At 65.4% G+C, this 109573-nt stretch carries 119 protein-coding genes (1 of these 119 cut by a window edge); 54 read left to right on the plus strand and 65 right to left on the minus strand.

Annotation, left to right across the window (positions count from 1 at the left end):
- From hutI to hutF, 7 genes are all read right to left on the minus strand, one after another.
- A protein-coding gene (hutI, locus tag AC1DV8_RS03230) for an imidazolonepropionase (protein WP_477156461.1) crosses the window boundary here: on the minus strand, positions 1–38 show its beginning. Its footprint begins 1177 nt before the window's first position; only the first 38 of its 1215 coding nucleotides appear in the window; it begins with the start codon at positions 36–38; its stop codon lies off the left edge, out of view.
- A 2-nt stretch (positions 39–40) separates the two neighbouring features.
- Entirely contained in the window at positions 41–1525 is a 1485-nt protein-coding gene (locus AC1DV8_RS03235) for an HAL/PAL/TAL family ammonia-lyase (protein WP_477156462.1), read from the minus strand.
- A 10-nt stretch (positions 1526–1535) separates the two neighbouring features.
- Positions 1536–2309 carry an ABC transporter ATP-binding protein gene (locus AC1DV8_RS03240; protein WP_477148610.1) on the minus strand — a complete coding sequence of 258 codons (774 nt, stop codon included), beginning with the start codon at positions 2307–2309 and terminating at the stop codon, positions 1536–1538.
- Positions 2306–3037 (minus strand): ABC transporter permease, encoded by a 732-nt coding sequence (locus AC1DV8_RS03245; protein ID WP_477156463.1) that lies wholly within the window; start codon positions 3035–3037, stop codon positions 2306–2308. The genes AC1DV8_RS03240 and AC1DV8_RS03245 overlap by 4 nt, the downstream gene beginning before the upstream one ends.
- Positions 3038–3047: 10 nt before the next feature.
- A complete protein-coding gene (locus AC1DV8_RS03250; protein WP_477156464.1) occupies positions 3048–3770 on the minus strand; it encodes an ABC transporter permease in 723 nt (240 codons plus the stop codon).
- Positions 3771–3862: 92 nt separating this feature from the next.
- Positions 3863–4708, minus strand: a complete 846-nt coding sequence (locus tag AC1DV8_RS03255) for a transporter substrate-binding domain-containing protein (RefSeq protein ID WP_477156465.1) — start codon at positions 4706–4708, stop codon at positions 3863–3865.
- Positions 4709–4750: 42 nt separating this feature from the next.
- The gene (hutF, locus tag AC1DV8_RS03260; RefSeq protein WP_477156466.1) at positions 4751–6133 is read right to left on the minus strand and encodes a formimidoylglutamate deiminase; all 1383 of its coding nucleotides are present in this window, start codon (positions 6131–6133) and stop codon (positions 4751–4753) included.
- Between the two features lie 112 nt (positions 6134–6245).
- On the opposite strand from hutF, the gene hutC reads away from it, so the two are divergent.
- The 3 genes from hutC (at position 6246) to AC1DV8_RS03275 (ending at position 9380) form a co-directional block, all read left to right on the plus strand.
- The gene (hutC, locus tag AC1DV8_RS03265; RefSeq protein ID WP_477156467.1) at positions 6246–7058 is read left to right on the plus strand and encodes a histidine utilization repressor; all 813 of its coding nucleotides are present in this window, start codon (positions 6246–6248) and stop codon (positions 7056–7058) included.
- 73 nt (positions 7059–7131) lie between these two features.
- Positions 7132–8805 carry a urocanate hydratase gene (gene hutU / locus AC1DV8_RS03270; protein ID WP_477156468.1) on the plus strand — a complete coding sequence of 558 codons (1674 nt, stop codon included), beginning with the start codon at positions 7132–7134 and terminating at the stop codon, positions 8803–8805.
- Positions 8805–9380, plus strand: coding sequence for a HutD/Ves family protein (locus AC1DV8_RS03275; protein ID WP_477156469.1), 576 nt, complete (start codon positions 8805–8807; stop codon positions 9378–9380). Before hutU ends, AC1DV8_RS03275 begins: the two co-directional genes overlap by 1 nt.
- A gap of 112 nt (positions 9381–9492) precedes the next feature.
- On the opposite strand, the gene AC1DV8_RS03280 is transcribed toward AC1DV8_RS03275, so the two are convergent.
- Both AC1DV8_RS03280 and AC1DV8_RS03285 read right to left on the minus strand, forming a co-directional pair.
- Positions 9493–10308, minus strand: a complete 816-nt coding sequence (locus tag AC1DV8_RS03280; protein ID WP_477156470.1) for an alpha/beta fold hydrolase — start codon at positions 10306–10308, stop codon at positions 9493–9495.
- Positions 10305–10481 carry a hypothetical protein gene (locus AC1DV8_RS03285; protein ID WP_477156471.1) on the minus strand — a complete coding sequence of 59 codons (177 nt, stop codon included), beginning with the start codon at positions 10479–10481 and terminating at the stop codon, positions 10305–10307. Before AC1DV8_RS03285 ends, AC1DV8_RS03280 begins: the two co-directional genes overlap by 4 nt.
- A gap of 46 nt (positions 10482–10527) precedes the next feature.
- Here AC1DV8_RS03285 and AC1DV8_RS03290 point away from each other — a divergent pair, with 46 nt between their 5' ends.
- From AC1DV8_RS03290 to AC1DV8_RS03310, 5 genes are read left to right on the plus strand one after another with little or no spacing between them, the layout of a single operon-like run.
- Positions 10528–10929: a MauE/DoxX family redox-associated membrane protein gene (locus tag AC1DV8_RS03290; RefSeq protein WP_477156472.1), complete on the plus strand. Its 402-nt coding sequence runs from the start codon at positions 10528–10530 to the stop codon at positions 10927–10929.
- 22 nt (positions 10930–10951) lie between these two features.
- Entirely contained in the window at positions 10952–11551 is a 600-nt protein-coding gene (gene mauD, locus AC1DV8_RS03295) for a methylamine dehydrogenase accessory protein MauD (protein WP_477156473.1), read from the plus strand.
- A 48-nt stretch (positions 11552–11599) separates the two neighbouring features.
- Positions 11600–12142 (plus strand): methylamine dehydrogenase light chain, encoded by a 543-nt coding sequence (locus AC1DV8_RS03300; RefSeq protein WP_477148628.1) that lies wholly within the window; start codon positions 11600–11602, stop codon positions 12140–12142.
- Entirely contained in the window at positions 12139–12579 is a 441-nt protein-coding gene (locus AC1DV8_RS03305; RefSeq protein WP_477156474.1) for a c-type cytochrome, read from the plus strand. Before AC1DV8_RS03300 ends, AC1DV8_RS03305 begins: the two co-directional genes overlap by 4 nt.
- Positions 12576–13019, plus strand: coding sequence for a c-type cytochrome (locus AC1DV8_RS03310; protein ID WP_477156475.1), 444 nt, complete (start codon positions 12576–12578; stop codon positions 13017–13019). The genes AC1DV8_RS03305 and AC1DV8_RS03310 overlap by 4 nt, the downstream gene beginning before the upstream one ends.
- Before the next feature lie 48 nt (positions 13020–13067).
- On the opposite strand, the gene AC1DV8_RS03315 is transcribed toward AC1DV8_RS03310, so the two are convergent.
- Genes AC1DV8_RS03315 through AC1DV8_RS03325 form a run of 3 tightly spaced genes read right to left on the minus strand, consistent with a single transcriptional unit; the run spans position 13068 to position 15668 of the window.
- Positions 13068–14036 carry an NAD-dependent epimerase/dehydratase family protein gene (locus tag AC1DV8_RS03315; RefSeq protein WP_477148631.1) on the minus strand — a complete coding sequence of 323 codons (969 nt, stop codon included), beginning with the start codon at positions 14034–14036 and terminating at the stop codon, positions 13068–13070.
- Positions 14033–14908, minus strand: coding sequence for an FkbM family methyltransferase (locus tag AC1DV8_RS03320; protein WP_477156476.1), 876 nt, complete (start codon positions 14906–14908; stop codon positions 14033–14035). The genes AC1DV8_RS03315 and AC1DV8_RS03320 overlap by 4 nt, the downstream gene beginning before the upstream one ends.
- A complete protein-coding gene (locus AC1DV8_RS03325) occupies positions 14895–15668 on the minus strand; it encodes a glycosyltransferase family protein (protein ID WP_477148633.1) in 774 nt (257 codons plus the stop codon). Before AC1DV8_RS03325 ends, AC1DV8_RS03320 begins: the two co-directional genes overlap by 14 nt.
- Positions 15669–15762: 94 nt before the next feature.
- On the opposite strand from AC1DV8_RS03325, the gene AC1DV8_RS03330 reads away from it, so the two are divergent.
- From AC1DV8_RS03330 to AC1DV8_RS03355, 6 genes are read left to right on the plus strand one after another with little or no spacing between them, the layout of a single operon-like run.
- A complete protein-coding gene (locus AC1DV8_RS03330; RefSeq protein WP_477148634.1) occupies positions 15763–17265 on the plus strand; it encodes an alpha-mannosyltransferase in 1503 nt (500 codons plus the stop codon).
- Positions 17262–18494, plus strand: a complete 1233-nt coding sequence (locus AC1DV8_RS03335; RefSeq protein ID WP_477148635.1) for a glycosyltransferase — start codon at positions 17262–17264, stop codon at positions 18492–18494. The genes AC1DV8_RS03330 and AC1DV8_RS03335 overlap by 4 nt, the downstream gene beginning before the upstream one ends.
- Positions 18495–18519: 25 nt before the next feature.
- The gene (locus AC1DV8_RS03340; RefSeq protein WP_477148636.1) at positions 18520–18816 is read left to right on the plus strand and encodes a hypothetical protein; all 297 of its coding nucleotides are present in this window, start codon (positions 18520–18522) and stop codon (positions 18814–18816) included.
- On the plus strand, positions 18789–19616 hold the full coding sequence (locus tag AC1DV8_RS03345; protein WP_477148637.1) for a hypothetical protein: 828 nt from the start codon (positions 18789–18791) through the stop codon (positions 19614–19616). The genes AC1DV8_RS03340 and AC1DV8_RS03345 overlap by 28 nt, the downstream gene beginning before the upstream one ends.
- 59 nt (positions 19617–19675) lie before the next feature.
- Positions 19676–19855, plus strand: coding sequence for a hypothetical protein (locus AC1DV8_RS03350; RefSeq protein WP_477148638.1), 180 nt, complete (start codon positions 19676–19678; stop codon positions 19853–19855).
- A 37-nt stretch (positions 19856–19892) separates the two neighbouring features.
- Positions 19893–20990 (plus strand): glycosyltransferase, encoded by a 1098-nt coding sequence (locus AC1DV8_RS03355; protein WP_477156477.1) that lies wholly within the window; start codon positions 19893–19895, stop codon positions 20988–20990.
- On the opposite strand, the gene AC1DV8_RS03360 is transcribed toward AC1DV8_RS03355, so the two are convergent.
- From AC1DV8_RS03360 to AC1DV8_RS03390, 7 genes are all read right to left on the minus strand, one after another.
- A complete protein-coding gene (locus tag AC1DV8_RS03360; protein ID WP_477156478.1) occupies positions 20935–22071 on the minus strand; it encodes a nucleotidyltransferase family protein in 1137 nt (378 codons plus the stop codon). The genes AC1DV8_RS03355 and AC1DV8_RS03360 overlap by 56 nt on opposite strands.
- The gene (locus AC1DV8_RS03365) at positions 22068–23075 is read right to left on the minus strand and encodes a glycosyltransferase family 10 fucosyltransferase (RefSeq protein ID WP_477156479.1); all 1008 of its coding nucleotides are present in this window, start codon (positions 23073–23075) and stop codon (positions 22068–22070) included. The genes AC1DV8_RS03360 and AC1DV8_RS03365 overlap by 4 nt, the downstream gene beginning before the upstream one ends.
- Before the next feature lie 121 nt (positions 23076–23196).
- Positions 23197–23757, minus strand: a complete 561-nt coding sequence (locus AC1DV8_RS03370; RefSeq protein ID WP_477156480.1) for a DUF4360 domain-containing protein — start codon at positions 23755–23757, stop codon at positions 23197–23199.
- Between the two features lie 12 nt (positions 23758–23769).
- Positions 23770–24333 (minus strand): DUF4360 domain-containing protein, encoded by a 564-nt coding sequence (locus AC1DV8_RS03375; protein ID WP_477156481.1) that lies wholly within the window; start codon positions 24331–24333, stop codon positions 23770–23772.
- Between the two features lie 127 nt (positions 24334–24460).
- Positions 24461–25060: a DUF4360 domain-containing protein gene (locus AC1DV8_RS03380; protein ID WP_477156482.1), complete on the minus strand. Its 600-nt coding sequence runs from the start codon at positions 25058–25060 to the stop codon at positions 24461–24463.
- A 125-nt stretch (positions 25061–25185) separates the two neighbouring features.
- Complete coding sequence (locus tag AC1DV8_RS03385) at positions 25186–27783, minus strand: vWA domain-containing protein (RefSeq protein WP_477156483.1); 2598 nt, start codon at positions 27781–27783, stop codon at positions 25186–25188.
- Positions 27784–27809: 26 nt separating this feature from the next.
- Positions 27810–29093 carry a VWA domain-containing protein gene (locus AC1DV8_RS03390; RefSeq protein ID WP_477156484.1) on the minus strand — a complete coding sequence of 428 codons (1284 nt, stop codon included), beginning with the start codon at positions 29091–29093 and terminating at the stop codon, positions 27810–27812.
- 219 nt (positions 29094–29312) lie between these two features.
- On the opposite strand from AC1DV8_RS03390, the gene putA reads away from it, so the two are divergent.
- From putA to AC1DV8_RS03405, 3 genes are all read left to right on the plus strand, one after another.
- Positions 29313–32864 carry a bifunctional proline dehydrogenase/L-glutamate gamma-semialdehyde dehydrogenase PutA gene (gene putA, locus AC1DV8_RS03395; protein ID WP_477156485.1) on the plus strand — a complete coding sequence of 1184 codons (3552 nt, stop codon included), beginning with the start codon at positions 29313–29315 and terminating at the stop codon, positions 32862–32864.
- 152 nt (positions 32865–33016) lie between these two features.
- On the plus strand, positions 33017–34084 hold the full coding sequence (locus AC1DV8_RS03400; RefSeq protein WP_477156486.1) for a hypothetical protein: 1068 nt from the start codon (positions 33017–33019) through the stop codon (positions 34082–34084).
- A gap of 47 nt (positions 34085–34131) precedes the next feature.
- A complete protein-coding gene (locus AC1DV8_RS03405; RefSeq protein WP_477156487.1) occupies positions 34132–35382 on the plus strand; it encodes a phage tail tip lysozyme in 1251 nt (416 codons plus the stop codon).
- On the opposite strand, the gene AC1DV8_RS03410 is transcribed toward AC1DV8_RS03405, so the two are convergent.
- From AC1DV8_RS03410 to AC1DV8_RS03440, 7 genes are all read right to left on the minus strand, one after another.
- Entirely contained in the window at positions 35379–36452 is a 1074-nt protein-coding gene (locus tag AC1DV8_RS03410) for an ABC transporter ATP-binding protein (protein WP_477156488.1), read from the minus strand. The two genes, AC1DV8_RS03405 and AC1DV8_RS03410, sit on opposite strands and share 4 nt — an antisense overlap.
- Positions 36452–37531: a Gfo/Idh/MocA family protein gene (locus tag AC1DV8_RS03415; protein WP_477156489.1), complete on the minus strand. Its 1080-nt coding sequence runs from the start codon at positions 37529–37531 to the stop codon at positions 36452–36454. Before AC1DV8_RS03415 ends, AC1DV8_RS03410 begins: the two co-directional genes overlap by 1 nt.
- A complete protein-coding gene (locus AC1DV8_RS03420) occupies positions 37528–38547 on the minus strand; it encodes a Gfo/Idh/MocA family protein (RefSeq protein ID WP_477156490.1) in 1020 nt (339 codons plus the stop codon). Before AC1DV8_RS03420 ends, AC1DV8_RS03415 begins: the two co-directional genes overlap by 4 nt.
- Before the next feature lie 153 nt (positions 38548–38700).
- Positions 38701–39474: a carbohydrate ABC transporter permease gene (locus AC1DV8_RS03425; RefSeq protein ID WP_477156752.1), complete on the minus strand. Its 774-nt coding sequence runs from the start codon at positions 39472–39474 to the stop codon at positions 38701–38703.
- 109 nt (positions 39475–39583) lie between these two features.
- Positions 39584–40513 (minus strand): carbohydrate ABC transporter permease, encoded by a 930-nt coding sequence (locus AC1DV8_RS03430; RefSeq protein WP_477149053.1) that lies wholly within the window; start codon positions 40511–40513, stop codon positions 39584–39586.
- A gap of 19 nt (positions 40514–40532) precedes the next feature.
- Complete coding sequence (locus tag AC1DV8_RS03435) at positions 40533–41813, minus strand: ABC transporter substrate-binding protein (protein WP_477156491.1); 1281 nt, start codon at positions 41811–41813, stop codon at positions 40533–40535.
- 233 nt (positions 41814–42046) lie between these two features.
- Complete coding sequence (locus AC1DV8_RS03440) at positions 42047–42727, minus strand: TetR/AcrR family transcriptional regulator (protein WP_477156492.1); 681 nt, start codon at positions 42725–42727, stop codon at positions 42047–42049.
- A gap of 185 nt (positions 42728–42912) precedes the next feature.
- Between AC1DV8_RS03440 and AC1DV8_RS03445 the strand changes: the two genes are divergently transcribed.
- The 5 genes from AC1DV8_RS03445 (at position 42913) to denD (ending at position 47972) form a co-directional block, all read left to right on the plus strand.
- Positions 42913–44067: a Gfo/Idh/MocA family protein gene (locus AC1DV8_RS03445; RefSeq protein WP_477156493.1), complete on the plus strand. Its 1155-nt coding sequence runs from the start codon at positions 42913–42915 to the stop codon at positions 44065–44067.
- Position 44068: 1 nt separating this feature from the next.
- Positions 44069–45232 carry a dihydrodipicolinate synthase family protein gene (locus AC1DV8_RS03450; protein WP_477156494.1) on the plus strand — a complete coding sequence of 388 codons (1164 nt, stop codon included), beginning with the start codon at positions 44069–44071 and terminating at the stop codon, positions 45230–45232.
- Entirely contained in the window at positions 45232–46056 is an 825-nt protein-coding gene (locus tag AC1DV8_RS03455; protein WP_477156495.1) for a sugar phosphate isomerase/epimerase family protein, read from the plus strand. Before AC1DV8_RS03450 ends, AC1DV8_RS03455 begins: the two co-directional genes overlap by 1 nt.
- A gap of 89 nt (positions 46057–46145) precedes the next feature.
- A complete protein-coding gene (locus tag AC1DV8_RS03460) occupies positions 46146–46898 on the plus strand; it encodes an SDR family NAD(P)-dependent oxidoreductase (protein WP_477156496.1) in 753 nt (250 codons plus the stop codon).
- An 87-nt stretch (positions 46899–46985) separates the two neighbouring features.
- Complete coding sequence (denD, locus tag AC1DV8_RS03465; RefSeq protein ID WP_477156497.1) at positions 46986–47972, plus strand: D-erythronate dehydrogenase; 987 nt, start codon at positions 46986–46988, stop codon at positions 47970–47972.
- Positions 47973–47975: 3 nt separating this feature from the next.
- Here denD and AC1DV8_RS03470 read toward each other — a convergent pair whose 3' ends face one another.
- From AC1DV8_RS03470 to AC1DV8_RS03485, 4 genes are all read right to left on the minus strand, one after another.
- On the minus strand, positions 47976–48335 hold the full coding sequence (locus AC1DV8_RS03470; protein WP_477156498.1) for a hypothetical protein: 360 nt from the start codon (positions 48333–48335) through the stop codon (positions 47976–47978).
- 163 nt (positions 48336–48498) lie between these two features.
- On the minus strand, positions 48499–48639 hold the full coding sequence (locus tag AC1DV8_RS03475; protein ID WP_477156499.1) for a hypothetical protein: 141 nt from the start codon (positions 48637–48639) through the stop codon (positions 48499–48501).
- Entirely contained in the window at positions 48636–49547 is a 912-nt protein-coding gene (locus AC1DV8_RS03480; RefSeq protein WP_477156500.1) for an acetamidase/formamidase family protein, read from the minus strand. Before AC1DV8_RS03480 ends, AC1DV8_RS03475 begins: the two co-directional genes overlap by 4 nt.
- A 430-nt stretch (positions 49548–49977) precedes the next feature.
- Positions 49978–50595, minus strand: a complete 618-nt coding sequence (locus tag AC1DV8_RS03485; RefSeq protein WP_477156501.1) for a hypothetical protein — start codon at positions 50593–50595, stop codon at positions 49978–49980.
- Between the two features lie 85 nt (positions 50596–50680).
- On the opposite strand from AC1DV8_RS03485, the gene AC1DV8_RS03490 reads away from it, so the two are divergent.
- From AC1DV8_RS03490 to AC1DV8_RS03505, 4 genes are read left to right on the plus strand one after another with little or no spacing between them, the layout of a single operon-like run.
- Positions 50681–51127: a hypothetical protein gene (locus AC1DV8_RS03490; RefSeq protein ID WP_477156502.1), complete on the plus strand. Its 447-nt coding sequence runs from the start codon at positions 50681–50683 to the stop codon at positions 51125–51127.
- 56 nt (positions 51128–51183) lie between these two features.
- Complete coding sequence (locus AC1DV8_RS03495; RefSeq protein WP_477148666.1) at positions 51184–51801, plus strand: trimeric intracellular cation channel family protein; 618 nt, start codon at positions 51184–51186, stop codon at positions 51799–51801.
- Positions 51802–51854: 53 nt separating this feature from the next.
- Positions 51855–52196: a DUF4326 domain-containing protein gene (locus AC1DV8_RS03500; RefSeq protein ID WP_477148667.1), complete on the plus strand. Its 342-nt coding sequence runs from the start codon at positions 51855–51857 to the stop codon at positions 52194–52196.
- Between the two features lie 5 nt (positions 52197–52201).
- Positions 52202–53329, plus strand: a complete 1128-nt coding sequence (locus AC1DV8_RS03505; RefSeq protein WP_477156503.1) for an iron-containing alcohol dehydrogenase — start codon at positions 52202–52204, stop codon at positions 53327–53329.
- A 3-nt stretch (positions 53330–53332) separates the two neighbouring features.
- On the opposite strand, the gene AC1DV8_RS03510 is transcribed toward AC1DV8_RS03505, so the two are convergent.
- Entirely contained in the window at positions 53333–54037 is a 705-nt protein-coding gene (locus AC1DV8_RS03510) for a GntR family transcriptional regulator (protein WP_477156504.1), read from the minus strand.
- Positions 54038–54103: 66 nt separating this feature from the next.
- Between AC1DV8_RS03510 and uxuA the strand changes: the two genes are divergently transcribed.
- Positions 54104–55321, plus strand: a complete 1218-nt coding sequence (gene uxuA, locus AC1DV8_RS03515; RefSeq protein WP_477156505.1) for a mannonate dehydratase — start codon at positions 54104–54106, stop codon at positions 55319–55321.
- Positions 55321–56319 (plus strand): Gfo/Idh/MocA family protein, encoded by a 999-nt coding sequence (locus AC1DV8_RS03520; protein ID WP_477156506.1) that lies wholly within the window; start codon positions 55321–55323, stop codon positions 56317–56319. Before uxuA ends, AC1DV8_RS03520 begins: the two co-directional genes overlap by 1 nt.
- A 58-nt stretch (positions 56320–56377) precedes the next feature.
- Here AC1DV8_RS03520 and AC1DV8_RS03525 read toward each other — a convergent pair whose 3' ends face one another.
- From AC1DV8_RS03525 to AC1DV8_RS03550, 6 genes are all read right to left on the minus strand, one after another.
- Entirely contained in the window at positions 56378–56890 is a 513-nt protein-coding gene (locus AC1DV8_RS03525; protein WP_477156507.1) for a hypothetical protein, read from the minus strand.
- A gap of 15 nt (positions 56891–56905) precedes the next feature.
- Positions 56906–58048: a succinylglutamate desuccinylase/aspartoacylase family protein gene (locus tag AC1DV8_RS03530; protein WP_477156508.1), complete on the minus strand. Its 1143-nt coding sequence runs from the start codon at positions 58046–58048 to the stop codon at positions 56906–56908.
- A gap of 4 nt (positions 58049–58052) precedes the next feature.
- Positions 58053–58805 carry an ABC transporter permease gene (locus AC1DV8_RS03535; RefSeq protein WP_477156509.1) on the minus strand — a complete coding sequence of 251 codons (753 nt, stop codon included), beginning with the start codon at positions 58803–58805 and terminating at the stop codon, positions 58053–58055.
- Positions 58802–59611 carry an ABC transporter permease subunit gene (locus AC1DV8_RS03540; protein WP_477156510.1) on the minus strand — a complete coding sequence of 270 codons (810 nt, stop codon included), beginning with the start codon at positions 59609–59611 and terminating at the stop codon, positions 58802–58804. The genes AC1DV8_RS03535 and AC1DV8_RS03540 overlap by 4 nt, the downstream gene beginning before the upstream one ends.
- A gap of 50 nt (positions 59612–59661) precedes the next feature.
- Entirely contained in the window at positions 59662–60417 is a 756-nt protein-coding gene (locus AC1DV8_RS03545; RefSeq protein WP_477148676.1) for a transporter substrate-binding domain-containing protein, read from the minus strand.
- A gap of 170 nt (positions 60418–60587) precedes the next feature.
- The gene (locus AC1DV8_RS03550; protein WP_477156511.1) at positions 60588–61370 is read right to left on the minus strand and encodes an ABC transporter ATP-binding protein; all 783 of its coding nucleotides are present in this window, start codon (positions 61368–61370) and stop codon (positions 60588–60590) included.
- Positions 61371–61505: 135 nt separating this feature from the next.
- Here AC1DV8_RS03550 and AC1DV8_RS03555 point away from each other — a divergent pair, with 135 nt between their 5' ends.
- Positions 61506–61706, plus strand: coding sequence for a CsbD family protein (locus AC1DV8_RS03555; protein WP_477156512.1), 201 nt, complete (start codon positions 61506–61508; stop codon positions 61704–61706).
- A 173-nt stretch (positions 61707–61879) separates the two neighbouring features.
- Here the strand turns inward: AC1DV8_RS03555 and AC1DV8_RS03560 are convergent, their stop codons facing one another.
- The gene (locus tag AC1DV8_RS03560; RefSeq protein ID WP_477148679.1) at positions 61880–62047 is read right to left on the minus strand and encodes a DUF1328 domain-containing protein; all 168 of its coding nucleotides are present in this window, start codon (positions 62045–62047) and stop codon (positions 61880–61882) included.
- A gap of 111 nt (positions 62048–62158) precedes the next feature.
- Positions 62159–62953 carry a response regulator gene (locus tag AC1DV8_RS03565; RefSeq protein WP_477156513.1) on the minus strand — a complete coding sequence of 265 codons (795 nt, stop codon included), beginning with the start codon at positions 62951–62953 and terminating at the stop codon, positions 62159–62161.
- 193 nt (positions 62954–63146) lie between these two features.
- On the opposite strand from AC1DV8_RS03565, the gene AC1DV8_RS03570 reads away from it, so the two are divergent.
- Positions 63147–63320 (plus strand): NepR family anti-sigma factor, encoded by a 174-nt coding sequence (locus AC1DV8_RS03570; protein WP_477148681.1) that lies wholly within the window; start codon positions 63147–63149, stop codon positions 63318–63320.
- Positions 63321–63323: 3 nt separating this feature from the next.
- The gene (locus AC1DV8_RS03575; protein ID WP_477148682.1) at positions 63324–63878 is read left to right on the plus strand and encodes an RNA polymerase sigma factor; all 555 of its coding nucleotides are present in this window, start codon (positions 63324–63326) and stop codon (positions 63876–63878) included.
- On the opposite strand, the gene AC1DV8_RS03580 is transcribed toward AC1DV8_RS03575, so the two are convergent.
- Positions 63871–64233: a hypothetical protein gene (locus AC1DV8_RS03580; RefSeq protein WP_477156514.1), complete on the minus strand. Its 363-nt coding sequence runs from the start codon at positions 64231–64233 to the stop codon at positions 63871–63873. The two genes, AC1DV8_RS03575 and AC1DV8_RS03580, sit on opposite strands and share 8 nt — an antisense overlap.
- 158 nt (positions 64234–64391) lie before the next feature.
- Between AC1DV8_RS03580 and AC1DV8_RS03585 the strand changes: the two genes are divergently transcribed.
- From AC1DV8_RS03585 to AC1DV8_RS03595, 3 genes are all read left to right on the plus strand, one after another.
- Positions 64392–65147, plus strand: coding sequence for a Crp/Fnr family transcriptional regulator (locus tag AC1DV8_RS03585; RefSeq protein ID WP_477156753.1), 756 nt, complete (start codon positions 64392–64394; stop codon positions 65145–65147).
- Between the two features lie 117 nt (positions 65148–65264).
- Positions 65265–66659, plus strand: a complete 1395-nt coding sequence (locus tag AC1DV8_RS03590) for a sensor histidine kinase (RefSeq protein WP_477156515.1) — start codon at positions 65265–65267, stop codon at positions 66657–66659.
- Between the two features lie 46 nt (positions 66660–66705).
- Positions 66706–67647, plus strand: coding sequence for a diacylglycerol/lipid kinase family protein (locus AC1DV8_RS03595; RefSeq protein ID WP_477156516.1), 942 nt, complete (start codon positions 66706–66708; stop codon positions 67645–67647).
- Positions 67648–67707: 60 nt separating this feature from the next.
- Here AC1DV8_RS03595 and AC1DV8_RS03600 read toward each other — a convergent pair whose 3' ends face one another.
- The 8 genes from AC1DV8_RS03600 to AC1DV8_RS03635 all read right to left on the minus strand — a co-directional run bounded on the left by AC1DV8_RS03600 (position 67708) and on the right by AC1DV8_RS03635 (position 76278).
- Entirely contained in the window at positions 67708–67941 is a 234-nt protein-coding gene (locus tag AC1DV8_RS03600; protein WP_477148686.1) for a hypothetical protein, read from the minus strand.
- A gap of 109 nt (positions 67942–68050) precedes the next feature.
- Complete coding sequence (locus AC1DV8_RS03605; RefSeq protein ID WP_477148687.1) at positions 68051–68521, minus strand: hypothetical protein; 471 nt, start codon at positions 68519–68521, stop codon at positions 68051–68053.
- Positions 68522–68525: 4 nt separating this feature from the next.
- Positions 68526–68909 carry an ElaB/YgaM/YqjD family protein gene (locus AC1DV8_RS03610; RefSeq protein WP_477148688.1) on the minus strand — a complete coding sequence of 128 codons (384 nt, stop codon included), beginning with the start codon at positions 68907–68909 and terminating at the stop codon, positions 68526–68528.
- 169 nt (positions 68910–69078) lie between these two features.
- Positions 69079–69237, minus strand: a complete 159-nt coding sequence (locus tag AC1DV8_RS03615; RefSeq protein ID WP_477156517.1) for a DUF3309 family protein — start codon at positions 69235–69237, stop codon at positions 69079–69081.
- Between the two features lie 9 nt (positions 69238–69246).
- Positions 69247–69414, minus strand: a complete 168-nt coding sequence (locus tag AC1DV8_RS03620) for a hypothetical protein (RefSeq protein ID WP_477156518.1) — start codon at positions 69412–69414, stop codon at positions 69247–69249.
- A gap of 123 nt (positions 69415–69537) precedes the next feature.
- Positions 69538–70416 carry a transglutaminase family protein gene (locus tag AC1DV8_RS03625; protein ID WP_477148690.1) on the minus strand — a complete coding sequence of 293 codons (879 nt, stop codon included), beginning with the start codon at positions 70414–70416 and terminating at the stop codon, positions 69538–69540.
- Positions 70417–70427: 11 nt separating this feature from the next.
- Positions 70428–72836 (minus strand): circularly permuted type 2 ATP-grasp protein, encoded by a 2409-nt coding sequence (locus AC1DV8_RS03630; RefSeq protein ID WP_477148691.1) that lies wholly within the window; start codon positions 72834–72836, stop codon positions 70428–70430.
- Positions 72837–72936: 100 nt separating this feature from the next.
- Positions 72937–76278, minus strand: a complete 3342-nt coding sequence (locus AC1DV8_RS03635; RefSeq protein WP_477148692.1) for a transglutaminase family protein — start codon at positions 76276–76278, stop codon at positions 72937–72939.
- 96 nt (positions 76279–76374) lie between these two features.
- Here AC1DV8_RS03635 and AC1DV8_RS03640 point away from each other — a divergent pair, with 96 nt between their 5' ends.
- Complete coding sequence (locus tag AC1DV8_RS03640; RefSeq protein WP_477156519.1) at positions 76375–76905, plus strand: hypothetical protein; 531 nt, start codon at positions 76375–76377, stop codon at positions 76903–76905.
- Here the strand turns inward: AC1DV8_RS03640 and AC1DV8_RS03645 are convergent.
- Complete coding sequence (locus tag AC1DV8_RS03645) at positions 76902–77171, minus strand: hypothetical protein (RefSeq protein ID WP_477148694.1); 270 nt, start codon at positions 77169–77171, stop codon at positions 76902–76904. The two genes, AC1DV8_RS03640 and AC1DV8_RS03645, sit on opposite strands and share 4 nt — an antisense overlap.
- Positions 77172–77278: 107 nt before the next feature.
- On the opposite strand from AC1DV8_RS03645, the gene AC1DV8_RS03650 reads away from it, so the two are divergent.
- The 6 genes from AC1DV8_RS03650 to AC1DV8_RS03675 all read left to right on the plus strand — a co-directional run bounded on the left by AC1DV8_RS03650 (position 77279) and on the right by AC1DV8_RS03675 (position 83930).
- Entirely contained in the window at positions 77279–78202 is a 924-nt protein-coding gene (locus AC1DV8_RS03650; protein ID WP_477148695.1) for a LysR family transcriptional regulator, read from the plus strand.
- A 198-nt stretch (positions 78203–78400) separates the two neighbouring features.
- Entirely contained in the window at positions 78401–79558 is a 1158-nt protein-coding gene (locus tag AC1DV8_RS03655) for an ABC transporter substrate-binding protein (RefSeq protein ID WP_477156520.1), read from the plus strand.
- A gap of 156 nt (positions 79559–79714) precedes the next feature.
- Positions 79715–80716, plus strand: coding sequence for an ABC transporter ATP-binding protein (locus AC1DV8_RS03660; protein ID WP_477156521.1), 1002 nt, complete (start codon positions 79715–79717; stop codon positions 80714–80716).
- On the plus strand, positions 80713–81672 hold the full coding sequence (locus AC1DV8_RS03665; RefSeq protein ID WP_477156522.1) for an ABC transporter permease: 960 nt from the start codon (positions 80713–80715) through the stop codon (positions 81670–81672). Before AC1DV8_RS03660 ends, AC1DV8_RS03665 begins: the two co-directional genes overlap by 4 nt.
- Positions 81662–82477, plus strand: coding sequence for an ABC transporter permease (locus AC1DV8_RS03670; RefSeq protein WP_477156523.1), 816 nt, complete (start codon positions 81662–81664; stop codon positions 82475–82477). Before AC1DV8_RS03665 ends, AC1DV8_RS03670 begins: the two co-directional genes overlap by 11 nt.
- Positions 82478–82502: 25 nt before the next feature.
- Positions 82503–83930, plus strand: a complete 1428-nt coding sequence (locus AC1DV8_RS03675) for a gamma-aminobutyraldehyde dehydrogenase (protein WP_477156524.1) — start codon at positions 82503–82505, stop codon at positions 83928–83930.
- A gap of 11 nt (positions 83931–83941) precedes the next feature.
- Here AC1DV8_RS03675 and AC1DV8_RS03680 read toward each other — a convergent pair whose 3' ends face one another.
- Positions 83942–84718 carry a FadR/GntR family transcriptional regulator gene (locus AC1DV8_RS03680; protein ID WP_477148701.1) on the minus strand — a complete coding sequence of 259 codons (777 nt, stop codon included), beginning with the start codon at positions 84716–84718 and terminating at the stop codon, positions 83942–83944.
- Between the two features lie 392 nt (positions 84719–85110).
- On the opposite strand from AC1DV8_RS03680, the gene chvE reads away from it, so the two are divergent.
- The 5 genes from chvE to AC1DV8_RS03705 all read left to right on the plus strand — a co-directional run bounded on the left by chvE (position 85111) and on the right by AC1DV8_RS03705 (position 90105).
- The gene (chvE, locus tag AC1DV8_RS03685; protein WP_477149055.1) at positions 85111–86160 is read left to right on the plus strand and encodes a multiple monosaccharide ABC transporter substrate-binding protein; all 1050 of its coding nucleotides are present in this window, start codon (positions 85111–85113) and stop codon (positions 86158–86160) included.
- 122 nt (positions 86161–86282) lie between these two features.
- The gene (gene mmsA / locus AC1DV8_RS03690) at positions 86283–87818 is read left to right on the plus strand and encodes a multiple monosaccharide ABC transporter ATP-binding protein (RefSeq protein ID WP_477156525.1); all 1536 of its coding nucleotides are present in this window, start codon (positions 86283–86285) and stop codon (positions 87816–87818) included.
- The gene (gene mmsB, locus AC1DV8_RS03695) at positions 87815–89095 is read left to right on the plus strand and encodes a multiple monosaccharide ABC transporter permease (RefSeq protein ID WP_477148703.1); all 1281 of its coding nucleotides are present in this window, start codon (positions 87815–87817) and stop codon (positions 89093–89095) included. Before mmsA ends, mmsB begins: the two co-directional genes overlap by 4 nt.
- Positions 89096–89324: 229 nt before the next feature.
- Positions 89325–89576: a GlsB/YeaQ/YmgE family stress response membrane protein gene (locus AC1DV8_RS03700; protein WP_477156526.1), complete on the plus strand. Its 252-nt coding sequence runs from the start codon at positions 89325–89327 to the stop codon at positions 89574–89576.
- A gap of 4 nt (positions 89577–89580) precedes the next feature.
- Entirely contained in the window at positions 89581–90105 is a 525-nt protein-coding gene (locus AC1DV8_RS03705) for a GNAT family N-acetyltransferase (protein WP_477156527.1), read from the plus strand.
- Between the two features lie 43 nt (positions 90106–90148).
- Here AC1DV8_RS03705 and AC1DV8_RS03710 read toward each other — a convergent pair whose 3' ends face one another.
- A complete protein-coding gene (locus AC1DV8_RS03710; RefSeq protein ID WP_477156528.1) occupies positions 90149–91942 on the minus strand; it encodes a bifunctional metallophosphatase/5'-nucleotidase in 1794 nt (597 codons plus the stop codon).
- A 227-nt stretch (positions 91943–92169) separates the two neighbouring features.
- On the opposite strand from AC1DV8_RS03710, the gene AC1DV8_RS03715 reads away from it, so the two are divergent.
- The gene (locus AC1DV8_RS03715; protein ID WP_477156529.1) at positions 92170–92823 is read left to right on the plus strand and encodes a ThuA domain-containing protein; all 654 of its coding nucleotides are present in this window, start codon (positions 92170–92172) and stop codon (positions 92821–92823) included.
- Positions 92824–92826: 3 nt separating this feature from the next.
- On the opposite strand, the gene AC1DV8_RS03720 is transcribed toward AC1DV8_RS03715, so the two are convergent.
- Both AC1DV8_RS03720 and AC1DV8_RS03725 read right to left on the minus strand, forming a co-directional pair.
- Positions 92827–93465, minus strand: coding sequence for an NrsF family protein (locus AC1DV8_RS03720; protein ID WP_477148708.1), 639 nt, complete (start codon positions 93463–93465; stop codon positions 92827–92829).
- Positions 93458–94015 carry a sigma-70 family RNA polymerase sigma factor gene (locus AC1DV8_RS03725; RefSeq protein ID WP_477148709.1) on the minus strand — a complete coding sequence of 186 codons (558 nt, stop codon included), beginning with the start codon at positions 94013–94015 and terminating at the stop codon, positions 93458–93460. Before AC1DV8_RS03725 ends, AC1DV8_RS03720 begins: the two co-directional genes overlap by 8 nt.
- Positions 94016–94167: 152 nt before the next feature.
- Between AC1DV8_RS03725 and AC1DV8_RS03730 the strand changes: the two genes are divergently transcribed.
- From AC1DV8_RS03730 to AC1DV8_RS03745, 4 genes are all read left to right on the plus strand, one after another.
- The gene (locus AC1DV8_RS03730; RefSeq protein ID WP_477148710.1) at positions 94168–94509 is read left to right on the plus strand and encodes a pentapeptide MXKDX repeat protein; all 342 of its coding nucleotides are present in this window, start codon (positions 94168–94170) and stop codon (positions 94507–94509) included.
- 89 nt (positions 94510–94598) lie between these two features.
- Positions 94599–95480 (plus strand): cytochrome b/b6 domain-containing protein, encoded by an 882-nt coding sequence (locus AC1DV8_RS03735; protein WP_477156530.1) that lies wholly within the window; start codon positions 94599–94601, stop codon positions 95478–95480.
- On the plus strand, positions 95473–96270 hold the full coding sequence (locus AC1DV8_RS03740; RefSeq protein ID WP_477156531.1) for a molybdopterin-dependent oxidoreductase: 798 nt from the start codon (positions 95473–95475) through the stop codon (positions 96268–96270). Before AC1DV8_RS03735 ends, AC1DV8_RS03740 begins: the two co-directional genes overlap by 8 nt.
- Before the next feature lie 498 nt (positions 96271–96768).
- Complete coding sequence (locus tag AC1DV8_RS03745) at positions 96769–98304, plus strand: DEAD/DEAH box helicase (RefSeq protein ID WP_477156532.1); 1536 nt, start codon at positions 96769–96771, stop codon at positions 98302–98304.
- 56 nt (positions 98305–98360) lie between these two features.
- On the opposite strand, the gene AC1DV8_RS03750 is transcribed toward AC1DV8_RS03745, so the two are convergent.
- Entirely contained in the window at positions 98361–99227 is an 867-nt protein-coding gene (locus tag AC1DV8_RS03750) for an intradiol ring-cleavage dioxygenase (RefSeq protein WP_477148714.1), read from the minus strand.
- A gap of 344 nt (positions 99228–99571) precedes the next feature.
- Between AC1DV8_RS03750 and AC1DV8_RS03755 the strand changes: the two genes are divergently transcribed.
- Positions 99572–99706, plus strand: a complete 135-nt coding sequence (locus AC1DV8_RS03755; protein WP_477148715.1) for a hypothetical protein — start codon at positions 99572–99574, stop codon at positions 99704–99706.
- Positions 99707–99729: 23 nt separating this feature from the next.
- On the opposite strand, the gene AC1DV8_RS03760 is transcribed toward AC1DV8_RS03755, so the two are convergent.
- The 5 genes from AC1DV8_RS03760 to AC1DV8_RS03780 all read right to left on the minus strand — a co-directional run bounded on the left by AC1DV8_RS03760 (position 99730) and on the right by AC1DV8_RS03780 (position 103102).
- Positions 99730–100353 carry a nucleoside deaminase gene (locus tag AC1DV8_RS03760; RefSeq protein ID WP_477148716.1) on the minus strand — a complete coding sequence of 208 codons (624 nt, stop codon included), beginning with the start codon at positions 100351–100353 and terminating at the stop codon, positions 99730–99732.
- A gap of 54 nt (positions 100354–100407) precedes the next feature.
- Positions 100408–101175, minus strand: coding sequence for an META domain-containing protein (locus AC1DV8_RS03765; protein WP_477156533.1), 768 nt, complete (start codon positions 101173–101175; stop codon positions 100408–100410).
- An 89-nt stretch (positions 101176–101264) separates the two neighbouring features.
- Complete coding sequence (locus AC1DV8_RS03770) at positions 101265–101768, minus strand: ureidoglycolate lyase (RefSeq protein WP_477156534.1); 504 nt, start codon at positions 101766–101768, stop codon at positions 101265–101267.
- Positions 101769–101829: 61 nt separating this feature from the next.
- The gene (locus AC1DV8_RS03775; RefSeq protein ID WP_477148719.1) at positions 101830–102261 is read right to left on the minus strand and encodes a cupin domain-containing protein; all 432 of its coding nucleotides are present in this window, start codon (positions 102259–102261) and stop codon (positions 101830–101832) included.
- A gap of 19 nt (positions 102262–102280) precedes the next feature.
- Entirely contained in the window at positions 102281–103102 is an 822-nt protein-coding gene (locus AC1DV8_RS03780; protein ID WP_477148720.1) for a bifunctional allantoicase/(S)-ureidoglycine aminohydrolase, read from the minus strand.
- Positions 103103–103445: 343 nt separating this feature from the next.
- Here AC1DV8_RS03780 and AC1DV8_RS03785 point away from each other — a divergent pair, with 343 nt between their 5' ends.
- Both AC1DV8_RS03785 and AC1DV8_RS03790 read left to right on the plus strand, forming a co-directional pair.
- Positions 103446–103640 (plus strand): hypothetical protein, encoded by a 195-nt coding sequence (locus AC1DV8_RS03785; protein WP_477148722.1) that lies wholly within the window; start codon positions 103446–103448, stop codon positions 103638–103640.
- A 3-nt stretch (positions 103641–103643) separates the two neighbouring features.
- On the plus strand, positions 103644–103883 hold the full coding sequence (locus tag AC1DV8_RS03790; RefSeq protein WP_477148723.1) for a hypothetical protein: 240 nt from the start codon (positions 103644–103646) through the stop codon (positions 103881–103883).
- A 20-nt stretch (positions 103884–103903) separates the two neighbouring features.
- On the opposite strand, the gene AC1DV8_RS03795 is transcribed toward AC1DV8_RS03790, so the two are convergent.
- From AC1DV8_RS03795 to puuE, 6 genes are all read right to left on the minus strand, one after another.
- Complete coding sequence (locus AC1DV8_RS03795; RefSeq protein WP_477156535.1) at positions 103904–104623, minus strand: DNA alkylation repair protein; 720 nt, start codon at positions 104621–104623, stop codon at positions 103904–103906.
- Between the two features lie 7 nt (positions 104624–104630).
- Positions 104631–106394: a serine hydrolase gene (locus AC1DV8_RS03800; protein ID WP_477156536.1), complete on the minus strand. Its 1764-nt coding sequence runs from the start codon at positions 106392–106394 to the stop codon at positions 104631–104633.
- 54 nt (positions 106395–106448) lie between these two features.
- On the minus strand, positions 106449–106907 hold the full coding sequence (locus AC1DV8_RS03805) for a VOC family protein (protein WP_477156537.1): 459 nt from the start codon (positions 106905–106907) through the stop codon (positions 106449–106451).
- A 100-nt stretch (positions 106908–107007) separates the two neighbouring features.
- Positions 107008–107490, minus strand: coding sequence for an SRPBCC family protein (locus AC1DV8_RS03810; protein WP_477148727.1), 483 nt, complete (start codon positions 107488–107490; stop codon positions 107008–107010).
- 20 nt (positions 107491–107510) lie between these two features.
- Positions 107511–107867 carry an ArsR/SmtB family transcription factor gene (locus tag AC1DV8_RS03815; protein WP_477148728.1) on the minus strand — a complete coding sequence of 119 codons (357 nt, stop codon included), beginning with the start codon at positions 107865–107867 and terminating at the stop codon, positions 107511–107513.
- A gap of 191 nt (positions 107868–108058) precedes the next feature.
- Positions 108059–109477, minus strand: coding sequence for an allantoinase PuuE (puuE, locus tag AC1DV8_RS03820; protein WP_477156538.1), 1419 nt, complete (start codon positions 109475–109477; stop codon positions 108059–108061).
- Positions 109478–109573: the final 96 nt, after the last annotated feature.

The following is a 109573-nucleotide window of genomic DNA, read 5'->3' on the forward strand; positions in this document are numbered from 1 at the left end:
CGGGCGTTGAGCCAGATTGTGTCGATGGGATCGGTCATGGTCAGGGACGCTCGCTACGAATGAGGGTCCGCGCCGTTGCGAGATCGGGCGCAAACGGCCGGTCGTCGGTGTAGGGACCGACACTGGCGCGCATCGCCCGATAGAGGGCGTCGGTCTTTGCGGCGCGCCGCAGCTCCTTGTTCTGAAGCTCGTAGGCTTGCCCCGCGGCAAGCAGTTCAATGCCGAAAATCTGCTCGGCGTTGTCGAGGATCGCCAGGGCCTTCAGCGAGGCGGGTGTGGCGTGGGCCAGATGATCCTCCTGCAGGCCCGAGGTAATGCCGCCATCGAGGCTGGCCGGTGCGGCGAGCCGACGGTTTTCGCTGACGAGCGACAGGGCGACGTATTGGGTGATCATGAACCCGGACGCCGCACCACTGTCGGCCGCGAGAAATGCCGGCAGGCCGCTGACCAGCGGATTGACCAGCCGGTCGAGCCGGCGCTCGGACATGGCGGCGACTTCGGCGACGGCAACGCCTAGGGCGTCCATGCTCAACCCGATGGCGGCGCTGACGGCGTGGGCCTCGGAGTGAACCCGCGGGGCTTCGGGCGAGCCGGCGACCAGCGGGTTGTCGGTGACGGATGCGAGCTCTCGGTCGACCGCCTCGGCCGCGTGGGCGAGCGCGTCGCGGGCGGCGCCGTGGACGTGCGGGATGGCCCGGAGGCTCAGCGCATCCTGTGTCCGGCGGCCTTGCGCTGCCGTGAGCAATTCGCTGCCGGCGAGGGCGTCGCGCAGGCGCGCGCCGACGATCTGCAGGCCGGGCGAGGCATGGAACGCCAGCACGTGCTCGTCGAATGCCGCAAGCTGGCCGCCGAGGTTTTCGAAGGTCATCGCGCCGATGGCGTCGGCCCAGTCGAACAGCCGCTCAGCGCGAGCCAGGGCCTCGGCGGCGAGGCCGGTGGCGCAGGGCGTGCCATTGACGAGGCTCAGGCCCTCCTTGGCTTCGAGCACCAGTGGCGACAGGCCGATCCGCACCAGCGCCTCGGCGCCGCTCAGCCGCTGTCCGTCGACCGTGGCAAAGCCTTCCCCGATCAAGACCAGCGCGATGTGCGCCATATGCGTCAGGTAGCCGACGGAGCCGCGCGACGGGACTTCGGGAATGCAGCCGGCGTTCAGCAGGGTCAGCAGAGCGTCGACGACCTCAGGCCGCACGCCGGAATGGCCGTGCGCGTAGTTGTTGATCTGCGCTGCAATGATGGCGCGCGTCTCGCTCGCCGCCAGCGGCGCGCCGATGCCGCAGGCGTGGCTGAGGATGATGTTGCGCGACAGCGTCCTCAGTTGCTGGCGATCGACCACCACGTCGGAAAGCGCGCCGACGCCGGTATTGACGCCGTAGGCCTTGATGCCCTTTTCGACCAGCACCTCGACAATCGCTCGGGCCGTCGCGATGCGCGCCCGCGCCACGGGAGAAAGCTCCAGCGTCGCGCCATCCGCCACGGCGGCAATGTCCCGCAAGCTCAGCGGCGCATCGAGTACGATGGTCGGCATCCGCTTGATCCTAGGCGCCGAGACCGGAGACGAACTGCCGGAAGCGGTCCGACTTCAGCTCGCCGAACAGCTCGTCAGGCGTCCCGTCGGCCTCGACCAGTCCCTGGTGCACGAAGACGACGCGGTTCGAGACGTTGCGGGCAAAGCCCATCTCGTGGGTGACGACCAGCATGGTGCGCCCCTCCTCGGCGAGGGCTCGCAGCACGCGCAGCACTTCGCCCACGAGTTCTGGGTCGAGAGCCGAGGTCGGCTCGTCGAACAGCATCACCTTCGGCTTCATCGCCAGCGCCCGGGCGATGGCGGCGCGCTGCTGCTGGCCGCCGGAAAGGTGCGCCGGATAGTGGTGGCGCTTGTCGGCGATGCCGACCTTTTCGAGCAGGGCCTCTGCTTCCTCGATGCACTCCGCGCGCGGGCGCTTCAGCACATGCACCGGACCTTCGATGAGGTTCTGGAGGATCGTCATGTGGCTCCAGAGATTGAAGTTCTGGAACACCATGCCGAGCTCGGAGCGGATGCGGTCGACCTGCCGGTGGTCGGCCGGCTCCTCGCGGCCGTCGCGGCGCTTGCGCATGATGACCGGCTCTCCGGCGACGGTGATTTCGCCGGAGTCCGGGGTCTCGAGCAGGTTGATGCAGCGCAGGAACGTGCTCTTGCCCGAGCCGCTGGCGCCCAGGATCGAGATCACGTCGCCTTCATGCGCGTCGAGCGAAATCCCCTTCAGCACCTGCAGGCTGCCGAAGGACTTCTGGATGTTCTTCACCGAGAGGGCAGTGGTGGCGGTCATGAGTGCGTCTCCAGTGCGGTCGGGCGGGGTGTGGCAACTTGCTTTGCGGGTCGCAGATGCGGTGACAGCCGGTACTCGAGAAGGGCGAACAGCCGCACGATGATGAAGTTGAGGATCAGGTAGATCGCGGCGGCGCAGAGGAATACTTCCATCGTCCGGTAGGTCTGCGAGATGATGCGCTGGGCGACGCCGGTGACCTCCCAGACGGTGACGAGGCTGGCCAGCGCCGTCGATTTCAGCATCAAGACGATCTCGGTCGAGTAGGCCGGCAGGGCCTGCCGCAGCGCGATCGGCGCAATGATGCGGCGCAGCAGCGTGAGGCCTGACATGCCGGTGGCGCGTCCTGCTTCGATCTCGCGAGCCGGCACCGCCTGCAGGCCGCCACGGAAGATTTCGGCGGTGTAGCCAGCCGTGCAAAGCGCCAGCGAGATGACGGCGCAGGCGAAGGCATCCTTCAGCACCGGCCAGGCAAAGCTGTGGCGCACCTCGGGGAACTGGCTGAGGCCGTAATAGACGAGGAACATCTGGATCATCAGCGGCGAGCCGCGGAAGATGAAGATGTAGCCGGCCGCGAAGCGCTTGAGCACCGGGTTACGGCTCACCCGCATCCATACGACGCCGAGCGCGAGAATGCCGCCCAGGCTGATCGATAGGACGAACAGCCCCAGCGTCGTCGGCAGGGCGGCGAGCAGCTTGCTCAGGGTGTCGGAGAGAAAGGCGATGTCCATCGTGCTCTCCTCAGGCCCGGCCAATGCCGCCGCGGAAGCTTCTGCCCACCCGCTTCTCCGCCGCCCCGAACGCCCGGTCCGAGATGGTGGTGAGGATCAGGTAGAGGCAGCCGCCGACGACGTAGAAGAGGAAATACTGGTGCGTCGATCCGGCGGCGACCTGGCTCGAGCGCATCAGTTCGGCAAGGCCGGTGACCGAGACCAGCGCCGAATCCTTGAGGCTCAACTGCCAGACATTGCCGAGACCGGGGAGCGCGAAGCGCAGCACCTGCGGCACCACGATGCGCCGGAAACGCAGCATGCGGTTCATGCCGATGGCGCGGGCGGCCTCGATCTCACCGCGCGAAACGGCGAGGAAGGCACCGCGATAGACCTCGGCCTGATAGGCGCCCGAGATCACGCCCACCGCCAGCGCACCGGCGAGAAAGGACGGCAACCCGAGGAAGCCCTCGATGCCGAACGCTGCCCCGATCGAGGTGACGGCGCGCGAGCCGCCGAAATAGACGAGATAGATGATGAGCAGTTCCGGCACGCCGCGAAACACCGTCGTGTAGGCGTCGCCAACAAAGCGCGGGATCAAGCCGCGCGACAGCTTCGCCCAGGCAACCAGGGCACCGAACACTGAGCCCAGCGCCAATGCGGCGAGGGTGACGGCGAGGGTGGTCAATGCCCCGATGAGGAGCAGCCCGCCCCAGCCCGTGGGTCCAAATCCAAGCGTGTCGAAAATCGTCATGAAGGACTGCTCCAGCCGTCAAAGACAAGTCGCAGGACACCGGGCGGTGGGGAGGTGTCCGCATCGCGGCGGACACCTCGCAAACGCGCTGATCAGGGTGCGATGTTGACCTTAAACCACTTCTCGCTGAGCGTCTTGACCGTGCCGTCGGCCAGCGCCGCAGTGATCGCGGCGTCGAACAGCGCCTTGAGGTCGGTGTCGGCCTGGCGCAGGCCGAGCCCTTCGCCTTCGCCCCAGATCGGGCCGCCGATTTCCGGGCCGGTGAAGGTGAGGTCGGCATATTCGGGGGCCTCGAACGCAGCCTTGAACACGGTGGCGTCGTCGAAGCCGGCGTCGATGCGGCCCGACGCGAGGTCGAGGTCGCGCTCGGCAGCGGTCTTGTATTCCTTCACCGTCGCGGTGGCGCCGAAGTTGTCATAGATGAACTTGGCGTAGACGGTGGCGGCCTGGATGCCGATGGTCTTGCCTGCAAAGGCGTCGCGGATGGTGTCGACCGTGGCCTTGTCGGCGGCGAGATCGCCGGTCAGCTTCACCGTGGTGCCGGTGCCGGCGAGGTTTTCGAGGCTCGAGCCCTTCACGGTGGCGAAGGTAGCCGGGGTCGCGGCGTAGGGGACCGAGAAGGCGATGACTTGCTTCCGCTCCTCGGTGATCGACAGCGCATCCATGATCACGTCGAACTTGCCGGCATTGAGGCTCTCGATCATGCCGTCCCAGTCGGCAGCGATCAGCTTGCATTCGACCTTCATGCGCGCGCAGAGGTCGGCGGCGAGCTCGGCTTCGAAGCCGCCGATGGTGCCGTCGGGATTGGTGAGGTTCCAGGGGGCATAGGCGCCCTCGAGCGCGATGGTGACGGTGGTCCAGTCCTTGGCTTGCGCGGGGATAGCGGCAAGGCCGGTCAGCGCGAGGGCGCCGGCGAGTATCAGATGTCTTGCGTTCATTCTGCTTCTCCTGTTCGGTCGTCGTTGCATGAGGTCTAGGCGTTAGGCTTTGGAAAGCTTGGCGAGGACGGCGCGAAAATCGCGATCGACCTGCTCGTCCTGTTGGTGGTGCCGGTCGCGGATCTGCCAGGCGCCGGCGACCATGACGTCGCGCACGGCGCGGTCACCGACCGCGAACAGCCAGCGATCGAGGATCTGGTCGTCAATGGCGGCGCCGACATAGGGGTCGGTGTCATCGAGCACGACGAGCGACGCGACCTTGCCCTTGGCGATCTGCCCCAAAGGCTGGCCCAGAGCCTGTCCGCCGCCGGTGCGGGCACTGTCGAAGATCGAGCGGCCCACCGATTGGCCGGGGCCGCTGGCCAGCCGGTTGCGGCGGCGATCGCGCAAGCGCTGCCCGTATTCGAGCAGGCGCAACTCGTCGGCAACGCTGGTCGAAATATGGCTGTCGGTGCCGATGCCATAGCGGCCGCCAGCCGCCACATAGTCGACGCCGGGGAAAACGCCATCGCCCAGATTGGCCTCGGTGGCCGGGCAGAGGCCGACAACGGCGCGAGATTGCGCGATGCGCGCGATCTCCGCCGGCTCGATATGGGTAGCGTGGATCAGGCACCAGCGCTCGTCGACCGGCATCTCGTCGAGCAGCCACTCGACCGGACGGCGCCCGCTCCAGGCGAGGCAATCATCGACTTCCTTGGTCTGCTCGGCGACGTGGATGTGGATCGGGCCGGAGCAGGGCGCCGCCGCGAGAATGGCGCGCATCTCATCGGGCGTCGCGGCACGCAGGGAGTGGAAGGCGTAACCGAGGGTTGCGCCGGCGTCGGCACAACTGGGACCCAGCGATTGCAGCAACGCCAGGAAGCCATCCACATCATGAATGAAGCGGGCCTGGCCGGGATTGGGCGCAGCGCCGCCGAAATTGGCGTGGGCGTAAAACACCGGCAGCAGCGTGAGCCCGATGCCTGCCGTAGACGCGGCGCGAAGGATCGCATTCGACATTTCCGCCGGATCGGCATAGGGCGGGCCGCCGGGGCCGTGATGCAGGTAGTGGAACTCGGCGACGGCGCCGAACCCGCCCTTCAGCATCTCCACATAGAGCTTGGTGGCAATCGCCGCGACATCGTCGGGCGTCAGCGCCCCGACGGTGCGATACATCTCCTCGCGCCAGGTCCAGAAGCTGTCGTCGCCTGTTCCGGCGATCTCGGCAAGGCCGGCCATGGCGCGCTGGAAGGCGTGCGAGTGCAGATTTGGCAGGGCGGGGATAACCGGGCCGGCGGCGACGAAATCACCCGGCAGCGGCGCGGCTTGCGATACAACTGCCTCTATGATTCCGCCGACGCCGATCTCGATCGCGACATTCGACGCCCATCCGTCGGCGAGCAGGGCTCGCTTGGCGTGCAATCGATGGGCGACGGGTTCGGGCATTGCCGGCTTGCCTGTGCTCAGTTGTATAGGGTACCATATGCATATTAAGCCAAGGCGCAAGCCGAAAAGTGAGCGATTGTGCACTTTGTGAATTTGCTGAAGGAATAGGCATATGGACAGGAAGACTGCCATAACCGACCAGACGCCCGTCCATCCCGCTGACCAGCGGGCTGCTGCCCGGCGCGGCAAGGGCGCCAAGGACGCAGCCAACGATCCGGCTCCGCTCTACGCGGGGGTGAAGCAGTTGGTGCTCGATCGGATCCGCAGCGGCGAGTGGCCGCCCAACCATCGCGTGCCGTCCGAGAACGAGCTGGTCGCCGAACTCAAGGTCAGCCGCATGACCGCCAACCGGGCGCTACGCGAACTGGCGAGCGAAGGCGAGCTGGTGCGCATCCAGGGCGTCGGTTCGTTCGTGGCCGAACGCAAGGGCCACACCGGCCTGTTCGAGGTGCGCAATATTGCCGAAGAGATCGCCGAGCGCGGCCACGCCTACTCGGCAAACGTGGTGCTTTTGCAGGCCGACAACGCCTCCCCGGAGGTGGCGGACGCTCTCAACCTGCCGATCGGCGGCCCCGTCTTCCACTCGATCATCGTGCACAGCGAGAATGGCGTACCGGTTCAGATCGAGGATCGCTTCGTCAATCCGGAGGCGGCACCCGAGTATGTGAAGCAGGATTTCACTGCCATCACGCCCAACGTGTACCTCAGCCGGATCGCCCCGCTCAGTGACGCCGAGCACGTGGTCGAGGCGGCCATGCCGCAGCCCTGGGAGTGCCGGCTTCTGGTGATCCAGCCCACCGAGCCCTGCCTGATGATCCGCCGCCGCACCTGGTCGGGCAAGCGACCGGTGGCGATGGCCAGGTTGCTTTATCCCGGCAGCCGCTACCGTCTGGAATCGCACCGACGGCCGGCACCGCACCCGTAATTTTGCCGATTGCCAGATCGCAAATCCTGTCCTAGCTTATACATGCTTGTATAGGCAACATGGATGCGAGACGATGCTCAGCAACACCCGTTATCGTGACACCGAGATCCGTGCCCCGCGCGGCAGCACGCTGTCGGCCAAGAGCTGGCTGACTGAGGCGCCGCTGCGGATGCTGATGAACAATCTCGATCCGGATGTAGCGGAGAATCCCAAGGAACTGGTGGTCTATGGCGGCATCGGCCGCGCCGCCCGCGACTGGGAATCGTTCGACGCGATCGTGGCGACGCTGAAGCGGCTCAACGACGACGAAACGCTGCTGGTGCAATCGGGCAAGCCCGTCGGCGTGTTCCAGACCCATCCCGGCGCGCCGCGCGTGCTGATCGCCAATTCCAACCTCGTGCCACACTGGGCCACCTGGGAAAAGTTCAACGAGCTCGATGCGCAGGGCCTGATGATGTACGGCCAGATGACGGCCGGGTCGTGGATCTACATCGGAAGCCAGGGCATCGTTCAGGGCACGTACGAGACCTTCGTGGAGGCTGGCCGCCAGCACTATGAGGGCAAGCTCGCCGGACGCTGGATTCTCACCGCCGGGCTCGGCGGCATGGGCGGCGCACAGCCGTTGGCAGCGACCCTTGCCGATGCCGTGTCGCTCAATATCGAGTGCCAGCAGCAGAGCATCGATTTCCGCCTCCGCACCCGCTACCTCGACAAGCAGGCGCGCGATCTCGACGACGCGCTGGCGTTGATCGAGCATCACACCAAGCGGGGTGACGCGGTCTCCATCGGGCTCCTCGGCAACGCCGCCGAAATCCTGCCCGAACTGGTCCGCCGTGGTGTTCGTCCTGACCTCGTCACCGACCAGACCTCGGCGCACGATCCGCTCAATGGTTACCTACCGATCGGCTGGAACTGGTCCGAGTACCGCGAGCGCGCCCGCACCGAGCCCGAAGCGGTGACCAAGGCTGCCAAGCGCTCGATGGCCATCCACGTCCAGGCGATGCTGGATTTCCAGAAAATGGGCGTGCCGGTGTTCGACTACGGCAACAACATCCGCCAGATGGCCAAGGAGGAGGGGGTCGCGAACGCCTTCGATTTCCCCGGCTTCGTTCCCGCCTATATCCGCCCGCTGTTCTGCCGCGGCGTTGGGCCGTTCCGCTGGGTGGCGCTGTCGGGCGACCCCGAGGACATCTACAAGACCGATGCGCGGGTCAAAGAGCTGATCCCGGACGACGCGCACCTCCACAAGTGGCTGGACATGGCGCGCGAGCGCATCAGCTTCCAGGGCCTGCCGGCCCGCATCGCCTGGGTCGGGCTCGGCCAGCGTGCGCGTCTCGGGCTCGCCTTCAACGAGATGGTCCGGTCCGGCGCGGTGTCGGCGCCCATCGTTATCGGCCGCGATCACCTCGATTCCGGCTCGGTCGCCAGCCCCAACCGTGAGACCGAGGCGATGATGGACGGCTCGGATGCGGTCTCGGACTGGCCACTGCTCAATGCGTTGCTCAATACCGCGTCGGGCGCCACCTGGGTGTCGCTGCACCACGGTGGCGGCGTCGGCATGGGCTTCTCCCAGCATTCCGGCATGGTCATCGTCTGCGATGGCTCGGATGAAGCGGACCGCCGCATCGCGCGGGTGCTCACCAACGATCCGGGCACCGGGGTGATGCGCCACGCCGACGCGGGCTACCAGATTGCCCAAGATTGCGCCCGCGAGCAGGGCCTCGACCTGCCCATGCTGGCCCGCTGATGCCGGCGCGGGTCCTCGGCCCCGCCGATTACACTGCGATGCCCTGGCGCAACGGCAAGGGCACGACGCTCGAACTAGCCCGCGAAGACGATGCGGATGGCGCGATGCTGTGGCGCCTCTCGTCGGCCGACGTGGTCGAGGCCGGCGCCTTCTCGCTGTTTCCGGGCATCGACCGCATCCTGATGCTCACCGAAGGCGACGGGTTCGACCTCGATTTCGGCCCGCACGGCCGCGTCGCCCCGGTTGAGCCGCTGGTGCCGGTCCACTTCTCCGGCGACTGGACCACGCGGGCCGAAAACGTGCGTGGGCCGTCGCGAGACCTCAACGTGATGGTGGCTCGCGGCCGCGCCGTGGCAAGCGTTGGTGTTCATCGCGACGCCATGCGGACGACCAGCTTGGCTGATTACTGCATGATGTTGGCCCTCGCCGGCACCTTCGCAGTAACGGTTGGCAGCGACGAGTTCATGCTCGCCCCGTCACATCTGTTGCTGGTGCGCGGAGAGAAGGGACGCCGCGCAACGACGAGCGGATCCGGGGTGCTCATGCAAGTCGACATCAACGCGCGGCATTCTTGACGAGGCCTATGCCAGGTGTCCGCTCCTGGCGCAAAGCGGACATCGGATAGGTCATCCCGACTATCTCGGCGAATTCGTCCGGACTGATCGCACGCCGCATTTCCTGATCAGACTACGCCGGACATGCAACATCGAGGAACTGATCGACGAGATCGTGGAAGGCATCACGTGCGTCGCGGCGGATGAAGTGGGTTGCTCCCGGGATCACGGTCACATCCGCGCCAAATGAGCGGATGATCGCGCGGTGGTTCGCGGTGATGCCGATCCGGACTGTGCCGGTGATGATCTTGACCGGCACTCCCGCGCCTGCGAGGTCGTCCAGCAGGGTGGGCCAGGCCCGCGTCGGAATCACGTCACCCTGCTCGACGAGTGCGACGTCCATCTCCTCTTTCGCCTTCGACCACGCCGCAAGCTCATCCCGGGGCCAGCGAGGAAACATCTCCACGGCATGGGCTTGCCGCCCGGCGTCGCCGAGGGCCTGCATGCGTTTCAGCTCCGCGGCGGCGGCCGCCGCCACGTTCCGGTCCTGAAAAGGCGTGACGGGGAGCCTCCAGAAGGGATCCTCGAGAACGACGGCGGCGACCTGCTGGCGCAAAGCGGAGGCGACAGCTGCCGCGGCAGCGCCACCGGCAGAATGTCCGAACAACACCAGCCGATCGTCGCCAGCGGTGAGCAGAACGTCCAGATCGGACAGGATGTCTTCGACGATGACGTCACCGGGATGGCGCCTCAGCAGGTCTTGGGTCCAGCGCGGGGAGGGGCCATGACCGCGCGGATCGATGGCGAGGACGCGGAAGCCGCGGCTGGCCCAGTGCCGGGCGGTGATGCTCAGCGTCTCCGCCGATTCCATGATGCCAGGCACCGCGACGATCGTCCCGCGATAGCGCCCGACGGCCGGCAGGTCCATCACATGGAGGGTGGTGGTCATCTCAAAGCCTCGGGGAAGGCGAGTGGCCGTCCGAGCACGATGCGGTTGAGTTCGCTCGCCACATGCTCGCCCATGCGCCGGATCTCCGTGCCCATGGATCCCGAGATATGCGGGGTGAGGAAGACGTTGGGCAACGTATAGAGCTCGTCGTCGGGCCGCAGGACTTGGCACAAGCTCGGGGCCTTCACCGAGTTCACCGGTTTCGTCGCCGACTACAAGTTGTTCGGCGAACGGCTCGTGCGGCCGGTGTCGATGGGCATCGTGGGGGCGGAGCTCGCGGCTGTCCTGCTGCAACTGGTGCCGGGCGCACAGGCCTCCGGCCTGCTTCTGGCGGCCACGCTGCTGGCGATTTACGCCGGCGCCATGGCCGTGAACATCCGGCGCGGGCGCACCAGCATCGAGTGCGGCTGCGGCGGCGCGGTCCAGCCCCTGTCGTGGACGCTGGTGGGGCGCAACGCCGTCCTGGCGCTGCTTGCCATCGGAGCGGCAATGCTTGGTCCCTACGCGCTCGATGTAGCCGGCGCGATCACAGCCATAGCGTGCGGCATCTCGCTCTGGATCGCCTTCCTGCTCGCCGAGCAGCTTATCGCAAACTCATCCGTGGCTCGGCTCTCGCGCTAACCGTGATCCAGGAATCCAAGACATGAACCTCATCATCTTTGCACTTGCCGCCCTTTTTCTGATGGTCGTCGCTCTGACGGTCGCGCTGCTGGCCCTTGGCCGCCAGGTCGGCATCCTGTTCGAGCGGGTTTCTCCCATGGGCGCTCTGGTCAACGACTCCGGCCCGGAGGTCGGCCAGCAGACGCCGCTGTTCAACCTGCCCAGCCTTACCGGCGGCTCAGTCGCGCTGGGCCCAAAGCCGGGCCGGTCGACGCTCGTCTTCTTCCTCTCCCCGACCTGTCCGGTCTGCAAGAAGCTGCTGCCGATCATCAAATCGGTCCGCAAGGCGGAGGGGAGCTGGCTCGATGTCGTGTTCGCCAGCGACGGCGAGAAGGCGCAGCATCAGCGCTTCATCGAAACCGCCGAACTCTCGAGCTATCCCTACGTGGTGTCCACGGAACTCGGCCTCGCCTATCGCGTGGCACGGCTGCCCTACGCGGTCCTCCTCGACCAGCACGGCACCATTCGCGCCAAGGGCCTGATCAACAGCCGCGAGCAGTTCGACAGCCTCTTCAATGCCTTCGACATGAACGTCGCGTCGATCCAGTCCTACCTGGGCCGGCAGCCGGCAGTTCAGCACTAGCCGCGTGGGACACGCGACCCGAAAGCCCCTTCAAGACGGAGAGCCACAGTGGCCAGCTTTATCGACAATGTAATGGAATGGATGGACACGATGGCGGAGGCTAAAGCGCGTCGCATCGCCAGCGTCGCCGGCCGCCGCAGCTTCCTGCAGAAGGCAGGCTGGGCACTGGTCGGGGGCGCCGTCCTCCCCATGCTTCCCTACGACAATTCGAACGGCGTCGCCTTCGCCCGAGGGTTCGGCGAGCCGGAGGAGCTTCCGACCGACTGCGAATACTGGCGATACTGCTCCCTGCACGGGACGCTTTGCACCCAGTGCGGCGGGTCGGTGACGCAATGCCCGCCTGGTTCGACGCCGTCCAAGGTCGCCTGGGTCGGCACCTGCCGCAACCCCAACGACGGCAAGGATTACCTGGTCTCCTACAACGATTGCTGCGGCAAGGGCGGCAGCTGTGGCGACGGCGGCTGTTCGCGCCAGGAAGGCGATCGGCCCGGCTATCGCATGGGGCTCGCCAGCGAATCCAGCTGGTGCGTGGCCAATGGCGACAAGGGCATCCATTGCACCCTCTCGGTTGTCGTCGGTATCGCCGAATGAGGCTTTCGCCAATTCCAGTCGTGCTGGCGCTGCTCGCAGCGCCAGCCCATGCGGGAGAGGCCGGCGAGTTGCTCTTCAACGACAACTGCAGCGGCTGCCACCAACTCGGCGGCGTGGGGTCGCCGGGCCTCGCGCCACCGCTGGTGGACAGTGAGCTCTGGGGCGCGCTGGGCGGGAAAGCCGCAAGCTACGTCGCTGGCGTTCTAACCGGCGGTCTGTCGGGGACCATTGTCGCCGACGGCAACACCTATACCGGGCTTGCCATGCCGTCGCAGGCGTGGATGTCGGACCAAGATATGTCGGCTGTGGCGGACTATGTCCTCAACGACCTCAACGGTCTGGGCCTCACCATTTCACCTGAGCTCTTTAGGGAAACGCGGGGGGCTCCACTCACGCACGCCGACCTACGATCGCTTCGAAAGGGACTGCTCCCATGACGCGCGCGCTGCTCTTCCTGCTATCGCTCGTCTTCGCTACGGGCGCCGTGGCCGCAGATCGAACGGCCGAGACCAACTATGTGCTGCGCTGCATCGGCTGCCACGTCGCCGATGGCACCGGACTACCCGGCGCGGGAATACCCAACTTCGTCGATCAGGTCGGCGCCTTTGCCGGGCTGCCCGAGGGGAGGGCGTACCTGATGCATGTCCCCGGCGTCATCGGCTCGAGCCTTTCCGATGCCGAGATTGCGGACGTGCTCAACTACATCATGGAAAAGTGGGCGGGTCCTTCTCTGCCCCCGAACTATGTGCCGTTCTCGGCGGGCGAGGTCGCGACGCTTCGCGTGGCCAAGGTCGGGAACGCTGTGAAGTACAGGCGCATCGTTGCCGAACGGCTGGCTGCAGCCGGAATCGAAGTGCCGGAATACCGCTGGCCATAGAGCAGAGACTTGCTCCCGACGCTCGGACGAATTTGCCCGAGCGTGGGCTCAATCGGTGAGCGCAACCTGCTTTTCGACCCACGCATAGGTCATTTTGAGCCCGTCTTGCAGTTTAGCAGTGGGCCGCCAGTGCAGGCGTTCTTCGATCAGGTGGTTGTCGGACGAGCGGCCCCTGACGCCGGTGGGGCCGGCGACGTGGCGTTTGTGAAGCCGCTTGCCGGCGATTGCCGCGACCATATCGACGAGCGTGTCGACACTTACCATCTCGTCGGAGCCGATATTGACCGGGCCGCTGAAGTCCGAGCGCATCAGGCGCAGTGTTCCCTCAAGGCACTCATCGACATAAAGGAACGAGCGGGTCTGCCTGCCGTCGCCCCAGACCTCGATCTCGTCGCCGCTCTGCGCCACGGCGACCTTGCGGCAGATGGCGGCTGGAGCCTTCTCGCGCCCGCCGTTCCACGCGCCTTCTGGGCCGAACACGTTGTGGTAGCGCGCAATCCTCACGGCCATTCCGGAGTTTCGCGCGTGCGCCATGTAGAGCCGCTCGGAGAACAACTTCTCCCATCCGTACTCGCTGTCGGGATCGGCCGGATAGGCCGAGTCTTCGCTGCAATCGGGGTGCGCCGGATCGGTCTGGTTGCGGGCCGGGTAGATGCAGGCCGATGAAGAATAGAACAGGCGCTTGACGCCCTGCCGCGCGCTACACTCAGCCACGTTCAGGTTGATCGCCATGGAGTTGCGCATGATCTGCGCGTCGTTGTCGCCGGAAAAGATGTAGCCGGCCCCGCCCATGTCGGCGGCCAGCTGGTACACTTCATCGTAGGGTTGGTCGATGACCGCCGCGCAGGCCTGCGGGTCGCGAAGGTCCGCGATGGTGAAGCGATCGGCGGCCGAAGCAGAGAACTCCGGGTGTTTCAGGTCCACCCCGTGGACCCGGCAGCCTTCGGCGCTGAGCCGGCGAACCAGGTGCGTGCCGATGAACCCTCCGGCACCAAGGACCAATACATGTCTGGTCATGCTTGCTGAAATCCTGTTCCACTAAAAATCGACGCCATCAGCCCGTCGATGCGTCGGTAGGCGACAACATCGCCGTCTGCCCCTGGGCGCCGAGCATCCTCGGCAACGAGTATCTCTACCACCCGCTCCCAGCTCATCGGGATGATCCGCGGGCTGACGCGGTCGATGCGCGCCGCCAGGAAGCCCAGCTCGTCGAGCAAGCTGGTGAGCTCCCACGCCGTTCGTCCGCCCACCGCGAGTGCGGAAGGCGAGATTTCGCACAGCAGCACGATCTCGTGCGGATGGCTCTCGAGCAGCGTGCGAGCGCCAGCAAGAACGTCGATCTCGCTACCCTGTACGTCGATCTTGATGATGAGGGGACGCTCGCGGCTCAATCCGGAATAATCGTCGAGGCGTCCCAGCTTCACTGTTGCCGAACCCCGCCGTGTTGCGAGGGGCAAAAGGCTGTTGTCGCCGCGGTTGAGCGCGTTGAGATGAAGTGTTGCCGTGCCGGTGTGGTCCGACAGCGCCAGCTCGCTGACAGTGACATTGTCGAGCCGGTTCACCGCGACATTGGCCCTGAGCTTGACGAGATGGGCGGGATCGGGCTCGAAGCTGTGGACGTGCCCGCGGCCAGCCAGCGCGTGCGCCGCGACCAGCGTGTACCAGCCGATATTGGCCCCGACATCGATGAAGTCCGCTGCGTTGCGCAGCAGTTGCAGCACGATGGCCGTGCTGCTGCCCTCCCAACTGCCCCAGTCCTCGATGGCGGTAGAGACGAAGATATCGGCCCTTCCATGCGTCTCCATGCGGAAGCGCGGCAGGCCGATAAGGTCGATGTTCACCAGCCGAGCCTGCCCCCGCAGCCTGCGGATGAGATTACTCATCGGCATGGATGATCTCGAGGTCCGGCAGGCCCCAGCATTGGATGCCCATGTCAGCCGCCATGACGCCAAGGCCCTCGGTCTCGATCTCTCCCTTGCCCCATACCGGATGGCGCGGGCGAACATGCGCGCTCTCGACGCCATAGGGGTAAGGCGGGAATACCAGCCCGTCCCGGTGGAGGTCCGCGCGGACCAGCAGCATCGTGCCGCCGACAGCATCGAGCCGCATGGCGCCGCTGCCTCTCCGATCCGACAGCGTCGTCGCGCCGCCGTTGGTCCAGTTGTTGGCGTCGAAGGTCTTGCCGCCGGGCCGCTTGACGCAATTGGGCACAACGATATCGAACCCGGTCGCCAGCAGCCGCCGCAGCACGTCGGCTGGATAGTCGATGACGTCGACATCGATCCACAGCACCCAGTCCTCGTCGTCGAGTGCGCGGAAGAGCAGGTGGTTGCGGGCCCGTGCCAGCACCGCCCGCCGCATCAGCTGAAAAGCGGGGGCCCAGCGCGGCACGCCAGCCGGAATCGAAAAGCCGAAATCGCGATGGAACAGCTGCGCTCGCCGAGTCCGGCTGCTTAGCCGTGGCAGCAGCGCCTCGGCGACCTCATGGGTATCGTCCGTGCTGTCCCCTTCGAGCAACGCGACTGACAGCTGCTCGCGCGGCCAGTCCAGTTGCTCGATCAGTTCGACATAGCGGGGCAGGTGACGCGCCGCGCTCTTCATCGGGGTCAGGATCAGGATGTTGGGATCTGGCACTTGCGTCGTCGACATGGTTGCTCCGGGCGGCGCGATCAAATCTAATGAGCGCACAAGGCGCAAGCTGCGATCGGTCGGTGGCCGTCGTGGCATCCATCAGGGTCGATCGATGAACCAGGCAGAGGCTGCAGCCGAACGTGTCCGGCAGCTGGCCACCCAGATCCGAACTGCGGCGCGCGATCAGCCGCCCCTCGAAGGCACCGGACGCGGGCTCGTCGTTGTGGCCGGCGGCGCGCGGATCTTCACCAATGCCTATGTGCTGCTGAATGTGCTTCGGCATACGCTGGGGTCATCGATCCCGGTGGAGCTCTGGTACTTCGGCCAGGCCGAGATTTCTCCGGCCATGGCGGCCCTGGTGCAGCCTCTTGATGTCCGGCTGGTCGATGCAGTGCCGCTCATCGCAGCGACGGGCGCAAACATCCAGGACGGCTGGCAGCTCAAGTCGTTCGCCCTTCTGCACAGCCGCTTTGCCGAGGTGCTGTTGCTCGATGCAGATCAAGTCCCGGTCAGCGATCCGGCCGCCTGTTTCGATTGGCCGCAATATGCGCAGACCGGTGCGGTGTTCTGGCCCGACATCGTCGATCTGCGCAAAGACAACGGCATCTGGCCGCTGCTCGGGCTCGAGCCACGACGCGCTGTCTCGTTCGAGAGCGGTCAGCTTCTCGTCGATCGCCGCCGCCACGCCGCAGGGCTCGCCGCCGCCGTGAGGTTGAACGAGGCGGCCGAGGACATCTATCAGCTGATTTACGGTGACAAGGACACATACCTGTTGGCATGGCAGATGCTGGGCGCGCCGTACGCGCTCGTGCCCTACCGGCCTTATGTCGACGAGTTCATGCTCGTGCAGCGCGACTTCGAGGGCAACGCCCTGTTCCAACACCGCACCAACGCCAAGTGGCAGTATGGGGCGGAGCAGCGGGAACTGTTCGGCTTCCAGCACCAGACGGCCTGTCTTGCCGCCCTCGCGGAGCTCGAACGCCGCTGGAGCGGCCACGTCTTCACCCCGCCCGATCGCAGCCTTGAGGCGCGGGAGATCGAGCAACAACTGATCGCGCAGGGACCGTACGTGTTCGAAGCAGGCGACGAGCCGGCCTTCTCCATCAAGTTCGAGCCACAGGCCGAAATCGGCCAAGGGCGGGCCGCCGACCGCCGCCACTGGTGGGTCGAGGCGACTGGCAACAAGGTGCGGCTGATCCTCTCCGGGGGCGACCAGCAGAGTTACGTGCTGGAGCGCGGCACCGACAACCTTTGGAGAGGCAGGCGACATAGATTGCCGACGGTCAGCGTCAGCCTCGTTCCTGGAGGACGCGGCCAGTCCGTGTCGAGCCCGGACCACTCCGGGCTCGTCGACGACCTGCTGCGGGCGGGCGGGGCCTTCGGAGGGCACGGCGACCCGCAGCCGCGGCTGGCTGATGCACTGAGATTGTTGTCAGAAGTCGTCCCTGGCGTGCGGGATCGCCTCCAGCATCTGGCCCAAACCCAGCCGGACCAGGGCGTCGGCGAGCGGCTGCGCGCCCTGGCCGACGGCCTGGGGCAACCGCTAACGCACCGCGACGTCGATCGCAGCCTGAAATTCGAGGTCGGTTACATCCGCGCCGAGATTCCCGGATGAACGATCGGCCACGGGCGCTGCACGTCGCGCCGATCATGCCGGCTCGCTCTGGCAATGGCCTCGCCATGCGGCAGGGCATGTTCCTTGAGGCATTGAGCCGGGTGTTCGACACGCACCTGGTGGTTCTCCCCATCGCCGGAGGATCCCAGAACCCGCGAACGCTGCCCGATGAACTCGGCGTGCAGACGACACACATCCCAGTGGCGGGGAGGCAGGACACCCACTTTTCGCTTCTGGTGCGACTGACCGATCCGGCGGCTCGCGTTGCGGCGTTTCGGTCGTACGGCCGTAGCTCGCTGGCCGCCCACCTCTCCGTGCCGGTGCTGACCGAGCTTCGGGCTGTTGTGGGGCAGGGGACATACGACCTGGTCCATGTCGGCCGCTCCTATCTCGCCGACGCGCTCTCGGTTGCATCGGGAACCCGCACGACGATGGACCTCGATGAGGACGAGTGGACCTCCTACCAGGAGGTCGGGGCGACGCTGCGCGATAGTGATCCGGCCGGCGCCACGTGGGCAGAGGCCGAGGCCACGGCAATGTCTGCGTTGATCGACCGCTCGGCGTCCGGTGTCATCCGGCACTTCATTTCAAGCGAGCGCGACGCGGAATGGATTGGCCGGCGGCATCCCGGTCTGGCGCTGGAAATCATCGAGAATGCGGTAGTCCTCCCAGGCAAGTATGACCGCAGCGACGACGGCGGGACGCTGCTGTTCCTCGGCGCGTTCGGCTACTCACCCAATGTCGATGCAGCGCGCTGGCTGGTGCACGACATTTGGCCGATCGTGCAGAGGCGGGCCAAGCGACCCGTTCGGCTAGTGCTCGTCGGCCGCGACCCCGACCGTGTGGACGATCTCGGAACGCATCCCGGCGTCGAGCTGCGCGGCGACGTCCCCGACGTTGCCGATGCATATGCCGCTGCAACGCTTTTCGTTGCTCCGCTGCGCGCCGGGGCAGGGACCCGGATGAAGCTCCTGGAAGCTGCAGCGCATCGGGTCCCGATCGTCACCACCAGCCTTGGGGCCCGTGGCTTGCCCCTCGTCGCCGGCCGCGACGTGCTCGTCGCAGACGAAGCCGATGACTTTGCCGTGGCCATTCTGGATGCGCTGCAGAACCGCGAGGCGAGCGCCGCACGGGCCGGGGCCGCGCACGAGATCGTCCGCGCAAGCTACGACCGGGCGCAAGCCGTCGAGCGCCTCGCTTGCCGACTGCGCGACATTGCCGCTACATGACTGCCGGCCTAAGGAGACCGATGCGATGACCGAAATCACCCCAGATACGAAGTTCCACACCGTTGACGGCGTTGAGCTCAATCGCGTTCCCGACGGTGCCATGGTCTATCAGAATGACCGCGAGCGGGTGCACTTCCTCAATCCCACAGCTCTCGTCGTCTATGAACTGTGCGGCCTCAGCAAGACCGCCGGCGAGATCGAGATTTTCCTCGCCGATGCCTTTGGCCTCGGCGCCTCGCCCACGGAGGCGGTCCGCGAGTGCCTCGCATCGCTGCTCGATGAAGGACTCGTCGTTTGCGCCCCGTCATCTGCCGCACCCTGAGACGCGAGTACCGTCTCCATCCCCCCACCGCCGAGATCGGCGCGTTGCTGGCTTTCGTTGGAGCCGAGCCTGCGCTGCCGGGGCTGTCGCTCGAGCCCGTCGATGTTCCGATCCACTTTCGGGACGGCTTCCTCGTCGCTTCAGTGCCGGGTGAGGAGAGCATCGAAGGCACACCCAATCACCTGATCGGCGCCATGCACCGGGTGGTGCTGACGGACCTCGTCGAGGGCGATCCCGATACCCCTTTCGTCCACGGCGCAACGGTCGTGGTCGAGGGGCGGCGAGTGCTGATGGTCGGTCACAAGGGCTGCGGCAAGAGCACGTTCTCGCTGCACCTCGCGATGGCCGGACACGACGTTGAGGGCGACGAGCACCTGATGATCCGGGAGAGCGAAGTGATCGCCCGGCCTCGCACGCTGCGCGTGAAAGAGGGGAGCCTGCAACTCGTCGCCGGCCTTCCCGACGCGATACTCGAGGCGCCATCGATCCTCAACTGGGACGGCACAGCGATCCGCTCGGTCAGTCCGGCGGTGGGCGGCAGGCCATGGGTGATTCGCGCCGGACACCTCGACGCGATCGTCTTTCTCGTTGCCAACCATGGCGGCCGCTCGGCCGCGCGGCGGATCGCCGGCAACGAAGCCTTCGGCCGCCTGATGGGCGAGATCATGCTCCCGCGCGCTGGCGTTGCCGCCGCTACTGGCCGTTTGCGCCGCCTCGCGCTCGAGGTGCCGGCGTACCAACTGTTGCTCGGAGACCTCGATACTGCGGAATGGCACCTGCGCAAGATCGCAGCCAGTTGACGTAATCGACGTTACGCGCCAACATTTCGTCGTTGAGGGATCATTTTTAGGGGATTGCTTTGTCCGAAAAGAATGAACATGAGCGGCTCGAACAGGCGCTCGAAACTGTTGACCAGGGCCGCCGCGCCGCGCTGCGCAAGCTGGTAACCACCTCGGCCTTCGCGGCCCCGGTGGTGGTGTCTTTTGCTATTGGCGGTCTCACCGTCAGCCCGGCACTGGCCGCTGGCAACGCTTCTTGAATCTGGCGCTGGTGCTGGTCCCCGGATCAGCGCCTGCATGATCGTCAAGAACGAGCAGCCGTTTCTTGACGGCTGCTTGTCGTCGTTGCAAGGCCTCGTGGACGAGGTCGTCGTCGTCGATACGGGCTCCACCGATGCCTCCATTGATATCGCGCGACGGCACGACGCCCGTGTGATCGAGTATGCATGGCACGATGATTTTGCAGCGGCTCGTAATGTTGGCCTGGCGGCTGCCTCGTGTGAGTGGCTGCTCTACATCGATGCCGATGAGCGGCTGGTAGGAACAACGCGCGAGGACCTGCGCGAGGGCCTTTCCTCGCCCGATGTCTTTTGCGCTCGCCTCGTCTTCCGAGTGGCCAGCAACCGGACGCTGTTCCGCGAGTATCGGCTGTTCCGGAATGATCCGCGGCTGCGCTTCAAGGGCGCCATGCACGAGACGATCCGCCCTGATCTCGACGTCTTGCAGCGAGACATCGGCGCCCGCGTGATCGACGTGCCGGCAAAGCTCGTCCACCTGGGTTATGACGGCGATATGACCCGGAAGTACCTGCGCAACCTGCCACTGCTGCGGGCAGCCGTCCTCCGCGATCCGGACCGCGTTTACTACTGGAACGACCTCGCACACACCCTCGCCGGGCTCGGTGAGACAGACGAGGCGATCGCCGTCTCGGGGGAAGGCGTGGCGCGCGCCGTGCCTGCCGATCGATCGAGCCGCATCCTCCGCAGCATGCTGATTCACACCCACGCCCGCCTCCGCGCGCAACGCGGCGAGGATGTGCGCGAGTTGATCGAGACCGGGCTTCAACTCTACCCCGCCAACTGGAGTCTTCGCTTCCTTCGCGCGCACGCCCAGATCGACGCCGGCGCGCCCGATGCCGCACTGGCCGATCTGGAAGCGCTCGTCGCCCAGGATGCGGAGAGCCTCTGTGACGACCTTCTGGCGCATGACCGGCGGATCTTTGGCTGCTACGCCCACGACCTCATGGGGCTTGCGCTCCTGCGCATGGGGGATCGGACCGGCGCCGCCGCGGCATTCGCCCGCGCCGCCGCCGCTGCACCCGATGTGCTCGAGTACCGCGTCAAGGCGTTGGCGCTTGGCGGCGCATCGGTCGAGGCAGGATCATCGGCCGCTTGACGAAGGTCAGCGGCATCGCGAGCCACCAGTACATCCGTCGCAGGGTACTTTCGCCGCCCTGGGCTCGCCGCATGCGCTCCGGGTGTCTGGCCGCACGCAGTTCCGGACCGATGCCCGTCTCACCCTCGGCTGTGCGCATGTTGTCCCACCACTGCATGGCGTCCTCGGCCAGCCGCAGCGGCGCCACAACGGGCATGCCGAACAAGTCGACCGCCGCCGCAACCCAGAGCTCGAGGATCGCCAGCAGCCGCGGATGGCGCGCCGCTCGCGCGACCAGTGCGTCACGTTCGTCCGCACCCAACTCCATCACCTCGGCGGCGAACTCGTAGAGGCCCTTGGGCTCGATCAGCGCCCGCTTCACCGCGCGGTGCCCGACATGGTGGTGCACCATGCCGTGCAGCACGCTGAGGTGGGGCGGCAATACCGCGACACCAGTCGGGGAGGCGATCGCGGCGGCGATCAGCTCTGCGGTGGGCAGGAACTGCTCTACCCGCGACGGGCCGCCGCGACGGTGGATTTCGATCCAGCCGGGCAGGTCGTCACGATAGAGCTCATGCAGGTGGTGATGGACGAGCCGAGGGCGGGGCTTGCCGTCCGGCCGATACCCCAGCGACAGTACGATTGCCTGTGCCTCGACTGCCTGGTGCGGCGCAACGAGCAGGTCCATGTCGCGCAAGTGCCGCCAGTCCGGGTGTCCGGTGACGATCGAGCGGCCTCCCTTTAGCGCGATTGGCACGATCCCTGCGCGACTGAGGGCCGTTGTGATCTCCGCGAGGCGCTCCCTGAGCACCAGCCGACGGGCGACATGGTCAGCCTCGCGCTGCGCCAGGGCCTTGGTGACCGTCATCCGTCCATCCGGCAACGTCAGCGGCGGCACCGCCGGGGCGAGCCCCTGCCGCGCCACCGCGCGCACCAGCACCGACCCCAGGCGCTGCTCGTCGGCGTAAGCAAGCAAGCGGTCCCACCCGATCACGTCGATACGCACCTTGAGCTCATCGGCGCGCGCCGCATCGGCATCGAACCTGATGCAGGCGCAAAGCAGGGTGTGCGCCGCGTCGCGGCTGGCCGGATCTGCCGTCACTGGAACTGCACCTTCGTCGTTGGCTTGCCGGTCAACCGCCGAGCCAGCCGCGTGCTGCGCGCAGACAACGCAGCCCTGAGCCCGAAGGGAAGGCTCGGCCGGCCCCGCCTGTGATTGGCCCGTGCCTCGCGGACCAGTTCGAGAAGCCGGACCCAATAGGGCGTCGCCGTCGCCTCCAGCTTCTCGCGCATCCACACCGGCAGCGGCTTGCTACGCCAGGCGAAGTAGGCCTCGTACTCGTCCGGGCTGTTCATCAGATGTCGCAGGTACTCCGCGAGGCCCTTAGTTCCGCCATAGGCCTCGGCGTCGATATACGAGTGCTCAGGCGCGAACTCGGCCGCGTTCGGGGCCCCCCGGTAGACCGGCACGGTACCCACCATCAGCGGATCGAACAGCTTCTCGGTGACGTAATCGATGCCGATCGAGTTCTCTAGCGACAGGCAGAAGCGGTAGCGCGCGATGGTGTCGAGCTTGCTCTGCCGGCCCTTGTCCTCGCCGAGCTCGCGGTTGCGATAGACCCGTCCGTAGGAGTCGACGGGAATCTGCCGCATCAGGGCGCGCGAAAAGGCGTTGCGGCCGCACCCGTCGATGATCGCCGTCTGGAACATGACGAGCGGGGCAGCCTCGGCCTTCTCGGGCTGCGTCAAGCCAAGGGCCGCGTTCCATCGCGCGAGGCCCGGCAGGTACGACGACCAGACGTCAGCCGTACGCTCGTAGGTGACCGTCAGGTCGAAATGGCTGAGGAACGCAGGGTCGGCCATGCGCGGGTAGTTGATGGCGCTTTCCATCGACCACAGCACCCACATTTGTCCGGGATATTTCGGCGTGTCGTGTAACTGGCTAGGCCTCCAGTCGGGGATGTGAAACACCACCGCGTCGGCTTCCGCAATCCGGGCTGCATCGGTGGTGAAATGTCCGCGTAGCCCCGCCGGCACGCCCTCGAGCGGCACCGGCCCCCGGAAATAGGGCGTGCGAAACAACACTAGCGGGCTTGAATCCGTCAAAATGCGCGCCTGTCACCGTTCCTCCGATCCGTAGCCGCCACCACGGGAGCTAGGCAAGGGCGACGATGGCCTATGGCTCAAAGCAGTCGCCCACGAGAGGGCAACTCATGGCCCAGAGCGGTCACGGTTTACATTTCTTGGTGTCGAAGTAGTAGATCAGCCCACCCTTGGCGGCGCCGTCTGCCGAGTCCAGCGTCGCCATCGCCTCCCCAGCACCCGTCAGCGCCAGCTTCACCGAGACGTTCAGGACGGCCTCGTCTCCACATCCCACCCGTTTCATCAGGCCGGCGCCGATGTTTTCGGTGAACAGGAACTCGCCGTCGTGCTCGCCCTTGGTGGTGCGGCGGAAGTGGCGGCCCTTGTTGCGCGGACCCAGTTGGTAATCGACGGTCAGCTCCGATGTTTCCTTGCGCGCCAGGTGCGCATAGCCGCGATAGTCGACCCGGTAGACGCCGAGGCTGTAGCCCTCCGGCAGATGCAGGGGAACCGACAGGCTGCATTGCTTTTGCTCGTCCCCAGCGGAAACCAGGAACGCATCGAAGAGAATGCTCAGGGCCGTGCCGTCGGGCGAGTTGACCACCGAATAGGTGCCCTGCGGGCATCCGTCCTGCGCCATGACAGCGGTGGCAAGGGGGCTGGCGAGTGCGAGCGTGAGGAAGCCGAAAACGAACTTGATGTTCATGCGCTGGCCTTTCTAGCAGTTCCGCCACTGCAGGCGGTAGACGATGGCGGTCTTGATGTCCTGCGACCTGATGCTCGAGGATGCCGCGCGCCCCCCGCTGGTGCTGACGCGCAGGCTGGTATTGGTGCGCAGGATGACGTCCGCTCCGCACGCCGACCACACCTTGGCGCCGATGGTGTCGGATAACGCGAACCGACCCTGTAGCGGTCCATCGAAGGCCCGCGTCAGGACCGGCCCGCGCCCTCCGGCGAAGAAGTACTCGGCCCTGAACTGCGCCTTGGCGCCGGCCGGCAGGCGGTTGACGCCGCGATAGTCCACCGCCACGACCGACACCGAGATGCCCTGGGGAACACTGAGGGGAATGGCCAGGTTGCAACTCTTGCGGTCGAAGCTGCGGCTTCCGCCTGCCGCGACTTGGTAGCGATCGAACCTCAGGCTGAGGCTCTTCTTGTCGGCGCTCAGCGCCACCGCTGCTGTGCCGGCGGGACAGCCTGTTCCGCCGTAGCTTGCCTTACCCAGGCGCAAACCGGTCTGGGCGTAGGCAGGCAGGCTGATCGCGAGAATGGATAAGGCCAACAGTAAGGCTCGCACGGTGAAACTCCCCGTTCCTACCCCCAAGCCTCCTGCTATTCGCCGACTCCCGGCGTCCGTCCCCGAGCAAGCGGGACGGCGCGTGCCGTCCCCTTTGCCCGGGTGAGGTGCGCTAGCACTGCTTCCACTGAAGCAGGTAGACGATGGCGGCGCTCACGTCCTCGGAATCAACGGTTGCGAGGGCCTGCTTGTTGCCGGTGGTGGTGACCCTGATGCTCGAGTTGGTGCGCAGGTTCACGTCTGCACCGCAGGCCGACCAGACGATGGCCTGTGCCGTCAGCTCATTGTGGATCAGATAGTCCTCGTCCTTGGGGCCGTTGAACCTCCGGGTGAAGGTCGGGCCGCGAGCGCCCGCGAAGAAGTACTCGACGTTGAACTGCGAGTTGGCGCCGACGGGGACATTGTTGTAGCCGCGGTAATCGATGGCCAGGACGGAGATGGAAAGGCCCTGGGGGACGAGTACCGGGATGGCAACGTTGCAGCTCTTGCGGTCGAACGTCCTGCCGGTGTCGCCTCCCGCCTCGACCGAATAGGCGTCGAACAGCAGGCTCAGTGATTTCGCGTCAGGACTTAGGGTCGCCGAGACGCTGCCACCCGGGCAGCCAGTCCCGCCATACCCCGGCTCACCCAACGCGATGTCGTCTTGTGCATGAGCAAGCGGAGCAAATGTACCGGTGAGGGCCAGTGCTGCAATCGCCAAGATCTGTTTCATTTTGGGGGTCCTTCGCTTCCAAGTTGGCAACCATGCCCCCAGTGTTGAACCTAGCAGATGGTCAGTGAGCTTCGCATGAGAGGCGCGTTCAGGCTCGGTTCAGGTTCCCGAGCGCGCCGGCCCGACTAGGGTTGCGTCGCCGTCAAGGTGAACGAGTCCGGCGCGCTTGCGTCGTCGTAGCTGTCGGCCACTTCGAGCCAGTAGCGGCCGCCGGCCGGCACCTCGAGCTTCAGCTCGCCATCGGCGCCGGGGGCAGGCGAGGACGTCCAGTTGGCGACTACGTCGAGGTTGGCGTCGAGCAGGCGCATCGCGACGTCGATGTTGACGGGGACCTGAGAGGCACGGACGGTGAGCGGCCCCGCGGTGGCATCGAGCAGGTAGAGATCGTGATCGCCGCGCGGCAGGATGCTGGCCTGCAAGGGCGAGCCGAGCGCGAGCGGTTTGGCGTCCCGTGGGCGGTCGTTCGGCTCGAGCGCGTCCTCGGCGGCGGTCAGCGTCGCGGTCAGCGTCACCGGCAGAATGGAACGCCCGTCGTCATAGGCGTCGGCCACCAGCAGCCAGTACTTGCCAGCTGTGGGCAGGTCGGCATCGAAGGTGAAGGGGGCGCCCGCGGCCGGTGCCGTCGCCCAATCGCGGACGACGTTGAGGTTGCTGTCGACCAGCCGCATCGCCACCTCGATCCCCGCGACGCCAGTGGCCGCGATCGACAGGCGGCCGCGGTGCGCGGCGTCGAGCACGAAGTTGTCGCGGTCGCCGCGCGGCAGGATGGTGAGCTGGGTTGGCACGCCGAAGGCGAGGCTCGTTGCAGCCACGCTCGTGTTGTTGGGCTCATTGGCATCCGGTGATGCAATGAACGCCGCGTTGAGCTTCAGCGGAGCGGGCGAGCGCGCGTCGTCATAGGAATCTGCGAGCTCGATGACATAGCGGCCGGGCCCGGGCAGATCGACGACGAAGGTATTGTCGACGCCGGCTGGCGTCGACTGCCAGTCGCGGAGCATGGCGTTGTCTGGCCCGTAGAGGCGCAGCGCAGGATCGATCGCCGCGGGGATGCCGCTGGCGGTCACCGTCAATTCACCGTGCTCCTCCACTTCCACGGCGAGGAAATTGTGCTCGGTGCGCGGGAATACGGCGACATCCGTGGGGGTCCCGAGGGACAGGATCGCCGGCCGGGTCAGGCTGTTATTGGGCTCGGTCGCGTCGATGGCCGGGGTGAAGGACAGCGCCAGCGAGTAGGGGTCGGGCGAGGTCGCATCGGAGTAGCTGTCCGACATCTCGATGATGTAGCGCCCTGCCTCGGGCAAATCGGCTTCTGCCGGCGCGGTACCGGGAAGCAACGTGGATGTCCAGTCCCGCACCTGCCGCCGGTCGATGTCGTCGACCCGCGCCACGAGGTCGACAGGCGAGGGCATGGAGTTCGCAGCAATCGTCAGCAGCCCCGCGCCCGGAACGTCGAGGGCACAGAAATCGACATCGCCCTGTGGGCTGATGCTGTCCTCAATGCCGCGCGCGATGTCGAACGGGGGAGCGGCCGCGAAACTATTGTTGGGCTCGCCGCAGGCCAGCGCCTGAACCGGCGATCCGATGCCCAGCCGCACCTGCACGGTTTGCGCCTGCTTGGCGACGGCTTCGAACGGGGTGCGGCCGGTGGCCGTTCCCACCGTGGCCTCTGCAAGATATTGGCCGGGCGCCAGCGGCAGGGCTGGCCGCGACACGCCTGCCGTGAGCGGAACGGTGTCTTCGCTCGCCAGCGAGGTAACGGTCCAGATGACGCCCGTGGTGATGGCGTTGCCGGCCTGGTCGAGCGCCTCGAGCGTAATGAGGTCGGTCGCCGCCGGCGTCGCGGCGCGGTTGGCGACGGTCTGCAGCGCCTGCTGCAGCTGCGGGGCGTTGTCGGCGGTGAGGTATAGCCCGCCGGTTTGTTCGGCGAGGCAGGCCAGCTGCTTTTCGTTGGCGGCGACCGAGAAGCCGATCACGTGGACGGAGAAGTTGACGCCCATCTTGGCGAGTTCGCCGGCAAGGGCACATGGGTCGCCGCCACAGGTCTCGATGCCGTCTGAGAAGAGGATGACGCTGGCCGGTCGGTCGGTGGTCGCGAGGTCGTCGGCGGCGCGGCGAACAGCCTCGGTGAGTGGGGTCTTGCCGCGCGGCGTCAGGTTGTCGACGAGCGTGCTGAACGCGCCGGCGTCGAGCGGGGCGACCGACCGCAGTGTCTCGATATCGGTGCAGTCGGACGTGCGGTTGTGGCCGTAGGCGACCAGACCAAGGTCTGCGGCGGTGTTCCAGGACTGCAGCAGCGAGCGGACGGATTCGCGGGCGATCTCGATCTTGGCCCGGCCCTCGATCTGGCCCCACATGCTGTTGGACTCGTCGAGCACCAGCATCACGGCCGGGCGTGCCGACGCGTCTGCCGGGCTGCCCGAACCGAGGCCCGTCGCCTTGCCCAGCGCGTCGGTGAGCTGCTGCTGGTTCTCGGCGGCGTAGTACTGGCCGCCGCCAGCCTTGGCCGCTTCCTCCAGCTGCGCCTTGGTCGCTTCGTCGACGCCGAAGCCGATGATCTGCAGGTCGATGTCGATCTTGCCGGGCGCAGGACCCGGACCTTGGCCAACCGCGGGCTGGCCGCTAGTTGGCGGAGGAACCAGGCCCGGGGCCTGCTGCGCCTGGGCGGCCGGGTAGAGCAGGGCCAAGAAGAAGGCGAGGGTGGCGGCGATACGCTTGGCGCTCATCAGGTCCCCCTGTGCGCGAGGTTCGACTATTCCTTGGCGGCCCCGATCAGGTCGCCACTGCAGCTCTCCGCCCCATCGGTCAAGACGACGAGGCGCTGGCTCTTGCCCTTGCCGTTGGCGCGCAAGTGCTCCTTGGCAAAGCTGATACCCGCGGCAAGTGGGGTGCCGCCGCTGGGCGTGATCGGCTCGAGGGCGGCCAGCAGCGGCGCCGAGGTGGTGGTGAAGTCCTGCACGACGCGGATGTCCCCGCATTCGAAAAAGACGATCAGCGCAACCTCGACCTTGCCGCTCATCTGGCCGATCACCTGGCGCGCGGAGGCCTTGGCCTTATCCATGCGGCCCTGTTCCTCCATGCTGCCCGAGGCATCGAGGAGGATCGCGATCGATTCATCGACCTCACCGCCGAGCATCTCGAGCAGTTGCTTATCGAGGCTCGCGACCTCCCCCTCGGCAGCTTTGGCCTTTGCAGCGAGCGCAGCCTTGGCCTTCTCGGCCAGCTGCTGCTGGTACATGTCTTCGACCCAGGCGTTGAGGAACTGGTCCAGCTTGGCTTCCCACTCGGGAGTCAGCTTGTCCCTGGTTCCCGGAACGATGAGGGCATCCTTGGTGTACTGCTTGAAGAACTCCTCGGTCGCCATGACCCGCATCGCACCGAAGGAAATGTTGACGATTGCCTCCTCGGGGGGCGCCCCGTTGTCGCGACGCCGGGCATACCCATCCACCACCGCCTGAGTGACAGCGGGCTCGTAGACGAACTTGTTTACCAGCTCCATGCCGGTCTTGACCCAGCTGAAGGCGCTGAAGCCCTTCATGAATGCAGCGACCGCGGGATCGAAGCTCCCCATCTTCTTGAGGGCTTCCTCACCGATCTTTTCGAGGACTTTCTTGAGCGCTTCGCCATCATTGGCGCTCTGCAGGTCATTGCCGATGCGCACCAGCAGCAACGCGTTGCCGTATTGCTCGAAGAAATCGTTCAGCTCGGGCTTGTTCAGCAATTCCAGCGGCTTTGAGCCGAACGACGCTACCTTGTCGTTGGCCTCGAAATAAGTGCGCAACGCATCCCGTTGCTCATCGGTCAAGGCGGCATTGGCTGCGCTCACCGGCAAGAATAAAGCCAGGCAAACAACCATCAGAAATCTAAATGATGTAAACCTTGCAAGAAGCCTCATGACGTAAGCTCCTTCCTGCGCGACATCTGTCAGTATTGGTCGCCTCGGGCGGCCGAACATAGATGTTGTAATAATCGCGCGGATAGAGATGGCCGCGGCAATTGTCGCCATCGACGTCTTGCCTGCGTGTCCGGCGGTCAAGTCGTTCGTCTATCTCCAGAAAGATATACTATAGATCGGTCGTTTCGGATGCAAGTCACGACGCCGGGAACTTCGGAACGGACGCTCCACCCGAAGCGTCGCCGGCCTGGCGACGGAATGACCGCTGCGACTTTTAGTCCAGCTAAAATCCTGTGCGACCCATCACATTTTCCCCACACAAATCAGCGACGCGTGCCACAGTCAGGCACGGGGGCATAAATGGGCGATCTCAACGAACTCCGCGGCCGCATTCGGGCAGCCATCCTCGCCGACGAGGGCGAGACCATCGCGCGGCTCAAGGCCGATGCGGCGCTCTCCGCCGAGGGCCGTGCCGCCATCGGCGCGCGTGCGCTGAACCTGGTCGAGAAGGTACGCGCCGCCCAGTCCTCGGGCATGCTGGAATCCTTCCTCGCCGAGTATTCGCTCTCCACCGACGAAGGCATCGCGCTGATGTGCCTCGCCGAGGCGCTGCTGCGCGTCCCCGACAACCGCACCATCGACGACCTGATCGAGGACAAGATCGCGCCGTCGCGCTGGGCCGAGCATCTCGATCGCGCCAATTCGGCGCTGGTCAACGTCTCCACCCTGGCGCTCACCCTTACCGGCTCGGTGCTGCGCGAGGGCGGAGCGGGGATCGCCGGCACCATCAAGAATTTCGTGCAGCGCATCGGCGAGCCGGTGATCCGCTCCGCGGTTATGCAGGCGATGAAGATCCTCGGCAGCCAGTTCGTGCTCGGCCGCGACATCGAGGAGGCGACCCGCATCGCGCGCCGCGCCGAGAAAGATGGCTTCACCTATTCCTACGACATGCTGGGCGAAGCGGCCCGCACCGAGGCCGACGCCAAGCGCTACCGCGCCGCCTATGCCGAGGCGATCGCCGTGCTCGCCACCCGCTCCACGGCCGGCTCGGTCCGGGATAACCCGGGCGTTTCGGTAAAGCTCTCCGCCCTCCACCCGCGCTACGAATTCATGAAGCGCGAGCGGGTGATGGATGAACTGGTCGAGCGCACGCTTGCCCTCGCCATGATGGCCCGCGGCGCCAACATGGCCTTCAACATCGATGCCGAGGAGGCCGACCGGCTCGACCTCAGCCTCGATGTCATCGCCGCCGTTCTCTCGGACGAACGCCTCAGCGGCTGGGACGGCTTTGGTATCGTGGTGCAGGCCTATGGCCAGCGGGCCAGCCATGTCATCGACTGGATCGAGGCGCTGGCCGAGCAGCTCGATCGCCGCGTCATGGTGCGGCTGGTGAAGGGCGCCTATTGGGACAGCGAGATCAAGCGCGCCCAGGTGCTGGGTCTATCAGGCTTCCCGGTGTTCACCCGCAAAGCCGCGACCGATGTCAGCTACATCGCCAACGCCAAGCGGCTGTTGTCGAAGACCACGCGCATCTACCCGCAATTCGCCACCCACAACGCCCACACCGTCGCCGCCGTACTTGAGCTGGCGCAGACCCTCGGCGTCGCCAACGACGCCTTCGAGTTCCAGCGCCTCCACGGCATGGGCGAGCGGCTGCACCAGATTCTCCATGACGAGCACCAGACCCGCACCCGCATCTATGCGCCGGTCGGCCGCCACTCCGACCTCCTCGCCTATCTCGTCCGCCGCCTGCTCGAAAACGGCGCCAACGGTTCGTTCGTCAACATGATCGCCGATCGCGACGTGCCGGCCGCCGAGGTGGTGCACGATCCCTTCGAGGCGGTCGAAACCGCCAAGGCCAAAGTGCGCGCGCCGAACAGCCTGTTCGCTCCAACACGCGCCAACTCGCGCGGTCACGATCTCACCGATCCGCTGGTCGTCCAGTACCTGCTGGCCGACCGCGACCGCTTCCGCCCGAGCGAAAAGCGCTGGCATGCCGTGCCGGCCTCACTGGTCGCCGGAAGCCAGGGCGAGCAGTTCAACATCGTCAGCCCCGCCACCGGCGAGCCGGTGGGCGACGCCATCGGGGCAGGGCCCGAGACGCTGGAACTGGCCATCGCCACCGCCAAGGACGCCGCCCCAGGCTGGGCCGCCCGCCCGGTCGCCGAGCGCGCGCTGCTGCTGCGCCAGGTCGCCGATCTCTACGAGGACAACGCCGCTGAGTTCTTCGCGCTCTGCGCCCGCGAGGCCGGCAAGACTCTCAGCGACGCGGTCGGCGAAGTTCGCGAGGCCGTCGATTTCCTCCGCTTCTACGCCGCCGAGGCCGAAGCCAGCGAGCCGCGCCAGCCACTCGGCGTCTTCACCTGCATCTCGCCGTGGAACTTCCCGCTGTCCATCTTCACCGGCGAGGTTGCTGCTGCGCTGGTCGCCGGCAACACCGTCTTGGCCAAACCCGCCGAAACCACGCCGCTGATCGCCGCTCTCGCCGTCCGCCTGATGTACCAGGCAGGCATCCCCGAAGAGGTGGTGCAACTGGTGCCGGGCTCGGGCCCGGTAGTGGGCACCGTGCTCACCTCCGATCCGCGCATCGATGGCGTCTGCTTCACCGGATCGCTCGCCACGGCCAAGGCCATCGACGTGAAGATGGCCGACAACCTGGTGGCCGGTGCCGCCCTTGTCGCCGAAACCGGCGGCCTCAACGCGATGATCGTCGACTCCACCGCGCTGCCCGAGCAGGCGGTGCGCGACATCCTCTCGTCTGCCTTCCAGTCTGCCGGCCAGCGCTGCTCGGCGCTCCGGATCCTCTACGTGCAGGAAGACGCCGCCGAGCGGACCCTCGAAATGCTCTACGGCGCCATGGACGAGCTGAAGCTCGGCGACCCGTGGGACCTCTCCGTCGATGTCGGCCCGGTGATCGATGCCAAGGCCAAGGCGAAGATGGATGCCTACATCGCCGATTTCGCCGCCCGCGACGCCGTGCTGCACCAGCTCGCTGCGCCGGAGCAGGGGACGTTCGTCGCCCCTACCGTGCTCAAGGTCTCGGGTATCGCCGAGATGAAGGAAGAGATCTTCGGCCCGGTCCTCCACGTCGCGACCTTCAAGGCCGAAGACCTCGACGCCGTCATCGCCGCCATCAACGGCTCGGGCTACGGCCTCACCTTCGGCCTCCACACCCGCATCGATGGCCGCGTCGAGCAGATCTCCGACCGCGTCCGCGCCGGCAATATCTACGTCAACCGCAACCAGATCGGCGCCGTGGTCGGCTCGCAGCCGTTCGGCGGTGAAGGCCTCAGTGGCACCGGCCCGAAAGCTGGCGGTCCCAACTATCTGAAGCGCTTCTGGCGCCCGGACGAGCGGTTCGAGCCCTCCACCAGCGTCAACCCGCTCTCCGGTCTTTCCATCGGCTTTGCCATCGCCGCCGTCGACCAGGTGAAGATCGGCATCGAACGCGTCGGCATCGAGCCGGCCCAGCAGACGCTGCCAGGCCCCACCGGCGAATCCAACACGCTCTACACCTGGCCGCGTGGGGTCGTGCTCTGCCTCGGTCCCGGCACCGAGAGCGCCCTGCAGCAGGCCACATTGGCGCTGGAACAGGGCAACGGCGTGCTCGTCGTCGCCCCCGGCGCCAGCCGCATCGCCGAAGCGCTCGGCGCCAATGGCGAGCCCATCGGCGGCCTCGACAAGAAACTGTCGCCCGCCGCCATCGAAGCTGGCCTGAGCGTCGACGCGATCATGCATTTCGGCACCGACGCCGACCTTCGCCCCTGGCGGCAAGCGCTATCCCGGCGCGAGGGCGTAATCATCCCCCTCATCACCCGGCCAAGCGACGCCGAACGGCTGATCACCGAGCGGCACGTCTGCATCGACACGACAGCCAGCGGCGGCAATGCGGAACTGCTGGCGGGGCAGTAGGGAGGCCGAGAGCCGTCTGCCAACAACTGACAGATCCAATCCGTCGAATCCCCCACGTAGTCTCCCCAACGTTACGTCCGCAGGCGGCGTGATACCTCTTTCTCGGCGGCGCCGATCTTGTTGTTGGTGCCTCGGGGGCAGGGCGTTTCATCATGGCGGCGTTGAATTCAGCGCGCCGGCACATCGCCGGCGCAGGCATCGTTGCGCGTGCGTTTGCGGCCGCGCTGGTGATCCTCGTAGCAGCGTGTTCTTCGCTGACGCCGCGCGTGGTTTCGCCCAAGCTTGACGGCAGGGCCGTCGCGACCAGCGTGTCCGAGCACAAGATACTGATCGAGGCGCTGCGCGCCGACGCGGATGTCCTCGGCTATGGCGGCTCCGACTGGTACCAAGTGGCGCTCGCCGGCTTCAACTATGTCGACGACGAATGCGCGGTCTATTTCGACTCGCTGTTCGCCTTCAACCGCCGGACGGCGGCGATCAAGTCGGGGCTCAACGCCTTCGACCAGACCACCAGCGCGATCCTCCAGATCACCGGAACGGCGAGCGTCACCATGGGCGTGATCGCCCAGGCCTTCGGCCTCGCCGGCAGCATGACCGATGTGGTCGCGGGCACGTTCCTCTACGAGCTGCCGCCGGCCAACACGCAGAAGTTCGTGCAGAAGACCATGGCCGCCTACAAGCAGGCCGCCGACGACAAGCGGGGCACCATCAATAGCCCTGCCTCGGCCTACAGCGCGGTCCGCGGCTACCTCAACATGTGCCTGCCGGTGACCATCGAAGGCCAGCTCATCGAACACATCAGCGACAGCGTCGCGGAGCCGAAAGCCGGCCGGACCGGCACCAATATCGAGGTGAGCGTCCGCTCTGCCGGCCCTGCCGACGTGCTCGCAAACGCCGATATCCGGCTACCCGGTGTTGTCACGCCACCTGCCGAAGCGCCTGGCCTCAACGCCTACGAGAAGCTGGTGCGGCGCGGGCAGTGGGAGGCCGTGCAACTCGCGATCTGCGCTGAGGTCGACGGAAACCCCGGGTCGGGGACGCACGAGGCGATGGCCGAGTTCTTCGACGGCTATGGCGAGCCCGACCCGGAAATCACCACACGCGGAATCGGGCCAGTGCAGATGGACGCGCTGCGCAAGGCGGTACGGGAGGCGAACGGTCAATCCTGCGCCGACCGTCAGGTCGCCAACGCCCGGGAAGCCGGCGCGCTCGTCAAGTGATCCAGCCGCCGGCGGCGCGCCGGCATTCAACATCCCAGGAGGTCGTCATGGCGGTACTAAAGGACACGCGCACCTTGCGTGACGCACCCAATGGTGCGGAGGTCATGCAGGTTCCCGGTGGCACCCGCGTCACCGTCGGCAACACGCACGGTGCCTGGCTCGAGGTCACGCTGATCGACCTGCCGGGAACGCCCAAGGGTTGGGTCAGCGCCGCGGCTGTCGATCAGGCGGCCGACACGCTGGGCCCGCTCGACAAGCAGCTCTTCGCGCTCGAGTGCCATTGGCAGGCGCTGCTTTTCGGCGTCAGCGCCCACTACATTGCCGCCGTCGCGGCGCTGCGCACCAACATCACCGATGGTGCCTCCGCTGGCGGCGGAACAGGACCCTACGCCTTCTCGCCCGGCGAGTGGGCGCTCAGCAGCAAGCAGCCGCAATTCATGCTGGACGCCACGCCTCAGGCAATCGGTTCATGGAGCCTGCAGGTCGCCGTATTCGCCATAACCGCGCGCCTCGCGCAGCAGCGGTTTGCGGCCCTGCTCGGTAGCCAGCCGACCGCTGCCGAGCTCTATTTCTCTCAGCTGGTAGGCAGCAAGGCGGCTGTCGCAGCGCTGCAGGATCGGAAGGCCAAGCTCGCCGACATCGTCTCGGCCATCGATCTCGTGTCCGCGAACGGCGACGGCATCGACGTCGCCAACCTCGCCACACGTGACGCGGCGCTGCTCGGCACCGGCAGCGTCGAAGCGGCGCTGAAGGCGATATCGACGGCGCTGACGGCTGCGCTCGAGGCGACGAAGCCCTTCGTCCTGACCGCCGGCGACCAGCTGATCGACGACACGGCCACCGCCATGCTGCCCGATGGCGCAGTCAGCGGCCGGATCAATTTCGACTCTCCCGAAGTCCCGGCCGCCCGCCGCGATATGGCCAAGCTCATCGCACTGCGCTTCGCCGAGGCCGGCTATGGCGTCATCCAGCAGATCGCGGCGATCGCCAACGCCATCGGCGAATCCGGGCTCAAGCCCGACATCAAGTCGGCTGGCAGCGAGCAGAGCTATGGCCTGTTCCAGCTCAATCTCAAGGGCGTCGGCCATGGCCACGATCCGGCCGAGCTGATCGATCCCGAGCGCAACATCGCGATCATGTTGGCCTACATCGCGACGCTCTCGGCCAACGCTGCATTCAGCGCCACGGCGTCGCTGCACGACGCAGTCGCGATCTTCGTGCGCGATTTCGAGCGGCCGGCGGACTCGGCCGGCGCCATCGCCAAGCGGAGCGCCATCGCCCAGACCCTGTTGGTCTAGATTGCTCGCCCGTCCTTGCCGAACACGTGGTACCGCGCGGGGTCCACGTAGGCCGTCAGCGTCGAGCCCAGCTCCACCGGCCGCTGCCCGTCCACGGCGATGATCATCGCCTGCCCATCGGCGGTCGTCGCGTAGACCATGGTCTGCCCACCCAGCTGCTCCACCAGGTCGACCTTCACATTGGCCAGTTGCACGCCCGAGCCCTCGGTAATCCCGATATGCTCGGGCCGCACCCCGAAGGTCACCGCATCGCCGGCATCGACCTTGCGGTTCACCACGATTTCGCTGCCGCCCGCACGGAGCTTGGCCCCGGCGCCGTCGGCGCTTTCCACCTTGGCCTCGAGGAAGTTCATCTTCGGCGAGCCGATGAAACCGGCGACAAAGCGGTTCTTCGGATGGTTATAGAGTTCGAGCGGCGCGCCGACCTGCTCGATGACCCCGGCCTGCAGCACCACGATCTTGTCGGCCATGGTCATCGCCTCGACCTGGTCATGGGTCACGTAGATCATGGTGTTGCCGAGGTCGTTGTGGAGTTTTGCGATCTCCACCCGCATCTGTACGCGCAACTCGGCATCAAGGTTCGACAGCGGCTCGTCGAACAGGAAGATCCGCGGCTCGCGCACGATCGCCCGCCCGATGGCGACGCGCTGCCGCTGCCCGCCGGAGAGCTGCTTCGGCTTCCGTTTCAGCAGCGGCTCGATCCGCAAGATCTCTGCCGCCCGCTGCACCCGCTTGGCGATCTCGGCCTTAGGCACCCGCGCTGTCTCCAGCCCGAACGCTAGGTTCTGGTACACCGACATATGCGGGTAGAGCGCGTAGCTCTGGAACACCATGGCAATGCCGCGCTTGGCCGCCGGCACCTCATTCATCCTATCGCCGTCGATCAACAGGCTCCCGCCCGAGATCGGCTCCAGCCCGGCGATCATCCGCAGCAGGGTGGACTTGCCGCAGCCCGAAGGCCCGACGAACACGGTGAACTCACCCGGCTCGATGTTGAGGTCGATGCCGTGGATCACCTCCACGTCGCCATAACGCTTCTCGACCTGCTGCAGCACCACACTCGTCGACATCACACGAACTCCTTGGGCAGCCAGCTGCGGTATTTCGGATGGGTCGCGGTCACGGGGAAGCTTACCTCCTCGTGCGTCTCGGACGAATGGTAGAATGCGGTGACGATCTCGAGCGCCCGGCGGGAATCGCTCGATGTCACCGGCATCGGCGCCAGCCCCTCCAGCGCATCCCAGAAGCGGCGCATCTGCGTGGCAAAGCGCGAGGGCACGTCCTGCCAATCGGCCAGCAGCGCATCGATCTTCGCCTTGGTCTCATCGTTCCGCGGCAGGATCTTCCACGGCAGCTTGCCCGGGTTGTAAGCCTCGTGGTCGCTCTCGAAGGTCACGTTCTCGAACGCCAGCCGGATGCGGCTGATCTCGTCGGCCGAGCCGAGCGTCGCGGTGAAGCTCGCCAGCGCCCCACTCTCCATCTCCAGCGACGCCGAAATGCAGTCCTCGACCTCGATAGTATTCACCCGCGTCGCCACCCGGCCGAACAGCGATTTCGGCTCGCCCATCAGGTAGGTGAAAATGTCGTGCGGGTGGATCGCATGCGTCATCAGCACGCCGCCGAGTTCGGTCTTCCACTTGCCGCGCCACGGCACCGCATAATAGTCGGGCCCGCGCCGCCACAGCGTCTCGACTGTGCCCACATAGGGCTTGCCCGCGATGCCGGCGTCGATGATGCGCTTCACCTGCTCGATGCCGTTGCCGTAGCGATACTGGAACACCGGCATCAGCTTGCCGCGGCTCTGTTTTTCGAGCGCGATGATCTCGTCGACCTCGGCAAGCGAGCCGACTAGGGGCTTCTCGCAAATCACGTGCTTGCCGGCCTTCAGCGCCGCCACGACCATTGGGTAATGCACCATCGGCGGGGTGCAGACGTCGATGATGTCGAGGTCGTCCATCGCCAGGAGGTCGTCGAACTTCTCCACCCGGCGCTCGATGCCGAACTCGTCGGCCAGCCCGTCGCGGCGACCCGCATCGAGATCGCAGATCGCGATGACCTTGAAGCGGTCCTTGTTGTTCTCGTAGCCCTCGACGATGTGGCTCTTGCCGATGCCGCCGCCGACGACGGCGACCGTGTAAATCCTGCTCATTGCGCCCACACCGTTCCGCGCTCGGCCATCGCCTGCGCCGTCAAAGCCAGTTCCATCGCCTTGAAGGCGCGCACCTGCGGCATCGCCGTTTCAGTGCGGTTCAACACATCAGCGATCAGCTGCCGCCCATAGGGCAGGTCCTGCGCCGAGCAGTCGATATGCTGCGTGCCGTGCTTGTCGACGAGGAACAGGTGGTCGGTCCCCGGCCGCCCGGCGATGTCGATATACTTGCGGCACTCGATATATCCCTCGGTGCCCAAAATGGTCAGCCGCCCGTCGCCCCAGGTCGGCAGGCCCGCCGGGGTGAACCAGTCAACGCGCACATAGCCGGTGGTGGTCGGGGTTTTGAGGTGCATGTCGCCCACGTCCTGCAGCCCGGGCTTGTTCGGATTGCCGCGGTTGTTCACCGAAGCCGAAACCACTTCGGCCTCGGTATCGGTGCCCGAGAAGAACAGGAACTGCTCGCACTGGTGGCTGCCGATATCGCAGAGGATGCCGCCATAGCGCTTCCGATCGAAGAACCAGTCCGGCCGCTGGTTGTTGCGGATGGCATGCGGCCCAAGCCCCACGGTGTTGATCACCTGGCCGATGGCGCCCGCCTGCACCAGTTCGCCGGCCTTCACCGTCGAGCGGGTCTCGAAATGCTCGGAATAGCAAACGGAATAGATCTGCCCGGTCTCGGCCTGCACCTTCTTGATCTCAGCGAGCTGCGCGAGGCTCGTCATCCCCGGCTTGTCGCTCATCACGTCCTTGCCGTGCCGCATCGCCGCTATCGAAATTGCCGCGCGCTCACTCAGGATCGCTGCGGTCAGCACCATTGCGATCGACGGGTCCTCGAGGATCGCCCTCTGGTCGGCAACACGCTTTGCCTGCGGGAACTTCTCGCTGAACTGCGCCGCGAGATCATCCTCGGGCGAGTGGAAGGCCACCAGCTCCGCACCCTCGCGCAACAGCAGGTTCACCTGGCCGTAGATATGGGAATGGTTGAGGCCAATGGCCGCGAATTTGATGGTCATGGTGGTCCGTCTGTCGTCGTTACAGATTTCCCACCGGCGTCATCCCCGCGAAAGCGGGGACCCAGTGGGATGGCTCGGCGGCGGCGATTGCTGTGGCATCGCACTGGGTTCCCGCTTTCGCGGGAATGACCCCGGTGGTTGAGGAGGCAAGGCTCACCGCTTCATCCCCGTCGTCGCGATGCCCTCGATCAGCAGCCGCTGGAAGAACAGGAAGAACAGGAAGATCGGCACGAGGCTCAGCACGCTCATCGCGAACAGTCCGCCGAAGTCGCTTTCGCCGGTCGAGTCGGTGAACGTCCGCAGCCCCAGCATCACGGTGTATTGCTTCATTTCGTTGAGGTAGATCAGCGGCCCGAAGAAATCGTCCCACGTCCAGATGAAGGTGAAGATGGCGGCCGTCGCCAGCACCGGCATCGACAGCGGCAGCATGATCTTCCAGTAGATGCGCCAGGCCGAGCAGCCGTCCATCATCGCCGCCTCGTCCAATTCCCTAGGGATGCCGCGGAAAAACTGCACCATCAGGAAGATGAAGAAGCCGTCGACGGCGAGGAACTTCGGCGCCACGAGCGGAAGCACGGTGTCGACCCAGCCGATCGAGCGGAACAGCACATATTGCGGGATCAGCGTCACCTGGCTGGGCAGCATCAGCGTCATCAGCATCATGGCGAACCAGAAGGTCCGGCCCTTGAACTGCAGCCGGGCGAAGGCAAACGCCGCCATCGAGCAGGCGATCAGGTTGCCGCAGACGCAGAGGATCGCGATCACCAGCGAGTTGGCAAAGAAGGTCCCGAAACTGACGCGCAGCCCGTGCCAGCCGCGGAAATAGGAGTCGAGGCTCCACTCGCTCGGCCACAGGGTGGTGGCGTTGAAGATCTCGTTTTCCGGCCGGAACGAGGCCGAGAGCAGCCAGAGCAGCGGATAGAGCATCAGGATCGATGCGCCGATCAGCAGCGCATGGGCGAGCAGGCTCAGCGCCCGCTTGCGCCAAAGCTTTGCCGGGCTCACCTCGCCCGTCACCACAGTCAGCCGGTGCACATCAGTCGTCATAGTGCACCCAGTACTTGCTGGTCAGGAACGAGAAGGCGGTGAAGATCGCGACGATCAGCAGCAGCACCCAGGCCAGCGCCGAGGCGTAGCCCATGCGGAAGAAGCCGAACGCCTCCTGGTAGAGATAGAGCGTGTAGAACAGCGTCGAGTTGATCGGGTTGCCGGTGCCGCCCGAGATGATGAAGGCCGGTGTGAAGCTCTTGAAGCCCTCGATGGTCTGGATGATGCCGTTGAAGAACACCACCGGGGTCAGCATCGGCAGGGTGATCTTCCAGAACACACGCCACTTGCTGGCGCCCTCGAGGCTCGCCGCCTCATACATGTCCTGCGGGATCGAGCGCAGGCCGGCGAGAAAGATGATCATCGGCGAGCCGAACTGCCAGATCGCCAGGATGATCAGCGTCCACAGCGAGTAGTTGGGGTTGGAGATCCAGCTCGGCCCATGGATGCCGAACAGCAGCAGGAACTGGTTGACCAGCCCGTCGCCGGAAAAGATCTGGCGCCACAGGATGGCAATGGCGACCGAGGCGCCGAGCAGGCTCGGCAGGTAGAACATGGCGCGATAGATCGGCAGGCCGCGCATGCCGCGATTGAGCAGGAGCGCCACGCACAACGCGAAGGCCAGCTTCAGCGGCACCGAGAAGACCACGAAGAACAGCGTCACCTTCATCGAGGCGGCGAATTTCGGGTCCGCGGTGAACATGCGGATGTAGTTGTCGGCGCCCACCCATTCCGGTGCGGTCAGCAGGTCGAAATTGGTGAAGCTGAGATAGAACGAGGTGATGATCGGCCCGATGGTCAGGCAGAGAAAGCCGATGAACCAGGGCAGGAGGAAGAGGTAGCCGGGGGCGTGGTTCTGCCACACCCGCGACCACCAGGATTGGACCGCGCGCTCCACTTTGGGAGTATCGGCCTCCATGGCACGCGCGGTCATAATGTCAGGCCGCCCGGTTCAGAATGTCCGTGGCGCCCTTGACCAGCTCGGGGCCGGCGGCTTCCGGAGTCTTGGCGCCGAAGGCGACTTCCTGGCTCAGGGTGCGGAACAGCGAACTGTCGATCTCGCCTGCCGCGGCGGGCGGGGAGGGCGGCAGCTTGCCGAGCAGCGGCCCGAGGTTCGAGACGAAGTTGAGCGCGATCTGGCTCTGCTCGTCCAGCGTCGGGGCAAGGTTCTCGCGCACGGCCTTCGAGCACGGAATGCCGCGCTCGACGCCAAGCACCAGGCTCGCGTCCTTGTCGGTGACGAAGAAGTTCAGGAACTTCGCCGCAGCTTCCTTTTGTGCCGAGGTGCCGCCGATGGAGAAGAACATCGAGGGCTTGCGGTAGTGGCCGCCAGGCGCATCGGCTGCGATGCGGGGGAAGTTCGAGATGGTGATCTTGTCCTTGTTGATCGCCTGGAAGGCCACCAGCTGGTTGGAGTTGGACGGGATGACCGCCGCCTTGCCGAGCGTCAGCATGGTGGTCTCGAGCGGACCGGTGTCGAGCGCCTGGTCGTCCGGGCTGACGCAGATGCCGTCGTCGCGGAGGCCCTTCCACATGGTGAACCACTCGGTGGCGTCTGCTTCGTCGAAGGCGAGCTTGCCGTCGGCGGTGTAGAGCGCCTTGCCCTTCTGGCGCAGCCAGTTCTCGTACATCGGTTCGGAGCCAGAACCGTCGCCGATCACCTTCGTGCCGACGTTCTTGGAGTTGAACGCCTCGCCCATCTTGCGGATGTCGTCATAGGTGGTGGTGGGGCCGGGCAGTTCCACGCCGGCCTTCTCGAAGGCGGCCGTGTTGATCATCAGGGCCACCGAGTTGGCGCCGAGGCTGATGCCATAGAGCTTGCCGTCGACCTTGCCGCCGTCAAGCTGGTCCTGGTCGAAATCGGCCAGTTGCAGCGCGCCGCCAACGAACTCGTCGAGTGGGGCAATGGCGTTCCGCTTGGCGTATTCGACGATGTAGCGGTAGTCCATCTGGATGATGTCGGGGGCGTTGCCGCCGGCGGTCTGGGTCGCCAGCTTCGGCCAATAATCGTTCCAGGCGAGGAACTCGCCTTCGATCGCCGGGCCGCCGGCCTTGGCATAGAGGTCCGTTACCCCATAGGTGCGGTCGGCGCGGGCCTGGCCACCCCAGAAGATCAGGCGCAGCGCGGTGTCCTGCGCCAGCACTGGCGACATGCCGGCGCCGACGAGCAGCGCCGTCGTTCCCATCAGAAACTGACGTCTGTCGAGTGAAATAGTCATCGATGTTCCTCCCATCTAGCTTCTCCGGGCAGCGGCGCTGTCCCGAAACCTCCAGCGCTCTTGGTGGCGCTAAATAACTAACTGGTTACAACCATGGGCCGGGACGTGCGACCTGTCAAGCGGCCAGGGACTGGCAGAAGTTCATGGTCTACGGTTGGACTATTGCTGCACTCGGGCCGGTCGTTTGCATGGATTTATGGGCAAGCCGGGGCAGCGGGGCTGCCGAACAGTGCTCAGCGGCGGGTCCGGAGGTAGTCTACCACCATCTGCACGGCCTGCGCTTCACGATCCTGGATCAGCGCGAACTGGCTGAGGTCCTTGCCGAAAACCACCGACAGCGTCTGCATGTTCGAGACGTAGAAGTAGCACAGCGAAATGATCGAGATGTAGAGCTGCATCGGATCGACATCGGTGCGGAAGATGCCCTGCTCGTGCCCGCGCTTTACGATCTCGTGCAACTCGCCGACGATGGGCGAGCGGATCTCGTCGAGGTTCTTTATCTTTTTGACAAACCTCGCATTTTGTAGGTTTTCCACAGACAGCAGGCGGGGGAACCAGGGGTTGGCTAGGAAGTGGCGGAAGGTGAATCGGATAACCCGGTCAATTGCTTCCACCGGATCATACTGGCCGATCCGCAGCTCGCGCTCGCCGCGCCGGATCTCCTGGTAGGCGTCCAGCAACACCGCCTCGTACAGCGCTTCCTTGTTGCCGAAATAGTGGTAGAGCAGCCGCTTGTTGGCCTTGGCCCGGTCGGCAATTGCGTCCACCCGCGCGCCGTTGAAGCCTTGCTCGCAGAACTCGTCGCGAGCCGCCTTGAGAATCGACGCCTTGGTCTTTTCGGCATCGCGCGGACGCACCGGCGCGGGCGTGGCGGTACGCCGCCGAACCTTCACCGCTGCCACGTCGCTCGCCATAAATCCTCTCCCGCGCCGTTGCGGTTATACTGTCCGGGCTGAACAGGCCGGTTCGTCACCAGCACTCGAACCGAACGAAAATCGTTCTTTCGTTCAAGCCCCCGCAGCCGTACTTGACGCTCCATCCTAGCGACGTGTATCTAAGTAACCAAGCAGTTACAAACAAGTCTGACAAGGAGGTTGCGATGGCCGAGCGGCGGCTGGGGCTGATCATGCATGGCGTGACCGGCCGGATGGGCTACAACCAGCACCTGGTGCGTTCGATCCTGGCGATCCGCGACCAGGGCGGCATCGCCCTCTCGAACGGCGACCGGCTGGTCGTCGATCCGATCATCGTCGGCCGGGATCGCGAGAAGATTCAACGGCTTGCCGAAAAGCACCAGATCAAGCGCTGGTCGACCAACCTCGACGAAGTGCTTGGTGACACCGAAGACGAAGTGTTCTTCGACGCCGGCACCACCCAGATGCGCACCGAGCTGCTGAGCCGCGCCATCGACGCCGGCAAGCACGTCTACTGCGAGAAGCCGGTCTCCGACGACCTCGAGTCCGCTATCGCATTGGCAAAGAAGGCGAAATCCTCCGGCGTCAAGCATGGCGTGGTGCAGGACAAGCTGTTCCTCCCCGGCCTGCTGAAACTGAAGATGCTCAAGGATGCGGGCTTCTTCGGCCGCATCCTGTCGGTACGCGGCGAGTTCGGCTACTGGGTGTTCGAGGGCGACTGGGGCCAGCCCGCACAGCGTCCGAGCTGGAACTATAGGAAGGCCGACGGTGGCGGCATCATCCTCGATATGCTCTGCCACTGGCGCTACGTGCTCGATAACCTCTTCGGCGAAGTCGAGGCGGTAAGCTGCCTCGGCGCCACGCATATTCCGTCGCGCGTCGACGAGAAGGGCAACACCTACACCGCCGATGCGGATGACGCGGCCTATGCCACGTTCCAACTCGCCGGCGGCGTCGTCGCCCACATCAATTCCAGCTGGGACGTCCGCGTCCGCCGCGATGATCTCGTGACTTTCCAGGTAGATGGCACCCACGGCTCAGCCGTCGCCGGCCTCCACAAGTGCTTCAGCCAGCACCGGGTAAACACCCCCAAGCCGGTATGGAACCCCGACCAGCCGCAGACCATCGATTTCTTCCAGAACTGGGAAGAAGTGCCCGACAACTGGCCGGCCCAGAACGGCTTCAAGGCGCAGTGGGAGATGTTCCTCAAGCACGTCGCTGAGGACGCGCCGTGGCCCTATGGCCTCGAAGCCGGCGCCAAGGGCGTGCAGCTCGCGATGCTCGGGCTGCAAAGCTGGAAGGAACGCCGCTGGCTGGACGTCCCAGCACTGGGGATCTGAGATGGAAATCTCGCTCCCCAACCCCGACCGCAGCATCACCGCCTATCGCCTGAGCGGCACGCCGATTCCGTTCGAAAAGCACGCCGCCGGCGATTTCCCGCGCATCGCCTATGCCGCGGCGCACGTCGTCGCCGACCCGCTCGCCTCGAACGATCCGTGGCTCAGCCCCGCCATCGACTGGGACACCACGCTCAAATTCCGCCACCGGCTGTGGGACCTCGGCCTCGGCGTTGCCGAAGCCATGGACACCGCTCAGCGCGGCATGGGTCTCGGTTGGGCCGAAGCGCAGGAGCTGATCCGCCGCGCCCAGGCCGAAGCCCGCACCCGTCCGGACGCGCTGATCGCCTACGGCGCCGGCACCGACCACCTGATGCCCGGCCCGGATGTCAGCATCGACGACATCATCCGCGCCTACGAAGAGCAGGTCGGCTTCGTCGAAGGGCAGGGGGGTCGCATCATCCTGATGGCGTCGCGCGCCCTCGCCGTCGCCGCCAAGTCGCCCGATGACTACGTCCGTGTCTACGGCCGTATCCTCAGCCAGGTGAAACAGCCTGTGATCCTCCACTGGCTTGGCGAAATGTTCGATCCGGCGCTCGCTGGATATTGGGGGCAGCCCACGCACGAAGCGGCCATGGATGTCTGCCTCGACGTCATCGCCGCCCATGCCGACAAGGTCGACGGCATCAAGATCTCCCTGCTGAGCAAGGAGAAAGAGATCGCCATGCGCCGCCGCCTGCCGGCGAGCGTCCGCATGTACACCGGCGACGACTTCAACTATGCCGAGCTGATCGCCGGCGACGCCGAGGGCCATTCCGACGCGCTGCTCGGCATCTTCGACGCCATCGCCCCGGCCGCCTCGGCTGCGCTCGCCGCCCTCGGCCGTGGTAGCGACAACGAGTTCTTCGAGCTCCTCGAGCCCACGGTCCCGCTCAGCCGCCACATCTTCGCGGCGCCCACCCGATTCTACAAGACGGGTGTGGTTTTCCTCGCTTATCTCAACGGGTTACAGGATCATTTCACGATGATCGGCGGCCAGCAATCGACCCGCTCGCTGCAGCATTTGAGCGAGCTGTTCCGGTTAGCGGACAAGGCCCGTGTGCTGGCGGATCCGTCGCTTGCAGTGGATCGGATGAAGCGCGTGCTCGCCGTGCACGGGATTGCCTGATGGCCGACCGCCAGCTCTCCATGAACCTCGCCACTCTGCGGAACGGCATCACCTTCCCGCAGATGATTGACGACTGCCTCCGCCACAACGTCACCGCCATCTCGCCCTGGCGCGACCAGGTCGCATCCGTCGGCCTCGCCGAAGCCGCCCGCATCGTCAAAGCCAACAACCTCCGCGTCACCGGCCTCTGCCGCGGCGGTATGTTCCCTGCCGACACGCAGGCCGGCCGCCAGGCAAACATCGACGACAACCTCCGCGCCATCGACGAAGCCGCCGCGCTCGGCGCCGATTGCCTCGTGCTTGTCGTCGGCGGCCTACCCGGCTCGTCCAAGGACATCGCCGGCGCCCGTCAGATGGTCACCGATGGCATCGCGGCGATGCTCCCGCACGCCCGTGCCTCCGGCGTGCCGCTCGCCATCGAGCCGCTGCACCCGATGTATGCGGCCGACCGGGCCTGCGTGAACACCATCGACCAGGCGCTCGATATCTCCGCCCAGCTCGGCGAAGGCGTCGGCGTCGCCATCGATGTCTACCACGTCTGGTGGGACCCAAACCTTGCCGCCGCCATCGCCCGCGCCGGCCGCGAGAACCGGATCTTCGCCCACCACATCTGCGACTGGCTGGTCCCCACCACCGACATGCTGCTCGACCGCGGCATGATGGGCGACGGCGTGATCGACCTCAAAGCCATCCGCGCCATGATCGAAGCCGCCGGCTATCACGGCCCCCAGGAAGTCGAGATCTTTTCCCGCGACAACTGGTGGAAGCGCCCCGGCGACGAGGTGGTCCGTACATGTGTCGAGCGCTTCGATACCGTCTGTTGACGCTCGAACGCACTGTTCGTCACACGCCGCCTTCCGTGCCGCTCCGTAGCCCCTACATCCCATTGAGGATGAGGCTACGGAGTACTGAAATGTCCTACGATTTCTCTGGCAAGGTCGCTCTCGTCACCGGTGGCGCATCGGGCATCGGCGAGGCCGTCGCCCTGCAACTGGCCGCCGGCGGCGCCAAGGTGGTGGTCGCCGATCTTAATGGTGACGGCGCCGCTGCCGTCGCGAAGAAGATCACCGACGGCGGCGGCACGGTCACCTCGGTGGTGGCCAACGTAGGCAAGGCTTCCGACGTTGAGGCGGCAGTGGAGGCGGCGACGAAGGCCTACGGTGGGCTGCACCTTGCGGTGAATAATGCCGGCATCGGCGGACCAATCGCCCCCACCGGCGAGTATCCGCTCGATGGCTGGGCCAAGGTCATCGACGTCAACCTCAACAGCGTGTTCTACGGCCTGCGCTACGAAATCCCGGCGATTCTCGCCTCGGGCGGCGGCGCCATCGTCAACATGGCCTCGATCCTCGGTGCCGTCGGCACGCAGGGCTCGCCCGCCTACGTCGCCACCAAGCACGCCGTGGTCGGCCTCACCAAGGCCGCCGCGCTCGAGTATGCCACCAAGGGCATCCGCATCACCGCGGTCGGCCCCGGCTATATCGACACGCCGCTCCTGGCGGGCGCCGATGCCGCCGCCAAGTCCCACCTGGTGTCGCTCCATCCGGTTGGCCGGCTCGGCAAGGCCGAGGAGGTCGCCGCGCTGACGGTGTTCCTGCTCTCCAAGGAAGCCTCGTTTATCACCGGCAGCTACCACCTGGTCGATGGCGGCTACGTTGCTCAGTAGCCCGCTCGGCCAGTCGGATTGAACCAAAAGCTGCCTTGCGCGTGCTGCCCCGAGCGGTAATCTCCCCGCCAAAATCGAGGAGACTCCATGCATATCCTGATCATCGGGGCGGCCGGCATGGTCGGCCGCAAGCTGACGTCCGCCTTGCTCAAGTCGGGGCAAGTGGGTGGCAAGGCCATCAGCAGGTTCACGCTCGCCGACGTCATCGAGCCGACCAAGGTCGACTTCTCCGGCGAAGTGACGGCGATCGCGTCCGACCTCTCCGCCCCCGGTGAAGCCACGAAGCTCATCGCCTCGCGCCCGGACCTGATCTTCCACCTCGCCGCGATCGTCTCAGGCGAAGCCGAGGCCGATTTCGACAAGGGCTACCGGATCAACATGGATGGCATGCGCTTCCTGCTCGAAGCCATCCGGCAGGAAGGCCTGAAGGCGCCCTACCTGCCGCGCCTCGTCTTCACCTCGTCCATCGCAGTGTTCGGCGCGCCCTTCCCCGAAGCCATCGGCGATGAGTTCTTCAACACCCCGCTCACCAGCTACGGCACGCAGAAGGCCATCTGCGAGCTGCTGCTCAACGACTACTCCCGCAAGGGCTTCGTCGACGGCGTCGGCATTCGCCTCCCCACCATCACCATCCGCCCCGGCAAGCCCAACGCCGCCGCCTCGGGGTTCTTCTCGAACATCCTGCGCGAGCCGCTGGTGGGGCAGGAAGCGGTGCTGCCGGTGTCCAAGGACGTGCGTCACTGGTTCGCCAGCCCGCGCGCCGCGATCGGGTTCCTCACGCACGCCGCCGAACTCGATACGACCAAGCTCGGCTGGCGCCGCACCCTGTCGGTGCCGGGCCTCTCGACCACGGTGGGCGAAGAAATCGAGGCGCTGCGCCGCGTCGCCGGCGACAGGGCCGTCAGCCTGATCAAGGACGTGCCGGATCCCAAGATCATCTCGATGGTCGCCGGCTGGCCGCGCAACTTCGACGCCAAGCGCGCCATCTCGCTGGGCTTCAAGGCCGAGTCGAGCTTTGACGAGATCATCCGCATCCACATCGAGGATGAGCTGGGCGGCAAGATCGGCGGCTAAATCTCAGAAGCGGCGTGTGCGGCTGATCATGGGCCAGCTCAGCCCGGGGACCAGCGGCGCGCGCCAGCTCACCACCAGCCCCATTCCATCGGCGACGATACTGGGATCGGCCGCGGGCCGGATGGTGTGGCGCTCCTCATCGAGCACCACGTCGCTGGCATAGCGCACCGCTATCGCCAGCCCGGCGTCACCCAGTCGCAGCGTCACCAGCTTGACCAGGTCGTTGTCGAGGGTGAAGGCGAACGTGCTTTCACCGGGCCGCAACTGGATCGGGCGGGGCGGCGCATCGGGTGCAACGCCCTCGGCGGCGGCCGACAGTGCCGCAAATTCAGCATCGGAGGGCAAGGCTTGCGGTGAGCTCATGCGCGAATGGCTCCAGGCACTGGACTTCCTCGGTGATTCCGTCCCCGACAGTGGGAGGGTAGGTCCGCCGGGTGCTGGCGGGCAATGCACAATTGAGCGCATGCCCAGCTGCCCGTCCTCTGCATATGCCGCTACGTAGCAATACGGTCGGGCCGGCCGGCGATCAGCGACTGATCGCGTACATCAGGATCTCGCCGTCCTCGGGGTCGTGCCGCCGCCCCACCGACGAGAAGCCGCAGCGCTTCAGCACCGCCCGCGCGGCGATGATCGATACGTTGCACTCGGCGTCTCGCAGCCTGGTCACTTACCCGGCAGCCACTTCTTGGGGATGCGGCAGATCATCGTGTAGGCCGGGTCGTAGACGTTGCCGACGTCGTAGCGCACCACTTGGCCCATCAGGTGGCTCGCAGCGGTCTTCGACAGCCCGTAGTCCGAGGTCAGCCAGTTGAACATGTCGTTGGTGGCGTGCTGCAGCGCTTGGTCGAGCGGCCGGGCATTGCCCACCGAGAAGATATCCTCGGCGTTCTCGGCGCGCGGCCAAACCAGCTTCCGACCCTTTTCCACCGTCAGCCGGACCTCGACCTCGAAGCTGGTCTCGATGCCGGTGCCGACGATTTCGCCGTCACCCTGCACGGCGTGGCAATCGCCAAGGAAGAACAGTGCGCCCTCCACGGCTATCGGGAACCACACCGTCGCACCCGGGCCGAAGCGGCGACAATCCATGTTGCCGCCGTTCTCGGCGCTGGTGGCGGTGGAGAAGGCCTGGCCCATGCTCGGTGCCACGCCGAAGCAGCCGATCATCGGGTCGAGCGGCAGCACAAAATGCTCCAACCCCGCCACCGGGGGGTCGAGTTGCGCGGTGCCGGCTTGCCGGTCGATCGACCAGTAGGCGGCTTCCCGCGACGGCAGGTCCCGCACCGCTTCAGGGTCGACAACATTGGCGGAGAGTGACGAGCGGGTGAAACCGGTGGCCCGGTTCGGCGTCATCCGGACGATCTCGACCCTCAGCGCATCGCCGGGTGCGGCCCCTTCGATGAAGATCGGCCCGTTCATCGGGTTGGGCCCCGGCTGGCGATGCACGCCATCCTTGTCGAACCCCCACGCATCGAGCGTCTCGGTGATGACTGTGTCGCCCGACGCGACAGTGAAGGCAGGCGGGAGTGTGCCGAGCACGTTGTGCCATTCGGTGGGAACGAAGCGATGCGTGGTCATGGGCAAATTCCGGTGAGGCGATAAGGGGTAACGGGTCGTCAGGTTGTTGTCATCCATCCACCGCAAGAGAGGGGGTCGATGGAGGGCACGTTGGGAGGGGGTCGTCTCTATCGGCCTGCAAAGAACTTATCCCCGCACTCCGCCCGTCTCCTATCTTTGCCCCACCTTCCCGATGCGAGGCGCTACGCGGCGTCGCGGGGAGGGTTCGGGCTGGTTGGGAGGCGTCCTGGCCAGGGTTTGGTGGAAGCGTCCGCTTTGCGCACCATCGAGCCAAAAAGACCGTTCGCAATGGGCGGGGCGAAAGTCCCAACCTTGTACAGTTCGGCGGACGACCGCCACAGGGACGAAGTCCCGCCCATGCCGCTTTCGCAAGAAACGGCGAGACTGACAGGAAACCCCGAGGCCCAAGGCCGTCGGGCGCTTCGGCACGTCACAGCCCCGCCAGCCACTCCGCATACTCGGCGTCGTGCCGCCCCTCGAAGTTCGCCATTCCGCGCTTGGTCAGCAACCCGCGCCGTGGCGGGATCATCGAGGTGATCCGGCCGCGCCGGAACTCGCGCCAGTTGATGTTCACCGCGGCGAACCGTGGGTAGAACTCGAGCTCGTCATAGGGCAGGTGGTCGTGGATCCACCAGCCGAGCGCCTCCCAGCGGCCGGTCGCCTCGTAGTAGGGGATCAGCGCATGGACGATGACGCAGGCCGTCGCGCCAATGCCGCCCTGCGCGTCGCGCCGGTCCCAGATGTGCCCGCCGAAATTGGTCTCGTTCCGCCCGCAATTGAGGTTGTGCTCGTTGCCGAAGCGGTTGACCTCCACCGAGCGAAAGGCGGACCGGATCGAGATCCGCCCGAAGCGTGCCATCAGCGGCTCGAGGCATTCCTCGCAAAGCCGCCTTCCGGCTTCGATGGCGAGATCGGGATCGTCGGGAATGTTCGGGATGCCGTGGAAGCTGGCAATCTCGGAATGAAGGAAGTCGCGCATGAAGAAGTTCGGGCTCAGCCGCACGCGGCCAAGCTCTTCGAGCCCCTTCATCGATTGTGGTCTGCGCATCTCGGCCGGTCTCCACCTGTTCCCGTCACATACTGTGCGCTATCAATGGCTTGGCGGACCACCCGTTTCCAACAGGAGTTGCAGCATGCTGAGATTGATCGCAAGCATCGCCCTGGTGCTTTGCCTCGGGGCGGCGCCGGCGCTGGCCCAAAGTGACGCAGATACCGACGCTACCGTCGACAACGTCCTCGGCGATCACAACGCCTATCGCGCGGCGTTCGACGCGATACAGCAGGCTGTCGGAGACGGTGACGCCGCCGGCTTTGCCAAGTGGGTCAGCTATCCGATCAAGGTCGTGGCCGACGGCGAAGACATGCTGCTTAGCGACGAGGAGCAGTTCACCGAGCACTACGACAACATCCTGACCGACGAGATTCGCCAGGCGATCCTCGACCAGGCCTGGGCGTCCGTGCTCGTCAATGCGGACGGCATCATGTTCGGCAACGGGCAGGTCTGGATGAACGGCATCTGCATGAACGACAGCTGCTCCGAATTCGACGTGAAGATCGTCACCATCCAATCGGCCAACTAGCCTTGGGGTGGCTGGTTCTGCTCTAGTCTCCCGAGGGGAGCACCCCGGGGGACGCCATGCTGCTGCAAATCATCTTCTATGTCGCCATCACCGCCGAGGCGATGACCGCGGCGCTCGCCGCCGGTCGGCGGAAGATGGATTGGTTCGGCGTCTGCGTCCTGGCCTGCGTCACGGCGCTGGGCGGTGGCACGGCGCGCGACCTGGTGCTCGGGCACTACCCGCTGATTTGGGTCGAGAACCCGTACCTGCTGATCATCTGTTGCGCCGCGGCGTTCGTCACCATCGCTCTCGCCCGCTACATGGCCGCGCTGCGCTGGCCTTTCCTGCTGCTCGACGCGCTTGGGCTCGCCGCCTTCACCATCATCGGCTGCAATGTGGCGCTGGAGATGGGGCAGCAGCCGATCATCGTGGTGGTCGCCGGCATGATGACCGGCATCGTCGGCGGCATCATGCGCGATATCCTCTGCACCGAAGTGCCGCTGGTGTTCTCGTCCGAGCTTTACGCCACGGTCGCCATCGTCTCGGGCACGCTCTACTACTTGGGCAGGTACTTCGATGTGCCGCATGATCTGCTCGTGCTGGGCACCATCGCCATCGGCTTCGCCCTGCGCGTCGCTGCCATCGTCTGGAAGCTCGAAATGCCGAAGTTCGTCTACGACAAGGAGCTCCGCTGATGTCCAGGCCGTCACACGTGCCCGGGCCGTCACACGTGCCCCGGCCACAACGCATGCAGCTGTCGCGCAAGGCCGGCTTCAACCTGCAGGCAGCGTCGCTGGCGCTGAACGGGTTGCCAGCAAAGTTGATCACGCGGCCCGGCAGGTGGGGCAACCCATTCACCATCGACGACACCGCCCGGCGCTATGGGCTCGACCACGCTGCCGCCCAGGAAAAGGCCGTCGCCCTCTGCGGCCAGTGGCTGCGCGGCACCATCGAGCCGGCCCTGTCGCCGGGCCCGCCGCCATCGCGCGAAGTTATCCGCAGCGAACTGGCGGGGCATAATCTCGCCTGCTGGTGCAAGGCAGGCACGCCTTGCCACGCGGATGTATTGATCGAACTGGCAAACGGATAAGGCACATGGCGCGGATCAATTACCTGACGAGCATTGAGTTTGGCGCGGGCGCCCTTGGAACGCTTGCAAGCACGGTCGAGGAGTTCCGGCTCAATCGGCCGCTGCTGGTCGCCGATCGCGGCGTAATGGCCGCCGGTCTCGCCGCCGAGGCGCTGGCGCATCTGCCCGCCGAAACACCGGTATTCCTCGATACGCCGCCCAATCCCACCGAGGGTGCGGTGATCGCCGCGCTCGAGCAATATCGCGCCGAAGGGTGCGATGGCATCATCGCCATTGGCGGCGGCTCGCCGATCGACCTCGCCAAGGGCGTGGCGCTGCTCGCGACTCATCCGGGGCCGCTCGAGCAGTACGCGGTGATCTATGGCGGCGTCGACCGTATCGGTGCCTCCGTGGCGCCGCTGATCGCCATCCCCACCACTGCCGGCACCGGCGCCGAGGTCGGTCGGGCGGCGTTGCTCACGCTTGAAGACGGTCGCAAGCTCGGCTTCATCTCGCCTCACCTGATCCCGAAGCGAGCGATCTGCGACCCCGAGCTGACCTACGGGCTGCCGGCGGGTCTCACCGCCGCTACCGGCCTCGATGCGCTCAGCCACTGTATCGAGACGCTGTGCTCGCCGCGGGTCAATCCGCCGGCCGAGGCGATTGCGCTCGACGGGGCAGGGCGCATCTGGCGCCAGATCGAGAATGCCTGCCGCGATGGACGCAACGCGGCTGCACGCTCGGAGATGATGATGGGCGCCCTGATGGGTGGGCTCGCCTTCCAGAAGGGGCTCGGCGCCGTGCACGCACTCAGCCACGCCCTTGGCGGGCTCAAGGACGTCTCGCTGCATCACGGCACGCTCAATGCCATCCTGATGCCGCCGGTACTTCGCTTCAATGCGCCTGAGATCGCCGACAAGCTCGGCCGCCTGAAGGCCGCCACGGGCTTTCCGCCCGCCGCCGACCTGTCGCTCGAACTCGATGCGCTGAACCGCCGCCTGGGCGTTCCCGCTGGCCTGCGGGTGCTGGGGGTGCGAGAGGACCACTTCGCCTGGGTGATCGAGCGGGCCCTGGCCGATCACAGCCACGCCACGAACCCGCGGCTCGCCACCGCCGAGGACTATCGCGGGTTGCTCGAAGCAGCGATGGACTAACCGTCAGTCGGCAAACAGGTCCGGATGCGTTTCCGCCATGTGAGGCAGCGACGGCATGATCTCGTTGAGATGCTTGCACATCATGGCGGACGCCGCCTCGCCGTCGCCCTGCTCGAGAGCGTCGACGATCTTGGCGTGTTGGGCGACCACCATCGGCCGGGGCGTCACATCGGGGAAGCCGAGGAATCGCACCCGGTCGAGCTGAGCCTTCAGCGCCTCGATGTGCCGCCACGCGTGCTCGCAATCGGCATGCCCGGCAATCGCGCTGTGGAAAATGTCATCGAGCCGCATGAATTCGCCTAGCCCGCCGGACAGCGCTGCCTCCTGGGCCCGGACGATATCGCGCAGGTGGGCAATGCCGGCCGTCCCGATGCTTGCGGCGGCCTTGCGGACCACTGCCAGCTCGATGGCCTCGCGGATGAAGCGCGAGTTCGTCACTTCGCGGATCGAGATCAGCTTCACGAATGTGCCGCGCTGCGGCCGTACGTCGACAAGCCCGGCCTCGGCCAACTTGATGAACGCCTCGCGCACCGGCTGCCGGGAAACGCCCAACTGCCGCGCCAGCTCCGCCTCCGACAGCAGGTAGCCCGGTCGCAGCTGCAACTGCACGATGGCCCCGCGCACCGCATCGTAGACGCGTAGCCCCATCGTCGCCTGCCGTGGTCCGGCTGGTCCCGGGTGGTTTGCCAGCTCCAAATCAATGGTCATGTTGACTTCCCTCAAGCTGCCATACTAGCACCGGTCAGCGCGGTTGGAAGCGCTTGGAGAAGCCAAATGAGGCAGACGTGGCGCTGGTTCGGTCCGGCCGACCTCGCAAGCATCGATGACATCGTACAGGCTGGTGCCCAAGGCGTGGTGACCGCGCTGCACCACGTGCCGAACGGGGTGATATGGACCGCCGAGGAAATCGGCAAGCGCCAGCAGCAAATCCGCGTCAAGAAGGACGGCTCGCCCTCCGGCATCGAGTGGGATGTCATCGAAAGCCTGCCGGTTTCCGAGGATATCAAGAAGCAGAAGGGCGATTGGCGCGAGCAGATCGCCAACTACAAGCAGAGCCTCCGACACGTCGCCGCGGCGGGCCTCCGCACGGTCTGCTACAACTTCATGCCGGTGCTCGACTGGACGCGCACCGACCTGCGCTACCAGGTTGCCCATGGCGGCACCTGCATGCGCTTCGACATCAACGATTTTGCCGCTTTCGACATCCACATCCTGAAGCGCCCGGGCGCCTCCGAGGACTTCTCTCCCGAGATCGTCGCTGAGGCCGCCAGGCGAATCGCCAGTCTCGATGCCGCGGCGCAGAAACAGCTGGCCCGCAACGTCACCATGGGCCTGCCGGGCTCGACCGAGAGCATGACGCTCGACGACGTCCATGCCCATCTCAGCGAGTACGGCCACATCTCGGTCGATCAGCTGCGCCGGCACTTCATCGATTTCCTCAGCGAGGTTGTGCCGGTGGCCGAGGAGGTCGGCGTCCGCCTCTGCTGCCACCCCGACGATCCGCCGTTCTCGCTGCTGGGCCTGCCGCGCATCATGTCGACGGCCGCGGACTACAAGCAGATCCTCGACGCGGTAGACAGCCCTGCCAATGGCATGACCCTCTGCTCCGGCTCGTTCGGCGCCAGGCCGGACAACGATCTGCCGCAGATCATGGAGGACTTTGGCCCCAAGGTGCACTTCCTCCACCTGCGCAACGTCAAGCGTGACGGCACTGCCATCGCCGGCTCGTTCTACGAGGCCGAGCACCTGGGCGGGGACACCGACATGGTGGCGCTCATCGCCGCCATCCTCAAGGAAGAGGCCCGGCGCAAGCGCGAGGGCCGCGAGGACGCGCAGATCCCGATGCGCCCCGACCACGGCCAGGACATCCTCGACGACCTCGGCCGCCGCGCCCAGCCGGGCTATCCGACCATCGGCCGGCTCAAGGGCCTTGCCGAGCTGCGCGGCGTGATGATCGCGCTGGGCCATCGCGAGTACGGGCTCCACGCCTGATGGCGCCCATCCGCTTCGGCATGATCGGCGGCGGCTGGCGCGCCGAGTTCTTCACTCGCATCGCCCGCGAGCTGCCGGACCGGTTCCAACTGGTCGGCGTGGTCCAGCGCGACCAGGCCAAGGCGGCGGCGTTCGGCGCGAAGTGGGGTGCTCCGGCGTTCGCCGGCTATGCCGAACTCGCGGCCGCCGAGCCCGATTTCGTCGTCCTCTCGGTGAAGCCGGAGGCGCACCTGCCGATCCTCACCGAGCTCCACAGCCTCGGCCTAGCTGTGCTGTGCGAGACCCCGGCGGCGCTGGATGTCGAAACCATGGTCGCAATCTGGCGGCTGGTGGAGCAGGGGCTGCGGCTCCACATCGCGGAGCAGTACCTGTTTCAGCCGCTGCATGCGTCACGGCTGCAGCTGATCGGCGGCGGCGCGCTCGGCCATGTCAGCTTCGCTCGGGTCTCGGCGGCGCACGGCTACCACGGCGTCAGCCTGATGCGGCATTTCCTCGGCATAGGCTTCGAAGACGCGACCATCCGCGGCAAGGTCTTTGAGAGCCGTGCCCTAGAAGGTCCGAGCCGCTACAACTGGCCCGCATCCGAGCAGTTCGCCCCCACCACCCAGACGCTTGGCGAGTTCGATTTTGGCGACCGGCTCGGGCTGTTCGATTTCACCGACGTGCAGTACCGCTCACCTGTCCATTCGCACCGGGTCGTGATCCGTGGTGATCGCGGCGAGATTGCCGACCTCGAGGCCCGGGTGATGCCGGTCTACGGCCACCCACTGACCCGCACCTTCACCCGCGTTGAATCCGGCCGCTACGGCAACCTGTTCGGCTACGCCCTCGAAGCCATGCTCTGCGGCGATGAGACCGTGTGGACCATGCCCTATCCCAATGCCCGCCTGATGGACGACGAGATCGCCATTGCGGTGGCGATGCAACGGATGGGCGAGCTGGCGCGGGGCCGTATTCCTATGCCGAGGGCGCGCAGGACCAGTACCTGTCGCTGCTGATGCATCAGGCCGCGAAAACCGGCGAGACGCTGCGCAGCACCCGCCAGCCCTGGGCTGGCTAGTCCGGCAGGCCCGTCTCGGTGCGGAGGAACGCCGCGACCTTGCGCAGGTCCTGGCCCTGGTCCTTCTCGGAGTACTGTCGGGACTGCATCGCCAGCTTGACCTTCCGCCCATCGGCCAGCTGCAGCGACAGCACGTTGTTCCGTGGCCGCTCGGGGTTATCTTCGCTCACCTTCAGCGCCACCACGTCGTCAAAGCCCACTTCGACGACGACGTCGCTACCGCGGTCCAGCTTCTGCGTCGAGTGGATGTGGCGCGCGGCGATGTCGAACGAGGTGATGATGTTTGTGGCCTGCGGCCTCAGGTACAGCACCATCGTCGCGACTATCGGCCCCGCGATGCAGATGGCCGCCGAGACCAGCCGGATCGTCGGATCGGCGATCTGCTGCTGGAGGTAGAAATACAGCGCCGCTGCCGCCACCACCGAGCCGACGATCCACATCGCCCGCGGTGGCTGTTCGTGCGATGCATAAAGGGTCAGCGCGCCGTCCCGGCGTCTCAGCTCGATCATTCGGTTCCTCGATCGCTAGTCTTCGAGCAGGTACGCGCCCTTGCGGCCGCTCACCGTCGTCTTGCCGACGATCTTCATGATACCAGCCCCGCGCGGCGCATATTTCGCCGAAACCCGCGACAGCACCAGCCCATCCGTCCCGGCAAGGATCGGGGTACGGCCCATGAACGCCTCCGGCCCGTCGAGCGCGATCAGGTCCGCCACCGGCTGGCCCTTGGTCACCCGCTCGCCGAGTTCGACGCGATAAGCAACCAGTCCCGGTCGATCGACCTTCACGATCTCGGTTGCCTCGAACGGGGTCGCCTCGGAGAGCGGTGCCGGGCGCCCGCCCGGATCCGCATCGACCAGGTTCCGCTCGCAGAGGAACCCCCAGAGCCGTCGCGCGTCGTCAGCGCCAAAATGATCGAACACGTCGGCCTGGCCGCGATATTCCAGCGTCGCGGTGGCGCTGGCCATCGGCACGGGCTTGCCGGGATTGGCGAGGGCCACCTTGCGATAGAGCTGCGGCAGCACCTCGTCGAACGAGCCGCCACCGCTGTCAGCCGCAGTCAGCGTTGCCGCGGCGCCCATCCAGTCGGCGAGGTCCTGCAACTCCGGCATCAGCTCGGGCGAGGTGAAGATATGGATCAGCGAGTCGTCGTCGCAGTGGAGGTCGAACACGAACTCGGCGTCATGCGCTTCCTTCAGCACCAACAGGCGAAGCTGCTCGTTGGCGTTGCGCGGCTGCTGGGCGTCGATCCAGTTCGACACGGCTTTGCGGATCAGGTTGACGTTGAAGCGCTCGTCATCCGAGAGCCGGCCATTGAGCTGAGAGCGGATCGCCGCGAACAGGTCGGGCCAGCGGCGGTTGAAGTTGATGCCGGTGTTGGCGTCGTAGCGGCCGATATGCCGGCGCAGCGAGAACGTCGCCATGCCCAGTGGGTTGACCAGCGGCATCACCGTGAAGCGAGCGCGGAGCAGCCCTTGGTCGTCGGCCTGGCGCAGCATCGGCAGCAGGTGGTGCAGCACCATGGTGCCTGGGTGCTCGTCGGCATGCAGCGCCGCCTGCAGGTGGACCTTTTCCGGCGCGTCCTTGGGGCCGATCACGTAGTAGGTGAAGTCGGTGGTCGCGCCGGGGGTATCGCCACGCAGCGCTACGGTTTTTCGTTCAAAGCTCAAGAGCTTACCTCGTCAGGCGGATGAGCCCGAAGCGGGCGGGAGGCGGCGCGCCGGGCATGTGCCGCGTCAGACGGCGGTATACGAGTCCGAAGACGAAGAAAACCGCGAGCGAGATGGCGAGAAAATACCCCGCCGCGACTGAGAAGTGCAGCACGGCGTTGTAGTCGCGTTCGAACAGGTCTTCCGCCTGGCTCATCAGGTCGCGCTGGCCGTCGATCACCGGCAGCGTGAAATAGACCAGGGCGGTGGCGTGGAACAGGAACACCACCTCGTTGGTGTAGGCCGGCCAGGCAAGTCGGATAAGGTGCGGCCAGGTCACTCGCCGGAACTGCTCGAGGCGGGTCATGCCATAGGCCCGAGCGGCTTCGAGTTCACCCCTGGGAACGGCCCGCAGCGCACCGTAGAAGATCTCTGCGGTATAGGCCGTGGTGTTCATGGCGAGGATCAGCGGGCCCAGGAGCAGCGGGTTGAGCACGAACCAGTCGACGCCCCACGGCTTCCACACCGTGACATTCAATGCCAGCGCCAGCGAATAGAACATGAAGAGCTGGATGAAGAAGGGCGAGCCGCGGAAGGCATAGATGTAGCCGCCGCAAAGTTGGGCGAGCAGCTTGTTCGAAGACGCGCGTCCGAGGGCCAGCAGGATCGCCAGCACGAAGCCGATCGGGATGGATGCAAACGCGAAATAGAGGTTGAACAGCGTGGCGCGCGCCAGCACCGTCACGTCGTTCCAGATCGGCGCGAGCATCTCCATCATGTCGTCGATCCCGCCACCGCCATGCCGCGCGAAGCCCAGCGGGTCAGGGCCGCGAAGCCCTTCTCGGAGATGTACGTCACGATGATGTAGAACAGCAGCAGCGCCAGGTAGTAGCCCCAGCGCCAGTCGCCGTGGATCACGCCGGCGCTGCGGCTGAAGTTCGGCGCGCCGAGCAGGCTGGCGCCGCGCACGATGTCCGAGATCTGCAGCAGCGACAGCAGCGACGTTGCCTTGATGAGCAGCAGCCAGCAATTGGAGAGACCCGGCAGCGCGTAGACCCACATCTGCCGGATATGAACGCGCCAGAGCACCTGCCAGCGCGACATGCCGAACGCCCGCGCCGCCTCGAGCTGGCCTTGCGGCACGCTCTTCAGCGCGCCGAAGATCACGTTGGCGGTGAACGCGCCGTAGACGATGCCCAGCGATACCGATGCGAGCAGCAAATACTCCCCGGTGCCGAGATACCAGTTGGCAGCGGGGCAGGGCGGCCAGACGCCGGCCGTTCCCTCGCCCGGCGGGCAGACCCCCTGCGCGATGAACAGTTCGACCAGTTGTTCGAAGGCGAGTGGGAAGAAGATGAAGAACAGCACGTCCGGCACGCCGCGGACCATGTTGATGTAGATGCTGCCGATCACCTGTAACGGGCGGGCGGTCGAATTGCGCAGCCCGGCGCCCGCGACGCCAAACAGCAACGCAAAAGCGCCGCCCAGGAGGGCGGCGATGACGGTATACTGGAAACTGGCGTACCAGTTCAGGTGCCTGCCATTGGTCAGGTAGGAGGCCCAGAACTCAAAGGATTCGGTCATCGCGCTCCCGCGCAGCAGAGGGCGGCGGACCGAGGCCCGCCGCCCTTGGATCAGTTGGCGTAGAACGGGCCCTTGCGCTGCGGGAAGTGCTTGGTGATCAGCGCGTCGATGGTGCCGTCGGCCTTGGCCGCAGCCAGCGCTTCATCCAGTTTTGCCAGCAGTTCGGTGTCGGCCTTGCGGACGCCCGCGCCGACGCCGCCACCGATCGCCACGGTGATGTCGCTGGTCTTGAGCGCATTGGCCGAATTGGCGACGGCTTCGTCGATATAGGAGCTGTCGGCAAGGATGACGTCGATATTGCCCGCCATCAGGTCGGCCAGCGCGTCGGCCGCCGTATCAAACGTCAGCAGCGTGTTGCCGGTGGCAAGGTTCGCAGCCGCGTAGTCGGCCTGGATCGTCCCGGTCTGGGTGCCGATCTTGACGCCGGTCAGCTTGGCGGGATCGACGGTGCTGCTCGCCAGCATCATGTAGCCCGACGGATCGGGCGGGGAATAGTCGGCGGTGAAGTTGATCGACTGCTTGCGCTCGTCAGTGATCGACATGCCTGCAGCGATCACGTCGTAGTTGCCGGCGTTGAGGTTCGGGATGATCGTGTCCCAGGCCGTCTGCACGAAAGTGCATTCGAGGGCAGCCCGCTTGCACAGCTCGTTCATGACGTCGATGTCGAGGCCGGCGAGATTGCCGCTGGCGTCGACGTAGTTCCAGGGCTCGTATGCCCCCTCGGTACCGATGCGAATGGCCTGGGCATTGGCTGCAGTCGCGAGCATGGCGATAGCCGCCGCTGCCGCGATGACGAACTTCTTCATTGTCTCTCCTGTCGCCGGGCTGATGCCGGCTTTTCTTTGCCGGTCCAACCCCCGGCTGATTGGTCGCGCCGCCTTGCGGAGGCGGGCATTGCGACAACGCTATCGGTTTTTACCGGTTGGTCAATCATTAGAAGATTGTTGCACAGGCTCGACCCGCGGCAGAGACCGGATCACCCGTGACCGGCCGCGCTGAGGAATTGCTTGAGCCGGGTCGACTTGGTGGCGCCGAACACCTCGGCCACCGTGCCCTCTTCCTCGATCTTGCCCTGGTGCAGGAAGATCACCCGGTCGGCGATGGTCTTGGCGAACTGCATGTCGTGGGTAACGAGGATCATCGTCCGCCCTTCGTCAGCCAGCAGCTTGATCACCCGCAGCACTTCGACTTCGAGCTCGGGGTCGAGCGCCGAGGTCGGCTCGTCGAACAGCATCACCTTGGGGTTGATGCACAGGGCCCGGGCAATCGCGGCGCGCTGCTGCTGGCCGCCGGAGAGCTGGCTGGGATAGTTCTCCGCCTTGTCGCGGATGCCGACCTTGGCCAGCATTTCCAGCGCCTCGGCATGCACCTCGGCACGGTCGCGCTTCTGCACCCGGAGCGGCGCTTCCATGACGTTGCCGAGCACCGACATGTGGCTCCACAGGTTGAACGACTGGAAGACCATGCCCAGCTCGGAGCGGATGCGGCGGATCTGCTGCTCGTCGGCGGGCTTGCGATGCGGCGGCTTGCCGGTCAGGGCAATCTCCTCGCCGCCGACCCGTACCGTGCCGCTCTCGGGCACTTCGAGCATGTTGATGCAGCGCAGCAGCGTCGATTTGCCGGAACCGGAGGAGCCGATCAGAGCCACCACCTCCCCCTGGCGGGCGGTCATCGACACGCCTTTGAGCACCTCGAGCGGGCCGTAGGACTTGTGAAGATCGGCGATCTCGACGACGGGTGGGGCGAGCGGGTTCTGCATCGCTCGCACAAAACCCAAAGCAACGCCGGCTGGCAAGGCTTTTGCGGAACCGACACCCTCGCGAGGCGTTCTTTTTCCAGGAGCCCACCGAGACGGCGGCTCCTTTCCTCAACACCTGAGAAAGGGAGACTAGCGATGAATTGGAACCAGATGGAAGGCAACTGGGAGCAGTTCAAGGGCAAGGTCCAGACGCAGTGGGGCAAGCTGACCGACAGTGACCTCGACATCATCAAAGGCAGCCGCAAGCAACTCGCCGGCAAAATCCAGGAGCGCTACGGCAAGGTGCAGGAAGACGCCGAGCGCGAGGTGGATGACTGGTTCAACCGCCTGCACTGAGAACGAGTTGCCTCACTTGGCCCCGCTTCGGCGGGGCCTTTTTTGTGCCCCCTTGACCCGCTTCGGGGCCCGTTCTTGTGCCCATGGAGCTAGCGGCTCCATCCACTCGGATGGAGCCGCCGCCACCTCGAACCGCGGACCCGGCTGGGACGGCCCGAGTTCTGCGTCTGGTATTACGAAGCGCGCCGGAACAGGCCGATGATCAGCGAGACCACCAGGAAGGCGAGGAACAGGAAGAACAGAATCTGTGCGATGCCCGAGGCGGTCCCAGCGATTCCACCAAAGCCGAGCACGCCGGCGACGATCGCGATGACCAGAAAAAGCAGAGCGTATTGCAACATTCTCGTGGCTCCGTTGATCAAGGAGTAACGGCGGGCGGCGTCGTGGGTTCCGGGCAAAAAAAGAAGCCGGGCAGGAGCCCGGCTTATCTCCGGAGGGGCGTCCGGATTTCGTCAGGCCGCAGCCCGCGAGCCTTCGTCGAAGAACAGCGCCTGGCTGATCAGCGCCCGCACCATGTCGGGGTTGAACGGCTTGGTGACGAGGAATGTCGGCTCCGGCCGCTCGCCGGTCAGCAGGCGCTCGGGGAACGCCGTGATGAAGATCACCGGGATCGGATGGGCGTGGAGGATGTCGTTGACCGCATCGATGCCCGAGGATCCGTCGGCGAGCTGGATGTCGGCGAGGATCATCCGCGGCTTGGTCTTATGGTACAGCGCCACCGCTTCCTTGTGGGTGCGGGCAATACCGACGACGCGGTGGCCGAGGCCCTCCACCATCTGCTCGATATCCATCGCAATCAGTGGCTCGTCCTCGATAATGAGGATATCGGTCGCCACCTGGCGCGAGATGTCGGCGGAGGCCTGCGAGAGCAGGTCAGCGAACTCGTCGGTGGAAACGTCGAGGATTTCCGCGGCTTCGGCGTGGGTGAAGCCTTCCACTGCGACGAGCAGGAACGCCTGGCGCGGTCGTGGGGCGAGATTGGCGAGATTGGCCGCCGCGCGTGATTCCCAGGGGAAGGTCGAACTCGGTTCCGGTACGCGGATGGCCGAGCTGGAGAACAGGGCCGAATACAGCCGGTAGAGCGCGATGCGATCACTGCTCGCTTGGGGGAAGATCGTCAGATCGGCAATCAAAGCCTCGAGCGTTGCCGCTACATAGGCGTCGCCCGAAGTCTGCGAGCCGGTGACGGCGCGCGAAAACCTGCGCAAATAAGGAAGATGCGGTGCGATCCGCGTAGATAGGGACATCGATATGCTACTCCCGTGACGCTATTAGAGCTTACCATGATCGAGAACGGTATGCTGAAAACTTGGTTCCCGTTCGCGTGGAACTTTTTTTGCTGCGGCGCATTTAGTTAGCCGCAGCTGGAGTATGGGGCGTCAGATCCTGCTGTGGGGCTAAGGGTTTATGCGAGACAAAACAACAATGAATGATTTGGGTATGATGCGGCCGCGCCGCCGCGACGATGGGCTGGGGCCAAACTCGGACATCGGCAATAAGCTGCGCGCGCTTTACGGCGCAGTACAGGGCGAGCAGATCCCTTCCAAGCTCATCGACCTGCTGGAACAGCTCGATGCCGTCGAGAAGCAGACCAAGCCCTCGAAGGGTGAGTAGTTCATGGAAGCCGAGAAACCGAGCTTCAAGCGTGAGCTGCTCTCGACCCTGCCGAGTCTCCGGGCTTTCGCAGTGTCGCTCTCCGGCCGCCACGACAAGGCCGACGACCTCGTTCAGGATACAGTGATGAAGGCCTGGGCGAAGCAGGACAGCTTCGAGATGGGCACCAACATGAAGGCGTGGCTGTTCACGATCCTTCGCAACGAATTCTACAGCCAGATGCGCAAGCGCGGCCGTGAGGTGCAGGATAGCGACGGCGCGTTCACCGAGCGCTTGGCGGTGCACCCGGCGCAGTACGGCATATTGGACCTAGGCGATTTCCGGAAGGCGCTCGACAAGCTGCCGGACGACCAGCGCGAAGCGATCATCCTGATCGGCGCGTCGGGCTTTTCCTACGAGGAAGCGGCCGAGATCTGCAAATGCGCGGTCGGCACGATGAAGAGCCGCGTCAGCCGCGCGCGTACCAAGCTGCAGGAACTGCTGAAGATCACCGGCGAGTCCGACTACGGGCCGGATGCGGTGTCGGCGCAGGTCACCACGACGCCCCGTTTCACGTAAGCGAGCTGGGGAAACGAAGGGTCGCGGCGGCGTCGCAGGCCGCCAGCAGGGCAGTGGAGTCGAAAGGCTTCTGCAGGGGGATTGCACCGGTGAAGAGCGACTGTACCGCGCGGTCGGCAGAGGTCACGACGACCCCGATTCCGGCGGTTCGAAGCGCGTTGCTGAGTGCCAGTGCGGCGGGGCTGCCGAACTTCGCTTCGATCACCGCGAAATCGAAGACGGAGAGATCGAGGGCTCGCGCTTCCTCGGCGTCCCGCTTGATCGTTACCTCGGCACCTGCAGTTCGCAGCGTCTCCTCTATGTCGGCAGCAACGAGATATTCTTCCTCGACGACGAGGACACGCAGTCCGTGCATTGGGTTGTGACCATGACGCGATGGAAATGGCCCGCAGCATCGGTGGTTCGGCAAGATCGGTCATTTAACAATGACATGCCTGGTGGGTGCGCCCGGCACAGTTACCAGTTGCGTTCGCCGGCCCATCCGACATGCTGCGCAGAGCCCGAACTGTGAGCATGACCCTGGCCAACGCCGCAACCGCTCGACGCATCCCATGCGAGGCCTGCCCGCTTCGCGACAACGAGCACTTTCGGAATTTCACGCCGGAGGAGCTCAAGTTCGTCAGCGCCTTCAAGCGCGGCGAACTCGTGAGCGAGCCCGGCTCGACGATCCTCGCCGAAGGAGCGCATAGCGCCCAGCTGTTCACCCTGCTTTCGGGCTGGGCATTCCGCTTCAAGACGCTCGAGGATGGCCGCCGGCAGATCCTCAACTACCTGCTGCCAGGCGACCTGGTCGGCCTGCAGGGGTCGGTGATCGGTGAGATGGAACACTCGGTGGAGTCGCTGTCTGCAGTGGTGCTGTGCGTGTTCCAGCGCGACAACCTCCCGACGCTTTTCGAGAACCATCCCGGCCTTGCCTTCGATGTCACCTGGCTGGCGTCGCGCGAGGAGCGCATGCTCGACGAGAACCTGCTGAGCCTGGGGCGCCGCAGCGCCATGGAGCGGGCTGCTTACCTGATTGCCTTCCTGCATCAGCGCTCCGAACAGGTCGGGCAGTCCCGGGCCTCCAAGCACATGATCCCGATTACCCAGCAGCACGTCGCCGATACGCTGGGGTTGTCGATCGTTCATACCAACAAGACGTTGCGCAAACTCGCCGAGCGGAAGCTTATTCGCTGGCACGATCGCGCGTGTGAAGTGCTCGATCCGGAGGCGCTGGCCGGGCTCGCCGGCTGGGATGGGCTCGCCGAGGGGAAACGGCCCCTGATATGAACGAGCCGCATTCTTGCCACCCGGTCGGCCTAAGCATCCTCCAGTTCTTTCGATCGTTTGATCCCGCAAGCAAAGCCGGGTCGTCCAGCACCATCCCGGCCGAGGAACGGCGCCTTGATGCTTGATGTCAGCACGCAGTCGATCGATTACGCTGCGCCGCGGCGAGGGGTGCGGCGCATCGCCATCATTGCCTCGATGACGCTGGTGCTCGTCGCGGTGGCGGCTTCGCTCTATCTGGTCCGCACCGTCGACAGCCAGCTCGCCGATATCGCCAAGACCTACGAGATCCGGGTCCAGGCGCGCGAGTTGATGCTGGCGATCGTCAATGCCGAGACCGGGCAGCGCGGCTACCTGATCACCCGCGACGAGACCTATCTCGATCCCTACAACGCCGCCGTCGGCAATCTGAGCCAGACCTACCAGCACCTCCTGGCGCTGCTCAGCGACAACCCCACGCAGCGCGCCCGGATCGAGGGCCTGGTGCCCGATCTCGACGCCAAGCGCGCCGAGATGGCGCTCACTATCGAACTGATGTCGGCCGGGCAGAGTGCCGAGGCACTGGCCCTGCTGCGTTCCGACACCGGACTCGAACTGATGGAGCGGATCAGCACATCCCTCCGCCTGGTGATCGGCGATGAAGACGGGAAACTCGTCGAGCGCAACGGTCTGATGGAGATGTACCGGCAGCTGCTGGTGTTCACTATTCTCGCTGCCTTGGGTGCCGCCGCCATCCTTGCCTACGCTCTGCTCTCCAGGACCCAGAGAAAGGTCGCGAGGCTATCGGAGGAGCAGAACCTCCTCCGCAGCCAGAACGTCGAGCTGGAGGAACATGTGCGGATACGAACTGCGGAGGTCGAGGAGGCGCGAGGCCGTGCCGAGCGCGAGCAGGCCCGGCTCGAAACGCTGTTGCAAGACACCAACCACCGCATCGGCAACTCGCTGGCGACCGTATCATCGCTGCTCGGCCTGCAGTTGGCGCGCACGTCCTCCGACGAAGTGCGCAACGCCCTCGAGGCGGCACAGCTGCGTGTGCAGGCGATCGCCTCCGGTCACCGCCGGCTGCGGCTGGGCGCTGACCTCGAAACCACCGATGCGGCCGAGTTCCTGTCAGATGTCATAGACGATCTCGCGACGACCGTGCCACCAAGCAAGCCGGTGAGGTTCGAGAAGCAGCTTCAGGCAATGGTCATCCCGGCGCGCGATGCAACGAGCCTGGGGATCGTGCTCAGCGAGTTGGTGACTAACGCGGTCAAGCACGCCTTCGATGAGGGCCAGGTCGGCACGATCTGGGTGCGCTTCGATCGACCGGACGGAGGCGTGACCCAGCTCACGGTCGAGGACAGCGGCAAGGGCATGGCCACCACTGACGGCGAAGACGGACTCGGCGCGCTGATCGTCAAGCAGCTGGCGCGGCAGTTCGGCGGGGCCGAGCCGGAGTATCGCACACGGGCCGGCGGTGGTACTTCCGTGACTGTGCAATTGCCGCGACTGGATGTTTCGCCGGCGGCCTAAGGAACAAAGCGGTCTCGTCGAGGCGAGGCGGGCAACGGAGGCGGGCATGCACTTCATCGGCGTCTTCAACAAGGACGGCGGCACGTTCCGCACCATGGACATGTCGGCGTTCGTTGCCATGGCCGAGAAGATCTTCACCGAACAGGGCCACGTGCTCGAATGTCGGGTGGTCGATGGCAACGAACTACTTGCCGAGCTGGAGCGGGCTGCCGGAGACCCGGCATCCGACGTCGTGCTGGCCGGCGGCGGGGACGGAACGATCTCGGCAGCGGCCGGGATCTGCTTTGCTCACAAGATGGCGCTCGCAGTGCTTCCCGCCGGTACGATGAACTTGTTCGCCCGGTCGCTGGGCGTGCCGTTGCAGCTCGAGGCGGCGCTGGAGGCCATTGCGCGGGGCGAGGTGGCCGCTGTCGACATTGCGACTGCCAATGGCCGTCCGTTCGTCCACCAGTTCTCGGTGGGGCTACACTCGCGGCTGGTTCGGATCCGCAACGAACTCACCTATCACAGCCGCTGGGGCAAGATCCTGGCGAGCCTCAGGGCAGTCGGGCTGGCGCTGTCGCGACCGCTGGTGTTCGACGCGGAGATCAGCACCCGGCAGGGCACCGAGCGGCGCAAGGCGACGGCCATTGCCGTTTCCAACAACGTCCTGGGCGAGGGGCACGTACCCTACGCCGAGGTCGTCGATCGGGGCGTCCTCGGAATCTATGTCGTCAAGCCGATGCCGCCGGCTGAGCTGGCGCGGCTCGCCCTGTCGCTCGCCTTCGGCAACTGGAAGGCGCATCCGCTGGTATCGGAGCGCGAGGTGACCCAGGTGAGCCTCTATTTCCCCAGGCGCAAGGCTTCGGCCCTGGCGGTCATCGATGGCGAGTTGATCCCGCTTGAACGTTTGACGGACCTCAGGATCCACGCCCAGGGCCTGCGTGTCGTGCGGCCGGCCACCGACAAACCGGCCGAGGCCGCCAATCCCGCCATCGAGGCGGCCTGACAAAGCGACGCCCCGCCGTGGGTGTCGGGGCGGGGCGCTCCTACTCAGTCTGCGTTTCCGTCAGAGGCTGGCGGCGCCGCCTTCCACCGGTTGCTGGCCCAGCTTTCGCAGGGCGTTTTCGATGGCCTTAAGGTCTTCGCCGTCGTCGCCGTCGACCGGGGTCATACCCTCGGTGGCGCTGCGCTCCTTGGAGAGCGAGTCCGCCTCGAGCTGACGCAGGATGGTGATCTTCTCAGCATCCGCGATGTGGTCGTCGGTCAGAATGGTCACGATCTTCCGCTTGATGTGGGTCATAGCTCACACTCCTGGAATTCTTCCTTGACCTGCACAACTCAACCGCAACTGCAGGTGATGCAGATAACGTGGGGAGCCGAGCGAGGTTCCCTGAAATGTGGCGAAGTGATCAGTCCGGATCGTGGCCGTTGCCGTGCCGCTCGCCATGCGAGCCGCCACCTGGCTTAGCCAGCAGATAGGCTGCGGCCAGTGCCCCGCCGATCGGAATGCCGACCTTCTTCATGATGTCGGACTTCAGCACCAAAGGCAGCGCCGTCAGGGCCGCCGTGGTGACGAGCGCGGTCTTTTCGGCCGCGTTACGCCGCTGCGCCGCACGGCGCTTGGCGATACTGTCGGTTATGGCGATAGCCGCATAGATTCCCAGCGCCACGACGATCGCACCGGCGCCGATGACCAGCGGAGCCACGATGGGCCCCCACATCAAGGCGAACCAGGCGTGGAGCGCGACCAGCAGGAACGCGAGCCCGATCAACGCGAAAAGCGCCACGGCCGACCAGGCCATGGCGTTGTTCTTGAAGTGTTCGAGCAACTCGTCGACCTCGATCCCGAGGACCGAAGCCGCCAGCGCCAAGAGGTGCATGGAGCTACCTCGAAACGACGGCGAGTACGAAGCCGAGCGCGATGGCGCCGGCGACGGCAGTCAGCGGCTTCTCGCGGATGGTGTCCTTGATCTGCTTTTCCAGCTGGCCGAACTCGTCCTGGATGTCTTCCACGGCGTGCTGGCCATTCTTGGCAAGGTTCTTTACCTCGCGCTTGGCCAGCCGCTGGGCGTCGCTGACCTTGTCCTCGGCGAGATTTGCCAGAGTCGCAGCGATCGACTTCAGGTCGGTCTGTAACTGGTGCACCTGAGCGGATAGCTCGTCCTCGCGGCTCTGGCGCGCTGCAGCGCGACGCGGGCCGTTCGCAGCTCGGCGGGCCGGGGCTTTGGCGGCGGTGCGGTTAGGTGCCATATCGGTAGTGGATGCCATGGTGGTCGCTCCTCTGTGGTTACTGTTCAACGCACAAGCAGTTCAACGGGTTCCGGTGCGGGCGGGCACGACTACTTGCGTGCGCAAAAAGAGCGCACCCCGGTTCGGGGGCGAACCGGGGTGCTATGGCGAGCCGTAAGGGGGGCGACCTTGGCTCGCAGAGGGCCCGTCAGAATACGCGCATCAACACAAGGATGATGACAATGACGAGCACGACGCCAAGAATACCGGAGGGGTAAGCTCCCCAGGAGCGGGAGTAGGGCCAGGCCGGTATGGCGCCGATGAGAAGCAAGACCAGCAGGACGATGATGATCGTGCTTAAAGTCATGGGACGCTCCTAAAGAATAGAGAGCAGCAAAGTCGCGGCCACCGCGAGGATGCCGACCGCTGGGACTATTGCAGCCAGCACCGCGCTGTAGTGCACCCGACCATCGTATCCTTCGGGCATCCAGGCGGTAGCGGAGTGGGCGGCGTGTTCGAGGTTGGCGATCTCAAGTCTGGTCATCGCTCTCGTTCCTTCTCACTACCGGTGGAGGACCGGCAGACACGCAGCCTCAATGGTGCGTCTGACCCAACAACGGGTACCGCCACAATTGGTTGCAGGGGGATGCTGAAAAGTAGGCGACGGCTATTCGACGCGGACGACGTCGACCGATTGCTTGGCCGTGTGGCCGCCGCTGGTGCGCAGGACGCCGACGATCGGGGAAACGTCGGAATAGTCGCGGCCGTGGCCGATGGTGATGTGGTCGGGGCCGGCGAGCATGGCGTTGGTGGGGTCGAACTCGAGCCAGCCAGCGTGCTGGCCGCACCAGACGCGGACCCAGGCGTGCATGGCGTCGGCGCCCTCGAGCCGCGGCTTACCCTTTGGCGGGATTGTACGAAGGAATCCAGAGACATAGCCGGCGGGGATGCCGAGGCCGCGGAGGCCGGCGATCATCACGTGGGCGAAGTCCTGGCAGACGCCGCGCTTCAGCGCGAAGGCCTCGGCGGGGCCGGTATCGACCTTGGTGGCGTGCTTGTCGTAGCGGAAATCGCGGTGGATCTTCATGCAAAGGTCCATTGCTGCCGCGTAGATGGACTGGCTCTCGCCCACGGAAGTTCGTGCGTAGTCCGTTATTGCGGCATCGAGCGGGATGCGCGGCGAGGCGCTGAGGAAGTGCTGCGGCGAATCCGGCGCCAGCGACCAGAGCGTGGCGAGTTCCTCCTTCAACCCATCGAGGGTAGGGGAGAGGTCGACCGGGCTATGCAGGTCCTCGACCTGCACGCGGGCGGTCAGCCGCACGTCGAGGTGATCGTGGCGCCCCGAATAGGCGATGGTGGTGACGAGGTTGCCGAAATAGTCGGCGAAGGTCGTCTCCTGCTCGGGCCGCGGCTCGAACGACAGTGACGAGGCAATGACGCGCTGGACGTTCGGGATAGAGATCGGCGCGACACGCACCAGGTGCCGGTCGCCATGCACGGAGGCCTTGTAGTCGTAGTGCAGTTCGAGCCGAACGTCGTAGAGCACGGCCCGCCTCCTCAGACGAAGTAGGCGTCGGCAATGAGCCCGGCGAGGTTGCCGATCTCGATGCCCAGCCGGTTGAGTTTTGCCGTCGACATGTCCTCAGGCTCGGTGACGCGCAGCTCGGTATCGAGCGACAGCGCCGCTTTGGCAGCGGTGGACAGGTGCCCATCCTCAAGGCCGCCGGGCAGTTGCTCGAGCTGCTGATGCAGTTCAGCGATCTGGAAGCGCACAGAGCGCGGGTTCAGCGGATCGAGCACCAAGAGGTCGACATAGGAGTTGACCCCGGCGCTCACTGCATAGCGGCGGCGGTGGGTCATCACGCTGTCGCCAACTTCGAGCAGCAGGTCGAGCGCCCCTTCGGGCGCGCCCTTGCGGGTGCACCAGGCGACGCTGCCGGCGATCTGGATGCCGCGCTCGAGCCGGCGGCCGATCTCGAGGAAGCGCCAGCCGGCGAAGCGATACATGTTCTCGTGCACGAGGCCGGAGAAGCCGGCGAGCTTGCGCAGCAGCACGGTCATCGCGCGGGTCGCGTCGTCGCCCGACTGCACGCGCTGGGCGAAGCTGCGGGCGGTCTTCCGCAGATCCGTCAGCGCCAGCCAGCCGTCGGGCGAGAAGCGGTCGCGGATCTGGCTCGCGCTATGCACAGCGCTATCGATGGCGGCGAGCAGGCCGGGCGGCAGCGGCACCGAGGCATCGACGCCGATGCCGTCGAGATAGGCGCGGGTGTCCTTGAGGATAGCCTGGTCGGGGTTCGAGACTTCGGCGAGCCGCGCGTTGTAAGCGCGGAGGATCCGGACCATGGCTTCGCAGCGCTCGGCGTAGCGGCCCAGCCAGATCAGGTTGTCGGCAGCGCGGCTCGGCAGGCTTCCGGCCGACATGCGCACCAGCTTTTCGCCTTCGGTGGGGAGCAGCGTGACGCGCTCCACCGGCTTGGGGCTGACCACCCACACGTCCGCCGCCTGGCCGCCGCGCTGCATGGCGATGGCCGTCGAATCCTGAGTCGAGCCGACGCGGGCGAAGCCCCCCGGCATAACAGTCCAGCCGTCGCGGGTGCGGGCGGCGTAGACGCGCAGCGTCATCGGCCGCGGCTCAAGCTTGCCGCCGACATAGACCGGGGCGGTGGAGAGCTGCACCTGCTCCTGGCCGACAAAGGCGCCACCCTCGGCTTCGAGCCGGGCCAGCATGGCCTGCCGCTCAGCCGCTGGCAGCATGCCGCCGACGATGGTGCCGCGCGGATCCTCGATAGCGAGGCCGGTGGCGAAGGCCGAGCCGACCATCATGGTGTCGAAGTGATCGATGACGTGCTGCCGTTCGGCCGCGCCGCCGCACCACCATGTGGCGATCGATGGCAGCTCCAGGTCGCGGTCGGTTAGCGCGCGGCAGAGATTGGGCATGAACGCCGAGAAGGCGCGAGTCTCGAGGATGCCGGTCCCCAGCGCATTGACCATCGAGATGCTGCCCTGTCGCAACGCCTCGGCGAGGCCGGGCGTGCCGATGCGGCTGTCGTAGCGCAGCTCCAGCGGGTCGGCGAAGCTGGCATCCATGCGGCGCCACAAGACGCTGATTGGCTTGAGGCCGGAGACGGTGCGCACCATCACCTGGCCATTGTCCACCACCAGGTCCTCGCCCTCGAGCAGGGTGAAGCCGAGATAGCGCGCGATATAGGCGTGCTCGAAATAGGTCTCGTTGTGCTGGCCCGGCGTCAGGATGCCGACGCGACCATCACCGGAGCGCGCCAGGCCGTTCAGCGCATCGCGAAAGCCGCGGAAGAAACCGGCCAGCCGATGCACATGCATCTTGCCATAGATGTCGGACAGGGCACGCGTCGTCGCCACCCGGTTCTCGACGGCGAAACCGGCGCCCGACGGTGCCTGGGTGCGATCACCCAGAACCCACCAGCCGCCATCCGGACCGCGGCCGAGTTCGAAGGCGCAGAAATGGAGGAAGTGCCCGCTCGCCGGCTTGATACCGACCATCGGCCGCAGGAACTCGTCGTTGCGGGCGATCAGCTCGGGCGGCAGCAGCCCGCGCTGTACCAGCTCGTTGTTGCCGTAGATGTCGGCCACGATGGTTTCGAGCAGTTCGGCGCGCTGGGTCAGCCCGCGCGTGATGGTGAGCCACTCGCTCTCATCAAGGATCAGCGGGACATGGGCCAGCGGCCAGGCACGCTCCTTGCCCTCGGCGCCGTCGTACTTGCGATAGTAGACGCCGGCGTCGCGCAGATACTGGTCGGCGCGCTCGAAGCGGCCGGCAAGCTCGTCGTGCCCAAGCTCGTCGAGAGCGGAAATCAGTGTGGTCCAGCCGGGGCGGATGCTGCCACCGGGATCGATCATCTCGTCCGGAACGCCCGGCAACAGCTTGTAGTCGGCGATAAGGCTTGGTGCCCCGCGCTTTCTCACCTGCCGTTGATTCCGCTTATCCATGAGGAGATAGCGCTAGCGGAAGCGGATGGAATGGCAAGTGGGAATTGAACTGGATGGTCAAAATCCGGGTGTCATTTCGTCATACGGGAACGGGGCCGAGCTAGGCCGGCACCCGCAGATCCAGCGTCAGCGGGAACTCCGCCGAGCGCTCCTCGGTGGGCGGCACGAAGGCTCCCGGGGTGTGGCCGCGCGGTTCGAAGCGGGACAGGCGGCGGGCTTCTGCCTCGTTGCCGTTGACCGGGAAGGTCTCGTAGTTGCGGCCCGCAGGGTGAGCGGTGTGGTAGGTGCAGCCGCCAATCGAGCGGCCCGACCAGGTGTCATAGATGTCGAAATGCAGCGGCGAGTTGACCGGCAGGTTGGGGTGCATGCCCGACGCCGGCTGCCAGGCCTTGAAGCGGACTCCAGCCACCGCGACGCCCACCTCACCGGTGCCGGTCAGCGGCACGGCGCGGCCGTTGGCGGTGACCTGATAACGGCCGGGGTTGAGACCCTCAAGTTTCACTTGAAGTCGTTCAACCGATGAATCAACGAAGCGCACGGTGCCGCCGATGGCCCCTTGCTCGCCCATCACATGCCAGGGCTCGAGCGCCTGGTTGAGGGTCAGCTTCATGCCCTCGATCTCCACCTCGCCGCAGAACGGGAAGCGGAACTCGAGCTGCGCCGCGAACCACTCGGGGTCGAGGTCAAAGCCGTTGTCCTTGAGATCACGCAGTACGTCGAGGAAATCGGCCCAGACGAACTGCGGCAGCATGAAGCGATCATGCAGGGTGGTGCCCCAGCGGGTGAACTTGCCCTCTTTGGGCGCCTTCCAGAACCGCGCAATCAGGGCGCGGACCAGCAGTTGCTGCGCGAGGTTCATCCGCGCATTGGGCGGCATTTCGAAGCCACGGAACTCCACCAGCCCAAGCCGGCCAGTCGGGCCGTCGGGCGAGTAGAGCTTGTCGATGCAGATTTCGGAGCGGTGGGTGTTGCCGGTGACGTCGACCAGCAGGTTGCGGAACAGCCGGTCGACCAGCCACGGCCGCGGCGGGATACCTTCGCCCGGCAGCGGCACCTGCTTCATCGCGATTTCGAGTTCGTAGAGGCTGTCGTGGCGGGCCTCATCGAAGCGCGGCGCCTGCGAGGTGGGCCCGATGAACAGGCCAGAGAACAGGTAGCTCAGCGACGGATGCTGCTGCCAATGGAGGATCAGGCTCTTCAGCAGGTCGGGCCGGCGCAGGAACGGCGAGTCCCCCGGGGTCGAGCCGCCGACCACCACGTGGTTGCCGCCACCGGTACCGGTATGCTTGCCGTCGATCATGAACTTGTCGGCGCCGAGCCGGGCCTGCCGCGCTTCCTCATAGACCGCAGTGGTGGTGGCGACGCACTCTTCCCAGCTCGAGGCCGGGTGGATGTTCACTTCGATAACGCCCGGATCGGGCGCCACGCGGATGACGTTGAGCCGTGGATCGTAGGGCGGGGCATAGCCCTCGACATGGATGGGAAGGCCGAGTGTCTTGGCCGCCTCCTCGGATGCGGCGATCAGTTCGAGGTAGTCCTCCACCGTCGACACCGGGGGCAGGAAAACGCAGAGGCGGCCCTCGCGCAGCTCGACCGTCACCGCGGTGCGGACGACGGAATCGATCTCGTCGAGCACCTGCTCGGTGACGTCCTGGTTGATGGTCGGATCGGCGGTGAAGGTCGATGGTTGGGCGTGGTGGCCGACGCGCACCTCGACCGGCTGCTGCAGCAGTTCCTCGACTTCGGGCAGGTCGAGCACAGCGATCAGCGGGTCGCGCGGGACGACGTGCGGGTAGGCGGTCGGTTCAACGTGCTTCAGCGAACTCAGCGGCAGGCGGTAGCCGACCGGCGAGTCACCGGCGGCGAGGAACAGCTTGCCGCGGCGCGTGCGCCATTTCTCGGTGATCCAGCGGTTGGTGCGGTCGGGCAGGGCGTTCCAGCGCTGCACCGGGAGCACGTAGCCGGTCGGGTTGTTGAGGCCGTTGTCGAATACCCGCGCCATGCGGGCCCGGGCTTCGGGGTCGGCGAGCTCGGAATTGGCCGGATCGACATTGGGCGGCAGGCGGGCTTCCTTCACCAGCCAGTCGCCGGGATCCTCATAGGCGGCGTCGATGGTTTCGGTGCCGACGCCGAGATTGTTGGCGATCTCGGTGAGGAGGCGTTGGTCGTCGCCGGGCTTCGCCGCCGTCGGCACGCCTTCGTGGGCGAACAGCTTGTCGTCGCGCCACACCGGTTTGTTGTCGCGGCGCCAGTAGAGCGAGAAGGTCCAGCGCGGCAGCGTTTCGCCGGGATACCACTTGCCCTGGCCGTAGTGTAGTAGGCCGCCGGGTGCGAAGCGTTCGCGGAGGCGCCGGATCAGCGCATCGGCCTTGGCGCGCTTGGTCGGCCCGACCGCATCGGCGTTCCACTCGCCGGCCTCGAAATCGTCGATGGAGACGAAAGTCGGCTCACCACCCATAGTGAGGCGGACGTCGTTGGCGACCAACTCCTCGTCGACCTTCTTGCCGAGCACGTTGAGCCGGTTCCAGCTCTCGTCGGAGAACGGCATAGTGATGCGCGGGTGCTCGGCGACGCGGCTCACCTTCATGTCGAAGGCGAACTCGACATTGGCGAAGCTGGTGAAGCCCGAGATCGGCGCGGCGTTGCGATAGTGCGGGGTGGCGGCGAGCGGCACATGGCTTTCGCCAGCGAGCAGGCCGGAGGTGGGGTCGAGCCCGACCCAGCCAGCGCCCGGGAGGTAGACCTCGCACCAGGCGTGGAGATCGGTGAAGTCGTGGTCGGTGCCGGCGGGACCGTCGAGCGAGACGAGGTCCGGCTTCAGCTGGATCAGGTATCCGGAGACGAACCGGGCGGCGAAGCCGAGGTGGCGCAGCGCCTGCACCAGCAGCCAGCTTGAATCGCGGCACGAACCCTGGGCGCGGGTCAGCGTCTCGTCGGGTTCCAGCACGCCGGTTTCGAGGCGAACGATATAGCCGATCTCGCGCTGCACCCGGGCATTGAGCGCGGTGATGAAGTTCACCGTGTTCATCGGGGTGCGGTCGACCTGGCGCAGGAACTCCATCAGCAGCGGGCCAGCCGGCTGCGGCTTCATGTAGATCGAGAGATCGTCGCGCAGTTCCTCGGGATACTCGAACGGCCAGGTCTCGGCCCGCTCTTCGACGAAGAAATCGAACGGGTTGTAGACGGTCATATCGGCGACGAGGTCGACCTCGATCTTCAGTTCCATCACCGGCTCGGGGAAGACGTGGCGGCTGAGGTAGTTGCCGTAGGGGTCCTGTTGGACGTTGACGAAATGGTTCGATGGCGAGACCCGCAGCGAGTGGCTCAGCACCTTGGTCTTGCTCTGCGGCGCTGGCTGGAGCCGGATGATCTGGGGTTGGAGGACTACCGGACGATCGTACTTGTAGTGCGTCAGGTGATAGATCGCGGCTTTAATCGACATGCGGTCGGATGCTCGCTACTGAGGCACAGAAACTTCCCACGCCGACGATAGCATAGAAGATCGGCGCGGCTAGCCTTCGCGAGAGACAGAGCAAACATGACAGACGAGCAGGCGATCCCCGTGTGGCGGCGCGTCATTCGCGGCATCGGGCGGGCGGTGGTGACCATCGCGGTGGTGATCTACACCGTGCTCGACGAGCTGCTGTTCCCACTGTTCCGGCCGTTGATCGGGTGGCTCGGGCAATTTCAGCTGTTCCAACGGCTCGGGGAACTGATCGGCCGGCTGCCGCCCTATGTGGCGCTGGCGCTGCTTGCGGTGCCGTTCGTGATCATCGAGCCGGCGAAGCTGTTCGCCGTGTACTGGGGCGCGACAGGGCATGTGGTGCAGGGGACCATCCTGCTGCTCATTGCGCAGGTGCTGTCGCTGTTGATCTGCGAGCGGATCTTCCACGCGGCCTATGAGCCGCTGATGCGGATCGGCTGGCTCAAGGCGCTGCTGGGCTGGCTGTTCGGGCTGCGCGACCGGGCGATCGGCTGGGCGAAGTCGACGGCAGCGTGGCAGGCGGCGGTCGGCTGGGTGCGCGGCGCGCGCGAGTGGCTGCGCGGGCTGCTGGCGTCGCTGCGCTAGCGCTTCTTCTTGCCCTTGATCTCCTCGCGCATCGCGGTGCGCGATTCCATCAGGAACTCCTCGATTTCCTCGAGGCTGGCGGAGAAGTCGTAGCCGGCATTGCCGAAGACGATCTCGAAGGTGTCGTCGTCGCGCAGCATGTAGCCGCCATGCGCTTCGATCTTGGGGTTGCGCTTCTCGGCAATGAGCAGGCTGACCCCGAACGGGCGGCCGATGCGACGGACGCGGCGCTCGATGGCGGCGAGGGTGTTGGCGCGGCTGCCCATGGCTTATCCCCCTGGATTGAGTTCCATGTTCAAATAGCGTGCTGATCGGCGTGGGCAAGAGGCAATCGGCCGATTGAGCGCCGGATGGGGCAATGGTTTAGTGGGACATGGCTTTCACGCTCCGGCAACTGCAGTATTTCATCTCGGTCGCCGAGGAGGGGACGGTGTCGGGGGCAGCGCAGAGCCTCTCGATCAGCCAGTCGGCGGTGACCGATGCGATCAAGGAGCTGGAATCGGACCTCGGGGTGACGCTGTTCGAGCGGCACCGGCGCGGGCTGACGATCACGCATACGGGGCATCAGTTCTACCGGCACGCGGCGCGGATCCTTGCCAGCGTTTCGGACGCACGGCGGAGTTTTGGCGAGGCGGAAGCGCCGGTGGCGGGCTCGCTGCAGCTGGGCGTGACTTCGCTGGTGGCGGGCTACGTGCTGTCGGACCTTCTCGCGCGGTATCGGCGGGCCTATCCCAACGTCAATGTCTCGGCGATCGAGGACAATGGCGACTACCTCGAGCACCTGCTGATCGGCGGCGAGCTGGATGTGGCAGTGATGGTGATCTCCAACCTCCGCGACCGCGTGGCGCTGCAGGCGGAGATATTCGAGACTTCGCCGTATCGGCTATGGCTGCCGCTGGGGCACCGCTTGGCCGGGGCGGACATCATTTCGGTTTCGGACATCGTGCCGGAGCCGCTGATCATGCTGACGGTGGACGAGACCGAAGAGAATACCGGCAAGCTCCTTGCCGCTTTCAGCGCGCGGCCGAACGTGGCGTTTCGGACGCGATCGGTGGAGGCGGTCCGCAGCCTGGTTGCCACCGGCGCCGGCATCGCGCTGCTGCCCGACCTGGTCTATCGGCCGTGGTCGCTCGAAGGCGACCGGATCGAGAGCCGGGACATTTCGGGAGCGTTGCCGGTGGTGCAGGTGGGGATGGTGTGGCGGCGCGGCAGCCAGCTGACGCAAGCGGCGCGGGATTTCATCGGGCTGGCGCAGCAGCAGCATTCGCCACGGGGCAGGGCGGCGCAGGAGCGCTGATTCACCGTTCAGACTGCCATCAGAGGCCGTTCATCTTTCTACAGATGGGCGATTGAGGAACGTCAGCTACGCTGTCATATCGGTTTTTCCGATATCTCCCCCCGGCCGAATGCATTTGCGAATAGCAAGGCGCCCGATAAGCTTCCAATCAAGGGCATGCTGCGCATTTGGGAGCGCTGCCCGAGCAGGGAGAAATCGATGAAATCCATCCTCAAGACATGTACGGCCTTGACCATGGTTGCGACCTTCACCGGCCAGGTGGCTGCGCAGGAGATGCTGCAGTCGCTCGGCGCGGGCGAGGGCGAAGTCTCGATCGTCGCCTGGGCCGGCTACATCGAACGCGGTGAGACCGACCCCAACTATGACTGGGTCACCAAGTTCGAAGCCGACACCGGCTGCAAGGTGAGCGTGAAGACCGCCAATACCTCGGACGAAATGGTGGCGCTGATGAACGAAGGCGGCTTCGACCTCGTCACCGCCTCGGGCGACGCCTCGTTGCGGCTGATCGCCGGCAAGCGCGTGCAACCGATCAACACGGCGCTGATCCCGTCGTGGTCAACGATCGACGAGCGGCTGCAGAACGCCGCGTGGCACACGGTCGACGGCACACATTACGGCACGCCCTATGTCTGGGGCGCCAACGTGCTGATGTACAATACCGACGTGTTCAAGGACGGGCCGCCGACCAGCTGGAACGTGGTATTCGAGGAGATGAACCTGCCCGACGGCAAGTCCAACAAGGGCCGGGTGCAGGCCTATGACGGCCCGATCTACATCGCCGACGCCGCGCTCTACCTGATGGCGCACAAGCCCGAGCTCGGCATCAAGGACCCGTACGCGCTCAACGAAGACCAGTACAAGGCGGCGCTCGACCTGCTGCGCGTGCAGCGGACACTGGTCGGCCGCTACTGGCACGACGCCTATATCCAGATGGACGACTTCAAGAACGAAGGCGTCGTCGCGTCGTCGTCCTGGCCGTTCATGGTCAACGTGCTGGTGGCCGAAGGCGCCAAGGTGGCCTCGACCTTCCCCGAGGAAGGGATCACCGGCTGGGCCGATACCACGATGCTCCATTCCGAAGCCGCGCATCCGAACTGCGCCTACATGTGGATGGAGCACTCGCTCGCGCCCAAGGTGCAGGGCGACGTCTCGGCCTGGTTCGGCACGGTGCCGTCGGTGCCCGCTGCCTGCAAGGGCAATGAGCTCCTCACCGACGAGGGCTGCACGATGAACGGCTACGAGAACTTCGACAAGATCCGCTTCTGGCGGACCCCGACCGCGAAGTGTGAGGCGGGCGAGTGCGTGCCGTACTACCGCTGGGTCAGCGACTATGTCGGGGTCATCGGCGGCCGATAAGCGGCCCGAGGGCAGCGGGGCGCTGCTCCGCCTCCTCCACCCCGCAACTGTCACTCCCGTGGCGGACGCGATCCTATGCGATCTCGCGTCCACAGCGAGTTGGGTCTCCGCCGTTGCGGGGGTGACACCTGATACGACGCGAAAGTTGCCACACGCATGACATCGGCCGTTTCCCTCCAGACCGTCTCTCGCCATTTCGGGGCGGTCAAAGCACTCGACGAGGTCGATCTCGAGGTCGGGGAAGGGGAGTTCTTTGCCATGCTCGGCCCTTCTGGATCGGGCAAGACCACCTGCCTCAGGCTGATTGCCGGCTTCGAGCAGCCGACATTGGGCCAGGTCCGTATCTTCGGCGATGCGGTGGAAGGCGTGCCGCCCTACAGGCGCAACGTCAACACAGTGTTCCAGGACTACGCGCTGTTCCCGCACATGAACGTGCGGGAGAACGTCGAATTCTCGCTGATGCTGCGCAAGGTCGACAAGGCAACGCGGGCCCGGGAGGCCGAGGCGGCACTGGAACTGGTGAAGCTCGGCGGCTATGGCGACCGGCGGCCGGGGCAATTGTCCGGCGGGCAGCGACAACGCGTGGCGCTGGCCCGGGCCATCGTCAACAAGCCCAAGGTGCTGCTGCTCGACGAGCCGCTTGGGGCGCTCGACCTGAAGCTGCGCGAGCAGATGCAGGAAGAGTTGAAAGCGCTGCAGAAGACGCTCGGCATCACCTTCATCTTCGTCACCCATGACCAGGGTGAGGCGCTGTCGATGGCCGACCGGGTGGCAGTGTTCAATTTCGGCAAGCTGATCCAGGTGGGGACGCCCGAGGAGATCTATCGACAACCGAACTCGCGCTTCGTCGCCGATTTCGTCGGTTCGTCGAACGTGCTCGGGCCCGAGTTCGTGCAGGCCATCGCCGGCGAGCGGCGCTGGGCGTCGCTGCGACCGGAGGCGATCCATGTCATCCGGGCCGATGGCGGCCAGAATGCGCTGACCGGCACGGTCACGGCGCGATCGTATCTCGGTGCGACCACCCGGCTTGCGGTCGATCTCAACGGCACGCTGCTGCATGCGGTCGTTCCGTCCACCGACGATCTGCCGACTGAGGGGGAACGGGTCACCATCGGCTTCGCCAAGGATGCGCTGCACCTGATGGAGAACGCCGGATGAGTGTGGTCGCCGCCACCGCTTCGGGTGCCATCCTCAGCAACCAGCGGGGCTGGCTCGGCTCGCTCAGCGACCGGTTCTGGCGCCAGCCGAAGCTGTTCGTCTTCCTGCTGTTGCTGCCGGCGCTGCTGTGGCTCGGCATTGTTTACATCGGCTCGCTGTTCGCGCTGCTGCTGCAGAGCTTCTTCTCGATCGACGAGTTCTCGGGGCTGATCAACTACGAATTCACGCTCAAGACATATGCCGAGCTGCTCAAGCCCCAGAACCTCGACGTGATCCTCCGCACGGTGATCATGGCCTCCGCCGTCACCGTCGCCTCGGCGCTGATCGCCTTTCCCATTGCCTACATGGCGGCGCGCTATGCACGGGGGAAATGGAAGGCGCTGTTCTACCTCGGCATCATGCTGCCGCTGTGGGCCAGCTACCTGGTGAAGGTCTATGCGTGGAAACTGATCCTCGCGAAGGAAGGCATCCTCAACTGGGTGTTCGCGCAGTTGCACCTGACCTGGCTGCTGGACGCCTGGCTTTCGCTGCCGGTGATCGGCGGCAATTCACTCTCGATCAGCTACACCGGCACCTTCATCGTCTTCCTCTATGTGTGGATGCCCTACATGATCCTGCCGATCCAGGCGGCAATCGAGCGGGTGCCGACCAATCTCCTCGATGCCTCGTCCGATCTCGGCGCGACGCCGATGCAGACGTTCTGGAAGGTGATCTTCCCGCTGGCGCTGCCCGGCATCGTCGCCGGCTCGATCTTCACGTTTTCGCTGACGCTGGGCGACTACATCATCCCGCAGATCATCGGTACGTCCGCGTTCTTCATCGGCCAGGCGGTGTACGCGCACCAGGGCACGGCGGGGAACATTCCGCTGGCCGCCGCCTTCACGGTGGTGCCGATCGTGATCATGGGACTGTATCTGTGGATGGCCAAGCGCATGGGGGCGTTCGATGCGCTCTGATGTGGCTCGCGCACCGTGGGGCCTGAAGCTCGCCGCAGCGGCAGGGCTGTTCTTCATGCTGGTGCCGATTGCGTTGATCTTCCTTTATGCCTTCTCGTCGGAGGAGCGGACCTACCAGTGGCCGCCGCCGGGGCTGACGCTCAAGTGGTTCGAGGTGACGTGGAACCGGCCAGACGTCTGGCAGGCGTTGACGCTGTCGGTACAGGTGGCATCGATCTCGACGCTGATAGCGCTGGTGCTGGGAACGCTCTGTGCCGCGGCGGTGTCGGGCACCCGGTTCTTCGGACGAGAGACGATCTCGCTGCTGGTGATCCTGCCGATCGCGCTGCCCGGCATCATCACCGGTATCTCTCTGCGGTCGGCGTTCAGCCTGATGGAGATTCCGTTCTCGTTCTGGACGATCGTCCTCGGCCACGCGACCTTCTGCATCGTCGTGGTCTACAACAACGCCGTCGCCCGCTTCCGGCGGACATCGGGCTCGATGATCGAGGCGGCGATGGATCTCGGCGCGGACAAGTTCCAGACCTTCCGCCACATCATCCTGCCCAATATTGGCACTGCGCTGCTGGCGGGCGGCATGCTGGCCTTCGCGCTCAGCTTCGACGAGGTGATCGTCACCACCTTCACCGCCGGCCAGCAGCAGACGCTGCCGATCTGGATGCTCGAGGAACTGGTGCGGCCGCGGCAGCGCCCGGTGACCAACGTGGTCGCCATGGTGGTGGTGATCGTGACGCTGCTGCCGATCCTGCTCGCGTTCTACTTCAGCCGTGGCGGCGACCAGACCGTCGCCGGTATGGGCAAATGACCCAATTCGTTCGGGAGAGAGACTAATGAATACCGAGATGCTGATCGGCTCGCGCTTCGAGGCGGGGACGGAAACCGAGGAGCAGGTGCTCAATCCCAGGACCGGGGAACTGATCAAGGGTATCCCGGAAGCCTCAGAGAGCCAGATCAACGCAGCGGTGCTGGCTGCCGAGAAGGCGTTTGTGACCTGGTCACGGACGACGCCCGGGCAGCGCTCGAACTACCTGCTGCGGATCGCGCAGGCGATCGAGGACGATGCCGATGGCTTCGCGGCGCTCGAGGCGCTGAACTGCGGCAAGCCGATCAATGCGGTGAAGAACGACGAGATCCCGGCGATCGTCGATTGCTGGCGGTTCTTCGCCGGCGCGGTGCGCAACATGCAGGGCTCGATCGCCGGGGAATATCTGCCTGGCCACACCTCGATGGTACGGCGCGATCCGATCGGCATCGTCGGCTCGATCGCGCCGTGGAACTACCCGCTGATGATGATGGCGTGGAAGCTGGCGCCGGCGATCGCAGGCGGCAACACGGTGGTCTACAAGCCATCCGAGCAGACGCCGCTGACGGCGCTGAAGCTGGCGAAGGTGTTCGCCGACGTGCTGCCGGAAGGCGTGGTCAATGTCATCCTCGGGCGCGGCGAGAGCGTCGGCAACGCGCTGATCAACCACCCCAAGATCAACATGATCTCGATCACCGGCGACGTCGCGACCGGCAAGAAGGTGCTGCAGGCGGCGGCCAAGTCGGTCAAGCGCACGCATCTTGAGCTCGGCGGCAAGGCGCCGGTGATCGTCTACGACGACGCGGACATCGAGGCGGTGGTGAGCGGGCTCAAGGCCTTCGGCTACTACAATGCCGGGCAGGACTGCACGGCGGCGTGTCGGATCTACGCCGGGCCAAAGATCCACGACAAGCTGGTGGCGGACCTCAGTTCGGCAGTCAACTCGATCAAGTACAACCAGCAGGACGATACGCTCAACGAGATCGGGCCGCTGATTTCGAAGCGGCAGCGCGATCGTGTGGCGAGCTTTGTCGAGCGGGCGTCGGAGCTGCCGCATATCAAGATCACCGCCGGCGGCCATGTGTCCGGCGACCGGGGGTTCTTCTACGAGCCGACAGTGATTGCCGGGGCGTTGCAGCAGGACGAGATCGTGCGGCGCGAAGTGTTCGGGCCGGTAGTGTCGATCACCCGCTTCACCGACCCCGAGGATGCCATCGCCTGGGCCAACGACAGCGACTACGGCCTCGCCTCATCGGTGTGGACCAAGGATATCTCGAAGGCGATGCAGACGGCGGCGCGGCTGCAGTATGGCTGCACCTGGATCAACACCCACTTCATGCTGGTCAACGAGATGCCGCATGGCGGGCTGAAACAGTCGGGCTACGGGAAAGACATGTCGGTCTACGCGCTGGAGGACTACACGGCCGTCCGGCACGTGATGATCAACCACGGCTGACGGCCGGCGCCCTAAAGCGCGGGCGCCGTGGCGTTGCCGCTGGCGAGATGCGAGCGGATATCGAGTTCCGTGCTCTTGAGATGGCCCCGCATGGCTTCGACGGCGCCGCGCTGGTTGCCGGCGCGGATGGCGTCGAGGATTCCCTGGTGGGCGTTCAGCGTTTCCTCGCGGCCGGCGTAGCGGAGGGTCTGGCCACGACGGCTCATGACGAAGCTCTCCCGCAGTGGCTGCGCCATGGCCTCGAAGATGAAGGCGATGACCCGGTTGCCGCTGGCGGTGGCGATGGCCTCGTGGAACTGCAGGTCCCACTCGTGGAATCGCGCTTCCCCCTCGGCATTGGCGCCGTTGGCCGCATCGGCAGCGGCGAGGCGCATGCCCAGCATGGCGCCCTCGATGGCCTGGACACCGGCGCGGCTGACACGCTTGGCGGCGAGGCCCGCGGCAAGGGTCTCCATGGCCATGCGAAGCTCGATGAGGTCGAACAGGCCCTTCGGGTCGTTGCGGACGATCGACACCAGCAGCCCGGCAAAGACCGAGCTGTCCGGCTCGCGCACCACGGCGCGGCGGCCGCGGCCGATATCCAGCAGTCCCCGGCCGACCAACATCTTGACGGCTTCGCGGATCGTCAGCCGGCTCACCGCAAAGCGGGCGGCGAGGTCTGCTTCGCTTGGAATGCTGGCGCCGGGGGCGAAATCCTGAAGCACGATATCGGCCAGGGCATTGGCGACGTTCTCCGCCGCCGTCGATGCATGTTCCTCTCGGCCGACGTTGCCGTCACTGCTTGCCATGCCCCTAGACCTATCTGATATGTTTTCATCAGCGACGCGAATGTTCTCTTCGCTGCCGCCGTGCTCCTCGGGGCGAAGATGTAGCGTCAACGGGAGGTGTGGAGCAAGGTCCGGCGCGCAACTAGTATGTCAGTTCGGCGGCGCTCGCCGGACATCTTTACACTGGTATCTGATTACTCTAGGTTCCGGCCGCGCGTTGGAGGACGTGCGAACGCCTTGGCAGCAGGGCGTTTGGGAGGCTTCGACTGGTCGGGCGAGACGGTATTGCCGTGCGTAGCTCAAGACCCGATGAATGACCTCCATCCAAATCCTCCCCACGCCGGCTGGTCCGGCAGTGGCTCCAACACAACGGTTTACCCGGGAGGAAACCAGTGAAAGCCTTGAAACTTCTTATGACCGCCGTGACGGTTGGCGCGATCGCGCTCACCGGTTCGGTGTTTGCCCAGGACAAGGGCGCCATCGGCATCGCGATGCCGACCCAGTCGTCGCTGCGCTGGATTTCAGACGGCAACGAGCTGAAGGCCGCGCTCGAGGCGAAGGGCTACAGCGTCGACCTGCAGTATGCCGAGGACGACATCCCGAATCAGCTCGCCCAGATCGAGAACATGGTGACCAAGGGCGTGAAGGCCCTCGTCATCGCTTCGATCGACGGCACGACGCTCTCGGCCGTGCTGCAGCAGGCTGCCGATGCCGGCATCAAGGTCGTCGCGTATGACCGCCTGATCCGCGACAGCGGCAACGTCGACTACTACACCACCTTCGACAACTTCCAGGTCGGCGTCCTCCAGGCCAATTCCCTCGTGAAGGGCCTCAAGGAGCGCTTCCCGGACGTGAAGCCGTGGAACGTCGAGCTGTTCGGCGGTTCGCCGGACGACAACAACGCCTTCTTCTTCTATGACGGCGCGATGTCGGTGCTGCAGCCGCTGATCGACGACGGCTCGATCGTGATCAAGTCCGGCCAGACTGGCATGGACAAGGTCGGTACGCTCCGTTGGGACGGCGCCGTGGCGCAGGCCCGCATGGACAACATCCTGTCGGCCAACTACTCGGACGGCACCGTGGTGCACGGCGTTCTCGCCCCGTATGACGGGCTGAGCCGCGGTATCATCTCGTCGCTGCGCGGCGTTGGCTATGGTTCTGCCGATCAGCCGTGGCCGATCGTCACCGGCCAGGACGCCGAGACCCCGTCGGTCAAGGCGATCATCGCCGGCGAGCAGTACTCGACCGTGTTCAAGGACACCCGCGAACTGGCCAAGACCACTGCCGGCCTCGTCGACACCGTCCTCACCGGCGGTACCCCGGAAGGCCTCGACACCAAGACCTATGACAATGGCGTCAAGGTCGTGCCGTCGATCCTGCTGGTTCCGCATGACGTGGACGTCACCAACTACGAGGCTCTCGTTGTTGGTTCGGGCTACATCAAGGCCGAAGACCTGAAGTAATCCAGGTATTCCGGAGGGGCCTCGCGGCAGCGCGAGGCCCTTTCGCCATTCTACTCACATGAAGTAAATATCCAGGGGTCTGCGGCGCCACCCGAGCGACCGGACCCAGCTGAAGGACTGCTATGACCGACACCATCCTGGAGATGCGGAACATCACCAAGACCTTCCCCGGTGTGAAGGCGCTCCAGAACGTCAATCTCGATGTCAGGGCCGGTGAGATCCACGCCATCGTGGGCGAAAACGGCGCCGGCAAGTCGACGCTGATGAAGGTGCTCTCCGGCGTCTATCCGCATGGCAGCTACGAAGGCCAGATCATCTATGAAGGCCACGAGTGCCAGTTCAAATCGATCCGCGACAGCGAGCACAAGCGCATCGTGATCATTCACCAGGAGCTGGCCCTGGTGCCGCTTCTGTCGATCGCGGAGAACATCTATCTCGGTAATGAGCAATCCCATGCGGGCGTGATCGACTGGGATGAAACCCGCGAGGGCGCTCGCAAGCTGCTGCGCAAGGTCGGCCTCAATGAGGATCCAGACACGCTGATCACCAATATCGGCGTCGGCAAGCAGCAGCTGGTCGAGATCGCCAAGGCCTTGTCGAAGGAGGTGAAGCTCCTGATCCTCGACGAGCCGACGGCGAGCCTTTCCGAGAAGGACAGCGAGGCGCTGCTCAACCTGCTGCTCGAGTTCAAGAACCAGGGCATCTCCTGCATCCTCATCTCGCACAAGCTCAACGAGGTTTCGAAGGTCTCGGACCGGATCACGGTGATCCGCGACGGCCACAGCATCGAGACGCTGAACAAGGACCAGATCACCGAGGACCGCATCATCACGCTGATGGTCGGCCGCTCGCTCGAGGACCGCTATCCCCCCCGTGCGCCACACGTTGGCGATGTGGTGCTCGAGGTGAAGAACTGGTCGGTCTATCATCCGCAGCACCGCGACCGGCAGGTGATCAAGAACATCGACCTCAACATCCGCAAGGGGGAGGTCGTCGGGATCGCCGGGCTGATGGGCTCGGGCCGCACCGAGTTCGCGATGAGCCTGTTCGGCAAGTCGTACGGCCAGAAGATCACCGGCGAGGTGTTCCTCAACGGCAAGAAGATCGACACCTCGACGGTCGAGAAGGCCGTGGCGCACGGCATCGCCTATGCCACCGAGGATCGCAAGACCTTTGGGCTCAACCTCATCGACCACATCAAGCACAACACGACGATCGCCAACCTGGTCGGCGTGTCGCGCTGGGGCGTCATCGATGACCTGGCCGAGCTCGACGTGGCCAACGACTATCGCAAGAAGACCAACATCCGGTCCTCCAGCGTCTACCAGGTGACGGGGAACCTCTCCGGCGGCAACCAGCAGAAGGTTGTGCTGTCGAAGTGGCTGTTCGCCAACCCGGACGTGCTGATCCTCGACGAGCCGACCCGCGGCATCGACGTCGGGGCCAAGTACGAAATCTACACCATCATCAATCAACTGGCCGCGCAGGGTAAGGCAATCCTCGTCATCTCGTCGGAGATGCCGGAACTGCTGGGCATCACGGACCGCGTCTACGTGATGAACGAAGGGCGGATGGTCGGCGAGATGCCGACCAGTGAAGCCAGCCAGGAAAAGATCATGCGCGCCATCGTTCGCGCCGAAGGAAAAGCAGCATCATGACCACAGAAACCGCATCGCAGGCGGCGGCAGCGCCGACCGAGGCCGGCAAGACCCAGGAACTCACGATCTGGGGGGCGCTGCAGGCCAATATCCGTGATTACGGCCTGCTGCTGGTGCTCATCCTCATCATGCTGTTCTTCCAGTGGACGACGGACGGCACGCTGTTCAAGCCGGTGAACCTCACCAACATCGTGCTGCAGAATAGCTACATCATCGTGATGGCGCTGGGCATGCTGCTGGTGATCGTCGCCGGCCACATCGACCTGTCGGTCGGCTCGGTATCGGGCTTCATCGGCGCGCTCGCCGCGATGCTGATGATCGGCTGGAAGTTCCCGCCGGAGTTGGCTTTCCTCGCCAATCCGATCGTCGCTGGCATCATCTGCATGGTGATCGGCGCGGCCATCGGGGCAGTACAGGGCTGGCTGATCGCCTATTACCGCATCCCAAGCTTCATCGTGACCCTCGCGGGCATGCTGATCTTCAAGGGCCTGTCGCTCGCCATTCTGGCCGGCAAATCGGTGGGTCCGTTCCCGGCCGAGTTCCAGTTGCTGTCGGCGGGGTTCATTCCCGACTTCATCGGCAAGATCACGCTGGTCCCCGCCAGCGAAGGCGTGCAGCCGCTGGCGCTGCACGGCGCGACCCTGGTGCTGGGCATCATTGGCGTCGTCGCCATGGTGCTGCTGTCGCTGCGCGGGCGAGCCCGCCGCAAGGCACGCGGCTACGAGTCGGAGCCGTTCGCGCTGTTCGTGATCAAGAACGTGGTGATCGCCGCGCTCGTGCTGTTCTTCACCTACATGCTCGCGTCCTACAAAGGCCTGCCGAACGTGCTGGTGGTGATGGCCCTCCTGATCGGGCTGTTCGTCTTCATCACCAAGCGGCTGACCTTCGGTCGTCGCATCTATGCCATCGGCGGTAACCTCAAGGCGGCGGCCCTGTCGGGTATCAAGACCGAGCGGCTGACCTTCTACGTGTTCGCCATTATGGGGGCGCTGGCGGCGCTCGCCGGCATGATCTATGCAGCGCGCCTCAACTCGGCGACGCCGAAGGCAGGGCAGGGGCTCGAGCTCGACGTGATCGCGGCGGTGTTCATCGGCGGTGCGTCGGCGCTGGGCGGCGTTGGCCAGGTGGCGGGAGCCGTCATCGGCGCCTTCATCATGGGCGTGATGAACAACGGCATGTCGATCCTGGGCGTCAACATCGACTGGCAGCAGATGATCAAGGGCATCGTGCTGCTCGCTGCGGTGTTCTTCGACCTCTACAATAAGAACAAGGCCTGACCACCAGGCCTATCGATCGTCGCGAAGGCAGAAGCCCGGGTCCCACGGAGGTGGTGTCCGGGCTTTCTCTTGCCTGCTCCAAAGCCCGTGTCGGTCAGTGCGGCGGAGGACTATACTGACGCTCGCTCGATTTCTTCCGGCAGCTCGGCTGGATCTGAAAGCTCCAGCGTCGCCATTGCAACCCAACCGCCTCGGGTCCATTTATGAAACCGAGGAATCGGAGGGGCTTATGGGCATTCTGGGCGCCATCATTATCGGGTTTATTACCGGCGTCATCGCCAAGCTGATTACGCCGGGAGACCCGAAGCCGCGTGGCTTCATCCTGACCACGGTGCTCGGCATCGTCGGCGCCTTGCTCGCGACGTATCTGGGACAGGCGATCGGCTGGTACCGGGCCGGTGAAGCAGCGGGCTTCTTCGGCGCGATCCTCGGCTCGATCATCGTACTGCTGATCTGGCGCCAGCTGGCGCGGCCGCGCTAACGCCATGGACATCCCAACCATCGAGACCGAGCGCTTGATCCTGCGCGGCTATACGCCGGCGGATTTCGACGCCTTCGCCGCCATGTGGGCGGATCCCGACGTGGTGCATTTCATCGGCGGACGGACGTTTACGCGCGAGCAATCGTGGCAACGCTTCCTGACGCGGGCCGGCGGCTGGCAGCATCTGGGCTTCGGGTTCTTCGCGACGTTCGAGAAGGAATCCGGGCAGCTCGTAGGTGAGGCCGGCTTTCACGAGGCGCGCCGCATCATCGAGCCACCGCTTGAGGGCACACTCGAAGCCGGCTGGGCGCTGATGCCGTCGGCGCAGGGCTGGGGTTATGCCACCGAGGCGATGCAGGCTGCCATCAGCTGGGCCGAAGCAAGGTTCCCGGGCCGGCGGATGACCTGCCTGATCAATGTCGACAACCTCGCTTCGATGCGGGTGGCCGGACGGCTCGGCTTCAAGGAGTTCGCGCGGACGATCTACGCCGATGACAAGGTCGTGCTGTTCGAGCGCCAGGTGAAATGAAAAGGGCGCCCCGAGAGGCGCCCTTTCACAGTCAGTGACGTGCTTACTGCGCTGCTGGAGCAGCCGGCGCCGGAGCGGTTGCCGGGGCTTCCATCGCAGGAGCTTCCATCGCAGGTGCCTCGGCGGGAGCGGCAGGAGCCGCTGCCGGAGCTTCCGTCGCAGCGGGGGCCGCAGGGGCCTCGGCCGGAGCGGGCTCGGCCGCCGGAGCGGGCTCGGGCGCCGGGGCCGGCGAGGCATCGGTGATGCGGCCGTCGGTGTAGGGCGTGTAGGCGCCGCCGAGCTTGGCGATGTAGTCGGCCACGACCTTCTCGAGCGGCGGTCCGAAGTCGTAGGCGTTGATGGCGTTCTTGCCGAACAGCTCGTAGCCGTCACCACCGCCGCGCACGTAGTTATTGGTCACGATGCCGTAGGTCTTGGCGGGGTCGATCGGCACCCAGTTGTCGCCGTCCTTGACCAGCACGTCGCTGATACGCGAGCCGGCGGGCTTGGACTTGTCGAAGGTGTACTTGAGACCCGCGACCTGCGGGAAGCGGCCAGCGACTTCCTCGATCTGGCTGGCACCATTCTCCAGCGAGGCGACGAGGTCGGCGCCAGTGAGCTGGAAGGTCGCGAGCGTGTTCGAGAACGGCAGCACCGTGAGCACTTCGCCCATGGTGATCTCGCCGGCGTCGATGGAGGCACGTAGGCCGCCCGAGTTGGCAATCGAGATGGTGATGCCCTGGTCGGCGACCCGATCGAGCTGTGCGTCGGCGACAAGGTTGCCCATCGAGCACTCGGAAACGCGGCAGACGTCGCGGTTGCCTTCGATCGGGGCGGTGGCGGTGCCGATGACTTCGGCCTTCAGGGCCTCGAGCGGCTTGCCGAGTTCTGCTACGCGGTCGAGGAAGCCCTGGTCGGGCTTCACCGAGGCATCGAGCAGGATCGGCGCGCCGGTGGCGGAGACAACCTTGCCGGCATCGTCCCAGGTAACCTTGAGTTCGCCCAGCACCTTGCCGTACTGGCCGGCCTGGACGATCGGAACGTCGACGCCATCGGGGTTCTTGACGATGGTGGGGTAGGGGCCCGCCTCGCCTTTGCCGGTGCCGAGGAAAGTGTGGCTGTGGCCGCCCACGATCACGTCGACGCCGGAGACGGCCGCGGCCAGGTCCTGGTCGACCTTGTAGCCGATGTGGCTGACCACCACGATCTTGTTGATCCCGGCGGCTTCCAGTGCGCCGACGGCGCCCTTGACGTACTCGGTGACGCTTTCGAAGGCGACGTTGGTGCCGGGGGAGGAGATATCGGGCGTATCAACAGTGGTGGCGCCAATCACGCCGACCTTCTCGCCGCCGATGTTGAGGACGATCACGCCCTTGGGCAGGCCCTTGAGGTCCGGGTCCTTGGTGGTGTCGAAGTTGCCGCCGATGATCGGGAACTTGGCAGAGGCGATGAACTTGGCGAACTCGGCCGGGCCATCATCGAACTCGTGGTTGCCGGTGGCCACCACGTCGAAGCCCATGTCGTTCATGAAGTTGGCGACGATCTCGGACTTGTACTGGGTGTAGAACAGCGAGCCCTGGAACTCGTCACCGGCGGAGAACAGCACGACGTTCTCGCCGGCCGCCTTGGCCTCGTCGCGCTTGGCGTCGATCTCGGTCTTCAGGCGGGCAATACCGCCGAAGCACTCGCCCTTGGTCTCGCCCTCGGCGTTGCAGGTCGAGTCCGTCCCGGTGATCGATTCGAAGCGGGAGTGGAAATCGTTGATGTGGAGGATGGTGAGGGAGAAATCGGCAAAGGCCGCACCGGAAAAACCGGCAGTGAGTGCCAGCGCCGAGGCGCCGAACAATAGCTTCTTCATATCCCTGTCCTTTCGTGGCGGTCCGATTGGCCCGGACCCTTTTCCCACCGCTTTGCAACGCCGGTGTAACAGCGCAGGCGCCCCTTCCTTGTGCCACCTGCAACTCCAGTGGAGCCGGGAGTTAACAACAGATCATCGGACAGCGGAAGGGCGTGGCGCGGCGCTTTTGGGCTTCCATGAACGGCCGGTTCGGTTACTCTCCGCCCGCTTTATGCGGGGAGTCGACTATGCGTAGTGCCTTGATCGTCTGGGGTGGGTGGAACGGGCATGACCCAGAGGAATGCGCCGCAATCTACCGGCGCTGGCTGCACGAGGACGGCTACTCGGTGCGGGTCGAAACCGACCTCGCGGTATTCGCCGACCCGGCGATCCATGAGCTGAGCCTGATCATACCGATCTACACCATGAGCAAGATCGAGAAGGAGCCGCTCAGCAATCTCGTCAAAGCCATCGAAGGTGGCGTCGGGCTCGCCGGGCACCATGGCGGGATGAGCGATGCGTTCCGCGATGCGGTCGACTACCAGTTCGTGGTCGGCGGACAGTGGGTGGCGCACCCGGGCAATATCATCGACTACATGGTGGACGTGACCAAGCCCGATGACCCGATCATGCAGGGCATCCCGGCCTCGTTCCCCTACACGTCCGAGCAGTACTACATGCACATGGACCCCTCGGTCGAAGTGCTGGCAACGACGACCTTCTCGGGCCAGCACGCCGCCTGGACCAAGGGCGTGGTGATGCCGGTGGTGTGGAAGCGGCAGTACGGCGCCGGCAAGGTGTTCCACTCGACGCTGGGGCACCAGGCCAAGGAGTTCGAGAACCCGCAGATGGCGACGATCCTGCGTCGCGGCATCAACTGGGCGGCACGCGACGAGGGCTGAGCCCTACCAGCGCAGCGCGAACCGGCCGATCGCTGCGCCGAGGAAGGCGGCGGCGAGGATGCCGGTGGTGTACCAGATGGTGATGAAGGGCAGGCCGCTTTCGCCGCAGTGGAAGGCGTAGACCCAGGTGGCGGCGGCGCCCGCCATCAGGCCTGCCGCGAAGCCGGCGAGGGTCAGGTTGGTGGGCGCGAAGCGGCGCATCACCAGGACAGTCACCGCGTAGATGGGCACTGATAGCGCGACGATGTAGACCGGACAGATCAGCGCCGTGCCGCCCATCACCAGCGGTCTCATCATTTCGGGCCCGCTCATCATCATCTGGACGATACCGGCAATGCCGGTCAGCGCGACGAGCGCGAAGATGCCGAGCAGCGGCAGGCGCAAGCTGCCGCCAGGGCGGGACAGGCGTTCGGCGGCCCAGAAGGCAAGCAGCGCGAAGATCAGCGTGAAGGCGAACTTGGCCCAGAAGGTCGGGTTGGCGTAGGCGGTGGCGATATCCGGGCGGAGCCCGAGCCACGGCACCATCACCGCGGCGGCGACGATGGCGCCGATGACGCCGGCTAAGGCGAGCCGGCGCTTCAGGGCATTGCGCGGCACCGGCGTGGTGTCGGCGACCAGCCGATCGATCAGGTCGTCACTCATCGGCGCGCCCTCCGAACCGTGCGGCCAGCGACTTCAGGCCGCGATGGATCGAGACCTTCACCGCGGACTCCGACATGCCGGTGCGCGCCGCCGCTTCGGCGATGGAGGCGCCTTCAAGCCGCACCTGGCGGATCAGTTCGGCCGGACGCGCGGGGATAGTTGAGAGCGCCGCTTCGACATCCATGCGGGCGGTGACGTCGCCGGTCTCATCGTTCGCGAAGATCGCGGCGTCGTCCTCGAGCGGCACAGTGGCGCGCAGCTTGTTGCGGCGGAAATGGTCGATCAGCTTGTAGCGCGCGATGGCGTGCACCCAGGCCGTCAGCGGCTGGTTGCGATCATAGGTCAGCCGTCGCGTGTGGATGGCCATCAGGGTTTCCTGCACCAGGTCGTCGCCATTGGCGGCGAGCGCGGGGTTGAGCCGGCGTGCGAAGTAGGAACGCAAGGTCCGGCGCAGTTCTTCGAGCAGCACCCGGTAGGCGTTCGCGTCGCCGTCGAGCGCCTTGAGCATCAGCGCGCGGAGCCGCGCTTCCATGTTCGAGGTGACGCTCATTGAACCCTGAATTCGGTGGATACGGAGGAAAGGTTACACCGCGTCGCGAAGTCTGTCGCGTGGTCACGAACGCGTGATGGCGTAACCTCCTCTAGCAGTGCCGCGAATTGCTCCCTGTAACCGCCGCATGAGCGGCCAACGGGAGACTTCGTATGAAAACCATCCTTTCCGCCCTCGCCCTTGCGGCCGCTCTGGGCTTTGCGGGCAATGTCGCCGCCGAGGACGCCATGGCGACGCCGATGGCAAGCGACGCGATGGCCGCCGAACCGATGGCGGGTGACGCCATGGCCGCCGATCCCATGGCGATGACCCCCGCCGAGATGCTGAAGGCCTGCCTCGAGAAGGCCAGCATGGAAGCCGACGCGATGAAGAAGGACGAGGCCACCAAGGCCTGCAACGTCGCCCCGATGGCAGGCGACGCCATGGCTCCCGCACCGGGCGACGCGATGGCTGCCGAACCGATGGCGGACGGGGCGATGGCTCCGGCGCAATAAACTATCCGTGATAGGCTGCAATCGCTCCCCGAACTGCCGTTCCTACGTGGGCAGGCGGGGAGCGACGCCGCGACACCACCGGGGGAACGATGACCGACCAGGCAATCGACAGAGTTGAGGTCGCACGAGAGGCGAAGCCGAAGGGCCCGCTGATCTACCGGCAGGCGATACTGACGCGCATCACCCACTGGGTGTGGGCGATCGCGATGTTCTTCCTGTTGCTCTCTGGGCTGCAGATCTGGAACGCCCATCCGGCGCTTTATTTCGGCCAGCAATCCGGCTTCGAGTTCGACAACGCAATCCTCAGGATCGGAGCGGAGAACACCGATACGGGGCCGCGCGGCTTCACCACGGTGTTCGGCCAGAAGTTCGATACCACCGGGGTGCTCGGGATGAGCGGCACCGAGGCACAGCCGAACTTCATCGGCTTTCCCGAATGGGCCACGATCCCGTCGTTCCGCGATCTCGCGACCGGCCGGGTGGTGCATTTCTTCTTCGTCTGGGTGTTCCTCGGCGCGATCGGCATCTGGCTGATCTCGAGCCTCTTCAACGGACATTTGTGGCGCGACATCATCCTGAAGCCGCGCGATTTCCGCGAGTTGCCCAGGGATATCTGGCAGCACGTCACGTTCAAGTTTCACCACGGGCGCAGCTACACGCCGCTGCAGAAGGTCGCCTATTTCGGGGTGTTCCTCGTGCTGTTCCCGCTGATCATCCTCACCGGACTGTCGATGTCGCCGACGATGAATGCTGGCTGGCCCTGGCTGGTCGAGCTGTTCGGCGGGCGGCAGACGGCGCGGACCATCCACTTCATCGTGATGGTTTTGCTCGTGCTGTTTTTCGTCGTCCACATCGTAATGGTGGTGCTGGCGGGACCGATCAACGAGTTGCGCTCGATGATCACGGGCTACTACCGCACCAGCCCGGGCACCGAACCCGACAAGCAGAAGGGCAACAAGTCCAATGGCTAACCTGATCCTCAATCGCCGCCGGCTGATCGGGCTCGGCGCGGCCTCCGGCGCTTCGCTGGTGCTTGCCGGCTGCGACCAGTTCGATTTTCTCGGGCAGCGCAACGATCCGGTGCGCGACTTCCTCGAGCGGGCCAACAGCCTGACCTATGGGGCGCAGCGCGCGCTGGTGGGCGACCAGGCGCTGGCCAAGGAGTTCTCGGAGAGCGAGATCCGGCAGGGGCAGCGGCCGAACGGCTCAACCGATCCGCGCTCCGGTATCGAGGAGTACCGCAACCTCGAGGCGACCGGCTTTGCCGCCTACAAGCTGAAGATCACCGGCCTGGTGGAGACGCCGAAGGAGTATTCGCTGGCCGAACTGCAGAACATGCCGTCGCGCACGCAGATTACCCGGCACGACTGCGTCGAGGGCTGGAGCTGCATCGCCAAGTGGACCGGCGTGCCGCTGAGCCGGCTGCTCGACGAGGCCAGGGTGAAGCCGGGCGCCAAGTTCATCGTCTACCACTGCTACGACCAGATGGGCGGCGGCCTATCCAAGCCCGAGGCCTACTACGAGAGCTCCGACCTGATCGACGCGTTCCATCCGCAGACGATCGCGGCGTATGGGCTCAACGGCGGCAAGCTGCCGGTCGCCAACGGCGCGCCGCTTCGCATCCGCATCGAGCGGGCGCTGGGCTACAAGCAGCCGAAATACGTGCACACGATCGAACTGGTGGACGGGTTCTCGCAGTACGGCCTGGGGCAGGGCGGCTACTGGGAGGATCATGGGTATGACTGGTATGGCGGGATTTAGGTCGCGCTGACTGAGCGCTGGAGCGAGGCGCACCCCACCCTCACTCCCTCCCCACAAGGGGGAGGGAGGCCGATTGAGTTCACAGGAGCATCAGTCGTCTCCCTCCCCTCGACGGGGAGGGATCAAGGGTGGGGTGGGCCACTCGCGCCGGCCTGAATCGGTTGCCCCGCATAGCTCCCCTGCGCACCCGTTTCCCGTTTTCCCTTGCCAATCCGCGCTTTATCCCCCATATGCGCACCATTCGCCCCGCCCAGTTGTCCCCGTGAAGGGGATTTGGCGCGATGATGGCGATGGACTTCTCTTCTTACTGGCCAAAACGGTGAGCGGCGAAGTGCCCCGGAAATGTCCCCCGCAACGATAGCGGGAACACCGGGAGACAGCGCAACCGTGCGGCAATCCCGTCGCCATTGCATCTATCGATCACGCCGAGCCCGAAACGGGTCTCCGGCGACCCTCGCGCACCGATTGGCCCGGAGCGCGCCAATGAAAGTTTGACCATTGACCAATACATTCGCAGAACTCGGCCTTTCGGCGCAGCTCGTCAGCGCGCTTACGGCTGCCGGGTTCACCACGCCGACGCCGATCCAGGCGAAAGCCATTCCGCCGCAGCTCGAGCGCCGTGACATCATGGGCATCGCCCAGACCGGTTCGGGCAAGACCGCAGCGTTCGGCCTGCCGATCCTTGCTGGCCTCGCCCAGCTTGGTGGCCGTGCCAACCCGATGACGACCCGCGCGCTGATTCTCGCGCCGACCCGCGAACTGGCGGTGCAGATCGACGAAGTGCTGCACAAGCTGGCGGGCTCGAAGCTCTCCACCGTGCTGGTGCTCGGCGGCGCCTCGCGCGGCGGACAGATCCAAAAGATCGCCCGCGGCGTCGATGTTGTGATCGCGACGCCGGGCCGTCTCAAGGACCTGGTCGACGACCGCAAGCTGAAGCTCAACGAGACCCGTTGGCTGGTGCTGGACGAAGCCGACCGCATGCTCGACATGGGCTTCATCAACGCCGTCAAGGAAATCGCACGGGCCATCGGCCCGCGTCGCCAGACCGCAATGTTCTCGGCCACGATGGCGCCCGAGATCGCCGAGCTGGCCAAGGGCCTGCTGAACGACCCGGTGCGTGTTGAAGCCAACCCGGCGGCGCAGACCGTCGGCACCATCGATCAGCGGGTGATCCTCGCCGGCTCGAAGGAAAAGCGCATGGTGCTCAACGACCTGTTGAAGGACGAGAGCCTCAGCCGCGTCATCATCTTTTCGCGCACCAAGCACGGTGCCGATCGCGTCACCAAGAACCTCGAGATCGACGGCCATCAGGCCGCGGCGATCCACGGCAACAAGTCGAACAATGCCCGCCAGGCCGCCCTCAAGGGCTTTGCCACCGGCAATGTGCGCATTCTCGTCGCCACCGACATCGCGGCCCGCGGCATCGACGTGCAGAACATCTCGCACGTGATCAATTACGAGCTGCCGGACGATCCTGAGAACTACGTGCACCGTATCGGCCGCACGGCGCGTAACGGCGCCTCGGGCTTTGCGATCACGCTCTGCGACGGCACCGAGCGCGGCAAGCTGCGCGATGTCGAGCGGCTGATCCGCAAGACTTTGCCGACCACCGGCGAGCTCAAGGGCAATGGCGGCGAAGTTATCGACGCGGCCAAGGTTCGCGCCCAGCGCCAGGCCCCGCGCCCGCAGGCCCCGCGTCCGGATGGCCAGCGCAAGCAGGCCAATGCGGGCCGGCATTTCTCCGGCGCCAAGAAGGCGGCGATCGTCGATGGCCGCAAGCGTACCAATGGCGAGGGGCATGCTCACGCCCCCAGCGCCAGCCACGCTGCCTCCGGTGGCAACGCACAGCAGGTGCGCGGTGGTGCCGGCACCGGCAGCAATGTCTCGCGCAATGGCGGCGCCGCGCCGACCGCGACCGGTTGGTGGGAAAAGCCGACGGGGCAGGGCACGCCCGCTCCCAAGCAGCGCTGGAACAAGAAGCAGAAGGACGCCGGCAAGCAGCGCCGCACCGAAGGCGAACGCGCAGCGGGCTAAGTCCCCGGCGCATTGCCAAAAGTATCAGGGGCGGTCCAGTGGGCCGCCCCTTTGCTTTATCGGATGCCGGTCACGCCCGGTACGAGGCTGACGCTGGTTTCGGTCGACGGTGCGCTCATCGCTCCGTCGGCCGGCGCGCCATCGGGCGGCGGGCCGCTCGGAGGTTCGCCACCTGCGCCGCCCGGCGCGCCGCCGAAGCCGGTCGAGGACTCGGCCGTGGGGTCGACGCCGACGATCATGGCGACGAGGTAGCGCTCCTCCAGTTCCTTCACATAGGCGAAGGAGGCGCGGGTGGCCTGGCTGGCGATGTTGTCGTTGGCGTTGAGCGTGTCGCGATCGTGACCGTGCGAGGTGTAGGGCTCGACGTTCTGGTAGAGGAACTGGCTCAGGGCATCGGGGAAGAACAGCTGGCCAGTGAGCACGGTCTTGTCGTCGAGGAAGACTTTGAAGTGGATGTGGGTGGTGCGGCCGGCGTACCAGCCCGGGTAGATAGTCTGGAACTCGACGATGCCGCTGGCGCTGGCGAATTGGGTGCCGCGCAGGAACGTCTGGCCCGTGGTGTCGACACCGCCGGTCTGGTTGGCATAGCCCGAGTAGAGCCCCTCGGCATTGCAGTGCCAGATATCGACGCGGGCGCCTTCGATGGGCTTGCAGCTGCCGTCGACGACCTGCAGGCGCACGGTCGTGGCGACCCCCTTCTGCGTGCCCTCGGTGATATCGGCGCGCTCTAGCGACGGGTCGAAATAATAGGGCCCTTCGGTCACTTCCGGCGTCAGCACGCAGACATCGGCGCCGGGCATCAGGCCGGTGGTGGTTTCGGCGCTGGCTTCCTGGGCAAAGGCCTTCTGGCTCATCAGCGCCCCACCGGCGGCGGTGACGGCGACGAGGCGCAGGGCATCACGGCGGTTCAATGGAGTGGGCATCGATCGTCTCCGTTTGGGTACGAACCCGATGTAGGAGGGGGCCGGGCGATCCCTGCGTTACAAGTTGGAGAGCTGCATTAAGTCTTCGAAATGTGGCGGAAGCGGTCATTTCTGAACGCCAGCTAAATGCCCAATTCCGGGAACGTTCAACCGCACCGCCGCATTATTGCCCTCAAGATGAACCGCTGGCCGAGAGGCCGCATCGCCCCAGGGGGCCCAAATGCTGAAGCTCACTCTCGTTGCAATGTTCGTGATGTCGATGGCGACGCTCACCATCGCCGCCTCCGCACTGCCGGTCGAAGTGGCCCCGGTCACCCAGCTCGCGGATCTCGGCTGAGGTCGAGATGACCACCGATCGGGAGCACGGCCGTACCCGCCGGGCCACCATGAACAGCACCACCCAGATCCTGCTGCTTGTCCTGTTCGCCACGGCGCTCGCCGTGCTGGCTTTCGCCGCTGCGAGCGTTGTGCTGGTCTGAGCTCTAGCTCAGCACACTGAGCCTCAGCTCAGCGGGATGCCCTTGTTTCCCTTGTCCCTCTGATAGACGGCCGAGAGGTCGTTGTAGGCGGCGTTGAGATCATCGACGCGCGCCACCAGCCGCTCCTTCGATGAACGGTCGAGGCCGGCGATCATCTGCTGGATGTCGTGGCTCTGAAAGAACGCGTTCTTGCGATTGTAGAGCGGGCGGTCCTCGGGGACGTAGTCGCGGTCCGGGTCCGGCACGGCGTAGACTTCCCTTAGAATGCGGATGTCGTGCGGGATGCCGAAACTGTCGCGCGTATCCTCGTAGCTGAACAGATAATAGAAATTGTCGAAGCCGGACCAGGTAATGCCCGAGAGGCAGAGCGAGCAGGGCTCGTGCGTGGCGAGGAACAGGCAGTCCTGTGGCGCGGGGCGCTGGTCGGCTGGCAGCTCGTAGAAGCGCTTGATGGCGTGCATTTCGCCGTGCCAGAGCGGGTTCTCGGTCTCGTTATTGGTCTCGCCGACGACCAGCGACAGGTCGGATTTCCTGAGGATCGCCGCGCCGAACAGCTTGTTGCCGCCGCCGACGCCGCGCTTGGTCAGCGGCAGCAGGTCGAGCTCGATGACGTCGAGCAGGCGGGAAATCAGGTCGGGCGTATGCATGCGGGTCTCCGGTTCGATGCCTCGAACCTGTCGAGAGCGGCGCGGAACGTCAACCTAGAAGCGTGACTTGGCGAGGCTCGCGAGTTCGATCCCTGCACCGTCGATCAGCACCAGGTGGTCCTTGTCTAGCCGCCAGAAGCGGGTGTCGGCGAGGGCGGCGAAGAAGCTGTCTTCCTGCTTGGTGGCGTCTTCGGACTGGCAAGCCATGCGGGTGGCTGCGACGGCGCTGAAGATCAGCCGCTCGGCATTCACTTCGGCCTGGGCGAACCACGAGTTGCAGCCCCCGCGGCCGCCGGCACGCATGTCCGAAGCGATGGACAGCGAGGAGACGACGCCGCGGGCTACGGGCGCGCCATTGATGGTTTCGGCCTGCCAGGTGATGTCGAGGATTGGCGGCGGGGGCGGAGCGACCTCGGGCTCGACGACAGCCTCGACGGCGGGCACCATGTTGACGATGATGAGGATCGGGGCGGCCGGCGCCAGCGGGTCGATGGCGTAGGGCTCAGCGTTGCGGAACCACACCGTGTCCTCGCCGGAAATCTCGGCGACCAGCGCGTAGTTGTGGCCGGCGACGATGACGTTTTCATCGAAGTTCAGGGTGAAGGTCAGTGGCACCTGGCCGGGGCTCGCAATCGGCGCTTTGGCCGAAACGCGGGGCTCGTCGGGCGTGGCGAGGTCGATCAGCGAGACCATCAGCGTGCCACCGGGCGGCAGCGCGATCCGCTCGCGGTAGGTCACGTCGCCCTTGAGGGTCACCTTGGCGGCGAGCGCAGGGCTCGCGAACGCCAGCAGCAGCGCCGCGATGGCCAGAACGATACGCATGGAAATGCCTCCACCCTCAGTCTGTTGGGTTAGATTATGGAGCAATTGCAACGTAGTTGCGACGGGGAACGGACGTCTCGGTAAAGAATTCAGCCGCGTTGCGCTACCAAGTACGGCTCGTCGAAGAAGTATTCCTCGAGGTTGTTGCCTTCGCCGCCGCGGTCGATGATCAGGAAATCAGAGGTCTCGCCGAGCGGCGTCAGCACGCCGTGCCAGGTATTCATCGCCATGTTGATGCCCTGTCCGGGCGCGGCGAGAAAGGCGCGCGGAGTGCCGGGCACGCCGCCCTCATCGGGCGCAACGATGGAGAGGAACGGCCGCTGCGACAGCGGATAGAACGCCTGGCTGCCGAGCGGGTGGCGTTCCACCATCTTCAGCGTTAGCGGCAGGGGGTAGTGTTGCCCCCGGGCGATCGACACCAGTGGGCGCGGATGCACGCCGCCGAGCTCGACCTTGGCGAGATCGTGGTAGCGCTCGGTCATGCCTCCATTGATCGGGTAGTGGTGTGCGCCTTCGGTCTCGATCACCTGGCCGAACGGCGCGTAGGCCTCGCGGGTCAGCGGTTCGATGAAAATGGTGCGGCCGGCTGTCATCGCGACTCTCTCGTGGTGCGCCAAACTTAGCCGATGTGCCGCGTGGCGAAAGCCCGGCCGCTCACGGGGCGATCTTGATTGTGTTGGCCTTGCTGCCGCCACCCATGTAGACGGCGACAAGCTTCATCGGCACCGTGCCGGTATTGGTGCCGTTGTGCGGCCAGCCGACGGCTTCGAGCAACGCGTCGCCGGCGCGGTAGGTCTTCTTGCCCTTGTCGCCGTAGTCGACCGTCAGTTCGCCCTCAAGAATGTAGGCGAACAGCGGCACCTCGTGCTCGTGCAACCCGGTCTCGCCGCCGGGCGGGATGGTGACGATGGCGGCGGTGACGTTGGGCGTGCCTTCGGGGTAGGCGAGGGGCGCACCCAGCACGTCATTGCCGCTTTGCAGCAGCGGCGTGAGGAGGTTCTGGTAGGTCTGCGGCGTCAGATCCTCGGCCTGCGAGGTGGAGCCGAACGCCAGAACGAGCACGGCGGCATAGGCTAGGCGTTTCATCGGTTCCCCCCAGGAGCGGCTAGAGCGTGAGCTTCATATGCCGGTTGACGTCCTTGTAGAGCAGGTAGCGGAAGCGACCCGGGCCGGCGTAGCAGGCCTGCGGGCAGAAGGCGCGCAGCCACATGAAATCGCCGGCCTCGACCTCGACCCAGTCGCGATTGAGACGGTAGACCGCCTTGCCTTCGAGCACGTACAGGCCGTGCTCCATGACGTGGGTCTCCTCGAATGGGATCACCGCGCCGGGCTCGAGCGTCACGATGTTGACGTGCATGTCGTGGCGGACGTCGGTGGGATCGACGAAGCGGGTGGTGCCCCAGCGGCTATCGGTGCCCGGCATCCAGATGATCGGCTCGTCCTGCTCGTTGGCGACGAACGCGGCGGGCGTATCGATGCCCTCGACGGCCTCGTATCGCTTGCGCACCCAGTGGAAGCGGACCGGCGCAGTCGACTTGTTGGTCAGGGCCCAGCGCGTGCCGGGCGGCAGAAAGGCATAGCCGCCGGCCTTCAACAGGTGGGTCTTGCCTTCGAGGGTCAGCGTGGCCTGCCCATCGACGACGAACAGCACACCCTCGGCGCCCGCATCGGGCTCTGGCTTGTCGCTGCCGCCACCGGGGAACACTTCGACGATGTACTGTGAGAAGGTCTCGGAGAAGCCCGTCATCGGGCGGGCGATGATCCAGGCGCGGGTGTCCTTCCAGTGCGGCAGGTAGCTGGTGACGATGTCCCGCATGACCCCATGCGGAATCACGGCATAGGCCTCTGTGAAAACGGCGCGACCGGTGTGCAGCGCGGTCTGATCGGGCAGGCCGGCCATCGGGCTGGCGTAGGTATTGGGGGCCATGGGACGCAATGGTTGTGGAAGACGAGTCGTCTTAGCACGGACGCCGCGGGGTCATCTCCCCCCTTGCGGGGGAGAAAGCGATTTCTTGGGCTTAGCGTTTGCCAAGCCTTAGAAATCGCAAGAGAGGGGACCGTACGCTGGTGACGAGGGTTGGAAGGAATCGCAGAAGGCGTTGGAGGCCTGCATCGGCAATACCGAAGGCTGGACCGGGATGCTGTGCGCCATGAAGGTCTATCTCGAGCACGGCTTCAACCTGCGCCAGGGGTTCTACAAGTAGCGGGCGTGGGCCAAGACGAAGCGCCACTGTCAGAAAAAGTTTAGGAATCGGGCGCAGACTCCGTACATGGCTACGCAACCGCACCATGACCCACATCGCCCGCTGCTCGATCCGATCCAGCTCGAGGAGGCTGGACGTGCACTGAGACAGTGGATCGACCGCCTGCTCGGCCATGCCGAGCCGCAGGTCAACACCGACATCGACTGGGAAGACGGCGAACCCAGGGACGATCGGCGCGACGGGTTGTCTCCGGGGCACTGACCGATGGATTGGCTCCGCGACTTTCAGCAGTCGTTCCGGGAGCCGGTCTACGGATTTCTCACCACGTTCTGGCCTGTGCTGGCAGTCATCGCGCTGGTGGCTCTCGGCTGGCTGTTCGGCAGCATGGTCCAAAGAGCCCGTCGTGGCGGCGGGGGAGATAGCGGCGGCGGAGGGGACGGAGATTTCTCGTTCGGCGACTCCGATGGGGATGGCGGCGGTGATGGCGGTGGCGGCGGCGACTGACGTTCAGTAGCGCTCGCAGGTCATATCGCCTTGCCCATCGCCAGGTAGCGGGCGCGCTCTTCCGGGGAATAGTGCTCGAGTGCGTTCCGAAGCATGACGCGCGGCATGCGGGCGGCGTGCTTGTCGAGGAAGGCGTTCAGCGCCGGGCGATTGGTGTCGGTGGTGCGCAGCATCCAGCCGACCGCCTTGTGGATTAGGTCCTCGCGGTCGTCGATCAGTAGTTCGGCGATGGCGAAAGCGTCGTCGAGCTGGCCGCGCCGGATGAACGAGAAGGTCGCGAGGATGGCGGTGCGGCGCTCCCATATGCTGCCGGATTTTGCCAGCCGGTAGAGGATGTCGCGCGGGCGATCGACGAGGTGCGGGCCGATCACGTAGTAGGCGGCGAGGTCGACCAGATCCCAGTTGTTGATGCGATCGTGCCGGCGGAGGTAGAGGTCGAACAGCTCCTGCCTGCGCTCGGGCGCGGTCTTCTTCGCCGCGTACTGCTTGGCCATGATGCTCATGGCGGCAGCGCGGGCCTCGTGGATGTCCGACTCCATGAGCTTTTCGATCTCGGCCGGCGGGGTCAGTATGAATTCCTTGGCGAGGGCGAAGACGTGGCCCATGCGGACGCCGATGAAGGTGTCGCCATGGGCGTACTCGCCCTCGCCCAACTTGAAATAGCGCTGGTACTTCTTCAGCTCCTCGCCCGACTGCAACTCGTGCAGCCGCGCGAGGACGGCGTCGGCGGTGAGATCCATCTGCCCCTCAGAAGGTCTGGCCCATCTGATCCATTACCATCTCCAGCCCCTGTTGCGAGCCGTCCATCAGTGCCTGTGTCGTGGTGGTGTGCTCGGTGATGGTGACGACCGTTTTCTCGCCCTCGGGAACGAGCGTCACCACGGTCCCGACGTTGCGCGGGAATTCGGCGGGCATGCCGATGCTGGTCGGCTCGATCAGGTTGCCGTCTTTGTCGGAGAGGTTCTGAGTGTATTCGATCCGCTCGTTGGGCACGACCTTGCTGTAGTCCCAGCGCATCCAGATCTCAAAACCCTCAGGCGAGCGCATACAGACGATCGAGGCGCTGCCTTCCCGAACGTCCATCCGCGCTTCCGGGCACGTCCAGGGCTTGGGCCCCCACCACTTCATCACCTGGGGATCTTCGGTCCAGGCGGCCCACACCCGCGTGGGCGAGGCATTGAAGGTACGGGTGACGGCGACGTCATGGGTGATCAGCGCGGGCACGGCAGCAACTCCCTCGGTAGCGGCGCCGATGGCGGTGTAAGCGCCGCGCCAGAAGTCGTGGAATTCGGCAGAGGCGACATAGTATTGCACCGACTGGGTGAACATCAGGCCTATGAGGCCGGTGTTCGGGTCGTTGATCCAACTGGTGCCGTAGCCGCCGTTCCAGCCGTAGCGGCCGGGTATGGGGGAGATGTCGTCGGGCGCATCGTAGGTCAGCACACCATAGCCCCAGCCCTTGTTGTCGAAGAAGCCCGGCACGAAACCCGCGCCCTGCTTCTGCTCGGGCGTGAGCTGGTTGTGGGTCATCTCGGCGACGGATGCCTCGCTTAGCAGGCGCGCTCCGTTGTGCACGCCCTTATTCAGCAGCATGCGGGCAAAGGCCAGGTAGTCGTCGAGCGTCGAGACGAGACCGCCGGCGGCGGATGGGAAGCTCGGCGGCCGGCTCCAGATGCCGTCGATCGGATCCTCCATGAACTGCTCATTGCTGGCGAAGTTCACCGAATAGGCGGGCTGGAAGCGATCGAGCTTGTCGGGCGGCACGAAGAAGCCGGTATCGACCATGCCGAGCGGCTGGAAGATACGGGTCAAGAGGAACTGCTCGAGCGGCATGCTGGAGGCGCGGGCGATCAGCACGCCGAGCAGGAGCGAGCCGGTGTTGTACATCCAGGTCTCGCCCGGCTGATGCATCAGCGGCAGCTCGGCGAACTTCGCCATCCACTCGTCCGGGGTCCACGGGGTCGGGGGCACCGGCTGTCCGTTGACCAGCCGACGTTCGTCGATCGCCTGCTGGATCGGCAGGGTGGGGTCGAACAGTATGCCGAAACCGAGCGTGAAGTTCATCAGGTCCCGGACGAGAATCGGGCGCGCCGCCGGAACGGTGTCGGTGATCGGGCCCTTGATGTCCCTCAGCACCTGCCGGTTGGCGAGTTCGGGGAGCAGGCGATCGACGGGCTCGTCGAGCGTGAGCTTGCCATCCTCGATCAGCATCATCACGGCCGCGGTGCCAATGGCTTTGCCGACCGAGGCGATGCGGAAGATGGTGTCGCGGCGCATTGGTACGCCGCCCTCGTAGGCGGTGTTGCCGGCAGTATCGACGATCACCTCGTCGCCCTTGGCGAGCAACCAGACGGCGCCGGGCATCTGGCCGGCGGCGATCGAGCCTTCGATCTTTTTCCGCAACTCGCTGAGCGCCATTCCGTCGAAGGCGGAGCTCTGGGCAAGGACGGGGCGGGTGGCGGCGGCCAAAGCGATAGCGCTCGCCGCCAGAAGGAACTGGCGTCTCTGCATTTTCCGGTACTCTTTTGGGGTTGGAGGGGGAGCATTGCTTCCCCGAGCGGCGGCTTACTTGCCGGCGTAGGCTTTCTCGAGGTCGGCCACCACGATCTTCTTCATCTGCAGCATAGCCTGCATGGCGCGGGCGGCACCCGCGCGGTCGCTACCGCCGAGGAGCTCGCCGAGCTGCTTGGGGACGATCTGCCAGCTGAGGCCATATTTGTCCTTCAGCCAGGAGCACTCGCTCTCTTCGCCGCCATCGGCGGTGAGCGCGTCCCAATAGTAGTCGACTTCCTTCTGGCCCTCGCAATCGACGGTGAAGGAGATCGCCTCGGTGAACTTGAACATCGGGCCACCGTTCAGTGCCATGAATTCCTGGTCCTTCAGGCGGAAAGTCATGGTGATGATGCGACCATCGGGATAGCGGTCCACCTTGTGGATTTCGCCGTCCTTGAAGGTCTTGATGTAGAAGTTGACCATCTCTTCGATGCGATCGTCGATCCACAGGCAGGGCATGATCTTGGGCATTTGACGTCTCCTCGTTGGGGTTGAGTTCTCCCGTTCACTGCACGGGTAACGTGCAGCGGCGGGAATGGTCGTAGTGGTCGTCGGTTAATGGGGCGCTGGGCTAAGCGGTCAGCCGCTCCGCCAGTAACTCGTCGAGGCGCTTGAAACCCATCTCCATGCCCTCGGCCATCGGGGTGGCCTTGGCGCCGTCGCGGGCTTCCTTGCTGGCGTAGAGCACCGTCAGGACGGAGAGCGTCTTGCCGCCCTCCTCGGTGAAGGCGTTGGTGTTGATGGTCTCGCCGCCGGTCCAGTCGATATCGAAGCGCTCGGTCGACTTGATCCATTCGGGACGAGTGATCTCTTGAATGACGCCGCCATGCGCCATCTCATAGCCCCCGGGACCGACAGCGACGAAGCGCCATTTGCCGCCCACGCGAGCATCGAATTCGCAGGTCTGGAGTACCCATTCGGCAGGGCCGAGCCAGCGCTTGATCAGGGCCGGGATGGTCCAGCAATCGAAGACGAGGTCGCGTGGGGCGTTGAATTCACGCGTCACGGCGATCTCGCGGTCGGAGGGCAGTGTGATGGACAGGGGCTTGAACATGGGCGGCTCCTCCGCTTGCTTCAGTTCTTCTTGTCGCCCTTGGGGGCGAAGCGTTGCAACTCGTCGAGCAGGTTGTCGAGGCGCTGGTAGCTCTGCTCCCAGAACTTGCGGTAGTTCTCGAGCCAGCCCACCGCATCGGCCAGCGGCAACGCCTCGATGTGCACCGGGCGGCGCTGCGCGTCCTTGCCACGGGACACCAGCCCGGCAGCTTCCAGTACCTTGATATGCTTGGAAATGGCCGGCTGGCTCATGTTGAAGGGCTCGACCAGTTCGTTCACCGACGCGTCGCCCTCGGCCAGACGCGCAAGGATGGCGCGCCGCGTCGGGTCCGCAAGGGCGGCGAAGGTGAGATCGAGCTGGGTTTGGGTCGCGGGCATTTCATAACCTGTTCGCTATATAACGACATGGTTATGATTGATGTCGGAGAGGATGTCAAGCGGGTGGTGCGGGATTTCGTCCGGGCAAGCGGAAGCGGACGGCCGCCTCCCGGCCTTCCCCATGAAGGGAGGTGAAGAAGGGCCGGTGCTCAGGCTTGATGGTGCCAAGAACTGGATGAGACTGCCTCGGCTTACGCGCCCAGAATCTGCCGGATCCGCAGTTCCGCGATCCGCTCGACCTGCCGGCAGGCCGTGGCGAACTCCACGTCCCGATCATTGGCCAGCCGCTTCTCGAAGGCCTGCATGATCTGCGCCTTGGTGTTGTCCCGCACCGCGATGATGAAGGGGAAGCCGAACTTCTCCACATAGGCGTGGTTCATGTCGCCAAACGCCGTGCGTTCCGCGTCAGTGAGCGCATCGAGGCCGGCCGAGGCCTGCTCGGCTTCGGACTCCGAGGTGAGCCGCTTGGCGGCCGCCAGCTTGCCGGCCAGATCCGGGTGGGCATTGAGCACGCCGAGCCGCTCCTCGTCGGTGGCCGAGCGGAACACCTGGCACATCAGCGCATGGAGACCGGTGGCCGTGTCGTGCGCCGGTCCCATCTCACGCTTATGGGCGCGGGCGGCAACCCACTCCGAGTGCTCGAAGACGTTGCCGAACAGCTGGGTGAAATCGTCCAGCGCCAGTTCGGACGGGACAATCTCCTGCTCTACATAGGGGTGCGTCTTCAGCCAATGCTCGGCGATATCGATACGCTTGGCGATCCAGACCTTTTCCTTGGTCATGATGTAGTCGACGAAGCGCTTCAGCCCGGCAAAGCGGCCGGGCATGCCGACGAGGCGGCAGTGGAGCCCGAGCGACATCATCTTGGGCGAGCCGGCCTGGCCCTCCTCGTAGAGAACGTCGAAACTGTCCTTGAGCAGCTGGAAATATTCGTCGCCATTGGCGAAGCCGGACGGCGTGGTGAAGCGCATGTCGTTGGTGGCGAGCGAGTAGGGGATGATCAACTGCGGCGAGCCGAAGTGCTCGCGGTAGTAAGGCAGGTCGTCGTCATAGGTGTCGGAGACGTAGGTAAAGCCACCTTCCTCGCTGGCGAGGTCGACGGTGTTGACCGAGGTGCGGCCGCAATACCAGCCGGTCGGGCGGGTGCCGATGACCTCGGTGTGGAGCTTGATCGCGGCGTGCAAGTCCTCGCGCTCGTGCTCGATGTCGTAGTCCTTGTAGTCGATCCACTTCAGGCCGTGGCTGGCGATTTCCCAGTCGGCGTCGAGCATGGCCTTCACCTGCTCGGGCGAGCGCTGCAAGGCGGTAGCGACGCCATAAACGGTGACCGGCAGGTTGAGCCCTGTGAACAACCGGTGCAGGCGCCAGAAGCCGGCACGAGCGCCATATTCGTACATCGACTCGACGTTCCAGTGGCGCTTGCCCGGCCAGGGAGCGGCGCCGATCACGTCGACGAGGAACGCTTCCGACGCGGCATCGCCGTGGAGGATGTTGTTCTCGCCGCCTTCCTCGTAGTTGAGGACGAACTGCACCGCGATGTGCGCACCGCCCGGCCATTGTGCGTCCGGCGGATTGGGACCGTAGCCCTGCAGGTTGCGGGGATAGCGCATGAGTACACCTCGTAGTTCGTCAGGAATTTATGGCCCGGGGCAGCGGCCCGCCGCAAGGCCGGCAAAAGTGGACCAGTTGGTAAAATTCCGGTCGTG

This window comes from Devosia sp. P3_B2, from assembly GCF_056402875.1.

Bases quoted from the DNA above. Each gene is read 5' to 3' on its own strand.
- AC1DV8_RS03235 (WP_477156462.1), bottom strand. From the start codon at position 1,525: ATGCCGACCATCGTACTCGATGCGCCGCTGAGCTTGCGGGACATTGCC.
- AC1DV8_RS03240 (WP_477148610.1), bottom strand. From the start codon at position 2,309: ATGACCGCCACCACTGCCCTCTCGGTGAAGAACATCCAGAAGTCCTTC.
- AC1DV8_RS03245 (WP_477156463.1), bottom strand. From the start codon at position 3,037: ATGGACATCGCCTTTCTCTCCGACACCCTGAGCAAGCTGCTCGCCGCC.
- AC1DV8_RS03250 (WP_477156464.1), bottom strand. From the start codon at position 3,770: ATGACGATTTTCGACACGCTTGGATTTGGACCCACGGGCTGGGGCGGG.
- AC1DV8_RS03255 (WP_477156465.1), bottom strand. From the start codon at position 4,708: ATGAACGCAAGACATCTGATACTCGCCGGCGCCCTCGCGCTGACCGGC.
- hutF (WP_477156466.1), bottom strand. From the start codon at position 6,133: ATGCCCGAACCCGTCGCCCATCGATTGCACGCCAAGCGAGCCCTGCTC.
- hutC (WP_477156467.1), top strand. From the start codon at position 6,246: ATGGACAGGAAGACTGCCATAACCGACCAGACGCCCGTCCATCCCGCT.
- hutU (WP_477156468.1), top strand. From the start codon at position 7,132: ATGCTCAGCAACACCCGTTATCGTGACACCGAGATCCGTGCCCCGCGC.
- AC1DV8_RS03275 (WP_477156469.1), top strand. From the start codon at position 8,805: ATGCCGGCGCGGGTCCTCGGCCCCGCCGATTACACTGCGATGCCCTGG.
- AC1DV8_RS03280 (WP_477156470.1), bottom strand. From the start codon at position 10,308: ATGACCACCACCCTCCATGTGATGGACCTGCCGGCCGTCGGGCGCTAT.
- mauD (WP_477156473.1), top strand. From the start codon at position 10,952: ATGAACCTCATCATCTTTGCACTTGCCGCCCTTTTTCTGATGGTCGTC.
- AC1DV8_RS03305 (WP_477156474.1), top strand. From the start codon at position 12,139: ATGAGGCTTTCGCCAATTCCAGTCGTGCTGGCGCTGCTCGCAGCGCCA.
- AC1DV8_RS03310 (WP_477156475.1), top strand. From the start codon at position 12,576: ATGACGCGCGCGCTGCTCTTCCTGCTATCGCTCGTCTTCGCTACGGGC.
- AC1DV8_RS03315 (WP_477148631.1), bottom strand. From the start codon at position 14,036: ATGACCAGACATGTATTGGTCCTTGGTGCCGGAGGGTTCATCGGCACG.
- AC1DV8_RS03320 (WP_477156476.1), bottom strand. From the start codon at position 14,908: ATGCCGATGAGTAATCTCATCCGCAGGCTGCGGGGGCAGGCTCGGCTG.
- AC1DV8_RS03325 (WP_477148633.1), bottom strand. From the start codon at position 15,668: ATGTCGACGACGCAAGTGCCAGATCCCAACATCCTGATCCTGACCCCG.
- AC1DV8_RS03330 (WP_477148634.1), top strand. From the start codon at position 15,763: ATGAACCAGGCAGAGGCTGCAGCCGAACGTGTCCGGCAGCTGGCCACC.
- AC1DV8_RS03335 (WP_477148635.1), top strand. From the start codon at position 17,262: ATGAACGATCGGCCACGGGCGCTGCACGTCGCGCCGATCATGCCGGCT.
- AC1DV8_RS03340 (WP_477148636.1), top strand. From the start codon at position 18,520: ATGACCGAAATCACCCCAGATACGAAGTTCCACACCGTTGACGGCGTT.
- AC1DV8_RS03355 (WP_477156477.1), top strand. From the start codon at position 19,893: ATGATCGTCAAGAACGAGCAGCCGTTTCTTGACGGCTGCTTGTCGTCG.
- AC1DV8_RS03370 (WP_477156480.1), bottom strand. From the start codon at position 23,757: ATGAACATCAAGTTCGTTTTCGGCTTCCTCACGCTCGCACTCGCCAGC.
- AC1DV8_RS03380 (WP_477156482.1), bottom strand. From the start codon at position 25,060: ATGAAACAGATCTTGGCGATTGCAGCACTGGCCCTCACCGGTACATTT.
- AC1DV8_RS03385 (WP_477156483.1), bottom strand. From the start codon at position 27,783: ATGAGCGCCAAGCGTATCGCCGCCACCCTCGCCTTCTTCTTGGCCCTG.
- putA (WP_477156485.1), top strand. From the start codon at position 29,313: ATGGGCGATCTCAACGAACTCCGCGGCCGCATTCGGGCAGCCATCCTC.
- AC1DV8_RS03400 (WP_477156486.1), top strand. From the start codon at position 33,017: ATGGCGGCGTTGAATTCAGCGCGCCGGCACATCGCCGGCGCAGGCATC.
- AC1DV8_RS03405 (WP_477156487.1), top strand. From the start codon at position 34,132: ATGGCGGTACTAAAGGACACGCGCACCTTGCGTGACGCACCCAATGGT.
- AC1DV8_RS03410 (WP_477156488.1), bottom strand. From the start codon at position 36,452: ATGTCGACGAGTGTGGTGCTGCAGCAGGTCGAGAAGCGTTATGGCGAC.
- AC1DV8_RS03415 (WP_477156489.1), bottom strand. From the start codon at position 37,531: ATGAGCAGGATTTACACGGTCGCCGTCGTCGGCGGCGGCATCGGCAAG.
- AC1DV8_RS03420 (WP_477156490.1), bottom strand. From the start codon at position 38,547: ATGACCATCAAATTCGCGGCCATTGGCCTCAACCATTCCCATATCTAC.
- AC1DV8_RS03425 (WP_477156752.1), bottom strand. From the start codon at position 39,474: ATGCTCTATCCGCTGCTCTGGCTGCTCTCGGCCTCGTTCCGGCCGGAA.
- AC1DV8_RS03430 (WP_477149053.1), bottom strand. From the start codon at position 40,513: ATGGAGGCCGATACTCCCAAAGTGGAGCGCGCGGTCCAATCCTGGTGG.
- AC1DV8_RS03435 (WP_477156491.1), bottom strand. From the start codon at position 41,813: ATGACTATTTCACTCGACAGACGTCAGTTTCTGATGGGAACGACGGCG.
- AC1DV8_RS03440 (WP_477156492.1), bottom strand. From the start codon at position 42,727: ATGGCGAGCGACGTGGCAGCGGTGAAGGTTCGGCGGCGTACCGCCACG.
- AC1DV8_RS03445 (WP_477156493.1), top strand. From the start codon at position 42,913: ATGGCCGAGCGGCGGCTGGGGCTGATCATGCATGGCGTGACCGGCCGG.
- AC1DV8_RS03450 (WP_477156494.1), top strand. From the start codon at position 44,069: ATGGAAATCTCGCTCCCCAACCCCGACCGCAGCATCACCGCCTATCGC.
- AC1DV8_RS03455 (WP_477156495.1), top strand. From the start codon at position 45,232: ATGGCCGACCGCCAGCTCTCCATGAACCTCGCCACTCTGCGGAACGGC.
- AC1DV8_RS03460 (WP_477156496.1), top strand. From the start codon at position 46,146: ATGTCCTACGATTTCTCTGGCAAGGTCGCTCTCGTCACCGGTGGCGCA.
- denD (WP_477156497.1), top strand. From the start codon at position 46,986: ATGCATATCCTGATCATCGGGGCGGCCGGCATGGTCGGCCGCAAGCTG.
- AC1DV8_RS03470 (WP_477156498.1), bottom strand. From the start codon at position 48,335: ATGAGCTCACCGCAAGCCTTGCCCTCCGATGCTGAATTTGCGGCACTG.
- AC1DV8_RS03480 (WP_477156500.1), bottom strand. From the start codon at position 49,547: ATGACCACGCATCGCTTCGTTCCCACCGAATGGCACAACGTGCTCGGC.
- AC1DV8_RS03485 (WP_477156501.1), bottom strand. From the start codon at position 50,595: ATGCGCAGACCACAATCGATGAAGGGGCTCGAAGAGCTTGGCCGCGTG.
- AC1DV8_RS03490 (WP_477156502.1), top strand. From the start codon at position 50,681: ATGCTGAGATTGATCGCAAGCATCGCCCTGGTGCTTTGCCTCGGGGCG.
- AC1DV8_RS03495 (WP_477148666.1), top strand. From the start codon at position 51,184: ATGCTGCTGCAAATCATCTTCTATGTCGCCATCACCGCCGAGGCGATG.
- AC1DV8_RS03500 (WP_477148667.1), top strand. From the start codon at position 51,855: ATGCAGCTGTCGCGCAAGGCCGGCTTCAACCTGCAGGCAGCGTCGCTG.
- AC1DV8_RS03505 (WP_477156503.1), top strand. From the start codon at position 52,202: ATGGCGCGGATCAATTACCTGACGAGCATTGAGTTTGGCGCGGGCGCC.
- AC1DV8_RS03510 (WP_477156504.1), bottom strand. From the start codon at position 54,037: ATGACCATTGATTTGGAGCTGGCAAACCACCCGGGACCAGCCGGACCA.
- uxuA (WP_477156505.1), top strand. From the start codon at position 54,104: ATGAGGCAGACGTGGCGCTGGTTCGGTCCGGCCGACCTCGCAAGCATC.
- AC1DV8_RS03520 (WP_477156506.1), top strand. From the start codon at position 55,321: ATGGCGCCCATCCGCTTCGGCATGATCGGCGGCGGCTGGCGCGCCGAG.
- AC1DV8_RS03525 (WP_477156507.1), bottom strand. From the start codon at position 56,890: ATGATCGAGCTGAGACGCCGGGACGGCGCGCTGACCCTTTATGCATCG.
- AC1DV8_RS03535 (WP_477156509.1), bottom strand. From the start codon at position 58,805: ATGATGGAGATGCTCGCGCCGATCTGGAACGACGTGACGGTGCTGGCG.
- AC1DV8_RS03540 (WP_477156510.1), bottom strand. From the start codon at position 59,611: ATGACCGAATCCTTTGAGTTCTGGGCCTCCTACCTGACCAATGGCAGG.
- AC1DV8_RS03545 (WP_477148676.1), bottom strand. From the start codon at position 60,417: ATGAAGAAGTTCGTCATCGCGGCAGCGGCGGCTATCGCCATGCTCGCG.
- AC1DV8_RS03550 (WP_477156511.1), bottom strand. From the start codon at position 61,370: ATGCAGAACCCGCTCGCCCCACCCGTCGTCGAGATCGCCGATCTTCAC.
- AC1DV8_RS03555 (WP_477156512.1), top strand. From the start codon at position 61,506: ATGAATTGGAACCAGATGGAAGGCAACTGGGAGCAGTTCAAGGGCAAG.
- AC1DV8_RS03560 (WP_477148679.1), bottom strand. From the start codon at position 62,047: ATGTTGCAATACGCTCTGCTTTTTCTGGTCATCGCGATCGTCGCCGGC.
- AC1DV8_RS03565 (WP_477156513.1), bottom strand. From the start codon at position 62,953: ATGTCCCTATCTACGCGGATCGCACCGCATCTTCCTTATTTGCGCAGG.
- AC1DV8_RS03570 (WP_477148681.1), top strand. From the start codon at position 63,147: ATGATGCGGCCGCGCCGCCGCGACGATGGGCTGGGGCCAAACTCGGAC.
- AC1DV8_RS03575 (WP_477148682.1), top strand. From the start codon at position 63,324: ATGGAAGCCGAGAAACCGAGCTTCAAGCGTGAGCTGCTCTCGACCCTG.
- AC1DV8_RS03580 (WP_477156514.1), bottom strand. From the start codon at position 64,233: ATGCACGGACTGCGTGTCCTCGTCGTCGAGGAAGAATATCTCGTTGCT.
- AC1DV8_RS03585 (WP_477156753.1), top strand. From the start codon at position 64,392: ATGACCCTGGCCAACGCCGCAACCGCTCGACGCATCCCATGCGAGGCC.
- AC1DV8_RS03590 (WP_477156515.1), top strand. From the start codon at position 65,265: ATGCTTGATGTCAGCACGCAGTCGATCGATTACGCTGCGCCGCGGCGA.
- AC1DV8_RS03595 (WP_477156516.1), top strand. From the start codon at position 66,706: ATGCACTTCATCGGCGTCTTCAACAAGGACGGCGGCACGTTCCGCACC.
- AC1DV8_RS03600 (WP_477148686.1), bottom strand. From the start codon at position 67,941: ATGACCCACATCAAGCGGAAGATCGTGACCATTCTGACCGACGACCAC.
- AC1DV8_RS03605 (WP_477148687.1), bottom strand. From the start codon at position 68,521: ATGCACCTCTTGGCGCTGGCGGCTTCGGTCCTCGGGATCGAGGTCGAC.
- AC1DV8_RS03610 (WP_477148688.1), bottom strand. From the start codon at position 68,909: ATGGCATCCACTACCGATATGGCACCTAACCGCACCGCCGCCAAAGCC.
- AC1DV8_RS03615 (WP_477156517.1), bottom strand. From the start codon at position 69,237: ATGACTTTAAGCACGATCATCATCGTCCTGCTGGTCTTGCTTCTCATC.
- AC1DV8_RS03620 (WP_477156518.1), bottom strand. From the start codon at position 69,414: ATGACCAGACTTGAGATCGCCAACCTCGAACACGCCGCCCACTCCGCT.
- AC1DV8_RS03630 (WP_477148691.1), bottom strand. From the start codon at position 72,836: ATGGATAAGCGGAATCAACGGCAGGTGAGAAAGCGCGGGGCACCAAGC.
- AC1DV8_RS03635 (WP_477148692.1), bottom strand. From the start codon at position 76,278: ATGTCGATTAAAGCCGCGATCTATCACCTGACGCACTACAAGTACGAT.
- AC1DV8_RS03640 (WP_477156519.1), top strand. From the start codon at position 76,375: ATGACAGACGAGCAGGCGATCCCCGTGTGGCGGCGCGTCATTCGCGGC.
- AC1DV8_RS03645 (WP_477148694.1), bottom strand. From the start codon at position 77,171: ATGGGCAGCCGCGCCAACACCCTCGCCGCCATCGAGCGCCGCGTCCGT.
- AC1DV8_RS03650 (WP_477148695.1), top strand. From the start codon at position 77,279: ATGGCTTTCACGCTCCGGCAACTGCAGTATTTCATCTCGGTCGCCGAG.
- AC1DV8_RS03655 (WP_477156520.1), top strand. From the start codon at position 78,401: ATGAAATCCATCCTCAAGACATGTACGGCCTTGACCATGGTTGCGACC.
- AC1DV8_RS03660 (WP_477156521.1), top strand. From the start codon at position 79,715: ATGACATCGGCCGTTTCCCTCCAGACCGTCTCTCGCCATTTCGGGGCG.
- AC1DV8_RS03665 (WP_477156522.1), top strand. From the start codon at position 80,713: ATGAGTGTGGTCGCCGCCACCGCTTCGGGTGCCATCCTCAGCAACCAG.
- AC1DV8_RS03670 (WP_477156523.1), top strand. From the start codon at position 81,662: ATGCGCTCTGATGTGGCTCGCGCACCGTGGGGCCTGAAGCTCGCCGCA.
- AC1DV8_RS03675 (WP_477156524.1), top strand. From the start codon at position 82,503: ATGAATACCGAGATGCTGATCGGCTCGCGCTTCGAGGCGGGGACGGAA.
- AC1DV8_RS03680 (WP_477148701.1), bottom strand. From the start codon at position 84,718: ATGGCAAGCAGTGACGGCAACGTCGGCCGAGAGGAACATGCATCGACG.
- chvE (WP_477149055.1), top strand. From the start codon at position 85,111: ATGACCGCCGTGACGGTTGGCGCGATCGCGCTCACCGGTTCGGTGTTT.
- mmsA (WP_477156525.1), top strand. From the start codon at position 86,283: ATGACCGACACCATCCTGGAGATGCGGAACATCACCAAGACCTTCCCC.
- mmsB (WP_477148703.1), top strand. From the start codon at position 87,815: ATGACCACAGAAACCGCATCGCAGGCGGCGGCAGCGCCGACCGAGGCC.
- AC1DV8_RS03700 (WP_477156526.1), top strand. From the start codon at position 89,325: ATGGGCATTCTGGGCGCCATCATTATCGGGTTTATTACCGGCGTCATC.
- AC1DV8_RS03705 (WP_477156527.1), top strand. From the start codon at position 89,581: ATGGACATCCCAACCATCGAGACCGAGCGCTTGATCCTGCGCGGCTAT.
- AC1DV8_RS03710 (WP_477156528.1), bottom strand. From the start codon at position 91,942: ATGAAGAAGCTATTGTTCGGCGCCTCGGCGCTGGCACTCACTGCCGGT.
- AC1DV8_RS03715 (WP_477156529.1), top strand. From the start codon at position 92,170: ATGCGTAGTGCCTTGATCGTCTGGGGTGGGTGGAACGGGCATGACCCA.
- AC1DV8_RS03720 (WP_477148708.1), bottom strand. From the start codon at position 93,465: ATGAGTGACGACCTGATCGATCGGCTGGTCGCCGACACCACGCCGGTG.
- AC1DV8_RS03725 (WP_477148709.1), bottom strand. From the start codon at position 94,015: ATGAGCGTCACCTCGAACATGGAAGCGCGGCTCCGCGCGCTGATGCTC.
- AC1DV8_RS03730 (WP_477148710.1), top strand. From the start codon at position 94,168: ATGAAAACCATCCTTTCCGCCCTCGCCCTTGCGGCCGCTCTGGGCTTT.
- AC1DV8_RS03735 (WP_477156530.1), top strand. From the start codon at position 94,599: ATGACCGACCAGGCAATCGACAGAGTTGAGGTCGCACGAGAGGCGAAG.
- AC1DV8_RS03740 (WP_477156531.1), top strand. From the start codon at position 95,473: ATGGCTAACCTGATCCTCAATCGCCGCCGGCTGATCGGGCTCGGCGCG.
- AC1DV8_RS03750 (WP_477148714.1), bottom strand. From the start codon at position 99,227: ATGCCCACTCCATTGAACCGCCGTGATGCCCTGCGCCTCGTCGCCGTC.
- AC1DV8_RS03755 (WP_477148715.1), top strand. From the start codon at position 99,572: ATGACCACCGATCGGGAGCACGGCCGTACCCGCCGGGCCACCATGAAC.
- AC1DV8_RS03760 (WP_477148716.1), bottom strand. From the start codon at position 100,353: ATGCATACGCCCGACCTGATTTCCCGCCTGCTCGACGTCATCGAGCTC.
- AC1DV8_RS03765 (WP_477156533.1), bottom strand. From the start codon at position 101,175: ATGCGTATCGTTCTGGCCATCGCGGCGCTGCTGCTGGCGTTCGCGAGC.
- AC1DV8_RS03770 (WP_477156534.1), bottom strand. From the start codon at position 101,768: ATGACAGCCGGCCGCACCATTTTCATCGAACCGCTGACCCGCGAGGCC.
- AC1DV8_RS03775 (WP_477148719.1), bottom strand. From the start codon at position 102,261: ATGAAACGCCTAGCCTATGCCGCCGTGCTCGTTCTGGCGTTCGGCTCC.
- AC1DV8_RS03780 (WP_477148720.1), bottom strand. From the start codon at position 103,102: ATGGCCCCCAATACCTACGCCAGCCCGATGGCCGGCCTGCCCGATCAG.
- AC1DV8_RS03785 (WP_477148722.1), top strand. From the start codon at position 103,446: ATGGCTACGCAACCGCACCATGACCCACATCGCCCGCTGCTCGATCCG.
- AC1DV8_RS03790 (WP_477148723.1), top strand. From the start codon at position 103,644: ATGGATTGGCTCCGCGACTTTCAGCAGTCGTTCCGGGAGCCGGTCTAC.
- AC1DV8_RS03795 (WP_477156535.1), bottom strand. From the start codon at position 104,623: ATGGATCTCACCGCCGACGCCGTCCTCGCGCGGCTGCACGAGTTGCAG.
- AC1DV8_RS03800 (WP_477156536.1), bottom strand. From the start codon at position 106,394: ATGCAGAGACGCCAGTTCCTTCTGGCGGCGAGCGCTATCGCTTTGGCC.
- AC1DV8_RS03805 (WP_477156537.1), bottom strand. From the start codon at position 106,907: ATGCCCAAGATCATGCCCTGCCTGTGGATCGACGATCGCATCGAAGAG.
- AC1DV8_RS03810 (WP_477148727.1), bottom strand. From the start codon at position 107,490: ATGTTCAAGCCCCTGTCCATCACACTGCCCTCCGACCGCGAGATCGCC.
- AC1DV8_RS03815 (WP_477148728.1), bottom strand. From the start codon at position 107,867: ATGCCCGCGACCCAAACCCAGCTCGATCTCACCTTCGCCGCCCTTGCG.
- puuE (WP_477156538.1), bottom strand. From the start codon at position 109,477: ATGCGCTATCCCCGCAACCTGCAGGGCTACGGTCCCAATCCGCCGGAC.